Here is a 112,979-nt window from a genome sequence, read left to right as displayed (position 1 = left end):
AGGTCCCCCCGCAGCAGGCTGTAGACGTCCTCCAGCCCCGAGCTCAGCTTCAGGTGGCTGGTCTGGCGCCCGTCGCGGCCGACGTAGCTGAGCTCGTCGACCGGGTAGCGGTCGCGCAGCAGCCGGGGCCGCAGCCCCATGCGCTCGGCGACCTGGAAGCCGGGGCCGTAGAAGTCGATCATGTAGCCGCCGTCGCGGAACGCCGGCGCCCGCTCGACCAGCTCCACCTCCCACCCGGCGCGTTCGAGGTGCCAGGCCAGCGTCAGGCCGGCGATGCCGGCGCCGCAGATCACGATCCTCACGATGCTCCCTTCCCGAGCATGGCCCGCAGCAGCCCGCCCAGCGCGGCCGGGTCGAGGCCGGGGTCGAGCGCGCGGTGCAGCATGATCCCGTCCACCGAGGCCGCCAGCATCGCCGCCGCCGCGGCCGGATCCCCCCGGTAACCGCGCGCGACCAGCCAGGACGCCACCGTGGAGCGGAACCGGCCGACCTGCTGCCCGAGCCCTTCGCGCAGCTCGGGCAGCCGCGTGGCGGCCAGGAACATCTCGACCACCAGCAGCGAGGCCGGGTCGGTGCCGCTGTAGCGCGACAGCTCGGCCAGCAGCCAGTCGACGGCCTCGCCGACGTCCTCCCGCGCGGTCAGCTCCGTGGCGAGCAGGTCGAGCAGGCCGGCGGTGAAGCCGAGGCCGGCGGCGACGAGCAGGTCCGTGACCGAGGCGAAGTGGTAGTGGACCACGCCGGGCGCCACCCCGGCCCGTTCGGCGACGAGCCGGGTGGTGACGCTGCCCCAGCCGACCTCGGGGACGAGGGCGACGGCCGCGTCGAGCAGCCGCTGGCGGGTGGCTTTGCCGCGTTCGGCGGAGAGGTGGGCCATGTGCTCCTCTTGGGCGTTCGACTTGGGCAACTGTCCAAACTCTAGCTCATGTCCGAGCGCCGCGCGGAGCGGTGGCAGGGGTGCGAGGGGTCCGGTCAGCCGCCGACGTGGATGCCGGGCCGCCGGGCGGGGTCAGCCGCCGACGTGGATGCCGGGGCGGCGCGCGGGGTCGGGCTCGGCGGCGCGGACGATCTCGCGTACGACCGGAGCCGTGTCACCGCGCCCCAGGATGAGGTACCGGAACATGTGCATCAGCGGCGCCCCCTCCGCCCACTCGAAGTAGCAGTGCGGCCGCACCCCGGTGGCGTCGCGCAGGGCGAGCAGGACGGCGGCGATGGCGTTCGGCGCGGCGTGGCCCTCGGCCGTCTCCGGGCCGACCGGCTGCACCCGGTGCTTCAGCAGCCACCGCAGCATCCCGCTGGCCTGCGGCGCGGTCCGGCCCGGAGTCTCCATCACCTCGGGGACGGCCAGTCCGCCGCTATCGTTCACCGGATCTTCCTCTCGTCGTGAACGGTGTATCACCCTAGCCCCCGGTAAATGGGTTGCTACGCGGGGAGCCGCTCTGGTGTCCTGTCCCCGGTTCCGGACGAGCAGAGGAGCAGGAAGATGCGGGCAACTGTCGTGTCCCACGAGACAGAAGGAGTCAGCCAATCAGAGGACATGACGTTCGGTGCGAATGCTCAATTTGGGGATCTTGGCGCATGTAGACGCCGGTAAGACCAGCCTGACCGAGCGGCTGCTGCACGCCGCCGGAGTGATCGACGAGGTCGGCAGCGTCGACGAGGGCAACACCCAGACCGACTCGCTGGCCCTGGAGCGCCAGCGTGGCATCACCATCAAATCCGCGGTCGTCTCGTTCGCCATCGGCGGCACCACGGTCAACCTGATCGACACGCCGGGCCACCCCGACTTCATCGCCGAGGTCGAGCGGGTGCTCAGCGTGCTCGACGGCGCCGTCCTGGTGGTCTCCGCGGTGGAGGGCGTGCAGGCGCAGACCCGCGTGCTCATGCGTACGCTGCGCCGCCTCGGCCTGCCCACGCTGATCTTCGTCAACAAGATCGACCGCCGGGGCGCCCGGTACGACGGCGTGCTGCGCGAGATCACCGACCGGCTGTCCCCCGGGGCGGTCGCCATGGGCGAGGCCACCGGCCTCGGCACGCCCGGCGCCGCGTTCACCCCGTTCGACGGCCAGGCAGCCTTCGCGACGAGCCTGGTGGACGTGCTCGCCGCCCAGGAGGACGCGCTGCTGGCCGCGTACGTGCACGACGAGGGCTCCCTCACCTACCCCCGGCTGCGCGCCGAGCTCGCCGCCCAGACCGGGCGGGCGCTGGCGCATCCGGTGTTCTTCGGCTCGGCCATCACGGGGGCCGGGGTGGAGGCGCTGATGGCTGGCATCGAGGAGTTGCTGCCCGCCGCCCAGGACGACCCGGAGGGGCCGGTGTCGGGGACCGTCTTCAAGGTCGAGCGAGGGCCGGCGGGGGAGAAGGTCGCGTACGCGCGGATGTTCGGCGGCACGCTGCGCACCCGCGACCGGCTGAGCTTCGGCCCCGGCCGGGCGGGCAAGGTCACGGCGATCAGCGTGTTCGACGGCGGCACGTCGGTGCGGCGGCAGGAGGTGACGGCCGGTCGCATCGCCCGCCTCTGGGGCCTGGCCGACGTCCGCATCGGTGACACCATCGGCCACCCGGACAGGGGCCTGGAGCCGCACTTCGCGCCGCCCACCCTGGAGACCGTCGTGGTCCCTGGCCGCCCCGCCGACAGGGGAGCGCTGCACCTGGCGCTGACCCAGCTCGCCGAGCAGGACCCGCTGATCGACCTGCGCCAGGACGACCTGCGCCAGGAGGTCTCGGTCTCCCTCTACGGCGAGGTCCAGAAGGAGGTCATCCAGGCCACCCTGGCCACCGACTTCGGCCTCGACGTCACCTTCCGCGAGACCACCACGATCTGCGTCGAACGCCCCTCGGGCACCGGCGCCGCCGTCGAGGTGATCTCCGTGGCCCCCAACCCGTTCCTGGCCACGGTCGGCCTGCGCGTGGAGCCGGGGCCGATCGGCAGCGGGGTGCGGTTCCGGCTGGAGGTGGAGCTGGGCTCGCTGCCGTACGCGTTCATGCGCACGATCGAGGAGACCGTGCACGAGACGCTCAAGCAGGGCCTGCACGGCTGGGAGGTGCTGGACTGCGTGGTCACGCTGACCCATTCGGGCTACTACGCCAGGCAGAGCCACGCGCACGGCTCGTTCGACAAGAGCATGTCGAGCACCGCCGGCGACTTCCGCAACCTGGTCCCGCTGGTGCTGATGACCGCGTTGCGGCGGGCGGGCACCACGGTGTACGAGCCGCTGCACCGCTTCCGCCTGGAGCTGCCGCCCGACACGCTGGGCCCGGTGCTGCCCGTCCTGGCCGGGCTGGGCGCGATCCCGCGCACCCGGCTGGAGTCCGTGGTGGAGGGGGAGATCCCGGCCGCCCGGGTGCACGGGCTGGAGCGGCGGCTGCCGGGGCTGACCAGGGGCGAGGGCGTGCTGGAGTGCGGCTTCGACCGGTACGAGCCGGTACGCGGCCCGATCCCCGAGCGCCCGCGCACCGACCACAACCCGCTCGACAGGAAGGAGTACCTGCTGCACGTGGTCCGGCGGGTCTAGCCGCCGTCCCGGTCGGAGTCGGCGGCCAGGACGATGGCGCCCACGTAGCCGTCGCCCTCCTGGGCGACCTTCATCAGCATGCCGTCCTGGTAGATGCCGTCGCCGTCGTTGAACGTGTCGCGCCCGGTGCGCGCGGAGTAGGGCGCCCTGGCCATGACCACGCTGTTCAGCTCCTCGTCGAACATGAACTGCGTGGTCAGCACCCGCTCGTTGCTGACGTGCACCATGGCGTGGATGTGGATCGTGCGCCCCCGGTACCAGCCGGGCCAGATGGTGGTGAACTCGACGATGCCCTCGGCGTTGGTGACCTGCGCGCCCCGCAGGTAACGCTGGTCGTCCACGGGCGTCAGGTCCATCGAGCCGTCCTCCCGGCCGCCGCCGCTCGGCGGGGGACCCGTGGGCGCGCCGCCCGCCGGCGGGTTGCCGCCCCCGCCGGTCGACATCGACTCGGCGCCCGAGTAGAGCCCGGCCGCGTCGCAGTGCCAGATCTCGACGACGGCGTTCTTCAGCGGCTCGCACGTCTCGCTGTCCTGCACCTTGATCGCGACCCGCAGCCGCACGCCCTGCCGGTCCTCGCGGATGTCACCGCGCACCTTGTCGGCGTCGAAGTAGTACGGGCCCTGCGTGGTACTGGCGGTCAGCTTGCACGTGCCCGCGCCCTCGAAGAGCGCGGCCAGGTCACCGGTCGTGGCCGTGGTGGCCTGCGGCGTCACGGTCGCGCCCGTGGACGTGGTGACGGCCGACGGGCCCGAGCCGGAGCAGGCGGCCAGCAGGGTGCCGAGCCCGATCGAGCTGATGCCCGCGAACAGGCGCCGGCGGCTGACCCGCTGGCCTTCGTGGTCGTGTCCCACTGAGAATCCTCCAGTGTGTCCAGAATTGTCTGGGACCACACCGTAGGCCGGGGCCTCTTACCCGGGCCTTTGCCGAGGATGAAGTTCTCATGAGGAACAGAAGATCTGTCTAGTGCGGCTGGTCGGGGTCGGCGGACAGGACGATGACGGCGAGGAAACCGTCGCCGTCCTCGGTGACGTGGGTCAGCATGCCGTCCTCGTGGATGGGGTCGTTGCCGTTGAACGTGTCACGCGGCTGCTCGTGCCCCCGGTACGGCGGCAGCGCCAGCACCTTCCTGTTGTACGCCTCGTCGAACATGAGCTCGGTGCAGAGCGCCCGGTTCCCGCCCACCACCACCATCACGTGGATGTGCACCGTGCGGCCCGGGTACCAGCCCGGCCAGATGGTGGTGAACCTGACGACGCCGTCGGGGCCGGCGACCTGGGCGCCGCGCAGGTAGCGCCGGCCGTCCGACGGCCGCATGTCGGTGAACTTCTCCCCGGCGCTGATCGTGGTCTTGCCGTCGTCGTCGCCGCCGCTCAGCGCCTCCCGCGACTCCGCCTCGGCGCCCGAGTAGAGCCCGGCCGCGTCGCAGTGCCAGATCTCGACCACCGATCCGGGCAGCGGGCGGCACGTGTCGCCGTCCTGCACCTTGATCGCCAGGCGGAGCCGCACGCCGGCCCGGTCCTCGCGGATGTCGCTGCGCAGCGCGCGTGTCTCGAAGTAGTAGGGGCCCTGCTGCGCGCTGGGCGTCAGGGTGCAGGTCCGGGCCTCGGCGAACAGGGCGTCGGCCTTGGCGTACGTGTCGGGCTCGGACGTGGCGTGCGCGCCGGCGGTGAACAGGCCGCCGAGCCCGAGCGAGCCGATCCCGGTGATCATCCGCCGGCGGCTGACCCGCCGGCGCTCGTGATCGTGTCCCACGGAAGATCCTCAAAGGTCAGGAGCTACTTCTCGGAACATCTCACGCCCGGGGGGATTTTCCGCGCAGGCCGGAGTACGTGTCGAGGTGAGCGAAATCCTTTTCGGTCGATACGGAACTGTAACCAAGCGTTCGCTGGCTGATCAGCAGTGACGGATTTCCAATCCTGCACGTCAGCGGCAGTGCAGCGGGTTGCAGGCGGTGATTGACAGCCCTCAGGTGGCCGGTCTACTTTCCCGAAAACCTTTCAGGTTGTCCCGAGTCATCAATGTTAACGCTCACATTCCGTAAGGGGCGAACACATGAGACGACGATGGGCGGCGGCCATCGCCGCGGCACTCCTGCTCCTCCTCACCGACGTGCGACCCGCGCTGGCGGGCGCGCCGATCACCACCGCGATCTACACGGCCGACCCGGCCGCGCTGGTCGTGGGCGACACCCTGTACCTCTACACCGGCCACGACGAGGCCCCGACCGGCGGCACCAACTTCGTCATGCGCGACTGGCACGTCTTCAGCTCCACCGACGCCGCCACCTTCACCGACCAGGGCGCGAAGCTGTCGATCTCGAACTTCTCCTGGGCGGGCGCGGACGCCTGGGCGAGCGAGGTCGAGCGCGGCGCCGACGGCCGCTACTACTGGTTCACCTCGATCAACGGCAACGGCCCCGGCTGGATGAACATCGGCGTGGCCGTCGGCAACAGCCCCACGGGCCCGTTCACCGACGCCATCGGCGGCCCGCTGATCAGCGACAGCACCCCGAACTCCTCCCCGCTGAACATCGACCCCACCGTCTTCACCGACGACGACGGCCAGGTCTACCTGTACTGGGGCTCCTACTACGGCCTGCGCGCCGTCCGGCTCAACGCCTCCATGACCTCGACCGTCGGCTCGGTGATCACCCCGAGCGGCGTGTCGAACTTCTGGGAGGCGCCCTGGCTGTTCAAGCGCAACGGCGTCTACTACCTCGCCTACGCCGCCAACGACTCGGGCTGCTCCCAGCCCGGCTACGCGTGCGTCCGCTACGCCACCGCGAGCAGCCCGCTGGGCCCGTGGACGCACCGCGGCGTCGTACTGGACCAGGTCAGCTCCACCACGAACCACCCGGCGATCATCGAGTTCAAGGGCCAGTGGTACATGGTGTACCACAACGCCGCGGCCCCCGGCGGGGGCAACTTCCGCCGCTCGGTGACCCTCGACAAGCTCACCTTCAACGCCGACGGCACCATGCAGAAGGTCGTCCAGACCGGCGGCCCGGTGAGCCCGGGCAACCTGGCCGCCACCGCCACCCCGTCCACCTCCTACGTCTCCCCCTGGGAGACCCTCGGCGCGATCAAGGACGGCTACACCCCCGCCAGCTCGCAGGACCACAGCCACGGCGCCTACGGCAACTGGAACCACCAGGGCACCGAGTGGATCGAGTACCAGTGGCCCACGGCGCAGACCATCCGCAGGTCGGAGGTGTACTGGTTCGACGACGACCAGGGTATCGACCTGCCGGCCTCCTGCCAGGTCCAGTACTGGAACGGCAGCGCCTACGTCGCCGTGCCCGGCGCGTCCGGCTGCGGCGTGGCGGCCAACACGTTCAACGCCACGACGTTCACCCCCGTCAGCACGACCCGCCTGCGCCTGAACATCACCTCCAGATCCGGCTACTCGACCGGCGTGCTCGAATGGAGAGCCTTCTCATGAGGCGTGCCCTGTTAGCCCTGCTCCTCGTCGCGGGCCTGGTGACGGCCCCCGCCGCGTACGCCGACCAGACCATCGGCTACCCCTCCTTCAGCGGCCCGGCGATCCCCGCGCCGCCCGGCTCGTACACGACCGGCGACTACATGCGGGCCATCTACGACGCCGAGAGCTCCGGCACCGACTTCTGGATGGACCGCCTGCTGGCCCGCTCCGGCAACGATCCGGCGGGCACCTGGCTCATGACGCGCGGCCGGGCGCTGTTCATGAAGACGCACACGCCCGGCACGCTGGGCTTCGCCGGGCAGGCCGCGTACTGGGAGAGCATCAGCAACAACCACGCCTTCACCGTCGCGCTGAGCCCCGGCACGTTCACCGAGCAGGTCGCCTCCCGCTGGCAGGCGCCCAGCCACTGGAAGAGCCGGCACACCAGCGGCTCCATCACCGTCAACCAGACGAAGTTCATCACCGACAACAACGTGGCCGTGGCCAACCTGGCCATCACCAACGGCGGCTCCGCCTCCACCACGCTGCAGCTGCGGGCCACCTCGCCGTACGCGACCAGCGGCAGCGGCAGCGAGCTGACCGGCCAGGTGAACGCCTACAACAACCTCACCACCCTCTACCCCCGGCTGACCTGCGACGGCTGCGCGGTCTCCAGCGGCGGCCTCAACCGCTCGCTCACCATCGCCGCCGGCGCCACGGTGACCGTCAAGGTCGTCATGGGCTTCGTGACCAACGAGCTCCCGGCCTCCCGCACCGAGTACGACGCCTACGCCGGCTACTCGGCCGCCACCGCGTTCGCCACCCACGTGCGCGCCTACAACCGCTGGTGGGCCGAGAACGTGCCCTACATCGACGTGCCCGAGCCGGCCATCAAGAAGAACATCTACTACCGCTGGTGGCTGATGCGCTTCAACCACCTCGACGCCGACATCCCCGGGCAGACCTTCCAGTTCCCCACCTCCACCGAGGGCGTGCTGGGCTACAACAACGCGATCGCGCTGACCCAGCCCATGCACATCGACGACCTGAAGTACCTGCGCAACCCGATCTACGCCTACGGCGACTGGCTGAGCGTCGGCCAGACCTCCAAGAACGGCCGCTTCCTCGACAACCCCGGCGACCCGGAGAACTGGTCGAACAGCTACACGCAGTACATCGGCGAGGCGGCCTGGAAGAGCTACCAGATCCACGGCGGCCAGCCCGCCATCGCCGCCAACCTGGCCCGCTACGCCGAGCAGGACGTCAAGGGGCAGCTCGCCTACTACGACACCGACAACAACAAGCTCATCGAGTACGACTGGGGCGCCCTGACCGGCAACGACGCCGACGCCGTGTCGTTCCACTGGAAGCCGGGCCGCATGGACCGGGCCGAGTCCGCCTACCAGTACAGCGGCGCGCTGGCCGCCGCCCAGGCGTACGAGGCCATCGGCAACACCGCCAAGGCCACCGAGCTGCGCACCCTGGCCACCCAGATCCAGAACGCCATCGTCGGCGTGTTGTGGAACCCGGGCAGGCAGCTCTTCGAGCACCGGCTGAAGTCCACCAACGAGTGGGTGCCGTGGAAGGAGATCAACAACTACTACCCGTTCGCCGTCGGCGCGATCCCCAACACGGCCACCTACAAGCAGGCCCTGCGCCTGTTCGACGACCCGGCGCAGTACCCGATCTTCCCCTTCTACACCGCCAACCAGGCCGACAAGGCGGCCTCCGGCACCGGCAGCAACAACTTCTCCACGATCAACTCGACCGTGCAGTTCCGCCTGCTCTCCTCGGTGCTGCGCAACTACCCCAACGAGTGGATCGACCCGACCTGGTACAAGAAGCTGCTCTACTGGAACGCCTGGGCGCAGTACGTGGGCGGCAACACCCAGTGGCCCGACGCCAACGAGTTCTGGGCCGACTGGAACGGCTCCTCGATCACCTACCGCTCCTGGATCCACCACAACATCCTGGGCAGCAGCAACTGGACCGTCGTCGAGGACGTCGCCGGGCTGCGGCCGCGCAACGACGCCAAGGTGGAGCTCTCGCCGATCAACATCGGCTGGTCCCACTTCACCGTCAACAACCTGCGCTACCGCAACGCCGACCTGACCATCGTGTGGGACGACCCGGCCGACGGCGTCGCCCGCTACCCAGGCGTGCCCGAGGGTTACTCGATCTACGTCAACGGCAGCCGCGCCGCCACCGTGTCGACGCTGGTGCCGTTCACCTGGGACCCGGCCACCGGCGCCGTCACCACGACCGGAACCGTCACCCACAACGTCGCCGTCCCCGGCCTGCAGGCTCCGGCCCAGGTCAGCCACACCAGCGCCCGCATGGTCGACATGCTGGCCAAGGCCGGCGTCGACCTCACCGCCAACCTGACGAACCTCGCCGCCGGCGCCACCGCCACGGCCTCCACCACCGCCTCGGGCAGCTCCACCGGGGGCGCCGTCGACGGCTACCCGATCAACGAGCCGTTCTGGGGCGGCACCACCGCCGGACAGGACTGGTACGAGCTCAACTTCGGCACCGCCCGCACGCTCAACGAGGTGCGGCTCTACTTCAAGGACAGCCGTCCTGCCAGCTCCACCTACCGGGCCCCGGCCTCCTACGACGTCCAGTACCACAACGGCAGCGCCTGGGTCAGCGTGCCCTCCCAGGCCAAGACGCCGGCCGCGCCGCGCGCCAACTACAACGTGGTGCAGTTCCCCGCCGTCACCGCGCAGCGGGTGCGGGTGCTGGCCACGGCCGCGTCCGGCGCCAGGACCGGCCTCACCGAGATCAAGGTGCACAACCGGGGCGGCGTCCAGCCGCCGTCGAACCTGGCGGCGTCGGCCACGGCGAGCGCGTCCTACACCTCCTCCTGGGAGAGCGTGGCCGCGGTCAACGACGGCATCGACCCGCCGTCCTCCAACGACACCGTCAACCCGCGCTGGGGCTGCTGGCCGGAGACCGGGCAGCAGTGGGTGGACCTGACCTGGTCCTCGGCCCGCACGCTCAACCGGGCCGAGGTGTACTTCTTCGACGACGACCAGGGCATCGACATGCCCGCGTCGTGGAAGCTGCAGTACTGGAACGGCAGCGCGTACGTGGACGTGCCGGGCGCGTCGGCGTACTCGCTGACCAAGAACGCCTACAACTCCGTCACCTTCACCGCCACGAGCACCACCCGCCTGAGGGTGCTGCTCACCGGGAACGGCACCAGCTCCGTCGGCCTGCTGGAGGTCAAGGCCTACGGAACCTGAGCCGCCGAGGAGTCGCGCCCGAGCTTGACGTCACCCACGGCTCGGGCGCACCATCACGTCCATCAGCAGTAGTTACTTTCTCACTTTTAGTGACGGAGCGCGGCAGAGTCAGGCAAGCTGCTGTCACAACTTCAGCCGATGGGTGGCGATCACGATGGCAGGCAAGTGGCAGGCGGGCAACCTCCCGGCGGAGCTGACCAGTCTCATCGGGCGCCGTGGCGAGCTCGACCAGGTGCGCCGCGCGTGCCGGCGGTCCCGGCTGGTGACCCTCACCGGCGTCGGCGGCGTCGGCAAGTCCCGCCTGGCCCTGCGTGCCGCCGCCGACCTGCGGCCCGAGTTCGGCGGTGGCGCCTGGCTCGTGGAGCTGTCACCGCTGCTCGACGGCTCGCTGCTGCCGCACGCCATCGCCGAGGCGCTCCGGCTCACCGACCAGACCACCCGGCCGATGATCGAGGTGCTGGCCGAGCACCTGTACGGCCGGGAGGTCCTGCTCGTCCTCGACACCTGCGAGCACCTCGCCGGCCCCTGCTCCGCCACGGTCACCACGCTGCTCGACGCCGTGCCGGGGCTGCGCGTGCTGGCCACCAGCCGCCGCCCGCTGGAGGCGCCGGGCGAGCTGGTGATCGTCGTCGATCCGTTGCCGGTGCCGCCCAGCGGGTCCACCGGGCCGGCCTCCGGTGACGCGGTGGCGCTGCTGGCCGAGCGCGCCGCCGAGACGGTGCCCGGGTTCGACCTCGCCGAGGAGGACCAGGAGGCCGTCGGGCGCCTGTGCCGGCGGCTGGAGGGCATCCCGCTGGCCATCGAGCTGGCCGCGGCGCGGCTGCGCGAGCTGCCCGTCGCGCGCCTGGCCGACCGGCTCGACGACCGGTTCTCGGCGCTGGAGGACGATCCCGCCGCGACCGCCGGCCCGCCGTGGCACCAGGCCCTGCGTACCGCCATCGGGTGGAGCCACGAGCTGTGCGAGCCCGCCGAGCGGCTGCTGTGGGCGCGGCTGTCGGTGTTCGCCGGCGACTTCGACGCGGAGGCCGTACGCGAGATCTGCGCCGACGAGCGGCTGCCCGAGGCCGACATCGGGCTGCTGCTCGACGCGCTGGCCGCGAGTCGATCCTGACCTGGCTGCCCACAGGAGCGGGCGAGCGCTACCGGATGCTCGACACGCTGCGCGAGTACGGCGCGGGCTGGCTGCGCCACCTCGGCGAGGAGGAACGCTTCAAGCAGCGCCACCGCGAGCACTACCTGACGCTGGCCACCCGGGGCGCCGCCGGCTGGCTCGGCCCCGGCCAGATCTCCTGGTACGACCGCATGATCGGCGAGCACGACAACCTGCGCGCCGCCCTGGAGGTGGCGCTGAACGCCAAGGACGGCCTGCCCGTGCTGGAGCTGGCCGGCACGCTGGCGTTCTTCTGGTACGGCTGCGGCTACGCCAAGGAGGGCCGCCACTACCTGCGGCAGGCCCTCGACCTGGACACCCGGCCGGGCCCCGCGCTCGTGCAGGCCCTGTGGTCCGACGGCCACCTGGCGGCCACGCAGGGCGACGCCGGGGTGGCCGAGGCCAGGGCCGCCGCGATCGAGCTCGCCGCGGCCCCCGGCGACGCGTACGCGCTGAGCTGCGTCAGGGCACTCAGGGCGATGGCCGGGGTGATCCGCGGCAACCTCATCCAGGCGATGGCCGAGTCCGAGCCCGCGTACCTCAGCCGGTGGGCCGACGAGCCGCTGACCATCGCCAAGCTCGTCGGGCTCTACTGCCGGGCGCACGCCCTCACCGTGGACGGCCGGATCGACGAGGCCGTCGCCGTGCTGGAGGACGCGCGCACGCTCTGCGACCGGTGCGGCGAGCAGTCGATGCGCTCCTACGGCGACTTCCTGCGCGGCCAGGCGGAGCTGGGCGCCGGGCATCTCGACCTGGCCGTCACCTACGGGCAGGCCGCCCTGCGGACCAAGCGGCGGCTGCACGACAGCTTCGGCATCGGCCTGACGGTGGACCTGCTCGCCCTGGCGGCGGGCGCGGCCGGCCGGGCGCACCGCGCCGCCCGGCTGCTCGGGCTGGCGCAGCGGATCTGGAGCACCCACGGCCAGGCGCAGGCCAGCGTGCCCGCCCTGGTGGCGGCCAGGAAGGACTGCGAGGCGGGCGCCCGTGACCTGCTCGGCGACAACGCCTTCGAGGTGGCCTACCGCACCGGGTTCGACAGCGACATCGACGCGGGCATCGCGTACGCGCTCGAACCGGAGGGCGAGGGACTGCACAACGGGCTCGGCTGACCCTCAGCGCTGTCCGGCCGGGCCTCAGCGCTGTCTGGCCGGGCGGACGACCAGCTCGTTGACGTCCACGCCGGCCGGCTGGCCCATCGCGTACGAGATGGCCTGGGCGATGCTGTCCGGCGGGATGGACTCCGCCCGGTAGGTCCGCATGGCCTCCCGCGCGACCGGGTCGCTGATGCTCTCGGCCAGCTCGGACTCCACGACGCCAGGGGAGACGGTGGTGACGCGGATGCCCGGGTCGAGCTCCTGGCGCAGGCCCTCGGTGATCGCCCAGGCGGCGTACTTCGTGCCGCAGTAGACCGCGGCCGTGGGCGAGACCTGGTGGGCGCCGATGGAGGCCACGGTGATGAAGTGGCCCTCGCCCTGCCGCTGGAAGTGCGGCAGCGCGGCGGCGATGCCGTGCAGCAGGCCGCGGACGTTGACGTCGATCATCCGGTCCCACTCCTCGACCAGCAGGGCGTCCAACCTGGACAGCGGCATCACGCCCGCGTTGGCGACCAGGACGTCGATCCGGCCGTGCCGCTCGGCGGCGGCGTCGGCGAACGCGGCCACGTCCGCGCGGTCGGTCACGTCTAGCCGCCGCACGTCGGCCTTGCCGCCGGCGGCCTCGACGGCCGCGGCGGTCTCGGCCAGCCGGTCCTCCCGGCGGGCGCCGAGCACCACGTGGTGCCCCTCGCCGGCCAGGCGCAGCGCGGTGGCCCGGCCGATGCCGCTGCTCGCGCCGGTGATCAGGACGACTTTGCTCTTCATGGTGTTCGGCTCCTCACGAGGGCAGGGCGAGATGGCGCGGCGGCGAACGTGCGCCGCGCGCTTCGGGTACGGGTGTTCGGATCAGGCGGTGCCGGCCGGCCCCCAGAGGCGGGGCCCGGGTCAGGCCGTGAGGCTGCCCAGCAGGGACAGTGCCTCTTCTGACGGGCTGCCCGGCTCGGCCTGGTAGACGACGAGCTGCTGGCCGGGTGCGCTGTTCACGGTCAGCGACTCGTAGTGCAGCGTCAGCGGGCCCACCAGCGGATGGTGGAAGCGCTTGGTCTCGTGGGTCTTCTGGCGGATGTCGTGGCGGGCCCAGAGCCTGCGGAAGGTCTCGCTCTTCAGCGACAGCTCCCCGACGACCTCGATGAGCCGCGGGTCGTCGTAGTCGGTGCCGGCGGCGGAGCGCAGCCCGCCGACGGTGTTGGCCGCCACGAGGTCCCAGTCGGGGTAGAACGCGCGGGCGTCAGGGTCGAGGAAGACCAGCCGGACCAGGTCGTCGCTGTAGGCGTGGCCGTCGAACAGGGCCTTGCCGAGCGGGTTGGCGGCCAGCACGGTCAGGTAGCGGCCCAGGACGACGGCGGGGGTGTGCGGCCAGGCCGCCATCATGCGGACCAGGTTCTGGCTGACCTGCTCGCGCCGGGGGCGCCGCTTGGCGGGGGCCGGGCGGGAGAGCCGGTGCAGGTGCGCGGCCGCGTCCTCCTCCAGCTCCAGCGCCCTGGCCAGCGCGTCGACCACCTGGGCGGACGGGTGGCGCTCGCGGCCCTGCTCCAGGCGTACGTAGTAGTCGGCGCTGACGCCGGCGAGCTGGGCGACCTCCTCGCGGCGCAGGCCACGCACGCGCCGGCGGGTGCCGGCGGGCATGCCGAGGTCCTCCGGCTGGAGGAGCTCGCGGCGGGCGCGCAGGAACTGGCCGAGCAGGTTGTCCGTGTCCATGCCTTCGAGGCTAGGCGAGGCCGGGGACAGGAACGAGCGCTCAAGGTGGGTGGGATCCACCCACCTTCGCGGCCGAGGGCGGGCGGCCCAGGTGGGAGCCGGTGAGGGGGCCGCCCGCCGCCGGGGTCCGATCAGCGCAGGCGCCCCGCGCCCGCGCGCGCCGGCACCAGGTGCCTGAGCACCTTGGCCGGGTGCACGCGGGGGACCAGCGCCGGGGTCCAGCCCGCGTCCGTGCCGAGTGCCGTGCCGTTGGCCTCGTTGTACGCGGCCACCACGTCGGTCACCACGCCGTCCACGAGGTTGTCGTTCGCCGTGATCGCCGTGCCGTTGAACACGGTCAGCACCTTCGCCGCCGCGATCCCGTCGAAGGCGTTGCGCTCGGCGTACACCTTGGAGCCGAAGCCCACGCCGATGCTGTAACCGTGCCCGGGGCCGCCCTTGTAGTAGTTGTTGTACACGTGCACCTGCCCGAACCGGACCCGGGGCGTGCGCTGGCCGAGCGCTTCGAAGTAGTTGTGGTGCAGGGTGACCTTGAGCTTGTCCTCCTCGCCGTACCGGGTGGGGCTGTCGGTGTTGCCGATCAGCGTCACCTTGTCGTGGCCGCTGAGGTGGTTCCAGGACAGCGTCACGTAGGTGGAGCCGCGTACGACGTCGAGCAGCCCGTCGTGCACCTGGTACGGCCGGCCGAAGTACAGCGGCTGGCCCGAGTCGGGGTTGTCGCCGTCGTTGAGCGTGTTGTGGTCCAGCCACACGTGGGTGGAGCCGGAGACCTCCATGTTGTCGAAGGAGGCGTTCCAGTTGCCCTCGGCGCCGTCGGTCGGGTCCCACTGCGGGAAGCAGTCGGAGGTGTCGGTGATGGTCAGGTTGCGCACGATGACGTTGTCGGCGTTGCTGATCCGCAGGCCGAAGCTCTTCAGCGCGGCGTCCCCGCCCAGGCCCATCAGCGTGACGTTGGACCCGATGGTGACCGTGACGTGCTCGGCCATCCTGGCGTACGACGCCTTGCGGGCCTCCTCCAGCGGCCCCGAGGGCAGGCTGGTCCTGCCCCAGACGGCCGGGTCGTAGGCGGCCAGGTAGGCGGGCAGGCTGTAGCCGTCCACGGCGTAGTCGTCGCAGGTCAGCGGGTTGCCCGCGGCGTCGGTGTCGGCGTCGACGGCCCCCTTGACGTAGACGATGCGCGGGGTGTTGTCGGCCGGGTTCCCCAGCGCGGCCAGCAGCTCCGCCCTGGTGGAGACGACGTGCACGTCCTCGGGGCGGGCGGCGGAGCCGCCGGTCGTGCCGGTGGTGGCCGCGGCCCAGCCGTCGTCGCGCGGCAGCACCTGGCGGCCGGGCTCGGGCCTGGTGCCGGGGCCCTGGCGGCGCAGCGGGTTCCAGCCGTCCGTGCCCGCCAGGTACCTCTCCGGCGTGTACGCCCTGGCCTGCTCCGCGGTGAGCTGCGGGCGGTCGTCGTTGACGGTCGCACCCGGGCCGTGGTTGCGGTACTCGGACAGTCGGGCCTCGCGCCAGTTCAGCCCCGACATGTCAGTCCAGGGCGCGTCCTTGAACTGCTGGCCCAGCCACGACTCCCGCACCAGCACCTGGCCGCGCGCCGTGACCGAGCCGCCGGCCGGCCACGGGCGGCCCAGGTGGAACGTGCGGGCGGGCGCGTCGCTGACCAGGTGGCTGCGGTGGATCAGGAACCCGTACGGGTTGGCGAGCTCCGTGCTGGCGGCGGTGACGTAGCCGTTGTTGTCCGTGCTGCCCCGGTTCAGCGCCTTGATCACGCAGCGGTCGAACACGGCGGTGGCGCGGCCGAAGATGAAGTCGACGTCGCCCTCGACGTAGCAGTTGTGGAAGTACTGCCGGGCGAAGGTGGTGGCGGAGCCGGTGTTGGCGTACAGGGTGTCCTGGTTGCCGAGGAACCTGACGTTGTCGTACACCTGGCGGTCGCCCGTGGTCCTGACGGCGACGGCCTGGCTGTTGCCGTGCGCGGCCTCGTCGTAGGAGTTCTCGAAGGTGAGGTTGCGGGCGGTGAAGTCGGGGGCGCTGATCACGTACGAGGCGCTGCCCGAGGTGCCGTACGTGCCCGAGCCGTCCGGCTTCTGCATGGACGCGGCGGCGTCGAAGGTGAGCACCACCTCGCGCGGGTCGCGGGTGTCGCCGGCCAGCGTGATGTGCGGTTTGTCGGCGGGGATGACCACCTGCTGCTTGTAGGTGCCCTTGCGGACCAGGATGGTGACCGGCCGGGCGTTGCCTGACGGCACGGCGTTCACGGCGTCCTGGACGGTCGCGTGGTCACCCGAGCCGTCGGCGGCCACCACGATCGTGGTGCGGGTCGCGGCCGTCGCCGCAGGGGTCATGGTGGCGATCACTGTCAGGGCGATCACTGGGGGGAGTAACAGAAGTCGCATGGGCGCAACCTCGGCAGAGTGCGGCAATCGGTTGCATGAAACCATCGCTCAGCAACCTCACTACGTCAATGATCTGCAGTGAAACTGCACTTGTCCTGCAACAATCGCTTGCAGCCCTGCGCGAGGCTGTTGACCCGCTATTCCGCCCGGCTCTACAGTCCGCCTGATATTTATCGGCATTTCCCTGAAACTTTCATTCCGGATGCCATAGGAGCACCGTGCGCGCCTTACGAGCCCTGGTGGTCGCCGCCCTGTTATGCCTCGTGCCGGTGCCGCCGGCGCACGCGGCGGACCTCACGTACGACTTCGAGGACGGCACCGCCCAGGGATGGGGGCCGCGCGGCGACGGCGTCACCGTCACGGTGACCCAGGACGCGGCCCGCACGGGATCGGGCGGCCTCGCGGTGAGCGGCAGGACCGATACCTGGCACGGCGCGTCCATCGCCGGCCCCTTCGTCAGGGGCGTCGGCTACACCGTCACCGCGTACGCCAGGCTGGCCGCGGGGCAGCCCGCGAGCACGCTCGCGATGACCGTGCAGCGCACGCCGACCGGCGGCGAGACCACGTACGAGCGGGTCGCGGCGGCCACCGTCACCGACGGCGCGTGGGTGCGGCTGTCGGGCAGCTACCTGTTCACCGCCGAGTCCACCGACGTGCAGCTCTACGTCGAGAGCTCCGACGCCACCTCCCAGTACTACCTGGACGACCTCGTCCTCAGCCCGCTCGGCGACCCCACCCGCGAGCCCGTCACCAGCGACTTCGAGGACGGCACCGCGCAGGACTGGTCACCGCGCGCCTCCGCCGTCCTGGAGACCGGGACGACCGCGCACGGGGGCACCCGGGGCCTGGCCGTCGCCGGCCGCTCCGCCTCCTGGGACGGCCCCGCGCTCAACGTGCTCGGCCGCATGGGCAAGGGCGACAAGTACGCCCTGTCGGCCTGGGTCCGGCTCGGCCCCGACACCGCCTCCGGCAGGCTCGGCCTGTCGATCGAACGCCGCACCGGCGGCACCCCCAGCTACGAGCGCGTCGTCGCGCCCAAGGACGTGCCCGCGGGGGAGTGGGTCCAGCTCGCGGGCACGTACACGCTCGCCCACGACGTCGACTTCCTCAGCGTCTACCTCGAGTCCGACACCGGCACCTTCCCCTTCCACCTCGACGACTTCACGATGACGTACGTCGAGCCCAAGCCCATCCAGACCGGCATCCCCTCGCTCAAGGACGAGGTGCCGTTCACCATGGGCTCGGCCTTCACCCGCCCCGAGACGCTCGGCGTGCACGGCGAGCTGCTCGCCAAGCACTTCAACGGCGTCACCCCCGGCAACGAGCTCAAGTGGGACGCCACCGAGCCCCGCGAAGGGGAGTTCACCTTCACCGACGGCGACCACCTGGTGAACTTCGCCACCGAGCACGGCATGACCGTCCGCGGCCACACCCTCGCCTGGCACAGCCAGACCCCTGACTGGGTGTTCGAGAACGCCACCAAGGAGGTGCTGCTGCAGCGCCTGGAGCGGCACGTGCGCACGCTCGTCACCCGCTACAAGGGCCGGATCGCCGCCTGGGACGTGGTCAACGAGGTCGTGGACGAGAACCAGCCGGACGGGCTGCGCCGCTCCAAGTGGTACGAGATCGCCGGGCTCGACTTCATCCGCACCGCCTTCCGCGTCGCCCGCGAGGCCGACCCGGACGCCAAGCTGTTCATCAACGACTACAACACCGAGTTCCCGCGCAAGCGCGAGGCCCTGTACAAGCTGGTCGAGCGGCTCAAGGCCGAGGGCGTGCCGATCGACGGCGTCGGGCACCAGCTCCACCTCAACATCGAGCAGCCGCCCGCCTCCGCTGTCGAGGCCACCATCGAGCGCTTCGCCGCGCTCGGCCTGGACCAGCAGGTCACCGAGCTGGACGTGAGCATCTACACCGACTTCGTCTCCTCCTACGACACGATCCCGCCCGAGCTGCTCGTCCAGCAGGGACACCGGTACAAGGAGCTGTTCGACGTCTTCCGGCGGCAGGCCGGCAGTCTGAGCTCGGTCACCGTGTGGGGCGAGTCGGACGACGTGAGCTGGCTGCGCTCCTGGCCGATCCCGCGGCTCAACGCGCCGCTGCTCTTCGACGACGACCTCCAGGCCAAGCCCGCGTACTGGGGCGTCGTGGACCCGTCCAGGCTGGAGCCGTTCGTCCGCGAGCTGGAGGCGCCCGCCGCGGCCGTCAAGGTGGACGGCAGGCGCGACCTGGAGTGGGACCTGCTGCCGGACGCGCCGCTCGCCCGCGTCGGCGACGTCTCCGCCGGCTTCCAGGCCCGCTCGTCCGCCGCCGGCCTGTACGTGCTGGCCGAGGTGACGGACCCGGCCGTGTCCGCCGGCGACCGGGTCACGTTCACCGTGGACGGCCGCACGCGCGCCCTCGGCCGGAACTCCCCCGGCGTGCGCCGCACCGCCACCGGCTACCGGGTCGAGGCCCTGCTCGGCAGCGGCACGGACGTCGAGGTCGCGGTGCACGACCGCGGCACGCGCACCACCTGGACGGGCGAGGTCACCCCCGTCCCCGCCGTCAAGCGCGCCACCGCCCCGCGCCGCCCGGCCCCCGTCCTGGACGGCGCCGTGGACCGGCTGTGGTCGGGCGTTCCCGAGCTGCGCACCGGCACCTGGATCCAGGGCGAGTCGGGCGCCACCGCCAAGGTCCGCGCCCTCTGGTCGGGCTCGACCCTGTACGTCCTGGCCCAGGTCACCGACCCCGCGCTGAGCGAGGAGTCCGCCGACCCGTGGGCGCAGGACTCCGTCGAGCTCTTCGTGGACCCGGGCAACGGCAAGACCAAGGGGTACGAGGACGACGACGGCCAGTACCGGGTGAGCTTCTCCGGCCGGGTCACGGTCGGCGGCACGTTCGACGCGTCGGGCGTCAAGGACAACGTGCGGGCGGCGGCCGTGACGGTGCCCGGCGGGTACGTGGTGGAGGCGGCCATCGAGCTGCCCACCGTCACCCTGGGGGAGGGGACGCTGCTGGGCTTCGACGTCCAGGTCAACGACGCGACGGGCGCGGCCAGGACGAGCGCCGTGACCTGGAACGACGCCACCGGCCGCGGCTACCTCGACACCAGCCACTGGGGCGTGCTCCGCCTGGCAGGGTAGGCGCGTCCCTGATCGGCCGGGCGCGCGGGAGCACCCGGCCGATCGGCGCTCACCCGATCCAGTCGTGCCCGGCGGGGGCGACACCACCGTCGTAGTGTCCGGCGGGAGCCACGCTGTCGTGGTAACCGGCGGGGGCGACCCCGCCGTCGATGTGCCCGGCGGGGGCGACACCGCCGTCCACGTGCCCCGCGGGGGCGACGCCGCCCTCGAAGTGGCCGGCGGGGGCGATGTTGTCGTGCTGGCCGGCGGGCGCGGTGCTGCCCTCGAAGTGGCCGGCCGGGATGACGCTGTCGTGGTAGCCGGCGGGAGTGGTGTTGCCCTCGTGGTGGCCCGCCGGCGTGGACAGGCCGCCGCCCGCCGCCCAGGCGGCGCCCGCGAAGGCGCCGGCGATCAGGGCCGCGCCCGCTGCGAAGATCGTGAGTGCTCTCGTGCTCCTCATCGTGTTCCGTTCCCCGTTCGACGGTCGATCGTGCTGACCGTGCCACCCCATCAGGCCGCGGCTTCAGATCGGTTGCAGCCCGGCGTCACCGCTGCTCCTCACCCCCCGGAGGTGCCGCCCGAACACGGCTCTGGCAGGGTTCAGGCATGAAGATCTGGGAGGGAGATCCGATGATCCGCAACCCCGTCCTGCCCGGCTTCCACCCGGACCCGTCCATCCTCCGCGTCGGAGCCGACTACTACCTGGCCACCTCGACGTTCGAGTGGTACCCGGGCGTGCTCGTGCACCACTCGCGCGACCTGGTCAACTGGCGTCCCCTGGGCGGCATCCTGACCGAGCGCCGGCTGCTCGACCTGTCCGGCGTGCCCGACTCGGGCGGCGTGTGGGCGCCCGACCTGACGTACGCCAACGGGCTGTTCCACCTGGTCTACAGCGTGATGGACACCTACGCGCACGGCTACAAGGACGTCGCCAACTACCTCGTCACCGCGCCCGCCGTCGAGGGCCCCTGGTCGGACCCGGTGCGGCTGCCGGGGCGCGGGTTCGACGCGGCGCTCTTCCACGACGACGACGGCACGGCGTACCTCCTCAACATGGTCTTCGACTCCCGCCCCGGGCGCGGCTTCTCCGGCATCGAGCTGCAACCGCTGAACGGCGGCACGCCGAGGCTCATCCTGGAGAACCGGAGCATCACCGAGGGGCCGCACATCTACCGGGTGGACGGCTGGTACTACCTGATGGTCGCCGAGGGCGGCACCGGTTACGAGCACTGCGTGAGCGTGCTGCGCTCGCGCTCGCTGGAGGGCCCGTACGAGGCCGACCCGGCGGGGCCGATGCTCACCTCGCGCCACGATCCCGGCCTGGAGCTGCAGAAGGCCGGGCACGGCTGCCTGGTGCGGACGCAGGGCGGCGAGTGGTACCTGGCGCACCTGGCCGCCCGGCCGTACTCGCCGCGCGGGCGGTGCGTGCTGGGCAGGGAGAGCGCGATCCAGCGGGTCGAGTGGCAGGACGGCTGGCCGCGGGTGGCCGGGGGAGTGCCCGCCGTCGAGGTGCCCGCTCCCGATCTCGAACCGCACCCCTGGCCCGCCGAAGACGGCGGATGGAGCACGCTGCGCCGGCCGGCCTCGCCCGACTGGGTGCGGTTCGAGGGCGGCCGGGTGACGGTCAGCGGCGGGCAGTCCCCGTACGGGCGGCGCGCCCCCAGCCTGGTCGCGCGCCGGGTGACGGCCCAGCGGTGCCGCTTCGGGACGGGCGTGACGTTCGAGCCCGGCAGCGTGCACCAGTCGGCCGGGATCACCGCGTACTACAACTCCCGCAACTGGTACCACCTCGCGCTGACCACCGACGGCGTCGTCCTGACCGGCAGCGACCGGGGCGCCCGCACCGTGCACTTCACCGCCGCCGGCACCGCGAGCCGCCTGGAGCTGGAGCTCGACGGGCCGATCCTGCGCTTCTCCTACGATGGCCACGCCATCCCGGTCGAGCTGGACGCCACGATCCTGTCGGATGAGCACGCCGACGAGATCATCGACGGGCAGATCCGCTCGTTCGGCTTCACCGGCGCGTTCGTCGGCCTGTGGGTGCAGGACCTGGCGGGCGAGGGCTGCGAGGCCGTGTTCGAGGACCCGGCCTATCAGTTGGCGGACGGTGTCGCGGAGGTGGCGGCGCAGGGCGGCGCGTAGGGGCGGCCGGGCAGGTACCTGGCCCACTCCGTCCTGCTGATCGAGGTGCCCGACGCCTCGCAGACGTTCGCGGACGCCTGCTCCACGTTCAGGCCCCAGAGCTGGGCGGCGCTGCCGGACGCGGCGGCCAGCACGGTGCCGTCGGGGCCCAGCTCCACGTCGCCCGACGCGCCCCGGCCCGCGAACACCGCCCAGAGCGCCGGACGGGCCGGCGTGACGACGTTCCACACCTGGACGGTCATGTCCTGGGAGGCCGTGACGAGCGTGCGGTCGTCGCCGCTGAAGGCGACGGCCGACACGGCCGCGGAGTGACCGGGCAGGTCGGCCAGCTTCTTCGCGGAGGCGGGCGCGGCGACGTCCCACAGCCGGGCCGTGCCGTCGCTCGACGCCGTGGCCAGCGTCTTGCCGTCACGGCTGAACCGAAGGTCGAGCACGCTGCCGGTGCCCGCGGCGAACGTGGCCAGGGCCCGCGGCTCGGCCGGCTTGGAGACGTCCCACAGCCGGACGGACCCCGTGCCGGAGCCGGTCGCCAGCGCGCGGCCGTCGGGCCGGAACACGGCCTTGGTCACCCGCCTGTCGGCGGCGCCGACCGTGGCGACCTGCTTGGGGCTGGACGGGGTGGCGACGTTCCACAGCAGCGTCCTGCCGTCGCGCCCGGTCGTCACCACCATCTTGCCGTCAGGGCTGAACGCGGCCGAGCGCACGCCGTCCGTGTGACTCGTCAGCGTGCCGAGCAGCTTCGGGGCCGTCGTCTCCGAGACGTCCCAGATCCTGGCCGTCTTGTCGTCGGAGGCCGTGACCACGCGGGTGCCGTCGGGGTTGAACGCGACCGACTGGACCTGCCCGGTGTGCCCGCTCAGCGTGGACTCGGGCGTGGCCACCGCCGGGTCCGAGATGTTCCAGAGCCTGACGGTCTCGTCGTCGGAGGCGGTGGCCAGCGTGGCGCCGCCCTTGGCGATCGCGACCCCGTTGACCTGGCCGGTGTGCAGGCCGAGCCGGGCGAAGGGGGAGGTGCGGGAGGTGTTGGTGACGTTCCACAGCCGGGCCACGCCGTCGACGGCGGAGGTGAGGAGGTTCTGGCCGTTCGGGCTGAACGCCACGCCCGTCACGGCGTCGGGGAACCCGGCCAGGGTGGCGGTGCCCTCGGGCTCGCGCGGGTTCTCCACGCTCCACAGGCGGACCGTGGCGTCGGCGGAGGCGCTGGCCAGGACGGCGCCGTCAGGGCTGAACACCACGTCGTCCACCGCGCCGGAGTGCCCGCTCGCCGTGCCGACCAGCTTGGTCGCGGCGATGTCCCAGAGCTGGACCTTGCCGGTGGCGGAGGAGGAGGCCAGGTAGCGGCCGTTCGGCGCGAACGTCACGCTCCTGACCGCGCCCTCCGCCGAGGTGAGCGTGGCCAGGACGGCCGGCTTCGCGGGGGTGCGCACGTCGAGCAGGCTGATCGTGCCGCCCGTGGAGGCGAGCGCCACCAGGCGGCCGTCCGGGCTGAAGGCCGCCCTGGTGGGGTCGGAGTTCTGCGTCACCACGGAGATCTGGGCGGGCTTGGCCGGGTCCTGGACGTTCCACAGCCGCATGGTGCCGTCGGTGGAGGAGGTGGCGAGCAGGTTGCCCTCCGGGCTGAACGACACCGCGCCGACCTGCTCCTTGTGGCCCTTGAGCGTGGCCAGGGCGCGCGGCTTGGCGGTGTCGGAGACCTCCCACAGCCGGGCGGTGCCGTCGGCCGAGCCGGTCGCGAGCACCTTGCCGCTCTTGCTGAACGCGACCGCGAGCACGCCTCCGGTGTGCCCCTTGACGACGCCCAGGCTCTTGGGCCGCAGGGAGTCGGTGACGTTCCACAGCCGGGCGGTGGTGTCGCCGGAGGCGGTCACGGCCACGCGGCCGTCGGGGCGGTAGGCCACCCGCTCGACCGGGGCGGTGTGGCCGGTCATCCGGGCGCCCACCGGGCGGGAGAGCGAGCCGAGCAGCGCGCCCCGCGCCTCCGGGGTGGCCGAGAGGCGGTAGGCGGCCAGCGCGAGCTGCGAGGCGAGCGAGCTGTCCCTGCTCGTGGTGGCGGCCGCGGCGACCTGGCGGGACAGGGCCTGGTCGCGCTGGGCGCCCGCCTCGCCCGCCAGGCGGGTGGACCCGCTGTTCTGGACGAGCGCCACGATGGCGCCGGTGGTGGCCACGAGCAGGAGCAGGCCGAGGGTGGCGATGGCGCCCCGGATGATCTGGGAGCGCCGGCCTTGCCGGCGGCGGGACGCGTCGAGGAACTCCCGCTCGACGGGGGTGATCGCGCCGCTCGCGTCCCTGGGCGCCCCGGCTCTGGGAGCCGGCGCGGCGGGGGCGCTCGCGGCGGGCAGCGCGGCCACCGCGGCCTGGGCGGTGGCGAGGCGGTCGTCGGTGTACAGGTACGAGGTGTCCTGCCCGTCCCGCTGCCACATCTCGGCGTCCTCGGCCAGCCGCCGCCGCACGAGCAGCCCGGCCCGCGCGGTCTCGGCCCAGTTGCCGAGCCGGGGCCAGGCGCGGACCAGCGCCTCGTGTGCCAGCTCCGCCTGCTCGCCGCCGTCGGCGACCGTCACCGTGACCAGCCGCGCCCGTACGAACTCGGCCAGCACCTGCCCCTCGACGGAGGCGGAGCCGGAGCTCAGCTCGGCGACGGGGACGCGCCGCCGCAGGGCCCCGGCCTGCGGGTCCACGTGCACCAGTGGCACCAGCAGGCCGCGCGCGACCGGCTCGGACTCCGCGCCGAGCCGCCGCAGCGTCTCCTCGCCGCTCAGCGCCACCGCCCGCGCGACGCCGCCCGCCGAGCGGTATCCCGCCATCGTGAGCACCCCGCCCGACCGCCGCTGCCAGGTGGCCAGCAGCGCGTGCGACAGCAGGGGGAGCAGGTCGTCGGCGCCGGACAGTGCCTGGACGTCCTCCAGGATCAGCTCGGTGAGCCCGGCTTCGAGCGAGAGCCCGGAGCCGGTGGCCGGCTCCTCGATCACGCGGCGCAGCTCGGCCGGGGTCATGGGGGCGACGATCTCGGGCCGCCGCATCGTCTCCAGCAGGCCGGGATAGGCCGCGCAGCGGGCGAAGAAGTCGCCGCGCACGGCGATCACCACGGCGGCCGAGCCGGACAGCTCGACGAGCGCCTCCACGAAGCGCCGCCTGGCCAGCTCGTCGGCGCACAGCGTGAACAGCTCCTCGAACTGGTCCACCACCACGAGCGTGCGTGCCGGCAGCCCGCGCCGGGCCGCGCCGGGGTCCGACTCGATGACCGCGCGCAGCCGTTCGGGGTCGCCGCCGCCCAGCGCCGCCAGCTCGCGCGCCAGCGCGGCCACCGGCAGCGCGCCGGGAGTCAGCACGACGCTCCTGCCGAGGTCCTCCTTCAGCGCCGGGATCAGGCCCGCGTGCAGCAGCGACGTCTTGCCGCAGCCCGACGGCCCGGTGACGACCAGCGGGCCGCCCGCCTCGAACGCCTGCGACCCGATGACCACCGGCGGCCCCGCCGACCTGAGCGCCTGCCTGGCCCGCGCGGCCAGCGACCTGGTGGCCTCCTCGCGGCCGAAGAACAGCCTGGCCTGGTCCCGCCCGTACGCGGCCAGCCCCCGGTAGGGGCTGTTCAGGTCGCCCGGCGCGCTCATCGGCGGGCCGGAGCGCTGGGCGGCCTGGTGGGCCGGGTTGACCGCGAGCGGCGGCAGCTCCTTCAGCTCGCCCGCCTGCCGCCTGGGCCGCGGGAACCCGGCGGCGGGCATCGTCCGCGCCAGGTGGTGGTGCACGTGGTCCAGCGTGAACGCCGCGGGCCCCGCGGGGTCGCCCTCGTTCAGCAGCCTGAGCAGCGCTCCGCTGAGCGCCGTGTGCCGGACGCCGGGCAGCGCCCAGGAGTTCTCGTCCTTGCTGGCCGAGGTCAGCACGTACGCGCCGCGCCAGGAGGAGTCGAACGTCTGCTCCATGGCCTTGGCGGGCACCGGCCGGTTGCCACTGGTGAAGCAGCAGTCGAGCACCACGACGACGTGCTCCGCCCGCGACGACCCGAGGATCTGGCGCACCATCGAGTACGGCAGCGCCTGGTAACCGGGCACCCCCTGCCCCAGGTCCACCGTCGCCCGCGTCGCCAGGTGCAGCTCGTTGTCCGGGCCGAACAGGGCATGCCCCACGAAGTGGAACATCAGCACGCCCGTGGCCTCGCGGGCCGCCCGCTCCAGCACCTCGCCCAGGTTGGCGGGGGTCGCCGGGTCGAGCAGCACGGTGAGGTGCTGCGGGGCCAGGCCCGCCCGCTCGACCAGGCACTGGCCGAGGTCGTTGACGGTGGCGGGCACGGCCGGCACCTGGGGCAGCCGCGACGTGGGCCGGTGCGCGCCGGTGCCCGCCACCACCACCCTGGCGCCCTCGGACGCCAGCAGCAGAGGTGGATCGTTCCGGCGGGCAGGCCGTACGACCCGGGTCCTCTCGAGCGTCGTCGAATCGTCCTCGGTCATCCGGCGCTCCACGGGCGTGGGGGTTCTGGCAGATCGGCGTTGTTCAGGTTACGCAGATCGGCGTGGCACCGTCGAGGCCGGATTCGGCGCATTCTGCTAGATCGCAGGCCACTATCTCGGTAGAGATCGCCACATAAGGGGGCAGATCATGACAGTGGCGTTCGTCACTGGCGCCTCACTGGCTGAAGTAGTGGCCCGCGTCGAGGTCGGCGAGGAGGCCGGGCCGTTCGGGACGCCAGTCGAGCAGCTTCCTGGTCAGCTCGCCGGAGGCGGGGAGGTCCAGCGTGAGGTAGGCGCTCAGCCAGCCGAAGTGCCCGCCCGCCTCCGCCACCGGGATCGACTGCACCGGCAGCCCGAGCCGCCGCCCCATCACCCCGGCGAGGTCGCGCACGTTCACCCCCTCCTCGGCGACGGCGTGCAGCCGCGCGCCGGCGGGCGCCTGCTCCAGCGCCAGGCGGTAGAGCCGGGCCACGTCCAGCACGTGCGCGCTCGACCAGCGGTTGGAGCCGTCGCCCGGGTACGCGGCCACGCCCTTCTCCCTGGCGATGCCGATCGCGACCGCGAGGAACCCGTGGTCGCCCTCGCCGTGCACCAGCGGCAGCCGCAGCACCGACACCCGCACCCCGCGCGGCACGAACGACAGCGCAACCGCCTCGGCGGCGCCCCGCGGCGAGTGCGTGCCCGGCTCGTCCTCCTCCGTCCCGACGCGGCCGGGCGGCAGCAGGCCGGTCCCCGACGTGACGACGAACGGCCGCCCGGATCCCGCGAGCTCCTCGCCGAGTGCTGCGATGGCCCGCCGGTCCGTCTCGTTGGCGGCCTCGAAGTTCCCGAAGTCGTGGACGAACGCCAGGTGGATGACGCCGTCGGCGCCTGCCGCGCCGCTGCGCAGGCTGCCGGCGTCGTCGAGGGCGCCGCGGTGCGGCACGGCCCCCGCGGCCTCCAGCGCGGCCGCCCCCTCGTCGCTGCGGGCCAGGCCGGTGACCTGATGCCCGGCCCCGATCAGCTCGCGGACGACGGCGGACCCCACGAAACCGGTGGCACCGGTGACGAAAACACGCATGTGAAACTCCTTCAGCAGTGAGCCTCCATCGTCCGAGCGCGCGGCCCGCGGCGTCCAAAGCCTGTTCCGCATCCGGCAATACGCTTCAGGCATCACCGCAGTACGCTGGACGCATGTCGGACGCCCCGGACCTCGACCTGCGGCTGGTGCGTTACTTCACGGCCGTCGCCGAGCACCGGCACTTCGGCCGCGCCGCCGAGGCCCTGCACATCACCCAGCCGTCCCTGAGCCGGCAGATCCGCAGCCTGGAGCGGCAGCTGGGCGCCCGCCTGCTCGACCGCACCCCGCGCGGCACCCGGCTCACGGAGGCGGGCGAGGTTTTCCTGCCCCGCGCGACGGCGCTGCTCCGCTCGGCCGCGCGGGCGGCCGCGCAGACCCGCGCCGCCGCCCGGCCCAGCCGGTTCACGGTCGGCTACACGTTCGGGCTGATCGTCACGCCCGCCGTCCGCGAGCTGCGCCGCCTGCACCCGGACGCCGACGTCCGCACCCTGCACGTGCCCTGGAACGAGCCGCGCGCCGCCCTGCTCGACCACCGGATCGACGCCGCCGTGACCCGGCTGCCCCTCGTCACCGACGGCCTCGACGTGACCGTCCTGCACGCCGAGCCCCGCGTGCTGATGGTCGCGCTCGACCACCGCCTGGCCGGCAGGGAGTCGGTCACGCTCGACGACATCGCCGACGAGCCGCTGCCCCGGCTGGCCGAGCCCGACCCGGCCTGGGAGGCGTTCTGGCGCATCGACCCCAGGCCCGACGGCAGCCCGGCCCCCGACGGCCCGGTCATCGAGTCCGTCGAGGACAAGTTCGAGCTGATCGCCACCGGCGAGGCCGTGGCCATCGGGGCCTCGCCGCACCTGGCCCGCTTCCGCCCCGACATCACCGCCATCCCGCTGCGCGGCGTGGAGCCGAGCCACGTGGTGCTGGCGACCCGCGCGGGCGACCGCAACCGGCTCGTGGCGGCCTTCAGAGCGGCGCTCACCAGTTCGCGGGCAGCCCCGGCGTCGTCGGAGGCAGCGGATGCTGCGGCGGGTGGATGACGTACGCCACGCCGCCGCTGCTGGCGCTGCGCAGCCACACCTGCTCGAAGTCGGCGCGCGGATAGACGCGCCGCACCGCCGCGTTGCCGGACGAGGCCGGGTCGTTGGCGATCACGTCGCCTGTCGCGGTGAAGCCGACGACGGCCATCAGGTGGCCGTCCGTGCCGTACCCGGCGCCGGGCAGCTCGCCCTTCTTGAACGACTGCGAGGTGATGACCGGCACGCCCGCCTTGATCAGCAGCTCCAGCTCGGTCAGTGAGCGCAGCCGGGTGACGAACCCGTCCATGCCGTACCGCCCCGCGTAGGCCGTGTTGAACGGCCAGTTGCCGGTGCCGTCGTAGGCGTGGTCGAAGGTGTGGCGGGCGGCGTAGTCGACCTCCGGGTCCGGGTCGGCGGGGTCCACCCAGGAGGTGTCCTGCTCGCTCGGCCACCTGTCCCAGTAACCCAGCACCATGGTCGTCGAGGTGGGGCTGCACCAGGCCTCGCCGCCGCCGTTCCACTCGGGGTAGTGGCCCAGGTGCACGTTCTGGGAGCGGCGCGGCACGGCCAGCTCCGTGCCCCACGCGCCGCCGCCGGGGCTGACCGGCACGGTCTTGCGCTCGGGCACGTTCGAGCTCATCACGCCGGACGTACGCACGCGCGGCGTCACCGCGGAGCCGGGGCTGCGGTAGAGGGTCAGGCGGAGCTGGTAACCGCGCAGGGGCTTGCCCGCCGCGGCGACCAGCGTGTCCACGGCCACCGACGCGTCCGCGTCGCCCTGGCCCGGCACGGAGGTGCGCAGGATGTCGCCCTCGGCGTAGGACCAGCGGCCCAGCGAGTACCACTTGGTCAGGCCCTCCACGTTCCTGCCGCGGGCCTCGACCTGGATCCAGCTGCCCTGCGGCACGTCCGCCGTCCAGGACGCGATCAGCTCGGTGGCGCCGAACCCGATGTCCCGCTCGGGGCCGGTCCAGCGGGCGTACTCCCAGGTCTTGGTGCCGAGCGCGTCGGTGTAGGTCATCGTCCCCGCGGCCTGGCCGAACGCCAGCCCGTCGCCGGCCGTGGTGCCCTCGGGGGTGCCGGAGGAGAAGTCGGCCCGCTGGTAGACGACGTCGGGGACGACCGGGGCCGCCGGTTTCGTCCCCGCGGTGGTGTCGGTCATGGACGTGAGCAGGAGCATGGCGGACAGGACCACGGACAGCGCAGGCATGAACCCACCTTCCAGGAACGCGCTCGATGGGCCCGACCCTAAGCTCGGCGGCCCTGGCAAAGCATCGGGAGATCTACGTAATCGGCCGTCTTCCCTGCTTGCATGGAGGGCACGATGCTTACCCCCGGATTACCCCCGTGAAATGAGATGGTTATGCGGAAATATGTGATCATGGGCGTGCAGGGCAGTGGCAAGGGCACCCAGAGCGCCCTGCTCGCCGGCGACCTCGACCTGGTGCACATCAGCGTCGGCGACATCTTCCGCTGGCACGTGAAACACCACACCAAGCTCGGCGCCCAGGTCCGCCGCCTGGTGGCGGCGGGCGAGCTGGTCGGCGACGACCTCGTGGAGGACGTCGTCAGGGACCGCCTCCAGCTCCACGACTGGAACTACGGCTTCGTCATCGACGGCTTCCCCCGCAACCGCCGCCAGGCGGAGTTCTTCCTGGAGAGCTACGACCTCGACGGCGTGATCCACCTCGACCTGCCGGACGACGAGGTCCGCCGCCGCGTCCTGGCCCGCCGGCTGTGCTCGCGGTGCGGCATGGACTACAACCTCATCGCCCACCGGCCGGAGGTGGAGGGACGCTGCGACGTGTGCGGCGGCGACCTGGTCACGCGCGCGGACGACACGCCGGACGCGCTGGCCCGGCGGCTGGCCGACTACCACGGCAAGATCGACCCGGTGATCGAGCTGTTCAGGCGGAAGGAGTACGTGATGACGATCGACGCGCGGGCCGACAAGACCACCGTCCAGCGCGCCATCCGCACCCGCTTCAACCTCCCGCCGTACCTGCCGTCGGACGCGCGCGTGTCCGGCTAGCTCCGCCGTCGGGCGCGCGCGTGTCCGTGTCCGGCTGGTTGCGCCGTCGGACGCCCGGGTGTCCGGCTGGTTCCGCTGCCGGACGCCCGCGTGCCCGGGCGGTTGCGCCGTGGCCTCAGCAGGTGCGCAGCATGTTGAGCAGGGCCGTGCGCTCGGCGCGGGTCACGAAGAGGCGGTAGTGGTGCTTCACCGTGATCCACGAGGTCGCGTACCGGCACCAGTGGGCGCGGCGCTGCGGGCGCCAGCTCTGCGGCCCCTGCCCGCCCTTGGCGATGTTGGCCGAGTGGCTGACCGTGATCAGCTCGGGCCGCCTGAGGTCGGTGGCGAAGGCGCGCCGCTTGGCCGCGCTCCACCGCTTGGCGCCCGAACGCCAGGCGTACGACAGCGGCACCACGTGATCCACGTCCACATATTTCTCGCTCTTGAGCACCTTGCCGTCGTACGGGCTGTACCAGCTGCCCTTGACCGGGTGGCAGGAGGCGTTCCTGCGTACCTTGCGGCCGTCGCGGGCCAGGACCTTCTCGCGGGTGCTGCACCTGGCCTTGTGCTGCCCCTTGGCGGACTGGAAGCGCTTGCGGCTGTAGCCGCGGATCGATAACGCCCTGGCGACCTTGAGTTTTGCCAGCATGCGCCGGGCGAGCGCCGCCGAGTCGCTCACCCGCCTGGTGCGCGTCGCGTCGGTCACCCGCCTGGCGTGCGTCGCGTCGCTCACCCGCCTGGCGTGCGCCACGTCGGTCACCCGTCCGGCATGCGTCGCGAAGTTGCTCACTCGCCAGGCGCGCGTCGCGGCGTCGCTCACCTGCCTGCCGCGCGTTGCGGAGTCGGCCTGGCTCTGGCTGCGCTTGCGCGGCTCGGCCTCGCCGAGCGCGGCCTGCGGGGCGGTCAGGGTGGTGGCGGTGATCGGGAGGAACACGAGGACGAGCACGGCGACGTACGCCGCCCGCCGCAGGGAGATCATCGTTTGACCCATACCACCGGCGTCCCCCAAACTCGGCGGACATATTCCGGCGATTCGCCCGACAAATACCGCATAATCATATTCTTTTCTCATATCAGCATCAGCAAAAACGATTTCCCGTGTCGTCGTACCTGTGGAATCCTTGCCTTGGCTGAGCTGCGGGGGAAAGGGGTAGACAATGGCGGGCGGCAGCGCGATCCAAGAGCAGAGAACACCGGGGAACGGCGGCGGGAAAAAGCGTAACAGCGGCGCGGTCCGGGCGACGATCGGCACCATACTCGCCGCCGTACTGGGCCTGGTGAGCAGCTTCGGCCTCGCCGGCCTCGGCCTCGACGCGTACGGCCCCGCCCTGACCTGGGTCGTCATCGCCTGGACCCTGATCGGGATGGTGATCGTCGGCCTCTGGCCGGTCCTGAAGGGCATCGAACGCACCAGACCCCGCATCGTCCTGGCCTGCGGCACCTTCGCTGCCCTGACCGCGCTGTCCGCCTGGGCCGTGGTGCTGGGCAGGCCGGGCGACGGCATCGACCCCATCGCCCACGGCTGCCGATACCTCAACGGCACCCATCAGATCTCCGCCAGCTCCGATATCGCCAGAAGCTGGGGGATAATCGGAAATTTCACCCTCGTCCACAATCCACACCCCAAATGCGGAGTGGTCTGGGCACAGTTCCTCACGCCGAAGGACGAGCACATGAAGCGGCCACCGTTCCGTGACATGAGGATCGCCTCGATCTCCCTCGACATCGTGCGCAGAACCCCAGCGGGCCGCCAGACCCGCACCTGGAACTACGACACCGCTCCCGCGAGCGAGGTGGACAACCGCGACATCTGGACACCGGCGCTCCGCCTCGAGGACGGCGTCTACGAGGCCAACCTCAGCATCCTGTTCGCCGGCGGCGAGCCCGCGAACGTCCACCTCACCTGGAACACCGACAAGCCCTCGATCATCGGCCCAAGCGACGCCTGACCGGCCCAGACCCTGCTGTCCACCCAACCCGGCACCGTCACGGAACTCCACTCCCAGCACAGGGAAGCTTTCCGTAAGCATGGAAATAATCAACAGTCACGCACATCGACCGCAGAAGCGTCCGTATGTCAGCCATATTCCCCGAATATTCCGAGATTGTATAAAGTCTGGTCGCGCAAACTCGAGAACCGCCTGGAAGAGATTCTCGGCCTGACCGGTCGGCTGATTGCCCGTCCAGGAACGCCTTGCATGGTGAAGGAGAACCAAGTGCGACCCCTCACGCGACTCCGGATTCCCGCGATCGGAGCGGCTCTCACCGCCACCCTCGGAGCCGGCCTGCTCATGGCGCCCGCCGCACACGCCGCGCCCGACCAGAAAATCAGCTACGTCAAGCGAATCCGGCCGGTCCAGTCCGTGAACACCTATGTCACGATCAAGGACCATGTCGGCCGCAAGTACCCGATCAAGGTGACCACCACCTGGGCGTACAAGTCCCCCAGATCCGCGCAGCTCCGGTCCATAGTGATCCGCGAGAACGGCTTCCCCAGGGGCAAATGCATCTTCCCGGACCTCTACTTCGCGAACGCGAACGACTGGGAAGCCCAGCGGGGCAGATACGGCAAGATCTGCGACGGCGGATCCAAGGCCTATTCGGTCATGAGAACGATCAGAGTCATCAGCGGCAGAAACCTCGGCCAGCTCTGGATCCGCACTCCCAACCCGAGCCACCCTGGCTGCTGTGGAGCGCGGCAGTACACCATCCAGTACAACATCGCGAGGCCCTGATGCGACCCGGGCCGAAGCTGGTTCGTGCCCTCGAAGATCTGCATGATCTCTGACCCCTGGCCCAGGCATGTCAACGTGCCGAGAGGGCGCTCGCGGATTTTGGAGTAGTGAACCGATCTCGCTCGCCGGAGGAGATCAGAAGGGCACTGGCGGTCGCCATGAATGAGGCGTCCCGGGCACGTGGAATTTTCTTGAGCAATGGACGTGCCTACCTGGAAGGGAGGGTCCGCGTGACCCACCAGAGGTCGCCCGCACCACCATCAAACCCATCGCACGGTTCAAAGTCCGCGGGCCCCCGCACCCACGGAAGATCACATCGGGGCGCATAGAACTGCGTCATGGATCCGCAGAAGGTTCAGCTGATGATCGCGGGAAACGAATGTCGGGGCGCCCGCGTACCTTCCACACCGTGATCTCTTATGTGACCGGCGACGCGACCCATCCCCACGGCCAGGGGTCAAAGGTCATCTGCCACGTGTGCAACAACATCGGAGGCTGGGGCAAGGGCTTCGTCCTTGTCCTCTCCCGGCGCTGGCCACAGCCGGAAGCCGACTACCGAGCCTGGCGCCGCTCTGGTGACGACTTCCAGCTGGGTGCGATCCGGCTGGTGCAGGTCGAGCCTCAGCTATGGGTCGCGAACATGATCGGCCAGCACGGCATCCGCCAATCAAGGACAGCCCGCCCATCCGCTACGACGCCCTGGATCGCTGCCTGTCCACTCTGGGCGACGAAGCTCTGAACCTCCACGCGAGCGTCCACATGCTACGGATCGGCGCTGGTCTCGCGGGCGGCTCTTGGGAGCGGATCGAACCGCTTGTCCTCAAGCCATTCGCCTCCCGAGCCGGATCTGGCGCACGGGTCCTGAGACCTGAAAACGCGTGAGTCCCAGGACATTGGTGAGAGATGCCGTTTCTGTCCGAGGGGTGGTCACCGGCGTTGATGGCCATTCGCGGTCCTGCTTGATCGCCAATGTGGTGCTGTGGGCCATTAGCCGGGCGGTCTTGCTGGCCTTTGTCAAAGGGTCGCGGGGCGTTTGCATTTCAGATGGGATTGGACATGTGGGTGGCCCATGACGAGAGCGCCCCGCCGCACCAAGGCTGGACATGGCCGTGCCGGCCGGCCGGTTCTTCGCTGGACTGGCTACCGGGCGTCAGTGGTGCGCGGCTTAGGACGTGAGCCCTGGAACTTGAAGTGGCGCTTACACATCTTTCTCATCCCGCCGGAGTGTAGCCGGTAAGTGCCACCAGGGAAGCTGGCAGTGAGCTCGAGATGCCCGCCGATGGCCTCCACATAACGGGCAATCACATCCACCGACGAGACTTCACCACGTTCGATCTGAGAGACACGCGCCTTCGTCACGCCCATCAAGGCAGCCACCTCGTTCTGCGTCAGAGCGGCGCTCTTGCGGCGCTGGGCAAGCTGCCAGGCATCGATGAAATCGTCGACCATGCGGCGGGTCTCGGCAAGGGCTTCCTCCCCTCCGGCCTGCTCAACATGCTTGGTGCGGTCCCACTTCTTGAATGTCGTCATTGGTTCTGCCCCTCCGCTTCTGCGCGCTCCTTCAGGTAAGTTTCGTACAGCCCCTCCGCGTGCGGTATGGCCTCCTCATACCAGCGGTTAGGGTCTCGAGGGCTCGCCTCGATCTTGTCTGCGGCGACGAGGACGATGGCGTCCCGTCTGGGGTCGAAGACGAACAGCAGTCGAAGTGCGCTACGTCGGGTGGACCGGGGGCGCAGTTCTTTCAGGTTGGCGATACGCGAGCCGTTCACCTTGCCCACGAGTGGCCTGCCCAGCGCAGGACCGTTCTCCGCAAGCCGATCGAGCGCATCGATGACGAGCCGATGCGATTCTGGGTCAAGGTCGCTGATCCAGGCGTCAACCTCGTCGGTGACATAGATGCTCCACTCGTCCTGCACGCCTCAAGTATAGGGAACCCTTTACCTCCAGGTGGTGACTGCAAACGCCAGGTCACTTCCGACGAGCGCCTGGCCGAGCGGGAGGAAGCGCTGGGATTCAGGTCACTCACAGAGAAGGGACGGAACAGTGATCAATCCAGCCTGGAGACACCCCGCCCACCAGGCACAGGCAAGCGGGGTTTTCGTATGGTCAGACGCTACTTGGCGAGGTGACGGCTGATCACCAGCCGCTGGATCTGGTTCGTCCCCTCGAAGATCTGCATGATCTTCGCCTCGCGCATATACCGCTCCACCCGAAACTCCCGCGTATACCCATACCCCCCCAGCACCTGCACAGCATCCGTAGTCACCTTCATGGCAGCATCCGTAGCCACCAACTTCGCGACACTCGCCTGCCGGCTGTAACCCAACCCCGCATCCCTCCGCCGAGCAGCATCCAGGTACGTAGCCCGCGCACTGTCCACCGCCGCCGCCATATCAGCGAGCAGAAACCCCACCCCCTGATGATCGATGATCTTCTTCCCGAACGTCTGCCGCTCCTTCGCATAGGAGACGGCCTCGTCCAGGGCAGCCTGCGCGAGGCCGGTGGCGCAGGCGGCGATGCCGAGGCGGCCGGAGTCGAGGGCGCTGAAGGCGATCTGCAGGCCCTGGCCCTCCTCGCCGATCAGCCGGTCGGCCGACAGGACGGCGCCGTCCCAGTGCGCGCTGGTCGTCGGCACCGCGTGCAGCCCCATCTTCTCCTCGGGCCGCCCGAACGTGAGGCCGGAGGCCGTCCCGGGGGCCAGGAAGCAGGAGACGCCGCGCGAGCCGGTGCCCGTGCGGGCGAACAGGGCGTAGAAGTCGGCGATGCCGCCGTGCGTGATCCAGGCCTTGTTGCCGGTGATGCGGTAGCCGGCCTCGACCCGTTCGGCCTTGCAGGCGAGCGCGCCGGCGTCGGAGCCGGCCTGGGGCTCCGAGAGGCTGTAGCCGCCGATCAGGTGGCCGGCCAGCATGTCCGGCAGCCACCTGTCGCGCTGCTCCTGCGTGCCGTACGCGAAGACGGGGAAGCAGGCGAGCGTGTGCACGCTGGTGGCCACCGCCACGGCGGCCCAGCGCATCGCCAGTTCCTCGAGCACCTGGAGGTACACCTCGTACGGCTGCCCGCCACCGCCGTACTCCTCCGGGTAGGCCAGGCCCAGCAGCCCGGCCGAGCCCAGCGTGGCGAACAGCCCCTCGGGGTACGTCTCCGCGCGCTCGTGCTCGTCCACCCGGCGCGCCAGCTCCTTGTCGGCGATCTCCCTCGTCAGCTCGATGAGATCCTTGGCGTCCTGGTCGGGCAGCAGGCGGTCGACTGTCACGATCACTCCCTCAGAGGTTTTCCAGGGCCTTCCTGGCGCGTTCACGGAACTCGGTGACCCGGGCGAGCTTGATGTCCTCGTACCCGCGGATCAGGTCCGGCAGGCCCGCGAGCTCCTCGACGGCGGCGGCGGTGCCGGGGGTGAGCCGGTCGAGTGCCGTGCGTACGAGGTCGCGGTACTCGGGGATCAGCTCGCGCTCGACCCGCCGCACCCCGGCGCGCCCGAACACGTCGAACGCGGTCCCGCGCAGCACGCGCGCGGCCCGGAGCCCGCGGAACAGCACTCCGGCCGAGCGGCGGACCTTGATCTTGCGCTTCATGCCCATCGCGCGCAGCACCGGCGGGTGCAGCAGCACCGACACGACCGCGTCCGCGCCGAACTCGCGCTCGCGCCGCGCCTGCTCGGCGGGGTCGAGGTGGAGGCGGGCGACCTCGTACTCGTCCTTGTAGGCCATCAGCTTGTGCAGCCCGCGGGCGTAGGCGAGGGCGATCGCGGTGCCCGCCTCCTCGCCTGCCCGTTCGGTGGCCAGCGCCCGGACGTGGTGCACGTCGTCGGCGTAGGTACGGGCGTAGGTCGCGTTCTGGTAGCCGGTCAGGTCGGCCACCCGGGTGGCGATCACGTCGTCCAGGCTTGCCTGGGACTCCTCTTCGGCGTCTCCGAGGAGCGCCCGGCGTACGGCCTCGGGGTGGGAGACGGCGGCGCGGCCCCAGTGGAAGGCGGCCAGGTTCTGCTCGACGGAGGCCCTGTTGAGGGTGACGGCCCGCTCGATCGAGGCGGCGCTGACGGGCAGGCAGCCGTGCTGGTAGGCGGCGCCGAGCAGCAGCAGGTTCGCCGGCATGTGGTCGCCGAACAGAGCCTCGGACAGCGCGTGCGCGTCCACGCAGATCTGCTCGCGGGTGGCCGTCTCCACCCGCGACACCGCGGCGGCGTGACCCGGTACGGGCACCCGCCCGGTGACCATGGCGGCGGTGGGCACCACGGAGGTGTTCAGCACGGCGACCGTGCGCTCGGGCGAGGCCACGTCCAGGGTGGTGTCGGCCGCGGCCCCGAGCACGTCGAACCCGATGAGCACGTCGGCGCTGCCGCGGGAGGCGCGTACGGACCCGCTCGGCGCCCGCTTGCCGATCCGCACGTCGCTGACCACCGGCCCGCCCTTCTGTGCCAGGCCGGTCTGTTCGAGGCCCGCCGCGTGCAGGCCGTCGAGGTGGGCCGCCATCTGCAGGATCTGCGAGACGGTGACCACGCCGGTGCCGCCGATGCCGGGCATCCTCACCAGCACCTCGTCGCCGTGGCACGGGACCGGCTCGGGCGGCCGCACGGGCAGCGGCGCCGTCCTGGGTGCCGTGGTGCCCGGCTCGACCAGCAGGAACGACGGGCAGTCGCCCTTGAGGCAGCTCTCGTCGGAGTTGCAGGAGGCCTGGTGAATGCGGGTCTTGCGGCCGTACTCGGTCTCGACCGGCTGGACGGACAGGCACGTCGAGACATCACCGCAGTCGCCGCAGCCCTCGCAGACCCGCTCGTTGATCACGACCTTCCGCGTGGCGGCGGGCACCTTGCCGCGCTTGCGCAGCCTGCGCTCCTCGGCGGCGCAGCGGTCGTCGTGGATGAGCACGGTCACGCCGCCGAGCGCCGCCAGCTCCCGCTCGACCTCGGCGAGGTCGTCGCGGTGGCGCACGGAGGTGATGGGCGACAGCCGCACCCCGCGGTACGTCGCGGGCTCGGGCGTGGTGACCACGATCCGGCGCACGCCCTCCACGGCCAGCTCGTGGGTGAGCGCGGGCACGTCCAGGCGGCCCTCGGCGCGCTGGCCGCCGGTCATGGCGACGGCGTCGTTGTAGAGCAGCTTGTACGTCATCGACACCCCGGCAGCGACGGCGGCCCTGATCGCCAGGGAGCCGGAGTGGTGGAAGGTGCCGTCGCCCAGGTTCTGCACGAAGTGCCGGTCCTCGGTGAACGGCGACAGCCCGATCCACTGGGCGCCCTCGCCGCCCATCTGGGTGATGCCGACCTGGGTGCCGCGCCCGTGCCCGTCCAGCGCGATCATCGCGTGGCAGCCGATGCCCACGCCGACCAGCGTGTCGTCGGCGGTGCGGGTGGAGGTGTTGTGCGGGCAGCCCGAGCAGAAGTACGGGGTGCGCGCCGCCACCACCGGCAGCAGGCCGCGCCGCCGGGCCGCCTTCCTGGGCGGTTCGAGGCCGAGGCAGGTGGCGATGGCCTTGGCCACGTCGTCGGCGCCCAGGGTGCCGCGGGCGGTGAGCAGCTCGCGGCCCACGACGGCCGGGGTGTGCTCGCCGCCGTACAAGGCCTGCTTGAGCTGCCCCTCCAGGAACGGCACCTTGTCCTCGACGACCAGCACCCTGTCCAGGCCCGCGGTCATCTCGGCCAGCTCGGCGGGCGCGACGGGGAACGGCATGCCGAGCCTGATCAGCCGCAGCCCGGCCTCCTCGGCGTCCAGGCCCAGGTCCTCCAGCGCCCGCTCGACCACGGCGTACGTGGCGCCGGACGCCAGGACGCCCAGGGTCGTGTTGCGCGCGCCAGCCGTGACGCGGTTCAGGCCGTGCGCGCGGGCGTACTCGCGGGCCAGGTCGAGGCGGCGGGTGAGCATGTCGTGCTCGGCGTCCAGGGCGGCGGGGCCGAGCAGGATCGGCGAGGGCCCCCGGGAGCCGCCGGCGGGGACGGGGACGCCGGCGCGCAGCGGGCCCAGGTCCACGGTGGCGGAGGCGTCCGCGATGTCCGCGACGATCTTCAGCCCCACCCACAGGCCGCTCGCCCGCGACATGGCCACCGCGTGCAGCCCGAACTCGATGATCTCCGCCACCGAGCCGGGCGCGAGCAGCGGCATGGACAGGCTCTGGCACATCGGCTCGGACGAGCTGGGCAGCGTGGAGGACTTGCAGCCGGGGTCGTCGCCGATCCAGGCCACCGCGCCGCCCAGCGGGGCCGTTCCCGCCGTGTTCGCGTGCCTGATGGCGTCGGCCGCCCGGTCGAGGCCGGGGTTCTTGCCGTACCAGAAGCCGATCACGCCGTCGTGCCGCCTGCCCGGCACCTGCTCCAGGAGCTGCGTACCGGCCACGGCAGTGGCCGCCAGCTCCTCGTTCAGGCCGGCCTGGAACACCACGCCCGCCTCGTCCAGGAACCGCTTCGCCCGGCCCATCTCCAGGTCCACGCCGGCCAGCGGCGAGCCCTGGTAGCCGGAGACGTACGCCCGCGTGTCCAGGCCACGCGCCTGGTCCAGGCGGCGCTGCTCCAGCGTCAGGCGGACCAGGGCCTGGATGCCGGAGATGAGCACCCGGCCGTCGAGCGCGGTGTACTTGTCGTCGAGCGACACGGGGGCGGGAGTCTCGCTCACGCTCACGCGGACCTCCTGGGTGTCGTACGTGCTCGCTTGGTGATTCCCAGCACAGCAACGCGGGCATGACATGCGCAAGTATTAGATGAGAAAGTGGGCTGAAGACGCAAACAATATGAGTTCATGGGCTTCGTGGACGAGGTTATTTGCGCCTGAAGGAGGTGTTCTCCGTGCCTGATCTGGACGAGATCGATCATCGAGTGCTGCGGCTCCTGCGGGAGGACGGGCGCCGGACGTTCTCCGAGATGGCCGAATGTATCGGGCTGTCGGTGGCGGCGGTCAAGCGGCGGGTGGACCGGCTCAAGGACCTGGGCGTGATCACCGGCTTCACCGTGCAGATCGACTACGCCAAGCTGGGGTGGGGCATCGAGGCCTTCACCGAGCTGCGCTACCCCGGCACCACGCCGGTCACCGAGATCATCCGCACCGCCACGGACGTGCCCGAGGTGCAGGAGGTGTTCACGATCGCGGGGGACCCGGACGCGCTGATCCACGTACGCGTGCGCGACCTCGGGCACCTCCAGCAGGTCATCGACCGGCTGCGCAGGGCCGGGGACGTCACGGGGACGAAGACGCTGCTCGTGCTGGGCACGTGGACCCGGGACTCGCCGGTGCCGTGACAGGCCCGTCAGCTGTCCGGCCCGGGCTCGTCGCGGCGGGAGAAGTAGCGTACGAGCAGGCCGATCGCCAGCAGCACCGCGACGCCGAGGCCGAGCATCCAGACGGAGGCGCCCGTCAGGGGCAGCTCGGGGGTCGTGTGATGGGCGGGCGGCGGCACGTCGTTCCTGTCGGCGGCGGAGGCGGCGGCCTTGCCGGTGGCCGGGGTGGGCTCCGGGCTCGCGTCGGCGACGACCTCGGGCTCCTCGTCGCGCCCGGGCTTCCCGGGGCTCCTGGACGGTGCCGGGGCGGGCCGCTCCACCAGGGTCTCGGCGCAGGAACGGTTGTCGGAGGTGCGGTGCTCGCGGTCGCCGGTCCTGACAGTGGCGCAGTTCTCGATCACGCCGGTGGTGCGGGGGGTGACCGTGAACGTGAGCGTCCTGCTCTCGTTCGGGGGGAGCGGGCCGATGGGGCAGGAGAGGGCCGGGCCGCCCCCGGGGCACTCGGCGGGGCGGTCGGCGATCGTCGCGCGGGTGGGGTCGTGGACGGTGACGTCCGTGGCCTGTGACGGGCCGTGGTTGGTGACGGTCAGGGTGTAGGTGATCGTGCCGTCCGTGGACGCGGGAGCCGTCTTGGAGAGCTCGACGTCCGCCCTGGTCACGGCCTCCGTGGTGAGCTGGGCCGCGTCGCCGGGGACGCCGGGGGCGGTGACGTGGGCGCGGGTGGTCAGGGGCGTGCCGTCGCCGAGGGCGGGGTCGGTGGTGACGGGCAGCTCGTACGTGGTGCTGCGGCCGGCGGGGACCGTCAGGCCGGGGCCGCCGCAGGCGATGGTGCGGCCGGTGAGCGAGCAGGCGCCGGGTAGCCCGCCGGGGGTGAGGTTGTGGTCGAGGACGGCGGCGACGATGACGTCGTTCGCGTCCGTGTCGCCGGTGTTCGCGACGGTCAGGGTGTAGACGGACTCCGTGCCGATGATCACCGGGTCCGGGGCCACCCTGGCGGTGATGCGCAGGACGGCGCCGATGGGCGACGGGGAGGGGGCGGGCTCCTCCGGCAGGGGCGTCGGGCCGGGGCCCTGCGCCGGGTCCGGCCCCGGCTGCGAGTCCGGAGGCAGGGGAGCGCGACCCGGTGACGTGACCGGTGCGGCCCAGCCGCCGGCCAGCGCGGCGAGCGCGATGAGAGCCGCGATCCGGGGCCTGCCGCCCATGTCCTACCCCCACGTGGTGCCGTACGTGCCCGGGGGCCAGCCTCCTACTGGTCGCCGGGGCCGCGTGTGGGGTCAGACCGCAACGATGCGCCGCCATGGCGGAGTCTTTGCCCCGGGGATCATCCGGCGGTCCCGGCGGCGGCGACCCACTCGTCCACCAGGGCGCAGAGCTGATCCAGCGCGGCCTCCACCCGCTCGCGGTCGCCGGTGGTGAGGAAGTCGATCTGCAGCCCCGTGTAGGCCGAGTTGGCCAGCGTGGAGATGCGCAGGGCGTCCGCTTCCGGGACGCCCCGCTCGCGCAGCAGCCCCGCCACGAACTCCGACCGGTCCGCCAGCATCCTGGGCACGTGCCCCGCCAGCTTGCCCGCCGCCGCCAGTCCCTCGATCTCGTGGATCAGGCGGGCCACCGGCAGGTTCTCCTCCCGCGCCTGCCAGTCCCAGGTGCGCCGGACGATCGTGCCCACGCTGTCGGCGCCCGACCAGCCGGGCAGCGAGCGCAGCCAGGCCCGGTGCCGCTCGTCCAGGCGTTCCATGGTCGCCGACAGCAGGGCCTCCTTGTCGGCGAAGTGGTGGGTCAGCACGCGCGTGGACTTGCCCAGGTGCTGGGCCAGCGGGCGCATCGACAACGTGGACAGGCCGTGCTCGGCCAGGTAGTCGACGATCTGGTCGAGCAGCTCCGCACGGCGGTGCGGGTCGGCGGTCCTGGCCATCGCGCAATCCCTTTGACGTCATTCGGGTGACGACTGTTACCCTAATAGGGAAACGCTCGTTACCTTTATTGGGGGGATACCCATGCCCGTCGCCGTACGGCAGCGCGTCCGGCTGCCCACGTGGCTGCTCGCCCTGGTGTTCACCACGTTCGCCTTCGCCACGGACGACTACGTGATCGCCGGGGTGCTGCCCGCCATCTCGGCGGCCCTCGGGGTCAGCCAGGCGGCGGGCGGGCAGCTCGTCACCGCCTTCTCGCTCGCGTTCGCGCTGGCGGCGCCCGTCGCCTCCGTGGTCACCGCCACCTGGCCCCGGCGCAGGCTGATCACCGGCGCCCTGGCGCTGTTCGTCGTGGCCAACTGGGCCGCGGCGTTCACCACCTCGTACGCGCTGCTCATGGGCCTTCGGGTGCTGGCCGCGGTCGCGGCGGCCGCCGTCGTGCCCGCCGCGTACGCCATCGCCACCACCCTGGCCCCGGAGGGGCGTCAGGGCCGCTACCTGGCGCTGGTGATGGGCGGGCTGACCGGGTCGCTCGCGCTGGGCGTGCCCATCGGCACCTGGGTGGGCGGCGCGCTCGGCTGGCAGGCCACCTTCGGGGTCGGCGGGGCACTGGGGCTGGTCGCGCTGGTGGCGATCAGGGCCACCCTGCCCGAGACGCCGCCCGTAGCCGCCATGCCGATCCGGGACCGGCTGGCGCCGCTGGCCCGGCCCCAGGTGCTGCTCGGGCTGCTCGGGATCGTGGCGATCGTGCTGGGCAGCATGATGGTGCTGACGTACCTGGCGCCGTTCCTGCACGGCCTGGCCGGGGCCGGGCCGGCCGAGCTCGGATGGGTGTTCGTGCTGGCCGGGCTCGCCGGGTTCGCGGGCGGGCAGCTCGGCGGGCGGGCCGCCGACCGGTGGGGCTCCGACCGGGCGCTGATCACCGGGGTCGCCGGGTTCGCGGCGGTGATGGCCGCCTTCAGCGCCTGCTGGTTCCTGCGTCCCGTGCCGCTGGTGGCGCTGCTGCCCCTGCTGGTCGTCTGGGCGGGCGTGTCGTGGTGGATCCCGCCGCCCGCGCAGACCCGCCTGCTCGCCCTGGCCGGCTCCGCGGGGCCGCAGGCCCTCGCGCTCAACAGCAGCGCCGTGTACGCCGGCGTGTCGGGCGGCGGCGCGGTCGGCGGGCTCGTGCTCGCCGGGCACGGCAGCGGCTGGCTGCCCGCCGTGGCGGCCGGGGTCGAACTGGTCGCCCTCGCGCTCTTCTGGCTGGCGGGACGCGCTAGAGGGTGAGCACAGGGCGGGTGGAGAAGTCCTCGCAGAGGTCCTCGCCCTCCGGGCCGTAGACGAACTCGGCCATGTTCGGGTTGCGGTTGGCGGTCGCGAGGGGCAGCCAGGCCGGCAGGTGGCCGTAGCCGCCCCAGCGGAACACCGTGTCCGCTCCCGCGCCGCGAGCGTGCTCCCACTCGTCCGGGGGTCGGCATGCGCAGGCCGCCTCGGTGGTGCGCCACTGGTCGAAGGTGAGATCGGCGAGAGACATGGGGGAAGTGTTCCATCTGGCCTGGCGTGGATTCCGCGCTCGACGAACGGTGCTCCGGCGGCGGTCGTCGCGCGCGTAGGGTCGGGGGGCATGGCGGGTGTTGGGCGTTACGGCAAGGCGGGTGCTGCGCGTTACGACGAGGTCGCCGACTTCTACGCGGCCGGCTGGACCGACGACCTCGACGACCCGGCCTCGCGCCGCCTGCTCGACCTGGTGGAGCCGGTCGGTGGCCGCCGCGTGCTGGAGATCGCCTGTGGTCATGGCCGGATCAGCCGCGCGCTGGCCCGCCGGGGTGCGCAGGTGGTCGGCGCCGACATCTCGGCCGCCCTGATCGCGAAGGCGGAGGCCGCCGAACGGGAGTCCCCGCTGGGCATCCGCTACCTCCACGCCGACGTCACGACCGGCCCTGCGGCACCCGACCGGCCCTCCGCCGACGTCGCGGCCGGTTCTGCGGCACTCGACCGGCCCTGCGCTGACTTGCGGGGGCTCGGGTCGTTCGATGTCGTGGTCTGCAGCTTCGGACTGTCCGACATCGACGACCTGGACGGCGCCGTGGCCACCGCCGCCGCCGTGCTGCGTCCTGGCGGCGTCTTCGCCTGCTCGATCCTGCACCCCTGCTTTCCGGGCGGGCAGGGCGTCTCGGGGTCGTGGCCGGGGGATGCGCGTTACCACGCCGAGGGGTGGTGGCGGGCGGACGGTGAGCTGTCGTCGCTGCGCCGGCAGGTGGGTGCCAATCACCGTACGCTCTCGACGTACGTCAACACGCTGCGCCGCCACGACCTGTGGGTGGACGAGCTGGCGGAGCCCGAGCCCGCCCCCGAGTGGGCGGCGAAGCGGCCGGATGCCGCCAGGTATCCCGTGTTCCTCGTGCTGAGCTGCGTCAAGGGCGGCGCTGATCGCCGGCCCCCGCCATCGGCGGACGGCTAGGATCCGCCGCGTGCTGACGGTGGAGTCTGCCGGCCGGTGTTGGCGGCGTGCTGGCCGGCGGTGTTCGCTGTGGGCTGTCAGCCGGCGTCCGCCGTGAGCGGGCGGCGGGGGTCCGGTGTGAGCAGGCGGTCGGCGTTCGCGGTGGGGTCGGCGCCGGTCACCGTGTGGCGTGTCGCCGCCAGCCCCTCCAGCAGGCACGTCAGCGCGAACTCGAACCGCCGCTCGCTGTCCCGCTCCACCTCGATCTTCCTGCCGGCGGCCATCCGCCGGGCCAGCAGCGGGTGCCGCTCGGCGACGTCCCGCAGGTAGGCGGTGGTGGCGTGCTCGCTCCACTCGACCCCGCTCTCCCGCATGCGGGTCAGCGTGTCATGCCACGCCACCTCGGCGATCACCGCGCCCACCACCTGATCGTGAACCGTCGCCATCGCGGCGTCCAGGTCGGCGCCGGCGAACCCGGCTCGCGACAGGAGCCGGAGCCCGGTCTCGGCGAGGGTGAAGGCGTTCGGGCCCAGGTTGGGCCTGATGGTCAGCTCCCGCAGGGCCCACCGGTGGCGCAGCAGCATCGCGCGGGTGCTGCGGGCCAGCCCGGCCAGCCCGCGCCGCCAGTTGGGCTCGTCCGGGTCGGCCCGGACCTCGCCGAGCACCCGGTCGAGCGCCAGCTCCAGCACGTCGTCCTTGGTGCGGACGTACCAGTACAGCGACCCGGCCGTCACCCCGAGATCGGAGGCGATCCGGCGCATCGACAGGCCCCGGTGCCCCTCGGCGTCCAGCACGGGCACGGCCGCGCCGACGATCTGGTCGCGGCTGAGCTGGCGGTCGCGAGGCGGCCGCTCGTGGCGCAGCCACACGGAGCCGTCGGAGGAGGCTGAGACAGGCATCTCCACACCGTACTGGAACCTGCCGATCAACGTTCAGGCTCCTCATACGGTGTTTGATGACGCTGAACGTCGTTCAACCCAGTTACCAGTCCCGCCACTTGTCGGTGATCTCGTGGCGGGTCAGCCCGTGACGGGCCGCGAAGGCGTCGACGTCGAGGCCGGCCCCGGCGATCGACTCCTCGATGTACGCGCAGAGCCGCTCCCGCTCCTCGGTCTCGTACGCGGACTCGCCGTGCTGCTCGTTCACGTGGTTGAGGGCGAGCACCACCCGCTCGATGACCGCGAGGACCTCCTCGTCGGAGCGAGCGGACAGCCCGGCGAGGTCGGTCTCGAAACGTGACAGGACCTCGTCCGTGCCGAGCAGCATGGACTCGGGGAACAGCTCCGCGGCGTACGCGTCGGCGGGGTCGCGCTCGCCGGAGGCGATCAGGCGGGCTTCCTCGGCGACGCTCTCACGCCAGAAGGCGGTGGGTCGAACGGCCATGCGCCGGACCCTAGCGAACGGCACCGTCATTTCCGCCCGCCCCCGTCGAGGTCCTGTACGGCATAAGCTCTCCACCTGGACCTCGGTAAGGCGCAGGACCGACGACAGGAGGCTGAGGTGACCGAGACGACGGTGGCCGAGGTGATGGCCGAGCTGGCCGCACTCGAGGACCCGAAGATCCGCGAGGTGAACGAGAAGCACGGCGACGATCACGGCGTGAACCTCGGCAAGCTGCGCGCGGTCGCCAAGCGGCTGAAGACCCAGCAGGAGCTCGCCCGCCGGCTCTGGGAGACGGGCGACACCGCGGCGAGGCTGCTGGCGCTGCTGATCTGCCGCCCGAAGGCGTTCGAGCGCGACGAGCTGGACACCATGATGCGCGAGGCCCGCGTGCCCAAGGTGCACGACTGGCTGGTGAACTACGTGGTCAAGAAGGGCCCGCACGCGGAGGAGCTGCGCCTGGCCTGGTTCGCCGACCCGGACCCGGTGGTCGCCAGCGCCGGCTGGGCGCTGACGACGGAGCGCGTGACGAAGCAGCCCGAGGGTCTCGACCTCCCGGGGCTGCTCGACCTGATCGAGGCGGGGATGAAGGACGCCCCCGACCGCCTGCAGTGGGCGATGAACCACTGCCTGGCGCAGATCGGGATCGACCACGCCGAGCACCGCTCCCGGGCCATCGGCATCGGCGAGCGCCTTCAGGTGCTCAAGGACTACCCGACGTCGCCCGGCTGCACGTCCCCGTTCGCGCCCATCTGGATCAACGAGATGGTGCGCAGGCAGCACGCCTAGAGCGTCAGCTCGTACTCCACCTGGTGGAGCGGGTTGCCGTCGCCGCAGTCGTAGGTGCGGACGGTGCCCGACCGGGTGAGGCCGCTCTTGGCGTGGAAGCGGTGCGGCTGCGGGGTGTCGCGCAGCGTCCACAGGTGGACGTGGCCGGAGCCCGCCGAACGGATGCCGTCCAGGGTCGCGGTCATCAGGGCCTGCGCGATGCCGCTGCCCCAGCCGTCCGGATGGCCGTAGAAGCCGAAGATCTCCACCGAGCCGGGGTGGCTCGGCGAGGGGCCGTAGTAGGAGAACGACGGCCACGGTACGCGGTTCACGTCCAGCGATGCCGCTCGGTCTCCCGGTCGGCGGGGTAGAAGCTCTCGACGCGCAGCTCCTGGGCCGTGATGTCCTGCGGGGTGCCGACCGTGGTGATCATGGAGAAGTAGCTGACGGTCAGGCCGTCCTTGGCGAAGGTGACCGGGATGACGGGCACGAGCGGGGCCGTACGGTCGAGCTCGCGCCAACCTGGAGGAAGGACCTCCTCCAGGAGGGCCCGCGTGGTGGCGTCCGGGATGCCGCCGACGGCCTCGCGGTGCACGCGCTGGATGAGGGCGGGGGCGACCTCGTCCCAGTTGGCGACGTGCGGGCGCAGCTCTCGCGGGTCGAACATGAGCCTGATCACGTTGGCGGAGGCGGTCGCGGGCGGGGTGCCGCGCAGGCGGGCGAACATCACCTCGGCGGAGCGATTGGCCTGGGTGAGGTTCCAGTGGCGGTCCATGACCACGGCCGGGTAGGGCTCGTGGTGGGCCAGCACGCGGTCCAGGGCCGCCCGGATCGTGGCCATGGCGGGCTCGGCGATGGCCGACTCCCGGTAGAGGGGGGCGTATCCGGCCGCCAGGAGCAGGTCGTTGCGCTCGCGGAGCGGGACCTGGAGCGCGCCCGCCAGGGTCATGATCCATTCGCGGCTGGGGGTGGAGCGGCCGCTCTCGACGAAGCTGAGGTGGCGCGGCGAGACCTGGGCGTGGTGGGCGAGGGCGAGCTGGCTCATCCGCCGTACCCGCCGCCAGTGGCGCAGCAGCTCGCCGAGTGGTGTGCTCACCCCCACAGTGAACGGCCTCCGCCGCCCGCGCGCACTTCCCTCGCGGGGAATTGGAACGCCGCGCGGAGCCGCCGACAGTGAGGATCCCGGCCAGGGGGCGAGCTCCTGGCCATCCCGATGGAGGTCATGAGATGACCGTCTTCACCGTTCACTCCGTCGAGTCGGCGCCGGAGGCGTCCCGGCAGCCGCTGGACGAGCTGCGGCGGCGGGTGGGGTTCGTGCCCAACCTGGCCGGGCAGATCGCCGGCTCCCCGGTCGCGATCGACGGGTTCAACCAGTTGCAGCGGGCGCTGCGGCAGACCGAGCTCACCGCCGCCGAGCGGGAGGTGGCCGGGCTCGCGGTCAGCGTGGCGAACCGGTGCGCGTGGTCCGTGGCCGCGCACTCCGCGTTCGCCGAGCGGGCCGGCCTGGCGCCGGAGGTGATCGAGGCGCTGCGGGCGGGCAAGGACGACCTGCCGGACGAGCGGGCCGCCACGCTGGCCGCCTTCGCCAGGGCGCTCCTGCGGACCGGCGGCCTCGTCGGGCGGGGCGAGCTGGACGCGGTGCTGGCCGCCGGGTTCACCCAGGCCCAGGTGCTGGAGGTGATCACCCAGGCCGCGTTCACGACCCTGGCGAACTGGGTCGCGAACGTGACCGGCACGCCCCTCGACGCCGCGCTCGCGGGCCGGGCCTGGGAGGTGTGAACAGGCCGATGGCGGCCGCTCGCCTGCGGCCGCCATCGGGAGGGACGATCAGGAGCTGGGGCAGGTGTGGCGATACTCCTCGATCGACAGCCCGCTGGGCGGCGGGCACAGGAACCGCTCGTAGCGGGTGTCGTCGTCGACGAACCGCTTCAGCCAGGACACCATCGACTTGGCCATCGTGGTGTTGGTGGTCTGCGGGAAGAAGTGGCTGGCGTTGTTCAGCTCCAGGTACGCCTTCTCCGACGAGGACGGGATGCTGTTGTAGAACGGCTCCGAGTGGGTGCTGACGGAGGCGATCGAGTCGCTCTCACCACCGATGATCATCGTCGGGACGCGGATCCCCGACCACGACTTCTGCAGGTTCCAGGGCGCGAGCGGGACGGCCGCCTGGAGTGACGGCCGGTCGTTGGCCGCCTCCAGGGTGCCGCCGCCGCCCATCGAGTGGCCGGCGACCGCGAGCCGCGACGGGTCGATGCGGCTGCGTACCGTGGCCGAACTGTCCTCGACCAGGTAGTCGAGCGCCGCCAGGAGCTGGCGGCCCCGGCTGGCGGGCTGGTCGTAGAGCGAGTTGGTCTCGATGCCGATCACGACGAAGCCGTGCGAGGCGATCCGCGGGCCGAGCCACGACAGGCTGGACCACCTGGCCGTGTACCCCGGTGAGATGGCGATCGCGCCGAACGTGCCCTGGCTGGTGTCGGTCGGGTAATAGATGGTGCCGCCGCCGAAGCCGCTCACGCTCAGCGAGGAGACGCTGGTCTGCGAGGTGCTGAACGGGCCGCGGCTGGCTTCGAGGATGGCGTCCGTGGGGTCGGGGCCACGGTCGTACGGGCCCTGTGCCTGGGCGGGGGAGGCGGCCATCAGGGCGCCGCCGGCCAGTGAGACGGTGAGGGCGAGCTTGGTCAACGTTCGCGCGCCGAACCGGGGGGTGGAAAGCTGCACGTCGTCATACTCCCTGCTCATCGAGGGTGACTGCTGTCTGTCGCCATTGTTCGGATGCGCAGTCAGCCGTGCATCGGTGAAATCACCGGTCGTGTCATCAGGACATGAGCCTTACCAGTTCGACGCGGGAGCGGATGCCGAGGCGGCTGAAGATGTTCCTGAGGTGGTGCTCGACGGTGCGGCGGCTCAGGAAGAGCTGCTCGGCCACCTCCTTGTTCGTGGCGCCCTCGGCGACCATGCGGGCGATCTGCAGCTGCTGGGCCGTGAGCTGGCCGGTCGTCGCGTCGAGGGCCGGGCGCACGGGGTCGCCGGAGGCCCGCAGCTCGGTCCTGGCCTGCTCGGTCCACAGCCGGGCGCCGTAGCGTTCGAACGTCTCCAGCGCCGAGTGCAGGTGCGTCCTGGCCGCTCCCGGGCGGCGGTCGCGGCGCAGCGCGCTGCCGTACAGGAGCCTGGTGCGGGCCGCCTCGAACTCGTACACGCCCTGCCCGTGCAGGTCGAGCGCCTCCCGGAACAGTTCCTCCGACTCGCCCGGCCCCGCCAGCAGCGCGCGGCAGCGGGACACCAGCGCGCGCAGGTCCGGGCTGCGCGTGCTGCCCACCCAGCGCTCCAGCACCCGCAGCGCGGCCCCCGCCGCCTCGTGGTCGCCGGTACGCGCGCACGCCTCGATGAAGTGCGGCGTGGCCATGACCCGGATGACGACGTGGTTGCTGTTGCGGCGCTCGGCCCGCAGCCGGTTGGCCGCATCGGCGGGACGGCCGGCGGCCAGGTCCAGGTAGGCCAGCGCCCAGTTGCCGATCGCGCCCGCGATGCCCAGGTCGTGGGCGTCGGCCAGGCCGATGGCGGCGTCGGCGCGCACCCGGCACGTCTCCTGGTCGCCCTCGACGGCCGCCGTGATCGCCAGCCAGGCCAGGTGCTGGGCCGCCGTGTTGAGCTGGCCGGTCTCCTGCGCCAGGCGCAGGCCCTGGGCGGCGGTGGTGGCGACGGCGGCGTACCGGCCCATCCAGATCTCCGGGTAGATCATGTACTCCAGGAGCTGCGGCATGGCCGAGGCCGCGCCGCGTGCGCGGGCCGCCTCGATGGCGCGGGCCGACAGCCGGTGGGCGGTGGCGTCCTCACCGAGCAGCATGCTGGCCACGCATGCCCACACCAGCACGGCGGGATCGCGTACGGACCCGGCCAGCTCGACCACCCGGCGCAGCGGCGCCGCCGCCTCCTGGTGGGAGCCGCTGAACGTGGAGGCCATGCCCGCGAGGTACTCGAACATGAGCTGCGTCGGCACCGGCTCGTCCGGGCGGCGCAGGGCGGCCGCCTGGCGGGCGATCGCGATGAACGCCCGGTTGTCGCCCGCGCGGTAACTGGCGTCGGCGGCCCGCACCAGCGCGCGCACGCCCAGCATGCGGTGGCTCTCCAGGAGCCAGGTGGCCGCCGCCAGCAGCTCCTCGCGGGCGCTGCCCGTCTCGCCGCCCAGCAGCTCCAGGCTGCCGTGCAACAGCTGTACGTGCGCCCTCAGCTCGTCGGGGGCCGTGAGGTTGCGCAGCCTGGCCAGCAGGGAACGGGCCATCTGGGGGCGCCCGGCCACCCACGCGTACCGGGCGGCGGCGGCCAGGCGCTCGGCCTTGGCCGGGTCGTGCGGGTCGGTGAGCTCGGCGGCGCGTTCCAGGGCCAGGTACGGCTCGGGGTGGGTGTGGGCGGGGCGGGCGTCCAGGGCGGCGGCGGCCAGGTCGTCGGCCAGGGAGGCCGCGGGGCCGTCGAGCGCGCAGGCCCGGTGCCAGGCGCGGCGCAGGCGCTGCGACTCGTCCGCCTGCGTGCCGGCTTCCAGGAGGCTCGCCAGCAGGCGGTGGGCGCTGCGCCGCCGTAGCAGGGACGCGCCGTAGTAGACGACGCCGCGCATGGCGGGGTCGCGGAAGTCGTACCGGTCGCCGGTGGAGTGCAGGACGCCCGCCCGCTCGGCCGGCTCCAGCACCGTGAGCGCGCACGACGGGCGGGCGGCGCGGATCAGCGTGGGCAGGTCGAGGCCGGGGTCGGCGGCGATCAGCAGGAGCAGCCGCTGGGCCTGCGCGGGCAGGGCCGCGAGCCGGCCGGCGTGCTCGCGCCACAACCGGCCGCCCTTGGGCAGCGTGACGGGCGGCGCGGCGACGCCGGCGAGCTGGTCGGGGGTGAGCGCGCCGATCAGCTCGGCCAGCGCGAGCGGGTTGCCGTGCGCGATCTGGTCCAGTGCCGCCAGCAGGTCCTCGGCCACCTTCCCCGGCGCCAGGTCCGTGGCCAGCTCCCGCACGGCCGCCGCATCCAGCCCGGCGAGGGTCTGCGCGGGAACCCCTTCCAGCCCGCCGAGCGTCCGCGCGGGAGCTTCTCCCCGCCCGCCCAGCGTCCGCCTGGAAAGTCCTTCCAGCCCGCCCGACGCCCGTACGCGGGCGCCCGGCACCCGGCGCGCGCCTTCCGGAGCCGGCACGCCCTCCGGCGCCCGCTCGCCTTCCCTGGCCGTGAACAGCAGCGCCACGCGTTCCCCCGACACGCGCCTGGCCACGAACGACAGCACCTCCCTGCTGTCGTCGTCCAGCAGGTCCACGTCGTCCACGCAGGCCAGCACGGGTTGCTCGGCGGCCACCGCCGACAGCAGCCCGAGCACGGCCGCGGGCAACGCCAGCCCGCCGGCGCCCGTACCGGACTCCAGCGCCGCCATCAGGGCGCGGGCCTGCGCGCCGGGCAGGGAGGCGGCGCCCGCCGCGACCGGCCGCAGCAGGCCGTGCAGCCCGGCGTACGGCAGCCGCGACTCCGACTCCACCCCCGAGACCCGCAGCACGCGGAAGCCGGCAGCGGCGTGCGCGGCGGCCAGGCCGAGCAGCGCCGTCTTCCCCATCCCCGGCGCGCCCACGAGCAGCAGCGCCCCGCCGGAGCCGTCGCGGGCGAGGTCGAGCAGCCGCAGCAGCGCACCTTCCGCCTCGCCCCGGCCGCGTAAGACAGGCTTGTCAGAGGACATGTCGCCAGTGTTACGCGCGGATGTCAGGACTGAAAGAGTGGCCGGTGATTTCACCGATACGGCGTCCGCGCCCGCTTCCTCGACAGGCGGCCGGAGACGGCCGGGACCAGCCCGTGGGGCATGAACAGCACCACCACGATCAGCACGAGCGCGTAAACCGCGTACGACAACACGCTGGGCGCGTACGTCGGCATCCCCGGCAAGGACGCCAGCAGATCGAGCCCCTGCACCAGCAGGGTGATCGCGGTGGCCCCCACCACGGCCCCCCAGATCGTCCCCAGCCCCCCGACCACCGCCATCACGATGTACTGGATCGAGATGAGCACGGGAAACGACCCCGGCGCCACGTACCCCGTGTAGAAGCAGTAGATCCCCCCGGCCAGCCCCGCGAACGTGGCCGACAGGGCGAAGACCACCAGCTTGTACCGTCCCACCGGGATCCCGGAGGACGCCGCCGCCGTCTCGCTGGTGGCCAGGGCCCGCAGTGCGCGGCCGGGGCGGGAGGCGATGACGTTGTGGGTGACGAGCATGACCAGGGCCAGGCCCGCCCACGTCAGGTACGCGTACACCGAGGCGCTCGTGGCCTCGAAGGAGCCCACCCCGAACTGCGGGATGCCCTGCAGCCCGATGTCCCCGCCGGTGAACTCGAGCTGCCCCGCCAGCGACAGCAGGATGAGCTGCATGGCGAGCGTGGCGAAGGCGAGGTGGTGGCCGCGCAGGCGCAGCAGGGGGACGCCGATGACCAGGGCGGAGATCGCGGCGGCCACGGGGGCGGCCACCAGGCCGGCCAGCGGGGGAGCGCCGTTCAGCGCCAGCAGGGCCGCGGTGTAGGCGCCGATGGCGTAGAAGGCGCCCTGGCCCAGCGACACCTGCCCGGCGTACCCCATGAGCAGCGACACCCCGACCGTGACCATGGCGGCCAGGCCGAGCAGGATGTAGACGGCCAGCGCGCTGTCGTCGAGCACGGCGGGCAGGACGAGCGTCACGACGGCGACCAGCAGCCCGGCCGCGAGCCTCAGCCGCCTGGTCATGTGGACTCCTGGGAGATGGTCGAGCGGCGGCCGGCCTGCACGATCATGACGACGAGCATGAGACCCAGCGCGACCTCCAGTTGGTGCGAGCCGTAGCCGTACCCGGCGGCCATGGTCTCGGCCACGCCCAGCAGCAGCGCGCCGGCGAGCGTGACCACGGGCCGGGTGAGCGCGCCGAAGACGGCGGCGGCGAAGCCGTTCACGATGAGGGTGACGTCGGTGTCGAACGAGATCGGCCGCAGCGGCGTGACCAGCACCCCCGCGATGCCGCCGAGCAGGCCGCCGAGCGCGAACGCCAGCAGCCCCATCCGCCGGGTGTCGATGCCGACGACGCGGGCGGCGTACGGGTTGGAGGCGCACGCGGTCAGCGCCTTGCCCAGGTAGGTGCGGCCGAAGAAGAGCGCGAGCAGCACGAACGTGGCCGCGGCCACGCCGATGACGAGCAGGTGCTGGGTCTGGATGCGGGCCCCCACCAGCGTCACCGAGCCGGCCAGGCCGGGCGCCGAGCGCGGCTGGTCGCCCCAGAGCACGATCTCGACCGCGTACGCGAGCACGCCCACGCCGAGCGTGACGATCAGGGCCGACAGCGGGCTGGTGCCCGGCCTGCCGACGGCGGCCAGCCCGGTCAGCAGGCCCGCCAGCGCCGCGGCAAGGACGGCGGCCACCTCGCTGACCCCGTGCGGGAAGCCCAGCCCGAGCAGCGAGGACGTGCACAGGCCCGCGACCACGGCGAACGTGCCCTGCGCGAAGTTCACCACGCCGGTGACGCGGTGGATGACGACCAGGCCGCTGGCGATGAGCGCGATCGCCGAGCCGACCGCGAGCCCGTTCAGGAGGTAGGTGAGGAATGCGCTCACGGCCGGATCGCCCCCTCGCCGCTCGCCCGAGATCTCCGCCTCGCGTGACAGCCCCGCGTCATGTGATCGCCCCGCCCAGGTACGCGCTGGCCACCCGCGGGTCGCCGGCCAGCTCGGCGCTCTCGCCCTCGGTCACCACCCGCCCCGACTCCAGCACGTACGCCCGCCGGCACAGCTCGAAGGCCAGCCGAGCGTTCTGCTCGATGAGCAGCACGGTCAGCCCCTGGGTCCTGTTCAGCTCGGCCAGGTGCGCGGCCAGGTCGGCGGTGACGCCGGGGGCCAGGCCGAGCGACAGCTCGTCCACCACCAGCGCGTCGGGGCGCGCCATCATGGCCCGGCCGAAGGCCACCATCTGCTGCTCGCCGCCGGACAGCACCGCGGCCCTGCGCGAGGCGAGCTCGGCCAGGCGGGGCAGGAGCTCGTACACGGGGGAGGGGTCGCGCTGGCCGGAGCGCCAGCCGCCCAGCGCCAGGTTGTCGGCGACGGAGAGATCAGGGAAGAGCTGGCGGCCCTCGGGGATCAGCGCGAGCCGCCCGCCGACGCGGACCGTGCCCGAGGCGGGCTTGAGCAGCCCGGCCAGGGTGTTGGCCAGCGTCGACTTGCCGGCGCCGTTCGGGCCGAGCAGGGCCACCATCTCGCCCTCGGCGACCGTGAGCGTGACGTGGTCCAGCGCGGTCGCGGTGCCGTACGAGACCACCAGGTCCTGGACGTCGATCATGAGGCCTGTCCGAGGTAGGCGGCCAGCACCAGCGGGTCGGCGCGCACCTCGGCCGGCGGGCCGTCGGCGATGACCCGGCCCAGGTCGAGCACCACGACGCGGTCGGCCAGCCGGGTCACGAACGCCACGTCGTGCTCGATGAGCAGGATCGTCAGCCCGCCCGCCCGCAGCTCCTCCACCAGCGTCGCCAGCCGCTCGCGCTCCTCGCCGCGCAGCCCGGAGGCGGGCTCGTCGAGCAGCAGCAGCCGGGGCCGCGCGCACAGGGCGCGGGCCAGTTGCAGCGCCCGCTGCTGGCCGATCGGCAGCCGGTCGGCGGGCCGGTCCGCCCACTCGGCCAGGCCCACCCGCTCCAGGGCGGCGGCGGCCTCGGCGGCGATCCGCCGCTCGTCGGCCCGGTGCCGGGGCAGCCGCAGCGCCGCCGAGCCGAACCCGGCCCGCGTGTGCCCGTGCGCGCCCACCATGACGTTCTCCTCAACCGTCATGCCGCGGAAGACCCGGGCCGCCTGGAAGACGATCGACATGCCCAGGCGGGCGCGGCGGTGCGGGGGGAGCCGGTCCACGCGCTGCCCGAGGAAGGAGACGTGGCCGTGGTCGGCGGCCAGATGCCCGGTGATCAGGTTGAACAGGGTGGACTTGCCGGCGCCGTTCGGGCCGATGACGCCGCAGACTTCGCCGTCCGCGACGCTCAGCGAGACGTCGCGGACGGCGTAGACGCCCCCGAAGGAGCGGGAGACCCCGGTGACGGTCAGCACGCGCCCCTACCCCTGCGCGTTCACGGTCTTGGTGAGCTGCTCCTTGGCCCATTCGGTGGGGACGAACTGGCCGTTCTTGACCGTGTTGACCGAGATGAACTCCGGCGACAGCCCCGAGTGGTCGGTGGCGGAGTAGCGGAAGCGGCCGTTCGGGGTGATCAGGTCCATGGTCTCCAGGGCCTGCTGGATCTTGGTCTTGTCGGTGCTGTTCGCCTTCCTGATGGCCTCGAACAGCAGCAGCGAGGCGCTGTAGCCGTCCTGGGCGAACTGCGGCGGCGGGTAGCCGTGCTTCTGCTGGTACGGCCCCGCCATCTGGTCGATGACCTGCTTCTGCTTGCCCTCGGGCAGGTGCTCGCCGACGACGCCGATCGCGCTCTGCACGGTCATGCCCTCGGCCTGGGCGCCCATCGGCTCCAGCCACAGCTTGCTGGCCTGCGAGGCGGTCAGGAACAGCGGCGTCTCCAGCCCGGAGGCCACGTACTGCTTGGCGGCCGTCACGCCCGGCGCGCCCGAGCCCCAGAACACCAGCGCCTCGGCCTTGGAGTCGCGCACGTGCGTGAACATGGGGCTGAAGTCGGAGGTGGTGGTCTCGTACGGCTCGTCCACGGCGATCGTCACGCCGTACTTCGGGGCCAGCTCGACCATGGACTCGTGGCCGGAGACCGAGTACGCGCTCTTGGAGTCCCACGCCACGGCGATCGTCTTGATGCCCTCGGCCTGGATGTACTGCAGGTAGCGCTCGGCGTACATGCTGGACAGGGCGGGGGTGACGAAGATGTACGACTTGATCGGCTCGACCTGCTCCTGCGCGGGGGCCAGCGACAGGTACGGCATCTTGTCGCGCTGCGCGAGCGGCTCGACGGCCAGCGCCGAGTTGGAGAACACCGGCCCGATCAGCGCGTCGATCTCGCCCTTGATCTGGTTGTAGGCCACGATGCCCTGGTCGGGAGCGGTCTTGTCGTCGCGGGTGACCAGCTCCACCTTGCGGCCCAGCAGGCCGCCCTGCGCGTTGACCTGCTCGACGGCCAGCTCCACGGCCTTCTTGTCCTCGCTGCCGAGCGGCGTGTAGTTGCCGGTCAGGGAGACGATGAGGCCCACCTTGATGGGATCCGCCTGGCCGCTCGACCCGCCCCCGCCGCCGCCTCCACATGCCATCGTGACCAGCAACAGGCAGACCAGGGATGGAAGAAACCTGCGCATCAGGACCTCCTGGGCCGGGTGGCCCCAAAAGTAGGCAGGTACATTACGGCTGTCAATAGAGTGCCTAATATCCGGAGACAAGCTGTTATGCGGCCTCAATCGGTGATTCTCACCTTCCTCGGCGACCACGTATACGGCCGCGGGATCTGCGTTTCCTCGCGGAGTTTCATCGAGGCCTTCGGCAAGGTGGGGATCTCGGAGGAGGCCACCCGCTCGACGCTGACCCGGATGGTGCGCCGCGGGCTGCTGCGCCGGCAGCGCTCGGGCCGGCGCATGTACTTCGGCCTCACCCCGACCAGCACCGAGGTGCTCAAGGACGGCGAGCGGCGCATCTGGCACAGCGGCGTGGTCAACGACGCCGACGAGGACAGGTGGACGCTGATCGGCTTCTCGCTGCCGGAGTCGTGGCAGCGCCAGCGGCACGAGCTGCGTTCGAGGCTGGTCTGGGCCGGGTTCGGGCCGTTGCAGAACGGCTTGTGGATCGCTCCAGGCGAGGTGGACGCCACGGGCGTGATCGAGGACCTGGGCGCGAACGTCAAGGTCTTCGCCGCCGAGCCGCGCCGCCCCACCGACATGCAGGCCCTGGTCGGGGAGGCCTACGACCTGGCCGGCCTGGGCGAGCGGTACCGGGCGTTCCTGCGCCGCTGGGACCGGGCCGACCCGGCCCCGGAGGCTCCCGACGACCTGGCGCGGTCGCTGATGCTGCTCACCGGCTGGTTGCAGATCATCAGGACCGATCCGCGGCTGCCGCTGCGGTACCTGCCCGACGACTGGCCCGCGGAGAAGGCGCAGCGGGTCTGCCACACGCTGCACGAGCGGTTCGCGCCGGAGGCCGGGCGGATCGTAACGGGGTTGCTCGACACCGTTCCCGAGGAAAGTTCGGCAGAACGGTGACAGCCATCGCATAGTGGCCTAATTTGGGGTCCGGGAGTCGCCGATGCGTAATCAGGGGATTGGCTCGTGGCCGGCACGCAGGGCACGCATGACGCCCGACAGGGTCGCGCTGTCGTACCATGACCGTCACTACACCTACCGTGACCTGCAAGAACGCGTGAACCGGCTGGCCTCCGCGCTGGACGTGCGGCGCGGTGACCGGGTCGCCTTCCTCGGGGCCAACCAGCCCGCCCTGGTGGAGACGCTCTTCGCCGCGGGCCTGCTGGGGGCCGTGTTCGTGCCGCTCAACACCCGGCTGGCCGGGCCGGAGCTGCGCTACATCCTGGAGGACGCCGAGCCGGCGCTGCTCGTACTGGGCGAAGAGCGGGGAGAAGAACGGGACGGCGACGGGCTGCCGGGCCGCCACCTGCGGGCCGCCGACTACGAGGCGCTGCTCGCGTCGGGCTCGCCCGAGCCGATCGACGAGCCCGTGAGCCAGGACGACGTGTGCCTGATCATGTACACCTCCGGCACCACGGGCAGGCCCAAGGGCGCCATGCTCACCCACGCCAACCTCACCTGGAACACGGTCAACCTGCTCGTGGACGTGCCGCTGGCGCACGACGAGGTGGCGCTGATCGGCGCGCCCCTGTTCCACATCGCGGCGATGGGGCAGGCGCTGATCCCGACCGTGCTCAAGGGCGGGCGGGCCATCCTGGAGCCGTCGTTCGACGTGGCACGCACGTTCGACCTGATCGAGAGCGAGCGGGTGACGCTGATCGCCGGGGTGCCGACGATGTTCCAGTTCCTCGCGCAGTCGCCGCGCTGGGCGGGAGCCGACCTGTCGAGCCTGCGGCACCTGCTGTGCGGGGGAGCGCCGGTGCCCGGGCCGCTCATCCAGGCCTACCAGGAGCGCGGGCTGGCGTTCATGCAGGGGTACGGCATGACGGAGACCGCGCCGGGCGCGCTGTTCCTCGGGGCCGACCGCTCCGCCACGAAGGCGGGCACGGCCGGGGTGCCGTGCTTCTTCTCCGACGTACGGCTGGTCGCGCCCGACGGCTCGCCCGCCGCCCCCGGGGAGCCCGGAGAGCTGTACGTCCAGGGACCGAACGTGATGCCCGGCTACTGGCGGCGTCCTGAGGAGAGCGCCGAGGTGCTGTCCGCGGACGGGTGGTTCCGGTCGGGGGACGTCGGGGTCGCGGACGAGGACGGGTACGTGCGGATCTCCGACCGCGTCAAGGACATGATCATCTCTGGCGGCGAGAACATCTATCCCGCCGAGGTGGAGAGCGCCCTGTACGAGCACGGCGCGGTCGCCGAGTGCGCGGTGATCGGCGTGCCGGACGAGAGGTGGGGCGAGGTGGGCAAGGCCCTGGTCGTGCTCAGGCCCGGCTCGGCCGCCTCGTCCGACGAGTTGCTGAAGCATCTGGACGGCCGCCTGGCCCGCTACAAAGTCCCGAAATATCTGGCTTTCGTGGACGAACTCCCCAAGAACGCGGCGGGCAAGCTCCTCAAGGCCCCGCTGAGAAAGCTCTACGGAAAGGGATGACCCCTGATGCGTACCTCACCGCCCTTCCGCGCCGACCACGTCGGCAGCCTGCTCCGCCCGGCCGCGCTGCTGCGCGCCCGCCAGACCCTCACCGGCGACGCCCTGCGCGAGGCCGAGGACGAGGCGATCAGGGACGTGGTACGCAAGCAGCGGGACGCCGGCCTGCAGAGCGCCACGGACGGGGAGTTCCGCCGCGCCTCCTGGCACATGGACTTCATCTACCGGCTGGAGGGCATCGGCCAGGCCGCCGACGAGCACATCACCGTGCGCTTCCACAACGCCGAGGGGGACCTCGAGTACACCCCGGCGGCGCTGCGCGTGCACGACAGGATCCGGCTGAGCGAGCCGATCTTCGCCGACGACTTCGCGTTCCTGCGTGAGACCGTCTCCGGAGGCGTCGTGCCCAAGCTGACCATCCCGTCGCCCAGCATGGTCCACTACCGGGGCGGGCCCGCCGCGATCGATCCCCAGGTGTATCCGGACGTGGAGGAGTTCTGGCGGGACCTGAGCGCGGCCTACGCCGAGCAGGTACGCAGGATCGGCGCGCTGGGCTGCACGTACCTGCAGTTCGACGACACCAGCCTGGCCTACCTGAACGACCCGTCACAGAGGGCCGAGCTGACCGAGCGCGGCGACGACGCCGACCACCTGCACCTGCGCTACATCAAGCAGATCAACGCCGCGCTCGCGGCCAAGCCCGCCGGCATGACGATCACCACGCACATGTGCCGCGGCAACTTCCGCTCCTCCTGGGTCGCCTCGGGCGGCTACGACTTCGTCGCCGAGGCGCTGTTCAACGAGCTGAACGTGGACGGGTTCTTCCTGGAGTTCGACGACGAGCGGTCGGGCGGCTTCGAGCCGCTGCGGTTCGTGCCGCCGGGGAAGATGGTGGTGCTCGGGCTGGTGACGACCAAGCGCGGGGAGCTGGAGTCGAAGGACGCGCTCAAGCGGCGCATCGACGAGGCGGCCAAGTTCGTCGACCTGGACCAGCTCTGCCTGTCGCCGCAGTGCGGCTTCTCCTCGACGGTGGAGGGGAACGAGCTCACGGAGGAGCAGCAGTTCGCCAAGATCCGGCTGATCGTGGAGACGGCGCGGGAGGTCTGGGGCTGATTCACAGGTGGCCGTCGAGGAACTTCCGGACGGTCCCGACGAGCCGCTGCCGGTGGTCGGACAGGGCGTGGTCGGTGTGCCACTCGTGCTGCTCGGCCTCCGGGTACGCCGTCACCAGCGGCCGGTGGTGCACGGCCGCCGGGGTCACGGGGTCGTCGGAGGTGCCGATCAGCAGGACAGGCCGCCCGGCGAGCCGGGGTGCCAGGCCGGCCAGGCTCCACCGCTCTCCCGCCCGTTCCATCTCCGCCACCAGCGCCTCGCCGCTCGTCCCGCGCAGGGGCAGCAGGTCCTCCCCGAACGCCTCGACGTAGCGGGCACGGGACTCCGGGGTGAGCGAGCGGGCGACCGTACCGAAGTCGAAGGCCGACACCGAGACGACGGCGGCGATGGACGGGTCGGCGGCGGCGGTCATCAGCGCGGCGAACCCGCCGGCGCTGTGCCCGAACAGCGCCAGCCGCCCCGGGTCGAGCCGGTGCGCCGAGGCGAACGGCTCGGCGCGCACGGCGCGGGCCACGGCGGCGGCGTCCTCCAGCAGGTTGCCCCAGGACCAGGTGCCGCCCATGCCCCAGGAGCCGCGGTAGTGGAAGGCGACGGCGGCGTAGCCCGCCGAGCGCAGCGCCTGCGCCAGGTCCAGGCTGCGCTCGTTGCCGGGAAATCCCTGGAGGAGCAGCACGACGGGGTGCGGCCCCGGCCCGGCCGGCAGGTGCAGCAGCCCGGCGAGGCTCACGCCGCCGCTCTCGAACGTCACGGCGGGGGTGCTGGCACGCATGATGTTCCTCCTCGGATCGAACCGATCGGTACGATAGCAGGGATCGAACCGGCCGGTACCATCTAGGCGTGCCTGTACCGAAGGGAAGCACCCAGGACCCCGCCCGGACCCGGGCCGCGATCGTCGAGACCGCCATGCCGATCCTGTACGACCGGGGGCTCGACGGCGTCGGCGTGGCCGAGCTGTGCGCCGCCGTCGGGGTGTCCAAGGAGACGCTCTACCGGCACTTCGGCTCCAAGGAGGGCCTGATCGAGGCGGTCCTGGAGGCCCGCAGCGAGCGCGTGACGCGCTGGCTGCGCACGGCCGCCGAGTCGGCGGGCGAGGAGCCCGCCGACCAGCTCGGGGCCGTGTTCGACGCGCTGGCGGAGTGGCACGGCGAGCCCGGGTTCCGCGGGTGCGCGCTGCTCAACGCCGCCGCCCAGCATCACGGGGCGCCCGAGCTGGACCTGGCGGGGCGCCACCTCGAACGGCGGCTGGCGCTGCTCACCGAGATCGCCACCAGGGCGGGGGCGGCCGATCCCGGCGCGCTGGCCCGCCAGTGGCTCGTCCTGGTGACCGGCTGCACCGTCGTCGCCGACCAGCACCCCGGCACGCCCGGCGCCGCCCGGCTCGCCCGCGAGGCCGCGCTCACCCTGCTGGCGACGGCCCGCGCCTAGGGGCCGGCGGGGCCCCCGCTCCCGCCGCCCCGGCCCGCGCGTAGATGGCGGGCCCCCGCTCCGGCCCGGTTACCGGAGCGAGCGGAAGCCCTCGCGGACCTCCTGCACGAGCAGCCGCGGCTGCTCCCAGGCCGCGAAGTGCCCGCCCTTCTCCAGGCGGTTGTAGCGGATGAGCTGGGGATAGGCCCGCTCCGCCCAGCTCCTGGGAGCCTGGTAGAGCTCGTCGGGGAAGACGCTCACGGCGACGGGGATCGACACGCCCTTCACGGCGAAGAACGGGAACCTGTTCTCCGCGTAGAGCCGTGCCGCGGAGACCGCCGTCCTGGTCAGCCAGAAGTGCGTGATGTTGTCGAGCACGTCGTCCCGGGTGAGACCTTCGCTCTCGCCGGCGAACACCCGGGAGATCAGCGCCAGGCTGGCCGCGTCATGGTCGAGCATGAACGCCGCCAGGCCGACGGGCGAGTCCACCAGCCCCGTCAGCGTCTGCGGGCGCGATCCCATCATGAGGGCGTAGGCGACGTGCTTCCAGACGAAGTCCAGCTGCTCGCAGGCGCGCCTCTCCTCCTCCGTGAGGCCGGCCGGCAGCGAGGCGAGGGCGTTGCCCGCTCCGGTGATGTCGGACTGGAACAGCCTGTCGATCTCGGGCGGAACGACGCCGGCCATGTTGGTGTGGATGCCGAGCAGCCCCGCCGGAGCCTCCGCGGCCATCAGGTCCACCACGATCGCGCCCCAGTCGCCGCCCTGGGCCACGAACCGGGTGTAACCGAGGCGCTTCATGAGCTCCACCCAGGCGCGCCCGATGCGGTCCGGCCCCCAGCCGGTCGTCGCGGGCTTGCCCGAGAAGCCGTAGCCGGGCATGGACGGGATCACCACGTGGAAGGCGTCCGCCGCGGTGCCGCCGTGCGCCGTCGGGTCGGTGAGCGGCTCGATGATCTTGAGCTGCTCGACGACCGAGCCCGGCCAGCCGTGGCAGACGATGAGCGGCAGGGCGTCCTCGTGCTTGGAGCGGACGTGGATGAAGTGGATGTCCAGCCCGTCGATCTCGGTGACGAAGTTCGGCAGCGCGCCGAGCCTCGCCTCGCACCTGCGCCAGTCGTACTCGTCGGCCCAGTACCGGGCGAGCTCCTGGATGGTCGCGAGCTGCACGCCCTGCGACTGGTCGGCGACGGTCTCCTGCTCGGGCCAGCGGGTCGCCGCGATGCGCGCGCGCAGGTCCTGGAGCTCCTGCTCGGGGACGACGGGAATGGTGAACGGGCGGATCCCGGGGGTTCCGGACATGGCTGTCTCCTTGGTCGGCAGGCGGCCCTGTGCCGCCTGGCCCGACCACGATCGCCCAGGTGGGAGGGGCATCGCCCCCGGGATAACCCCGGGGATCGCCCCGGGGAACAGAAATTCGCAAAACTATCGAAACGCCGCAAACAGGACTAAACTCGGGGAGAGCATGACCCGTCGTGGCCGCGCGGAGCACCTCCGCGGAGCGCCAGGAAGGTCGAGCCCATGGGCGTGTTCGCCACCATCGACACCCGATCGGCGCTGCGAGGCCGGGACCGGGAGCTGACCGCACTGGAGCGGGCTCTGGCCACGGCGCGGTCGGGCAGCAGCGCGGTCCTGGTGCTGCGGGGCGAGGCGGGCATCGGCAAGACGGCGTTGCTGGAGCACACGACGCGCCGGGCGACCGGGTTCCGGATCGTGGGCATCGCCGGTGTCCAGTCGGAGATGGAGCTCGCGTTCGCGGGCCTGCACCAGCTCTGCGGGCCCCTGCTGGACGGGCTCGACGCCCTGCCGGGGCCGCAGCGCGACGCCCTGTCCGTCGCGTTCGGGATCCAGGAGGGCGAGGCGCCGAACCGGTTCCTGGTCGGCCTGGCGGCGCTCGGCCTGCTGGCCGGCGCGAGCAGGGATCGCCCGCTGCTCGTCCTCGTCGACGACGCGCAGTGGCTCGACGACGGGTCCACGCAGGCGCTGGCGTTCGTCGCCAGGCGCCTGATGGCCGAGCAGGTGGCGCTGATCTTCACGGTACGGGAGCCCGAGGACGCCCGGGACCTGGCCGGATTGCCCGAGCTGACCGTCGAGGGCCTCGACGAGCCCGACGCCAGGGCCCTGCTGGCCTCGGCCGTCCACGTGCCGCTCGACCCGCCGGTACGCGACCGCATCGTCGCCGAGGCGCACGGCAACCCGATGGCCCTGCTGCACCTGCCCCGCGCCCTCGCCCCCGCCGAGCTGGCGGGCGGCTTCTGGCTCCCCGGCAGGCAGCCCCTGGCGGGCCGCCTCGAGAACGCCTTCCACCAGCGGTTCCGCACGCTTCCCGAGGACAGCCGCCGGCTCCTGCTGATCGCCGCGGCCGACCCCACCGGCGACGCCGCCCTGCTGTGGCGCGCGGCGGGCCTCCAGGGGATACCGGCGGAGGCCGCCGTGCCGGCCGAGGCCGCGGGGCTCGTCGAGTTCGGCACCGGCGTGCGCTTCCACCACCCGCTGGTGCGCTCCGCCGTCTACCAGCGGGCGCCCGCTCCGGACCGCCGGGCCGCGCACCGGGCACTGGCACGGGCCACCGATCCCGGCCGCGATCCCGACCGCCGGGCGTGGCACCGCGCCCACGCCGCCGCCCGTCCCGACGAGAGCGTCGCCGAGGACCTGGAGCGCTCGGCCGGCCGGGCACACGCCAGGGGAGGAGCCGCCGCGGCGGCGGCGTTCCTGCGCCGCGCGGCGGAGCTGACACCCGACCCCGCCCGGCGGGTCGCCCGCGCGCTGGACGCCGCCCAGGCCGCGATCGACGCCGGCGGGCCCGCCCAGGCGGACACCCTGCTCGCCGCCGCCGAGGCCGGCCCGCTCGACGACCTGCACAGGGCCAGGCTCGAACGGCTGCGCGCCCGGCTGGTGTACGCCCAGGTACGCGGGAACGACGCGCCCCGCCTCCTGCTCGACGCCGCGCACCGGCTGGCGCCGCTGGACGCCGCCCTCGCCCGCGACACCCTGCTGGAGGCCGTCGGCGCGGCCATCTTCGCCGGCCGGCTCAGCGACGGCCCCGGGCAGCGCGAGGTGGCCGAGGCGGCCCGTGCCGCACCACCGCCGCCCGGGCCGCCGCGCATGGTGGACGTCCTGCTCGACAGCATGGCCGGCTGGATCATCGACGGCCACGCCACCGGCGCCCGCGCGCTCCGGCACGCGCTGGACGTCGTACGGGAGCAGCGCAGGTCCGGCGTGACCGACGCCGAGAGGCGCTGGCTGTGGCTGGCCTTCCGGGTGACGCCCGAGCCTCTCGCGCCCGAGCTGTGGGACGACGACGCCTGGCACGAGCTGGCAGAAGGCGCCGTCACGTGCGCCCGCGAGGCGGGGGCCCTGTCCGTCCTGCCGATGGCCCTGACCTACCAGGCGGGATTCCTGCTGCACGCCGGCGAGTTCGATGCCGCGGCGGCGCTGATCGGCGAGGCCACGGCGATCTCGGAGGCGACCGGCGGCGCGCCCATGATGTACACGTCCCTGGTGCTGGCCGCCTGGCGCGACGAGGAGCCCGAGGCGCTCGACCACATCGCGACGACCGCCATGGAGGTGGGGGCACGCGGGGAGGGCCGCGCGCTCGGCCTGGCCGAGTACGCGACCGCGGTCCTCTACAACGGCCTCGGCCGTTACGATGCCGCGCTGGCGGCCGCCAGGCGGGCCTGCCAGTACGAGGACCTGGGATTCTACGGCTGGGCGCTGGCCGAGCTCATCGAGGCCGCCGTCCGGTGCGGCCGGCCGGAGCTCGCCACGCCCGCGCTGGAGTCGCTCATCGAGCGGACGCGCGCCAGCGGCACCGAGTGGGCGCTGGGCATGGCGGCCCGCTCTCGGGCGCTGCTGAGCGACGACCGGGACGCCGAGGCGCTCTACCGGGAGGCCATCGAGCACCTGGGCCGCTGCCGGGTCACGGTCCACCTGGCCCGCGCCCGGCTGCTGTACGGCGAGTGGTTGCGGCGGCGCAACCGCCGCCAGGAGAGCCGCGCCCAGCTGCGCCCGGCGCACGAGACGTTCAGCGTGGCCGGGGCCTGCGGCTTCGCCGAGCGGGCGCGCCGGGAGCTGCTGGCGACCGGGGAGACCGTCCGCAAGCGCACCGTCTCCGCCGCGGCCGAGCTCACCAGCCAGGAGGCGCAGATCGCGGGGCTGGCCAGGATCGGGCACACCAACGACGAGATCGCCGCCCGGCTGTTCATCAGCCCGCGCACGGTGGAGTGGCACCTGGGCAACGTCTTCGCCAAGCTGGGGGTCAGCTCCCGCCGGCATCTGCGTGCGGCGCTGGCCGCGCCGAAGACGCCGGCGACGCACCGCGGCCACCCGCTGACCCGCCGTTCGTAGCGGCCCGCCGCGCAGGCGATGGCGTGCCGGGGCAGGCGACGGCGTGCCAGGGCCGCCTTGAGCGGGTGACGGAGAACGGGTGGCTGGGCCGCCGGTCAGAGGGTGACGACGGAGGCGGTGTGGCGGGCGCGTTCGGCGGCCCAGACGACGCGGTGCGTCATCAGGCTCTCCGCCGCGTCCGACCGCAGCAGCGAGGCGTCGCCCGAGGCGACGGCGGCCAGGAAGGCGTCCGTCAGCCCCTCGTCCCCGCCCCCGTGCCCGTCCGCCGCCGACGGCCCGGCCAGGTCCTGCGTGCGCACGGTCTCCTCGGCCCCCGTACGGAAGTCCACCACGCGCAGGCTCAGCCCGTCGCCGTCGAGGTAGCCGTGGGTGCCGAACAGGCGGGTGCGCCGGTGCTCCATCGGGGTGAACGCGCTCATCGTGAACGAGCACGTCGCCCCGTCCTCGAACTCCATCACCACCTCCTGGTGATCGACCACGTCGTTGTCGCACGCGTACACGCACCGCCCGTACGGCCCGGTGCGCAGCGCGTCGAGCACCGCCTCCTCCGTACGCTCCGGCGTGACCGCCGACAGCGGCCAGAACTCGCTGCCGGGATCGCCGAGACACCCCAGGTAGAGGCGCGGCGCCGAGTACGGGCACGACGGTTCCAGCGGGCAGTCGAGGCACCGGTCGGCGGCTTCGGCCGGCCGGTCGGAGGCGCGGAAGTGCGACAGCGAGCCGAACGACGACACCCGGACGGGCGGCCTGCCGAACAGGTGCACCAGCCAGTCGATGTCGTGGCACGCCTTGGCCAGCAACATCGGCGCCGAGGTGTCCTGGCGGCGCCAGTGCCCGCGCACGAACGAGTGCGCCTGGTGCCACCACCCCACCGGCTCCAGGTGCTGCACGCTGACGAGCCGCCCGATCCGCCCGGAGTCCAGCAGCTCCTTCACCACCCGCGTGTACGGCGTGTACCGCAGCACGTGGCAGACGGCGAGCATGATGCCGTTGCGCTCGGCCGCGTCGGCGATCATGACGGACTCCTCCTCGTCCGTCGCCATCGGCTTCTCCAGGAGAATGTGGTAACCGAGGTCCGCCAGCGTCACCGCGGGGTCGGTGTGCAGCCGGTCGTGGGTGGCGATGACCGCCGCGTCCGCGAGCCGCCCGGCCGCCGCCAGCTCCTTCCAGTCGTCGTACGCCAGCTCCGGCCGGATCCCGAACTCCGCCGCGAACGCCGCCCGCCGCCCCGGGTCGGGTTCGGCCACCGCCACCACCCGCCCCGCGCCCGTGGCGTGCGCGCGGCGCGCGTAGGTCAGCCCTCGCAGGCCCCCGCCGACGACGGCTAGAGTCACCTCAGTCATGGAACCTTCCCCGAAGAAATATCATGGAGAGCATCATTATTCGGTCTGAGCAAGCGGACAGCAAGGGGGGCCGATGGCCGCGGAGATGAGCGGCGGCGACCTGTCGCGGCTGCGGCAGCTCAACGCGCTGGCCGTGATCAAGGTGCTCCAGGGCCGGTCGTCGCTGACGCTCACCGAGGTCGCCAAGCGCACGGGCCTGTCCAGGGCCTCCACCGAGGACGTGGTGCGCGAGCTGCTGCAGAAGGGCTGGGTGGCCGAGGCGGGCGCCACGGCCGGCGGGGTGGGTCGCCCGGCCAGGCGCTACCGGTTCAGGGCCGACGCGGGCCGGGTGCTCGGCATCGACATCGGGGGGCACAAGATCCGCGCGGTGGCCGCCGATCTCGACGGGAACGTGCAGCACGCCGCCCGCGTGCCCGTCACGCCCGCGATGGGCAGGCTCGAACGGCTGGAGGCGGTGGACCGGGCGGTCACGGAGTGCCTGGAGGGCGCCGGGCTGACCGGCGGCGACGTGTGGGCCTCGGGCGTCGGCACGACCGGGCTGGTCGACGGCGCGGGCAAGGTGATGTTGTCGGAGGCGCTGCCCGAGTGGACCGGCGTGGACCTGGCCGCGCACGTGCGCCGCCTGGTCCCGGCCCCGGTGCTGGTCGAGAACGACAGCAAGCTCGCCGCCCTGGCCGAGTGCTGGCGCGGCGTGGCCCGCTACGCCAAGGACATGGTGTTCCTGCTGGCCGGGCTGCGTACCGGGGCGGGCCTGGTCATCGACGGCAAGCTGCACAGGGGGTTCGGCAACGCCTCCGGCGAGATCGGCGCGCTGCCCGTGCTCGGCTGGATCCGCGCCCAGGAGCATCTCAGCGGCGAGGCCGGCGACGTGTTCGCGGCCGCGCGGGAGGGCGACAAGGCGGCGCTGGCGGCCGTGCGGCGCTACGTGAAGGATCTCGCGCTCGGCGCGTCCGCGCTGGTCCTGACGCTGGACCCGCAGATGGTGGTGGTCGGCGGCGGGTTCTCGCGCTCGGCCGACGTGCTCATCGAGCCGCTCAGGCGGGAGCTGGACCGCTGGTGCATCCGCACGCCCGAGGTCCGCATGTCGGCGCTGGGCGACGAGGCCGTGGTGCTCGGCGCCGTCCGCCTCGCCCTCGACGACGTCGAGGAACGCCTCCTCGACGGCCGCTCCCCGCTCGCGAGCGGCCTCTAGCCGGCTCGGCCACGCGCCGCCCTCTCTTCCGGACGCGCCGCCTCCCTCCCGGTGGCCGAGCCTCGTGAGCCATCTGTAACACGGCCACTCTTGCCAACAATTTCCCTGGACTCCATCATTACTCCCACGTTCTAGGAGAGGACCGGGAGATGTGGAAGTCGGCACGGAGCGGTGCGGCGCTCCTCTGCGTGGCACTGCTCGCCTCCGCGTGCGGCGGCGGTGAGCAGGCCGGCACGGACACGCAGCCTGAGGAGAGGGTGAAGCTGTCCTACGGCGTCTGGGACGCCACCCAGCAGGCGGTCATGCAGGAACTGGCCGAGGAGTTCACCAAGACCTACCCGAGCATCACCGTGGACGTCCAGCTCACCCCCTGGGTCGACTACTGGACGAAGATGAAGGCCGCGGTCAGCGGCGGCGCGGCGCCCGACGTCTTCTGGATGAACGGCCCCAACTTCCAGCTCTACGCCTCCAACGGCGTGATCAAGCCGATCGAGGAGCAGGTCGACACCTCGGTCTACCCCAAGGCCCTGGTGGACCTCTACACCTACGAGGGCAAGCTGTACGGCCTGCCGAAGGACATGGACACGGTCGGCGTCTGGTACAACAAGACCCTCTTCGACCAGGCGAAAGTGAAGTACCCGGCCGACGACTGGACCTGGGCCGACTTCAAGGAGACCGCCGCCAAGCTCACCGACGCCAAGAAGGGCGTCTACGCCGTCGGCGCCCAGCTGACGAGCTTCCAGGAGTACCAGTACAACACGATCTACCAGGCCGGCGGCCACGTCATCTCCCCGGACGGCAAGCAGTCCGGCTACGCCGACCCCAAGACGATCGCGGGCCTGAAGTTCTGGACCGACCTGATCGCCGCCAAGCAGTCGCCCGACCTCAAGACCATGACCGACACCACCCCGCTCCAGCTCTTCGAGGCCGGCAAGCTGGCGATGTACTGGGGCGGGTCGTGGAACGTGGCCGAGTTCGGCAAGAACGACTACACCAAGGACAAGGTGGACGTGGCCCCGCTGCCCAGGGGCGAGCAGCAGGCCACGATCATCCACGGCGTCGCCAACGTGGTGTCGGCCAAGACCAAGCATCCGGCGCAGGCGTCGGCGTTCGTCAAGTTCCTTGGCTCCAAGCAGGCCGCCGACCTCCTCGGCAAGAAGGGCCCGATCCCGGCCTACAACGGCACCCAGCAGGACTGGGTGAAGGCCCACCCCGAGTGGAAGCTGCAGACGTTCCTGGACGCGGTCGCGTACGCGGTGCCGTACCCCGTCTCGAAGAACACCGCCGCCTGGCAGGAGGCCGAGCTCACCCACCTCACCAAGGCGTGGACCGGTGAGGTGCCGGTCGAGAAGGCGGCCGCGGACCTCGCGGCCGCCATGAACGACCTGCTGGCCAAGGAATGACGGGCAGGAAACACGCGGCGAGCCGCAGACCGTGGACCGAGGCCCTGTGGGGGTACGCGTTCATCGCCCCCACCGGGCTCGGCCTGGCGATCTTCTACCTGTGGCCCGTCCTGCAGACCGCCTACTTCTCCTTCACCGAGTGGGGCGCGTTCGGCGGGCACACCTGGACGGGGCTGGAGAACTACACCCGCCTGATCGCTGACCCCGAGGTGGGGCGGGCGGTGCTCAACACGCTCACCTACACCGTGCTCGGCCTGCTCGGGATCCCGCTGGCGATCGTGTTCGCCGCGCTGCTCAACCGGCCGAAGCTGGGCGGCGTGACCCTGTACCGCACGGCGTTCTTCCTGCCGGTGGTGACCATGCCGGTCGCGGTCGCGATGCTCTGGCGCTGGCTCTACAACGGCGACTACGGCCTGATCAACCAGGTGCTCGCGCTCGCCGGCATCGACGGCCCCAACTGGATCGCCGACCCGGCCACCGCCCTGTACGCGCTGATCGTGGTGGGCGTCTGGAGCAGCGTCGGCTACAACCTGATCATCTTCCTGGCCGGGATGCAGGCCATCCCCAAGGAGCTGTACGAGGCCGCGTCCATGGACGGCGCCGGCCGCGTCCGCCAGTTCTTCAGGATCACGCTGCCGATGTTGTCGCCGACCGCGTTCTTCATCTCGATCGTCTCGGTGATCGGCTCGCTGCAGCTCTTCGACCTGGTCTTCGTGATGACCGGGTCGGGGCAGGCGGCGCGGGCCAACCCGGCGTACTCGCGGCTGCAGACCGTCGTGCAGCTCTTCTACGAGCGGGCGTTCGTCACCAACGACCGCGGCTACGCCGCCGCCATCGTGATGGCGCTGCTCGTGCTCATCGCGGTGCTGACGGTCCTGCAGTTCAGGCTCCAGCGGAGGTGGGTGCACTATGTCTGAGCGACGCCCGCTGGGCGTGCACGCGGTGCTGATCATCTCGTCGCTGCTGATGGTGGCGCCGTTCGCCTGGCAGATCATCACCTCGCTCAAGACGCTCAGCAGCGCGACCGCGGTGCCGCCGACGTTCCTGCCCGAGGGCCGCTGGGACAACTACGCGAAGGTCTTCGACCTGCTGCCGTTCGGCGAGCAGTTCCTCAACACCGTGGTGATGGCCGCGGGGCGGGTGGCCGGGCAGGTGCTGTTCTGCTCGATGGCCGCCTACGCCTTCGCCCGGCTCCGCTTCCCCGGCAGGAACCTGCTGTTCGGCCTGTTCCTGTCGGTGCTCATGGTGCCGCCGCAGCTCTTCGTGATCCCGCAGTACCAGATCATGTCCGCGCTGGGCTGGCTCAACAGCCTTCAGGCGATCATCGTGCCGGGGCTGTTCAGCGCGTTCGGGGTGTTCCTGCTGCGGCAGTTCTTCCTGGGCCTGCCGCGCGAGATCGAGGAGGCGGCGCGGCTCGACGGTGCGGGGCCGTGGCGGATCTACTGGTCGATCATGCTGCCGCTGGCCCGGCCCGGGCTGGTCGCGCTGGCCGTGCTCACGCTGCTGTGGGCGTGGAACGACCTCTTCTGGCCACTGGTGGTCAACACCGACCCCGAGAAGATGACGCTGTCGGCCGGGCTGGCCTCGCTCCAGGGGCAGTACCAGACCGACTACCCCGTCCTGATGGCCGGCTCGCTGATCGCCTCGCTGCCGGTGATCGCGGTGTTCGTCTTCCTGCAGCGCCAGTTCATCCAGGGCATCGCCCACACCGGCACGAAGGGCTGAGCCCGGCGAGAGCTGCGCCTCTCGCCGGGCCCGCGTCCCGTTACCTGATCACGACGGTGGTGAGCGCGCGCGGCTGGAGGGTCACCGTGCGGCCGGTCACCGCCGACGGGGTGAGGTCGTTGGCGGTGTCGGTGACGTACGCGGTCGCCCGGCCGTGCACGCCCTTCCACGTGACCGGCGCGGTGCCGGTGTTCAGCGCCACGATCACGCGCGAGCCGTCGGGGTTGCGGAACGCTGAAACTTTCAGCGCCGGATCGGCCGCGCTCGCCTCCACCCGGACCGCGCCCGGCCGGATGAACCTGCTGTACGCCGCCAGCGCCCACAGCCGCTTCGACACGTGGTACTCCCTGGCCACGTCGTCGAGCTGCAGCAGCGCCCTCGTCGCGCCGCGCGAGCCGCCCAGCCAGTAGACGTAGGCGCTGACCTCGCCCAGCGTGAGCGCGTCGTGCACGGCCTGCGCGATCGTGAAGCCGTCGTAGCCGCTGCCGTCGTCCCAGGCCTCGTTCCAGGTGTTGCCGTTGGGGTTCCACTCCGACATCCAGGTCTTCCTGTTCGTCGGGAGCGGGCCGTCCACGGGGCTGGCGTAGGTGTGGCCGGTGTGCGTCTTGACCCAGCGGCGGGCCTCGGGGTCGGCCTCGATCGCCGCCGTGTACGCCTTGGCCTCGTTCCAGCCGAACGAGTCGCAGCAGACCAGCCTGGTGTTCCTGGCGATCGGCCCGAGCACCTTGACGAACTCGGCTGCCTGCTCAGGGGTGAAGCGCATCGAGGCGTACGTGGCCGTCCAGTCGGGCTCGTTCGTGAACCCGAGGTCGGTGATCTTGATGCCTTCCCTGGCGTAGAACTTCGTGTAGGCGACCAGGTAGTTCGCGTACGCGCGCCGCCACTCGGGCAGGAGCGTGCCGCCGTTCTTGTCGTCGCCGTTGTCCTTCATGTAGCCGGGGGCGCTCCAGGCGTCGGCGAAGAACCGCTTGACGCCGTACCGCTGGGCCTCCTTGGCCACCCAGACCTGGCTGTTGTCGTCGCCGTCCCAGACGTACTTGGGCGGGGCGTCGGGGCCGCCGGGGTTCTCGGGCTGGATCGACACCATGTGGTCGTACGGGCTGCCGGCGGGGGAGGAGCCGATGCCGAGCCGCAGGATGCTCAGCCCGGCCCCCTTGTCCCGGTCGAACCACAGGTCGAGGACCTCCCGCTGCTTGTCCTCCGGCAGGGCCTTCAGCAGCTCGTTGCGCCGGAACGCCTGGGAGATGCCGAAACCGTCGATCTGCTGGTGGCGGACCCGCTCGTTCACGGTGATGGCCGGGGGCTGGGTGGGGTGGGCCGGCTGTACCGCGGGTAAACCGAGCAGGCTGATGGCGACGAGTCCTCGCAACATGGCGCGCCTCCGAAAGTTTCGGATACATGACGATATATTTCGTCGATCGCCGGAACCGTAAGCGTCCGGAGGCGTTCCCGTCAACCACGACCGCGAGTCACTACTGGACGGACTCGGCGCGCTCCTTGATGGTCAGCATCTGGCGGCGCACGGCCAGGAAGTCGCCGACGTCCTGCATCGCGAGGTACGTCGTGCCGCGGACGCCCGGCTGCGCCCTGATGCGCACCCGGAAGATCATCCGGGTCCTGCCGTCCTCCAGGTCGCGCAGCGAGACCGAGCACGAGGTGGTGGCGTCGGCGCCCCGCATGACCATCACCAGCGTCTGCGGCGGGTCGGCCTGCTCCACCACGAACCCGGACCCGCCCTGCAGCACGTCGCCGACCTTCAGCCCCTGCCGCTCCTGCTCCGGCGGCTCCTCGTGGCCGCTCGTCGCGGGGCGGGGAGGGGAGCCGGGCTGGTAACCACCGAGCCGGACCAGCCACGCCCAGACGGTGGCCGCGGGCGCCTCGACGGTGATCGCCCTGGTGGCCTGGTACTGCGGCTGCCCGACCAGGTCGTCGCCCGGCATGTCCGCGTGGACTTCGCGGTCGTCGGCACCCCAGCGCAGGTGCCACGGGCGGACGGCGAGCAGGTAACCCGCCGCCGCGCCTGCCGCCAGCCTGAACAGAGAGCGCGGCATGAACATGAACATGCGTACTCCTTCGTTTCGCCGACTTGCTCCATATTTTCCGGTCCGGTGAAATGGCCTGAGGTCAAATCTGGTCCGGCTTCCAGACCGTCAGGCCGTACGTTTCCGCGATCGGGCGCCACGCCGCCGCGAAACGGGTTTTCGCCTGCTGCGCCGCCTCCGACCTGTCCAGGCCGCGCCGGTAGTCGCGGTCGCTCTCGACCGGCGCCTCGCAGCCTTCCTCCACGTGCCGCCCGGCCCAGGCCAGGAACGCGGCGTCGGCGTCGTGGGAGGCGTCGAGCGCGTCGACCAGCGCGTCCTTGAGCCTGGCCCCGCCCTTCAGCGCGCTCACGCCGAGCGCCTGGGCGGTGGCGAGCTGGTCGCGGCGGCTGACCGTGATGTCGCGGATGTCCTCCACGGCGTCGCGGTCGCACCGGGTGGCGCTCGCGAGGGCGTCGGGCAGGCTGGAGCGGGCGTCGCTGCTGCTCGCCAGCAACTCCTCGATCGCCTCGGCCTGCTGCCTCGCCGCCCGCCCCGAGGAGCGGCCGGTCGGCGCGGGTGTGGACGTGGACGTGGGCGTGGCAGACGCCGCGCCGCCGCTGGTTCCCGGGTCGGTCTCTGCGGCGGTCTCCGGCCCGGTTCCCGGGGCGGTGCGGGGGCTGCTGGGGGCGACGCCCTGGCCGGCGCCGGTGTTCTGGATCGGCCGCGAGGGGTTGGCGGTGACGACCCACCAGGTCACCACGAAGGCGAGGATGGCCACGGCCAGGCTGATCAGCACCGGGGCGCGCCGCCACGCCGGTGGCCGCCGCCGTAGCCGATCGGGCTCGGGGCCGGTGGCGTAGGAGGCGGTGGGCTGCTCCGGGAAGCCCTGGTGGGCGCGGCAGCGCGGGCACTGGGCCAGGGTGCCGACGTGTGATCCGCAGCGCTGGCAGAAGCGGCTCGAACCCGGTTCGTGTGCCACGGCACCCCTCCCGGAATATCCCAAGAAAAGTGGGCAATATGCTGTTTGCCCGACTTGTGGATTGTTCCTCGCTTTCCCGGTCAGGACGAGACTATTTGAATTCGCCCGCGCCCGACGCGTTCGTCACGCAACTGCTCTGGCTCGGGATGAAAGGGGCGGGCCGCCCAGCGGCCCGCCCCCGGAGCGGCTCAGCGGCCGAAGCAGGTCGTGCGGCCCGCCTTCACCTGGTCCACCTTGTACGTCACCTGATCGATCGTCGCCCCCTCACCGTCCACCAGGATGATCGTGTCCCCCCGGTTGCCGAGCTGCACCGCCGAGTCCAGCGTCACCCGCAGGGCGGCGCCGCCCTCGATGGTGCCGGTCAGGGGCTTGCGGCCGCCGCCGGCGTCCGTCAGGGCCCAGCCGCTCAGGTCGCAGGTCCCGGGCCTGAGGTTCATGAGCGTGACGGTCTCGTTGCCGCGGTCGGCCCCGGCCGGGTCGGGCAGGGCCGCCACGATGACCACGTCCCCGGCGGCGACGAGCGGCGGCGTCACCGGGGCGCCCGGCGGCGCGGGGTCCGGGCTGATGATGAAGTCCTCGGGCCACATCGTGAGCCGGACCTGCTGCCCCGACCCCCTGACCACGTCGTGCAGGTTGCCGCGTTCCAGGCGGGGGATCAGGAACAGCTCGTCGTCCCGGTTGACCGGGTCCGCGCGCAGCCAGGCGTCGAAGCCGTCGAAGTCGGTGAACCCCGCCGCGAGGTACGGCACGATGCGCCGGAACAGCTTCGGCCAGACCACCAGCCGCTCCAGCTCGCCCAGGTTCCGTACGGTGGCCGAGCCGTTGGGGTCGGCGGCCGAGCGGGGCCAGATGCCGATGGCCTTGCGCCGGGCCGCCTGCGACACCTCCGCCAGATGCGTGCGCAGCTCGGCGGGCAGCGTGGCGTAGAAGGCCGGGTAGACCAGCCCGGCCGCCAGCAGCCGCGCGTTGACGGAGTCGTCCACCAGCGGCCCGTCCACGAACACGGTGGTCCCGTCCGCCCCCGGGTGGTCCCCTGCGTAGCCGAACGCGATCAGCCGGCCGTTGCCGTCGATGCCGTTGGTGAGCACGTGGCCGCGGATGGAGTCCTGGTCGGCGGAGCGCACCTTGTTCGGCAGGTCCTCCCAGAAGCGCACGTTCGTGAAGCCGAGCAGGCGCAGCAGCTCGTCACGGGCGGCGTTCGCGCCTTCGAGCTCCTGGTGGGTCTCGGCGAAGTGCGTCTCCAGCGCGTCGATGGCCTCCAGCCGTACGGAGATGCCGCGGGCGTTGATGTTCGGCGGCCGGCCGGAGCGCCGCGGCAACGCCTCGACCAGGGCGGGCGAGTCGGGCAGGAACTTGACGGTGTCGCCGTCCGGTTCGGGGCCCTGGCGGGGCAGGTCCGGATACCTGATCACGAAGCTGCCGCGTAACAGTGTGTAGCCCATGGAATCCCCCCATGCGAGCCGGTGATGGTCCCCCGACTGGTAGCCAGCGGAGCGTAACTCGCATAAGGGGCATCGTCCATGTGTCACCGCAAAGCGGTCAGCGGTACACGGCGACGGCCGCCTCGGCGACCAGCGTGTCCACGATCTCCACCAGCTCGGGGACGGGCGGTCCCGCCGCCGCGGCGATCTCGCGCAGCCGGGTGACCAGCCGGTTCCCCGGCTGGTCGAGGTAGAGCTCCGCCTCCAGCCGCAGCACCGCCACCAGCCCGCACAGCCCGGCGCAGCGCGCGTCGGGAGGCTTCCAGCCCTCGACCGCCGAGCGCACCCCCGAGGAGGCCCGCACGATCGAGGCGATGTCGGCGAGCTCGTAACGCGTGTACGGGAGCACGCCCATGCGCCGCCTGCTCACCCGGACGAGCACCCCCGAGCCGAGCAGGCCCTCCCGGGTACGGTCGTAGACACCGTCCGCCACCGCCCGCTTGAGCTCCGACCGGGGGTCGGCCGGGGCGGCCCGGCCCGCGAGCAGCAGGTCGAGCAGGGCGGCGCCGGCCAGCCCGAGCGCCAGCGACGACTGGTGGATGAGCGGCCTGCCCGACTGATCGTGGGCGATCAGGTACAGGTCCTGGTGGAGCGGCAGCCGGTCCATCAGTCGGAGACGCTCCGCTTCATGGGTTCGGGGCCGGGGGACATGCCCTTCAGCGCCGGGGGGCGGCCGAGGGCGTACAGGGTGATCAGCACCAGGAGGCCGAGGCCCAGCCAGACCAGGCCGAGCACCTGCGCGAGCACGTTCGCGTTGATCACGACGAAGACCAGGATCCCCGCCCCGGCCAGCGGCGCGACCAGATGCGACCACACCTTGTTCGAGCCGTTGCGCAGCGAGTAGTGCACGATCACCGACACGTGCAGGACGATGAACGCCACCATGGCGCCGATGTTGATCAGGCTGGACAGCAGGGCGACGCCGTCCTCGCGGGTGGACATCCAGATGCCCACGCCGACCGACAGCAGGCAGACCAGCATGATGGCGTTGGCCGGCACGGAGTGCCTGACCGACACCTTTGCCAGGAACGACGGGAGCTGCCTGTCGCGCGCCATCGCGTACAGCAGCCGCGAGACCGCCACCTGCGCGACCATGGTGTTGGCCAGCCCCCACGACAGCGCGGTGGCGAACGAGGTGACGTGCCTGAGCCACTCGCCGCCCGCCACGGCGGCCGCGTCGTAGAAGGCCGCGTCGCTGGGCTGGTTCAGCAGCCCCGCCGGATCGGGCACGAGCAGCGCGGCGACCCAGACCTGCACGATGAAGAGCACGCCGGCCAGCAGCAGCGCCACCCGCATGGCCCGGCCCACCTGGGCCGAGCCGCCGGTGGACTCCTCCACCAGCATGCTGATCCCGTCGAAGCCGAGGAAGGACAGGACGGCCACCGACACCGCCGCGAAGATCACCGGCCAGGAGAAGGTGTCCGCGTTGAACAGCGGGGAGAGGCTGAAGCCGCTGCCCCTGCCCTGGAGCAGCGCCCAGAGGCCGACCAGGAGGAACAGCGCCAGCACCACCAGCTCGAACACGATCATGATCCTGGTGAGCCGGACCGTCATGCGGATGCCGCGCAGGTTGATCACCGTGTTGACGGCCACGAAGATGATCAGCCAGACCCAGACGGGCACGTCCGGCACGCTCGCGTTCATGGCCACGGAGGCCACGAGGTAGAGCAGGCAGGGGACGAGGATGTAGTCCAGCAGGATCATCCACCCGGTCATGAACCCGACCGGCGGGGCGATGCCACGCCCGGCGTAGTTGTAGACCGAGCCCGACAGGGGGAACGCCTTCACCATCTGCGCGTAGGACGCGGCGGTGAACAGCAGTGCGATCATCCCGACGAGGTACGCCAGGGCCGGCATGCCGCCGGACTCCGCATAGACGGTGCCGAAGATCGCGAAGGGCGCGATGGGCACCATGAACGCCAGGCCGTAGAACACGAGGTCGGTCAGCCCGACCCCGCGACGTAACTCCTGCCGGTAACCGAACTGCTCAATGTTCTGTTGTGTGCGCACGACAGGCCTCTCCAGTCGTCATGCAAGGGGCGGGGGGTTCGATTCCGAGATCCTTTCGCAGCCCGGGGCCGCCTCGCAAGAGCGCCGCGGACGTGCCCGCGCGCCGGTCCCGAGGGCACGGACCTGGTCGGCTTCCCCTGCTCGGCCACCTGCCGGGGGGCAAGGCGCTGGTCAACCCGGAGCCGCTTGACTGCACGCTCAGCGCGGGAGCGCTCCCCGATCTCATGCCCCCGCCCCGATCGATTTTCGGGGACGGCCGATCAGGCGAGTCTGGTCTGCAGGCCGTCGAGGACGCGCTGGAGACCGTACTCGAAGGTCTCCTCGTTGCTGCCGGAGGTGTCGCCGGCCCGCTGCGCGGCGTAGCGGGCGCGCAGGCGCGGGTAGTCACGGACCGCCCGCTCGGCCGCCGGCCACAGCCGCTCGGTCCACTCCTGCTCGCTCTGCCCGCTGCGCGCGACCATGGACAGCCAGGCGGCCTCGCTGCTCGACACCCCCACCACGTACGCCATGACCGTGGTCACCGCCTGGTCGGCCTCGCCCGGGGGGAACCCGGCGTCCTCCATGACACCGAGCATGAACTCGCTCTGCCGCAGCACGTTGGGGCCGAGGTAGGCCAGCCCCGCCTCGGCGAGCTCGGCGGCCAGCCACGGGTGGCGCAGGATCGTCGCCCGCAGGGCGCGGGACACCTCGGTCACGGTCGAGCGCCACTCGCCGGTATCGGGCAGCGGCAGCTCGCCGTAGACCGCGTCGAGCGCCAGCTCCAGCAGCTCGTCCTTGTTGGCCACGTGGCGGTAGAGCGAGGTGGCCCCGGCGCCGAGCCTGCTGCCCAGGCGGCGCATGCTGAGGTTGTCGGCGCCCTCCTCGTCGAGCAGGCGCACCGCCTCCGCGACGATGCTCTCGCGGGTGAGCAGCGGCTGCTGGCGCTCCTTGGGCGGGCGGGCCCACACCGAGGGGATCTGCTTGTGGTCTTCTGGCATGAGGGCTCCCTTCTCCGGCCATCCTAGGGGTACAGCGTGCGCTGTATGCGTACACCCGACACCATCTTGACCGGAATCCCCGGCGAACTAGATTCCTTGTACGACCCCGCGGAGGTGACGGCCTCGTGGCGACGTACGCCTACCACTGCGCGGACTGCGGCCCGTTCGAGGTACGCAGGCCGATCGGCACGGCGGAGCCCGCCGAGCCGTGCGCCGCCTGCGGAGCGCCGGCCCCCCGCCGGTACACGCCGCCGCTCCTGGCCCGCACCCCCGCCGCCGAGGCGCGCGCCCGGCAGGCGCAGGAGGCCAGTGCCCACGAACCGCAGGTAGTGGAGCGCGTTCCGCCTGCCCGCAACCGGCCCGCGCCGCCGCCGGACCCCCGCTGGGCGGGCCTGCCCCGCCCTTGACGCCCCAAGGAGGGCCGTCCCATGCCGGAAGTCGTCTTCAGCGTCGACCAGAGCCTGTCCATGGCCGCCCAGCTGGTCCCCGGGCACAACCGCTGGCATCCCGACATCCCGGCCGCCGCGAGCGTGCGGCCCGGGTCGGAGTTCCGCGTCGAGTGCAGGGAGTGGACGGACGGGCAGATCGGCGACAACGACTCCGCGGACGACGTGCGCGACGTGGACCTGTCGGTCTGCCACATGCTCAGCGGCCCCATCGCGGTGGAGGGCGCCGAGCCGGGCGACCTGCTCGTCCTCGACATCCTCGACCTCGGCCCCGTGCCGCAGTCCGCCGGCGCCGCGCCCGGCGAGGGCTGGGGCTACACGGGGATCTTCGCCAGGGAGAACGGCGGCGGGTTCCTGACCGACCACTTCCCGCAGGCGTACAAGGCGGTGTGGGACTTCCACGGCCAGCAGGCCACCTCCCGCCACATCCCGGGCGTGCGCTTCACCGGCATCACCCACCCCGGCCTGTTCGGCACCGCGCCCTCCGCCGGCCTGCTCGCCCGCTGGAACGCCAGGGAGCAGGCCCTCATCGACACCGACCCGGGCCGGGTGCCGCCCCTGGCGCTGCCGCCGCTGCAGCAGGGCGTGCTGGCCGGCACGCTCAAGGGCCCCGAGCTGGAACGGGTCGGCCGGGAGGGCGCGCGCACGGTCCCCGCCAGGGAGAACGGCGGCAACCACGACATCAAGAACTTCACCCGCGGCGCCCGCGTCTTCTACCCCGTGCACGTGCCCGGCGCCCTGCTGTCGGGCGGCGACCTGCACTTCAGCCAGGGCGACGGCGAGATCAGCTTCTGCGGCGCGATCGAGATGGGCGGCTTCGTGGACTTCCACGTGGACCTCATCAAGGGCGGCATGGAGAAGTACGGCGTCACCACCAACCCGATCTTCATGCCGGGCAACGTCGAGCCGCGCTACACCGAGTTCCTGTCGTTCATCGGCATCTCGGTGGACCACGACACCGACACGAACCTCTACAACGACGCCACGATCGCCTACCGCAACGCGTGCCTGAACGCGATCGAGTACCTCAAGAAGTTCGGCTACAGCGGCGAGCAGGCGTACCTGCTGATCAGCGCCGCCCCGGTCGAGGGCCGGGTGAGCGGCGTGGTCGACATCCCGAACGCCTGCTGCACGCTCTACCTGCCCACCGCCATCTTCGACTTCGACATCCGCCCCACCGCGCAGGGGCCGCGCCGGGCCGACCGGGGAGCGTGCGCGGTGAGCACCTGACTCAGTGCTTCATCCTGCGCGTCTCGGGGCCGTAGCCGAGCGTGCCCATCATGCCCTGCTCCTGGTGGTAGAGGTTGTGGCAGTGGAACATCCACTCGCCGGGGTTGTCGGCGCGCACGTCGATGTTCAGGCGCTCGCGGGGCAGGATGTTCACGGTGTCCTTGCGCGGCCCCCGCGGGCCGGACGACGTCCGCACCTGGAAGGTGTGGCCGTGCAGGTGCATCGGGTGCCACATGGGCGACTGGTTGTCGAGCACGATCCTGATCGTCTCGCCGCGCTCCACGCGCAGGCGCATCGGGTCGGCGGCCAGGCGGTCGTTGAGCGTCCACTCGTTGCCCGACGGGCGCATGCCGAGCGTCACGGTGACGCTCCTCGACGGGCGCGGGAGCGTGTCCGCCTGCCGGGACGTGAGGTCGGCGTACCTCAGCATGCGCCGGGACAGCTCGCGCAGCCGCACGTCGCTGCGGGGCGCCGTGGCCTTGGGCGAGGTGCGCACGATCGCGAACGCCCGCGCCCGCTTCCCCTCCGCCTCCGCGACCAGCGGGAACGCCCCGTCTTCGAGCCGGACGAGGAAGTCGTAGCGCTCGCCCATGCCGATGAGGAACGTGTCCACGGCGACCGGCTCGCACGGGAACCCGTCGGTGTGCGTCACGGTCATGCGGTGGCCGCCGAGCGCCACCCGGAACGGCGTGTCGGCCGCTGCGTTGATCACCCGGAACCTGGCGAGCCGCCCCGGCTTGCCGGCGAACACCGCCGGCGTCTCCGCCGCCCTGCCGTTGATCAGGTGGTACGGATGGCGCAGCTCGCCCACGACGCCGCCGAGCAGGGTGCTGCGCAGCGTGTCGTCGTGCGCGGTGCTGGCGTTCAGCCGCCGCAGCGCGTCGTCGGGGGTGCCGGCGACGCCGTCCAGCCAGTCGTCGAGCACGACCGTGAACTCCTGGTCGTAGCCGAGCGGCTCGTGCGGGTCGGCCACGATCAGCGTCCCGTACAGGCCGCGGTCGTTCTGCATGCCGACGTGCGAGTGGTAGAAGTACGTGCCCGGGTCGGGGACGGTGAACGCGTAGTCGAACGTCCCGCCAGGCGGGACGGCCTTCTGCGTGTAGCCGGGGGCGCCGTCCATGCGGGCGTCGAGCCTGATGCCGTGCCAGTGCACGGTGGTCTCCGCGGGCAGGTCGTTGACCAGCTTGGCGCGGACGAGGCCGCCGGCCGTGGCCTCGATGCGCGGGCCGGGAAGCAGTCCGTCGTAGGTCCAGGTGCTGACGGTGCGCGGGCCGATCGAGACCTTCGCGGGCCTGGCCCGCAGCACCGGGCCCCGGTGCGGCCTCGCCGTCACGGTGGCGCCCGCCGCCACCGGCGCCGCGCTCCCCAGCGCGGCGAACATGCCGGTCATGAACAACCTGCGGGACAAACCCCGATACGAACCATTCACTGCGGATCCCCCCATTCACCTGGCAAGGTAACGGAGAGTGATCAAGAATGGGCCGCGCCACGCGGAAGATCAACCAGCTCCTGGCGGGGCCGTGGAGCCGCGCACGACCAGCGACACCGGGAGCAGCAGCGTACGCGCCGGGCGGCCCGGGTCGTCGATGCAGTCCAGCAGCATGCGGGCCGCCTCCGCGCCCAGCTCGTGATGCGGCACCGCGACCGTGGTCAGCGGCGGGCGCAGCTTGTCCAGGAACGGCATGTCGTTGAAGCCGATCACGCTCACGTCACCGGGGCAGGACAGGCCGCGCTCGGCGAACACGTCGTAGCAGCCGAGCGCGATGAGGTCGTTGCCCGCCACGACGGCCGTGAACCTGGCGCCCCGGTCCAGCAGCGCCCGCAGCGCGGCGGCGCCGTCGCTCTCGCTCCAGCGCGCGCACTCCACCACCAGCTCATCGGACAGCCCGAGGTCGCGTACGGCGTGCCGGAACGCCCGCGCGCGCACCCTGCCCGTCGAGGTGCTGAGCGGGCCCGACAGGTAGGCGATCCCGGTGGGGCCGAGGGCGGCGAGATGGCGTACGGCGGCGGCCACCCCGGTGGCGTCGTCGCCGGTCACGGCCGGGAGGCCCAGGTGCTCCACCTGGCGGTTGATCAGCACCATCCGGACCCCCTGCTCGTGGAGCTGCCGCAGCAGCGGGTGCTCCAGACGGGCGGTGGCGACGATGAGGCCCTCGACCTGGCGGGAACGCAGCGACTCGATCTTCGCGCGCTCGCGTTCCGCGTCGTTGTCGGTGTTGACGATCCAGACGTGGTAGCCGCCGGACTCCAGGACGCTCTCCACGCCGCGCACGATCGGCGGGAACAGCGGGTTCGTGAGGTCGGGGATGACCAGGCCGACCGTGCCCGTGCGGGAGGTCTTGAGGCTGCGGGCCACCGAGTTCGGCTGGTAGCCGAGCGCCTGCGCGGCCCGCATGACGCGGCGGGCGGTCTCGGCGCTGATCTGCCGGCGGGTGTTCGGGTTGAGCGCGCGCGAGGCCGTGGCGGTGTGCACGCCGGCGGCCTCGGCGACGTCGCGGAGGGTGGGGGCGGGCGACGGGTTCGGGTTGGTCATCGGTCGCCGCCTTCCCCCTGGTCGAGCAGGCCGCCGCTGAACAGGTCCCCGCCGGGGGCGGTGCCGTGGCGGCGGCGGAGGCCGAGCACCGTGGACAGCGACGCCGCATCGGCCCGGCCGTCGGGCACCAGGCCCTCGCCGGGGTCCTTGAGCCGTTCCAGGTAGCGCACCGCGGTGGCGGGCGCAGGCCACCGGGCGGCTGCTGTCCTCCGGCTGCCCCCGGGCCCCGGGCCGCATCCCGCCGTGCTCATGCTGTCCGGGCTCGACTCGGCCAAGGAGGAGCACCGGGTGGTCGAGCAGCTCTTCCTCGAACGCGGGCTGGCCACGTTCGCCGTGGACGGGCCGGGCCAGGGCGAGGCCGAGTACGACCTGCCGATCAGGGCCGACTGGTCGGGCCCCGGCAAGGCGCTGCTCGACGCGCTGGCCGCCGAGCCGCGGATCGACGGCTCCCGGCTCGGCGTCTGGGGAGTAAGCCTGGGCGGCTACTACGCTCCCCGGGTGGCGGCGGCCGGGGGGGACCGGGTCAAGGCGTGCGTGGCGCTGGCCGGCCCGTACGACTTCGGCGACTGCTGGAGCTGCCTGCCCGAGCTGACCAGGGAGGCCTTCCGCGTACGGGCGGGCGCCCCCACCCAGGAGGAGGCCCGCCGCCTCGCCTACACCCTCACCCTGGAGGGCACCGCATCCGCGATCACCGCGCCGCTGCTGGTCGTGTTCGGCCGCAAGGACCGGCTGATCCCCTGGCGGCAGGCGGAGCGGCTGGCCGCCGCGACGGGCGGCGACAGCGAGCTGCTCATGCTCGAAGAGGGCAACCACGGCTGCGCCAACCTCACCCCCTGGCACCGCCCCTACACCGCCGACTGGCTGGCCCAGCGGCTGAAAGGCACGACACGATGACTCAGACAGCAGGCTGGATCGGCACCGGCCGGATGGGCTACGCCATGGCCGAGCGGCTGGCCCTGGCCGGGGTGGACCTGGCCGTGTGGAACCGTACGCGGGCCAAGGCGGAGCCGCTGCGCGAGCACGGCGCGCAGGTGGTGGGCACGATCGCCGCCCTGCGCGACCGCGACGTCGTCTTCACCACGGTCGCCGGCTCCGGTGACCTCACCGAGGTGCTCGGCGAGCTGCTCGACGGCGGCCCGGGGCCCGGCGTGGTCGTCGACTGCTCCACCGTCTCCGCCGAGGCGTCCGCCGCCGCCCGCGCCACCTGCGCGCGGCAGGGCACCGGGTTCCTGGCCGCGCCGGTCAGCGGCAACGCCAAGGTCGTCAGGGCCGGGCTGCTCAGCTTCGTCTGCTCGGGGCCGCGCGAGACGTACGAGCGGGTGTCCGGGCTGCTCGCCCGGCTGGGCAGGTCGGCCACGTACGCGGGAGAGGGCGAGACCGCCCGCCTGGTGAAGATCGCGCACAACCTGCTGCTCGGCGTCGTCACCCAGACGCTCGCCGAGGTCACCGTGCTGGCCGAGAAGGGCGGCGTGTCCCGCCACGCCTTCCTGGAGTTCCTGAACGACAGCGTCGTCGGCTCGCCGTTCACCCGCTACAAGTCGCCCGCGTTCGTGCACCTCGACTACACGCCCACCTTCACCCCCGTGCTCCTGCGCAAGGACTTCGACCTGGGGCTGACCGCCGCCCGCGAGCTGGGCGTGGCCATGCCGGTCACCGCGCTCACCGCGCAGCTCGTCCAGGCCGCCGCCGGCACCGGCAGGACGGGCGAGGACTTCGCCATCCTGCTCGACCTCCAGGCCGCCGCCTCCGGTCTCGAGCTCAAACCCGAGGACGTGGCCGTGGACGACGGGCTCGGCTCGTGAGCACGCCGCTGCCCGCCCCCGGCCACATGGGCGTGGACTACGAGCAGCGCGTCGACTTCGACCGGCTGCGGGCCTACCGCCTCGGCCGCGCCCGCGCCGCGCTGGCGGGCAGCGAGTGCGGCGCGTTCCTGCTGTTCGACTTCTACAACATCAGGTACGTCACCCAGACCTGGATCGGCGGCGCCCTCGGCGACAAGATGACCAGGTACGCCCTGCTCACCCGGGGCGGCCCCGCCAGGTTGTGGGACTTCGGCTCCGCCGCCCGCCACCACCGCCTGCACAGCCCGTGGCTGGACCCGGCCGACTGCCACGCGGGCATGCTCGGCCTGCGCGGCGCCATCGCGCCCACGGCCGGCCTGATGGCGGACGCCGTCCGCACGATCAAGGGCCTGCTGGCCGACGCCGGGCTGGCCGGCGAGCCCGTCGGCGTGGACCTCGTGGAGCCGCCGTTCCTGTTCGAGATGCAGCGCCAGGGCCTGCGCGTGGCGGACTGCCAGCAGCTCATGCTGGACGCCCGCGTCATCAAGTCGCCCGACGAGATCATGCTGCTCACGCAGGCCGCCGCCATGGTGGACGGCGTCTACCACGACGTCGTCGAGGCGCTCAGGCCCGGCGTCCGCGAGAACGAGATCGTCGCCCTGGTCAACAAGCGCCTCTACGAGATGGGCTCCGACCAGGTGGAGGCCGTCAACGCGGTGAGCGGCGAGCGCTGCAACCCGCACCCGCACAACTTCTCCGACCGCCTGATCAGGCCCGGCGACCAGGCGTTCTTCGATATCATCCACTCCTACAACGGCTACCGGACGTGCTACTACCGCACGTTCGGCGTGGGCAGCGCGACGGCCTCGCAGCGGGAGGCGTACGTCAAGGCCCGCGAGTGGATGGACGCCTCCATCGCCATGATCAAGCCGGGAGTGGGCACCGACCAGGTGGCGGCGGTGTGGCCGCGGGCGGCCGAGTTCGGATTCGAGGACGAGATGGCGGCCTTCGGGCTGCAGTTCGGGCACGGGCTGGGGCTCGGGCTGCACGAGCGGCCGATCATCTCGCGGCTCAACAGCATGCGGGAGCCGATCGAGCTGCGGGCCGGGATGGTGTTCGCGCTGGAGACGTACTGCCCGGCGAGCGACGGGTTCTCGGCCGCGAGGATCGAGGAGGAGGTCGTGGTGACGCCGGAGGGCTGCCGGGTGCTGACGTTGTTCCCCGCGAAGGAGCTGATCGTGGCCAGTGCCTACTAGCCGGGCTCACTGAATGGCCTTAAGCACCGCCTCGCGGTCCAGCGGGAGATCGCGGATCCGGACGCCGAGGGTCGCGGCGAGCGCGTTCGCGATGGCCGCCGCCACCGGGCCCTGCGCCGCCTCGCCCGCGCCGGCCGACGGCGTGCCCGGATGCTCGACCAGCTCCACCGCCACCTCGGGCGCCTCGGAGAAGCGCAGGATCGGGTAGCTCTCCCAGTCGCCGCTGGTGATCGCCCGCCGGTCGAACCGCACGCGCTCCTTCAGCGTCCAGCTCGCCGCCTGGGTGGCGCCGCCCTCGATCTGGTTGCGCACGCCGTCGGGGTTGACCACCTGGCCGACGTCCACGGCGATGGTCAGGCGGCGCACCCGTACGTCCTGCTCGGCCTCCACCTCCGCCACCGCGGCGCAGTACGCGCCGACGCCCTTGTACCTGGCGAACCCCAGCCCCAGCTCCGCCCCGCCGCCCCAGCCCGCCGCGTCGGCCGCCCGCTCCAGCACCATCCGGGCGCGGGGGTCGCTCAGGTGGGCCAGCCGGTACGCCAGCGGATCCAGGCCCGCGGCCAGGGCCAGCTCGTCCATGAACGACTCGATGGCGAAGACGTTCATGAACGCGCCCAGCGAGCGCAGCGCCGACGACCGGATGGGCGTCTCCAGCACCCGGTGGGCGGTGATCTCCATCCTGGGGAAGTCGTAGATCGGCACCGCGTTGCGCGCCGTGCCGGAGCCTCCCTGCGGTGAGGGGTCCACGGCCGCCGGGTACGCCCACGGCCGCTCCAGGTGGGCGCCGGCGAGCAGGCCGGGGGTGCCTTCCGCGTAGCCGGGGCGGCTGAGGTGGCCCTGGCTCCACACGTCGTACCGCCAGGAGCGCACCAGGCCCGCCTCGTCCACCACCGCCGCCACGTCCACCGACATGGCCGAGCCGAACGGGGCCCACGTCAGCTCGTCCTGCCTGCTCCAGCGCACCTGCACCGGCCTGCCGTCCGCCTCGCGGGCCAGCAGGGCCGCGTCGAGCGCCACGTCGTCGGCGGCGTTGTGGCCGTAGCAGCCCGCGCCCTCCACGTGGTGCACCTGGACCTCCGCCCCCAGGATCCGCGCCAGTGCCCTGCGCAAGGGGTGGACGCCCTGGGTGTGGCTCCACACGTCGAGGGTGCCGTCCGGGTTCCAGCGGGCGGTGGCGCAGCTCGGGGCGATCGAGGCGTGGGCGATGAACGGCCTGCTGTAGGTGGCCGCGTGCGGCTCGCCCTCGGGCGGGGCGTCCTCCGGGGTGCGGACGGTGATCGTCTCGTGGGGGCCCCGGCGCAGGAACGTGTCCAGGTCGTGCTCGTCGGGGAGGCTGTCGTGGTCCTCCCACGCGCAGGCCTTCCGCAGCCGGGCCAGGGCCCGGTCGGCCGCCGCCTCCGTCTCGGCCAGCACCCCGACGAACGAGCCGTCCCGTACGACGTGGAGGTCCGGGAGCGGGGTGAGGCCGGCCAGGCGGGCGGCGGGGGAGGGCGGGCGCAGGACCCGGCCGTAGAGCTGGCCGGGGAGGCGCAGGTCGTGGATGAACCGGGGCCGCCCGGCGATCTTGTCGGGCAGGTCCAGGCGCGGCACGCTGACGCCCACGAACACCGGCTCCTCGGCCGGCGCCGCCTCGGCCTCCAGAGCGGCGGCCTGGAGGGTGGCGGCCTGCAGGGTGTCCGTGGGAGGTCCCGCCGTCAGCGCGTCGGCCACCGGCGCCAGGTCGGCGTAGGTCGCCGTCCGGCCCCCGCAGCGGAACTCGCCGCGCCGTACCGTGACCTCGGCGGGGGCGACGCCCCAGCGGCGGGCGGCCTCGGCCGCGCAGGCGGCCCGCACGCGGGCGCACGCCTCGCGCAGCGGCGGCCCCGCGTGGGAGATCGACCTGCTGCCCGCCGTGATGCCCTCGTCGGGCCCGGCGACGGTGCTGGCGGCCAGCATGCGTACCTGCCCCAGGTCGGCGCCCAGCGCGTCGGCCGCGATCTGGGCCAGCGCCGTGAGCACTCCCTGCCCGAGCTCGACCTTCCCCAGCCGCACGAAGATCACGCCGTCGTCGCGGACCGAGACGGCGCCGTCGTCCGAGACGAGCACCATCGCCTGGTCCTCACCACCGGACGAGCCCATCACCCGGCCGCCGCCAACTCCCTGGCCCTCACCGGCCGGCGAGCCCATCACTCGGCCGCCTTCAGCACCGCGCGGACCACCCGCCGCTGCACCCCGCACCGGCACAGGTTGCGGTCCAGAGCCGCCACCACCGCCTCCTCGTCCGGCCGGGGATCGCGCGCCAGCAGCGCCGCGGCGCTGACCATGATCCCCGACAGGCAGTACCCGCACTGCCCCGCCTGCTCCTCCAGCACCGCCCGCTGCACAGCGTGCAGCTCGTCCCCCGGTGCGAGCCCTTCGACCGTCACCACCGACCGCCCCTCGGCCGCCGACAGCGGCGTGTCGCAGGCGGCCGTCACCACCCCGTCGAGCAGCACGAAGCACGCCCCGCACAGGCCCACCCCGCACCCGAACCGCGTGCCCACCAGCCCCAGCTCCCCGCGCAGCACGTCGAGCAGCGGCGTGCCGGGATCGGCCGCCACCTCGGCGGGAGCCCCGTTGACGGTCATCCTGATCATGTGAACACCTCGGGATGCCGGCAGAGCTCGACCCGCGTGCGCCTGATGTGCCCGCTCAGGCACCGCTCGGCGTCCACGGCGTCGCGCCGCTCGATCGCGTCGAGCAGCAGCCGGTGCTCGGCGTTGACCACCCACCGCCGCGCCGGCCCCGTCAGCCGCATGAACGCCCGCCGGTGGTGCTGCGTGGCGTTCCACAGCCTGACGACCATGCCGGAGAGCTGCTCGATCGTGCACCCCGAGTAGGTCAGCAGGTGGAACTCGCGATCCAGCACGAGGAACTCGCCGAGATCGGTGTTGGCCTCGATCTGGTCCTGGATCTCCCCGAGCCGCCGGTGATCGTCGCCGGTCAGGTGCGGGATGCTCTCGGCCAGGGCGAGAGGTTCGAGCCGCTCGCGCATCTGATAGATCACCTCCACTTCGTGCATGCCGAGCCTGGGTACCCGGGCGCCCCTGCGCGGATGGTGCTCGGTGAGCCCCTCCGCCTCCAGCATGCGCAGCGCCTCGCGCACCGGCAGCCGGCTGGCGCCGAGCCGATCGGCCAGCTCCTCCTGCCTGATCCGCTCGCCGGGCGCGATCGCACCGCTCAGGATGGCCTCGCGCAGGTGGTCGGCCACCCGCTGGCTCTCAGGCGCCCGCATCGAACGCCCCCGGGTACGAGACCAGCTCGAACTGCATTCCCCAAGGTGCCAGGAAGTACACCCACCGCGCCGGGCTGGCGCATCGTGGCCCCTTCGACGCCGTTCGACTACGTGGGCCTGATGAACAGCGCGCTGCTCTGCCGCGACCCGGTGGTGGTGCTGGAGCACGTCGACCTGTACGGCTCCACGGGTGAGTGCCCGGTGGACGACCTGGACTACTGCATCCCTGTCGGCCGGGCCCGGGTACGGCGGGTCGGCTCGGCGGTGACCGTGCTGACGTACCTGGCGATGACCACGTACGCGTTGCGGGCGGCCGAGGCGTCAGGGGTGGACGCCGAGGTGATCGACCTGCGCTGGCTGGACCGGGCGAGCCTGGACTGGGAGACGGTCGGGGCGAGCGTCAGGAAGACGAACAACGTGCTCATCGCCGAGCAGGGGCCGGTGGGCACGTCGTACGGGGGGCTGGCTGGCGGACGAGATCCAGCGGCGGCTCTTCGACTGGCTGGAGCAGCCGGTGCAGCGGGTGACGGGCGGGGAGGCGTCGCCGAGCATCAGCAGGGTGCTGGAGCGGGCGGCCATCGCCCGGGAGGAGGAAGTGGCGGCCAAGCTCGCCGAGATGGCGGGCTGAGAACTCACCTATTGCCCGGGCGGCCCGTGCGAAATATGGTGTTAATCGTTTAACACCAGCCGGAGGCTTCCGGATGAACACGTTCCCCATGCCTGCCCATCTGCCGAGATCCGGCGCCCTCAATATCCCCATATCCCTATAGGGAATGCTAGGTTATTCGACTAACATGAGACCAACAGCGCGACAAGTGGCCGAGCTGGCGAACGTGTCGGTGGCGACCGTCTCCTACGTCCTCAGCGGCAAGGACCGTCCGGTCGCCGCCGAGACCAGGCAGCGGGTGCTCGACGCCGCCAGGCAGCTCGGCTACACCCCCAACCAGGCCGCCAGGAGCCTGCGCAAGCGCCGCACCCAGCGCGTCTGCCTGGTGCTCAGCTCGTTCGGCGGCGTGCCGACCGACGCGCGGCTGGCCACGGACCTGCACGAGATGGCCGACGCGCGCGGCTACTCGGTGGTCACGCTCTCCGTCTACGACGAGGCCCGCGCCCAGGCCGCCGTCGAGGTGCTGCGCGGCGGCATCGCCGACGGCGCGCTGATCCGCCTCACCGGCGGCCACCTGGAGCAGGGCCTGCTCGGCGGGCTGGCCGACACCGGGCTGCCGATGGTGGTGATGAGCAACGGCAGCGGGCTGGAGGGCTGTGACGTCGTCCGCACCCCCGAGGTGGAGGCGTGCGCCGAGGCCGTCGAGCACCTGCTCACCACCGGCAGGCGGCGCGTGGCGTTCATGGGGCAGCGGTACGAGGTCTACAGCGACAAGCCCGAGGGGCGGCTGCTCGGCTACCTCACGGCGCTGGAGCGCAACGGCGGGGCCGAACGCATCATCACCGGCGGCGCGGACGACCGCGTGGCCGCGTACCAGACGGCGACCGGCCTGCTCAGCTCGCCCGACCGGCCCGACGCGATCTTCGCGGCCTCCGACCGGGCGGCGATCAGCGCGATCTGGGCCGCCAGGGACCTCGGGCTCAGCGTGCCCGGCGACGTCGCGATCGTCGGTGTCGGCAACATCGACGAGGGTCTCATCAGCAATCCGCAACTCAGCACCGTCGGCCCGCTGCGCCACGACTACACCGACGTCGTACGCCTGCTCTTCGACCGCCTCCAGGCCGAGGAGCCGCCACCCGCCCGCGAGATCGTCCGTTCGTGGACCTTCGTGCGGCGGGGCTCGTCCTAGAAGGGAAATCCCCGCATGCCTTCCCACCCCTCACGCCGTGACCTGCTCCGCCTCGTCGGGGCCGCCGCCGCCGTCCCCGTCCTGTCGTCGTGCGCGGGCGCGCCGGCCACGCAGAGCGCCGCGCCCGGCACCTTCACCGTCTACTGGAACGCCGGCCACGACTACCAGGCCTACCGCAAGGTGATCGCCGAGTTCGAGCAGGCCAACAAGGTCAAGGTCAACCTGCAGAAGTACCAGTGGCCGGACCTGCGGACCAGGCTGCTGGCCGACTTCGCCTCCGGCACCGTGCCCGACCTGGTGGAGGAGCCAGGCGGCTGGGTGCAGGAGTTCGCCGTCTCCGGCAACGCGCGCTCGCTGCAGGACTTCGTCGACCGCGACGGCCAGGCGATGGGCTTCCCCGCCGACTGGCAGCCGGTGACCGTCGAGCGCAACTCGTACCAGGACAAGGTGTACGGCGTGCAGCTCCACCTGACCTGCAACACGCTCGTCTACAACCAGGGCATGCTGCGCGAGGCCGGCGTGGAGGTGCCGGCCACCTGGGAGGAGTTCCTCGACGCGGCCAGGAAGCTGACCAGGGACGGCGTGTACGGCGTCGCGCTCAACCAGGACTACACCTACATGTGGCCGTGGATGGTGCAGGCCGGCGTCACCCCGTACGACCTGGAGACCAAGGCGATCATGGAGCCGCGCGCCGACGCGGTCGCCGCCCTGCAGTTCCAGGCCGACCTCGTGCACAAGCACAAGGTGGCCCCGGTCCCGGTGGCCGGCACCGACTACTCCGGGCCGCAGAAGCTGTTCTCCGCCAAGCGCGCCGCGATGATCCTCACCGGGCCGTGGGACCTCGACCCGATCAGGAAGACCAGCGCCGACATCGAGCTGGGCGTGGCGCCGCCGCTGAAGAACAAGACGGCGGCCACGCAGGCGGCCGGCGTCAGCATGTTCGTGCCCGCCAAGGCCACCAGGCCCGAGCTGTCGTGGGACTTCATCAAGCGCATCACGGCCTTGCAGGTCGAGCAGGCCGCCACCAAGGAGACCGGCATGCTCATGCCGCGCAAGTCCTGGGTGGACCTGCCCGAGGTGCAGTCCGACCCCGTCACCAAGGTCTTCGCCGACGCGCTGCCGACCGCCAGGGACTCCTCCCAGCAGGTACGCCTGACCGGGCAGCTCGGCAAGTGGGAGGAGCAGCTCAAGGTCATGTACCAGCAGGTGCTCATCCAGAACAAGCCGGCCGCCGAGGCGCTCGACACCTTCGTCAAGGCCGCGGAGGGCTTCCTCAAGTGAGGCCGCGCACGCTCTCCGGCCGCTACGCCAGGACCGCCTACCTGTTCCTGCTTCCGGCGATCCTGTTCTTCGCGGCCTTCTTCTACCTGCCGATCGGCAACGTGGTGGCCACCAGCTTCCGCACCGGGCCGATGGCCGACCAGTGGACCGGCCTGGGCAACTACGCCCAGGCCGTGGCCGACCCGGCGGTGCGGCACTCGTTCCTGGTCACGGCGGGCTTCTCGGTGATGGTGGTGGCCGGCTCGATCGTGCTCGGGCTGGCCCTGGCGCTGGCCATCGACCAGCCGCTCAGGGGGCGGGTCGTGTTCCGGGTGGTGCTGCTCGTGCCGTACCTGACGTCCGTCGCGATCGTCGGGCTGCTGTGGCGCAACATCCTCGACCCCGAGCTGGGCGTGCTGAACCGGGTGCTGATGGCGGCCGGCCTGCCCACGCAGCAGTGGTTGAACACCGCGCCGCTGCTCACCATCGCCGCCGTCACGCTCTGGCAGAGCGTCGGCTACACGATGGTGCTGTTCCTGGCCGGGCTGCAGGGCATCCCGGAGACGTACCACGAGGCGGCGAAGATCGACGGGGCGGACGCCTGGCGCCGCTTCTGGCGGATCACGCTGCCGCTCCTCGCGCCGACCACGCTGTTCGTGTCGGTGATGGCGGTCATCTCGGGGCTGCAGGCGTTCGGGCAGGCGTACATCATCACCGGCGGCGGCCCCGGCGACGCCACCGACCTGTCGGTCTTCCACATCTTCAACGTCGCCTTCCGCACCAGGGACTTCGGCTACTCCTCGGCGCAGTCGGTGCTGCTGCTGATCGTGATCGTGGCGTTCACCGTGATCCAGCTCAGGGCCGGGCGGCGCGGGGAGGTGACGTACTGATGCTGCGCAAGCCGCTGCTCTACACGCTGCTCGGCGTGGCCTCGCTGATCACGGTCGTGCCGCTGCTCTACATGCTCTCGCTCTCCCTGCAGACGGAGGCCGAGACGCTGTCGGCCGAGGCCGTGCTGGTGCCGGAGTCGCCGCAGTGGGGCAACTACGCCGAGCTGTTCGTCCGGGCGCCGTTCGGCGACTTCATCGTCAACAGCCTCGTCGTGGCGGGCGCGATCACGCTCGCGCACCTGGTGTTCGACCCGCTCGTCGGGTACGTGTTCGCCAAGTTCCGCTTCCCGCTGCGCAACACGCTGTTCGTGGCGTTGCTGGCCACGCTGATGGTGCCGTTCTTCGTGCGGATGATCCCGCTGTACGTGCTCATGGCCAACCTGGGGTGGCTGAACACGTACCAGGGGCTCATCACGCCGTTCCTGATGGACGCGTTCGGCATCTTCCTCATGCGGCAGTTCATCCAGCCCATCCCCGACGACCTGATCAGCGCGGCGCGCATCGACGGGGCCTCCGAGCTGCGCGTCTACTGGAGCGTCATCCTGCCGCAGACGCGGCCGGCGCTGGCCGTGCTCGGGCTGTTCACGTTCGTCTTCCAGTGGAACGAGTTCCTCTGGCCGCTGGTCGCCACCTCGACGCCCGAGATGCGTACCATCCCGGTCGGGCTGACCCTGTTCAACCAGGAGTACTTCACGCTGTGGCACCTCACGGCCGCCGGCTCGGTGATCCTCTTCGTGCCCACCGCCGTCCTGTTCGTCCTCACCCAGAGATACTTCGTCCGGGGCATCGCCCTGACCGGTCTGAAATAAGGAGTCTTCCGCTTTGCGCCCGAACGTGATCGTCGTCTTCACCGACCAGCAGCGGTGGGACACCGTCGGCCCCTTCACCCCGAACCTCGACGCGATGGCCAGGCGCGGCACGCAGGCCACGGTCGCGCTCACCCCGCAGCCGGTGTGCGCGCCCGCCCGCGCGGCGCTCCAGACGGGCCGCTACCCGACCACGACCGGCGTCTACCGCAACGGCCGCGTGCTGCCGCCCGAGGAGCGCACCCTGGCCCACCACTTCGGCGCGGCCGGCTACGCCACCGGCTACATCGGCAAGTGGCACCTGGCCGGCACCGAGCCGGTGCCGGAGGACCGGCGCGGCGGCTACCGGTCGTGGCTGGCGGCCAACGCCCTGGAGCACACCTCCGACGCGTACCGGACGATCGTGTACGACGAGGCGAACGAGCCCGTCCTGCTGCCCGGCTACCGCTCCGACGCCCTCGTGGACGCGGCCGTCCGCTTCGTCGCCGACCACGCCGACGAGCCGTTCTACCTGTTCCTGTCGCTCCTGGAGCCGCACCACCAGAACGAGGTGGACAACTACCCGGCCCCCGACGGCTACGAGGAGCGCTACCAGGGCCGCTGGATGCCGCCGGACCTGGCCGCGCTCGGCGGCACCGCCCACCAGCACATGGGCGGCTACCTGGGGCAGGTCAAGCGCCTGGACGAGGGGCTCGGGCGGCTGCTGGACGCGCTGCGCAGCCTGGACCTGCTGGACGACACGATCGTGGCGTACACCTCCGACCACGGCAACCACTTCAAGACGCGCAACGGCGAGTACAAGCGCTCCTGCCACGACGCGTCCCTGCGCGTGCCGCTCGCGCTGCGCGGGCCCGGCTTCGACGGCGGCGGCGCCATCTCCCGCCCGGTCAGCACCCTCGACCTGCCGCCCACGCTGCTGGAGGCGGCCGGCTTGCCGGTGCCGTCCGACATGCAGGGGCGCTCGTTCCTGCCGCTGGTGCGCGACCCGCGCGGGGCGTCCTGGCCCGAGGAGGTGTTCTTCCAGGTGAGCGAGTCGGAGGTGGGGCGGGGGATCCGTACCTCGCGGTGGAAGTACTACGCCGTCGCCGAGAACGCCCATCCCTGGGACGACCCGGGCGCGCCCGCCTACCGCGAGCAGGCCCTGTACGACCTGGAGAACGACCCGCACGAGCTGGTCAACCTGGCGGGGTACGCCTCCCACGCGGGGGTGTCCGCCGAGCTGCGCGACCGGCTGGTCCGGCGGATCGCCGAGGCCGAGGGGGTCTCACCGGCCATCGAACCGGCTTTGGCGCGGGCGGGCCGCGAGCAGGCCATGCCCGACCCGGAGGTCCGCCTCCGCGGCCCCGAACCCGTCCGCTACGGCCACCAGCCCCGCCCCACCCCCTGACCGCCCACCCCGCCCACCTCCAGCCCGGCCCGCTCCGGCCGCCAGTCGTGCGCTGTGCGCGGCTGCGGCGCAGGCGCGTAGCCCTCCTGGCCAGCCCGCCGGGGCCGCCAGCCGCGCGGCGGCGGTACGGGCGCCCGCCGCCTCCCCCAAGACCCCAGCCGTAGTGCGGCGGGGCGGGTGGAGGGCGGCGGGCAGCCGGGAGCGGTCAGCGGGGGTGTCAGCTCGCGGAGTCCGCGGGCTGGTGCCGGTGCGAGTGGGCCTCGGCGCTGCGGGCGGCCGGGGCCGGGGCGGTGGTGCCGATGGTGCCCGTGTCGAACGCGTACGTGCCCGCCAGCGTCGCGATCGCGTCCGAGTTCACGTCCAGGGCACGATCGTTGATGTTCCGGATCGTGTCGCAGACGCTGTGGTAGCACGGGTCGAGCGGAACCCCGGCCGTGCCGCCGAAGATCGCCGCCTCCTGCTCGGTCTTGAGCACCTCGGCCCCGGTGAACAGCCCGCCGGACGGGATCCCGACCGCGATGAACGGCCCGTAGTCCGAACGCCCGGTGAAGGCCGTCGCCGTGAACGGCAGCCCGCGCCCGGCGAAGAACTTCTCGAAGTCCTCCTCGATCACGTCCGACCCGGGAGGCCCGGCGGTGCCGAAGGCGTCGCCGTCACCGTCGTAGATGCCGAACGTGTAGTTCGGCGAGGCGATCATGTCGAAGTTGAGGTACAGGCTGATCCTGGCCCGCTCCTCGGGAGCCAGCGCGTTCACGTAGTGCTCCGAGCCGAGCAGCCCGAACTCCTCGGCCCCCCAGAACGCGAAGCGCAGCTGGTTCTTCGGCTTGGTCCTGGCCAGCTGCAGCGCCACCTCCAGGATGCCCGCGCTCCCGGAGCCGTTGTCGTTGATGCCGGGCCCCTCCTGGACGCTGTCCAGGTGGGCGCCGAGCATGACGACGTTGTCCGGGTCACCCTTCCTGCTCTGCGCGATCACGTTGTACGTGGTCCTGGCCTCCACGATCGGGTCCCAGTTCATCTGCACGGTGGTGCCCGCCGTGGCGGCCAGCTCGTCGCCGACCTCGAAGCTGGTGAAGAACGAGGGGATCGTCACGCCGGGCCCGCCGAGGGTCGGGTTCAGGTCGATCTCGGTGCGGCCCGGCTGCCCCTCGTTGAACACGATGGCGGCCGAGGCCCCGGCGGCGATGGCGTTGTCCACCTTGACGCGGAAGTTGCAGGTGCCGCGCTGCATCAGCGCGATGTTGCCGGCCGTGAACCCGGCGAAGTCGCTCGCCTCGCACCCCGACGACGAGGAGTTGGCGGCGGGCCCGGGCGGCAGCACCAGGTCCACCGCCTGCAGCGTGCCGCTGACGGACCCGGCGGGGGAGTCCTGCATGGCGACGTAGTCGCTGAAGAACCCGTAGGTGTACGTCTTCTGCTCCCCGCTGGTCCGCTTGAGCACCGGCGGGGTGATGTAGCCGTCGAAGGTGAACTCGAACGGCTGGATCGTCACGTCGTACCCGGCGCGGCGCAGCTTGTTCGCCACGTAGTCGCGGGAGGCGTCGAAGCCGGGGGTGCCGGAGACGCGGGTGCCGCCGTGGGCGCTCGCGATGGCCTGCAACGCCCACAGGTGCTTCTTGACGTTCTTGCCGGAGACGGCCTTGACCAGCTTCTGTACGGCGTGCCTGCCGCCGTGGGCCTCGGCCGGCGCGGCGAACGCGACCGGCGAGAGGATCACGGCCGCGGCGGTGATGGCGCTGACTAAACCTTTTCGTGAACGGGAACTCATCGTGCTCCTCGGAAGAACCAGGCCAAAAAGCGCAGATGCCCCGAAACGTATTCATGGGGCGCGTGGTAGGGAAGAGTGACCACGTATCCGTTGCATCACGGACTTGGAACGTCGCAAGTCGAGGTGAGGAACCAGATGTCCATTTCGCTCCCGTCCACCGGCACGCTGGCCATCGGCGGTAAGACCGTGCACCGCCTCGGCTACGGCGCCATGAGCCTGACGGGGCCGGGCGTCTGGGGCCCGCCCGCCGACCGCGACGCGGCCGTCCGGGTGCTGCGCCGCGTCGTCGAGCTGGGCGTGAACTTCATCGACACGGCCGACTCCTACGGCCCGTACGTCAACGAGGAGCTCATCCGCGAGGCCCTGCACCCGTACCCGGAGGGGCTGCTGATCGCCACCAAGGCCGGCTTCGTACGCACCGGGCCCAGCCAGTGGCACCCGGTGGGGCGGCCCGAGTACCTGCGGCAGGAGGTCGAGATGAGCCTGCGCAGGCTCGGCGTGGAGCGGCTCGACCTGCTGCAGCTCCACCGCATCGACCCGCAGGTGCCGCTGGAGGACCAGGTCGGCGAGCTCGGCGCGCTCCGCGACGAGGGCAAGATCGCCGGGATCGGGCTGTCGGAGGTGAGCGTCGAGGAGCTGGAGCGGGCGCGGCGCGTCACCGCGATCGTCTCCGTGCAGAACCGCTACAACCTCACCAACCGTTTCTCCGAGCCGGTCCTCGACCACTGCACGGAGCAGGGCCTGGTCTTCATCCCCTACAGCCCCGTCGCCAAGGGCGCGCTGACGGGGGCGGGCAGCCCGGTGGAGCACGTGGCCAAGGTGCTCGGCGCCACGCCGTCGCAGGTCAGCCTGGCCTGGCTGCTGGCGCGCTCCCCGATGGTGCTGCCGATCCCCGGCACGTCGTCGATCGCGCACCTGGAGGAGAACCTGGGCGCCTCGACCGTGGAGCTGACGGCCGAGCAGCTCGCCGAGCTGGGCTGAACGGAAGAGGGGGCCGGCCCTCAGGCGCGGAGGGCCGGCCCCGGTCTACGGGCAGGGTCTACGGACGGGGTCTACCGGCGGGGTCTACCGGCGGGTCAGCCCAGGCCGCTCTTCATGGCCGTGATCAGCTCGCCGTTCGTGGTGTCGCCGCTGAGCTCCCAGAAGAACGCGCCACCCAGGCCCTGGTTCTTCGAGTAGCTCATCTTGCCGCCGATCGTGGCCGGCGTGTCGTAGCTCCACCACTGGTTGCCGCAGTGCGCGTACGCCGTGCCCGCGACCGTGCCCGTGGCCGGGCAGCGGGTCTTGAGCACCTTGTAGTCCTCGATGCCCTGCTCGAACGTGCCGGGCGCGGGACCCGTGGCCGTGCCACCCGGCGCGGCCTGCGTGACGCCGGTCCAGCCGCGGCCGTAGAAGCCGATGCCGAGCAGCAGCTTGCTCGCCGGCACGCCCTTGCTCTTCAGCTTCTGGATCGCGCTGTCGGAGTGGAAGCCGGCGATCGGGATGCCGTTGTAGGAGGTAAGCGGCGAGTGCGGGGCCGTCGGGCCCTGGGCCGCCCAGGCGCCGAAGAAGTCGTAGGTCATGACGTTGTACCAGTCCACGTACTGCGCCGCGCCGCCGTAGTCGGCGGCGTCGATCTTGCCGCCGTCGGTGCCGTCGGCGGTGATCGCGGCGGTGACCAGGTTGCCGGAGCCGAAGCGGGCGCGCAGCGCCGACATCAGGTTCCTGAACGCGGCGGGGCCGCTGGTGTCGCAGGTCAGGCCGCAGGCGTTCGGGTACTCCCAGTCGATGTCGATGCCGTCGAACACGTCGGCCCAGCGCGGGTCCTCGACCAGCCGGTAGCAGGACTCGGCGAACGCGGCCGGGTTCTGCGCGGCCTGGCCGAAGCCGCCGGACCAGGTCCAGCCGCCGAAGGAGAAGAGCACCTTCAGGTTCGGGTACTTCTGCTTGAGCTTGCGGAGCTGGTTGAAGTTGCCGCGCAGCGCGCCGGCGTCCCAGGTGTCGGCGACGCCGTCCACGCTCTCGCCCGCCTGGTAGAAGCGGTCGTAGTCGGCGTAGCTGTCGCCGATCGTGCACTGGCCGTTCTGCACGTTGCCGAACGCGTAGTTGATGTGGGTGAGCTTGGCCGCCGAGCCGCTGGTGTCGATGTTCTTGACGTGGTATGCGCGCTGGTAGACGCCCCACTGCACGAAGTAGCCGAGCACCTTGTTGCCGCCGCCGCCGTTGCCGCCCGTGGTCGTGGCGTTGACGGTGTTGCTGTTGCCGGAGCGGTTGCCGGCGGCGTCGCGGGCGCGGACGGTGTAGCTGTACGCGGTGTTCGCGGCCAGGCCCGTGTCCGTGTGCGAGGTGCCGGTGACGGTGGTGACGAGGGTGCCGCCGCGGTAGATCTCGTAGCCGGTGACGGCGACGTTGTCGCTGGAGGCGTTCCAGGCGAGGGAGACGCTGCTGTTCGAGACGCCGGTCGAGCGCAGGTTGCCCGGCACGGTCGGCGCGGTGGTGTCCGTGCCGCCGCCGCCCGTCGTGGTGGCGGTGGCGGTGTTGCTGTTGCCGGAGCGGTTGCCGGCGGCGTCGCGGGCGCGGACGGTGTAGCTGTAGGCGGTGTTCGCGGTCAGGCCGGTGTCGGTGTGGGTGGTGCCGGTGACGGTGGTGACGAGGGTGCCGCCGCGGTAGATCTCGTAGCCGGTGACGGCGACGTTGTCGGTGGCGGCGTTCCAGGCCAGGGAGACGCTGGTGCCGGTGACGCCCGTGGAGCGGAGGTTGCCGGGCACGGTCGGCGCGGTGGTGTCGGTGCCGCCGCCGGTCGCGACCTTCCACAGGGCCGGCACGTTCGGGGGCTCCCAGCCGGGCTGGGAGGTGTGGGCCTGCACGCACTCGTACTCGACGCCGTTGTACGTGACGCGCGCTCCCGCCGCGTACGCCGTCCAGGCCGCCCAGTCCGCCGCGACGGCCCGCACGGCCGAGGAGGTCGCGGAGGCTGTCTGGGGGGCGGCGACCACGGCGGTGAGCGGCAGCGCCAACGCGGCCAGCCCGGCGAGGACCTTGCTCAGGATGGTGTGTCTCATGATGCTCCGACATCCGTTGGGGGGTTGTGGGGGGTGGGATGCCTAGGAAACTATTAGGAAAGTTTCCTTTTAGTTATGGGCCGACGGTATCCCCAAGCTGCGGAACGAGTCAATACGTGACGCTCAGATCGTGAAATCGCCCAGTAAGGCGGAGCCGGCGTCCGGAGCGCGCCGATAACGGTTGCGGAACGGACACTGACGTTCCGTACGCGCATCCCTCAGCATGGAGGTGTGGCAGGGATGACCGCCTGGCGGCGGGACGCTGAACGTCGGGGACCGTACGTCGCCCGGGCGGTGGCGGAGCTGAAGGCGTGGCCCGCGCTGGCGGTCAGCGACGGCCGGCACGGCACCACGTTCGCCGTGCACGGCACCGAGATCGTCCGGCTCAGCGGCGCCGACGAGGTGCAGGTGCGCCTGACCGCCCCGGCCATCGACCGGCTGCGGCCCTACCTGAGCACGTGCGAGCAGGTGCAGGCGTGCGAGGACCTGGCCTGGGTGGCCGTGCACGTGGACGCCGAGCCGGACCTGGAGCTGCTGCTCGCCCTGACCAGCGTGGCGATCAAGGCGCACGTGCCCTGAGAGGCGTGACGGCCCGCCGGGTGGGGGAGGTTGCTGGGTGGCAGCGAACCCCGGAGGAGGTCGGTCATGGCCGTGTTACTGCTCGGGACCCTCGACACCAAGGGCGTGGAGTACTCCTACGTCCGTGACCTCGTCACGGCGGCCGGGCAGGAGGTCGTGCTGCTCGACGCGGGCGTCATGGGCGGTCCGGCGCCGGGCGCGGGCGATCAGGCTCCGGGCGCCGCGGGTCCGGGCACCGGCGTCGCGGGTCCGGGCACCGGCGTCGCGGGCCTGGCTCCCGACATCGGTGCGGCGGCCGTCGCCGAGGCGGGCGGTGCGAGCCTCGACCGGCTCAGGAGCGGCGGCGATCGCGGCGCCGCCCTGCGGGTGATGGCCGCCGGAGCCGCGAAGCTCGTCCGGGAGCTGTGGGAACGCGGGCGGGTGAGCGGCGTGCTGGCGCTCGGCGGCAGCGGCGGCTCCTCGATCGCCGCGGCGGCCATGGCGGCGCTGCCCGTGGGGGTGCCCAAGCTGCTGGTCTCCACCATGGCGAGCGGCGACGTGACGCCCTACGTGGGGCAACGCGACGTGACGCTCATGTACAGCGTCGTCGACATCTCGGGCGTCAACGCGATCTCCCGCCCGATCCTGGGCAACGCGGCGGCGGCGATCGCCGCGATGGCCGCCGCCTACGACGAGCGCCGCAACGAGGCGCCCCGTGGGGACAGGCCCCTGGTCGCGGCCACCATGTTCGGCGTGACCACCCCCGCCGTGAACGCCGCCAGGGCCCGGCTGGAGGAGCTGGGCTACGAGGTGCTGGTCTTCCACGCCACCGGCTCGGGCGGCCGCGCCATGGAGGCCCTGGTCAGGGACGGCTACTTCGCCGGGGTGCTCGACCTCACCACCACCGAGCTGGCCGACGAGCTGGTGGGCGGCGTGCTGTCGGCGGGCCCGGAGCGCCTGACCGCCGCCGGGGCGGCCGGCGTGCCGCAGGTCGTCAGCCTGGGCGCGGTGGACATGGTGAACTTCGGGCCGATGGAGACCGTGCCCGAGCGGTTCGGCCGGCGACGCCTCCTGGTGCACAACCCGACCGTGACGCTGATGCGGACGACGGCGGAGGAGTGCGCCGCGATCGGCCGCGAGATCGGCACGAAGCTGCGCGCGGCCACCGGGCCGGTCGCGCTGTTCGTGCCGCGCGGCGGCGTCTCGGCCGTGGACGTCGAAGGCGCGCCGTTCCACGACCCCGAGGCCGACGCCGCCTGCTTCGCGGCCGTGCTGGAGTCGGTGGCCGGCGGCGACGTCCAGGTCGTGGAGAGCGAGGACGACATCAACCAGCCCCGGTTCGCGGTCGCCGCCGCCGACCGGTTGCACGAGCTGATCGAGAAAGGGGTGGCATGAACCGCGACGAGGCACTCGGCAGGCTCAGGGCCGAGCGGAAGGCCGGACGGCTCGTCATCGGGGCGGGCGCGGGCACCGGGCTGTCCGCCAAGGCGGCCGAGCTCGGCGGCGTGGACCTGATCATCATCTACAACTCGGGCCGGTTCAGGATGGCCGGGCGCGGCTCGCTGGCGGGGCTGCTGCCGTACGGGGACGCCAACGCGATCGTGGTCGAGATGGCCGGCGAGGTGCTGCCGGTCGTCAAGGACACCCCGGTGCTGGCGGGCGTCTGCGGTACCGACCCGTTCAGGCTCATGCCGCAGTTCCTCGACCAGCTCAAGGCCATGGGCTTCACCGGCGTCCAGAACTTCCCCACCGTCGGCCTCATCGACGGCGTCTTCCGGGCGAACCTGGAGGAGACCGGCATGGGCTTCGACCTGGAGATCGAGATGATCCGGCTGGCCGCCGAGCGCGGCCTGCTCACCGCCCCGTACGTGTTCACCCCCGAGCAGGCGACGGCCATGGCGCGCGCGGGCGCCGACGTCATCGTGCCGCACATGGGCCTGACGACCAAGGGCAGCATCGGCGCCAAGACCGCTCTCACCCTGGACGAGTCCGCCGTACGCGTCCAGGAGATGCGCGACGCCGCCGTGACCGTGAACCCCGACGTCATCGTCCTGTGCCACGGGGGCCCCATCGCCGAGCCCGACGACGTCGCCTACATCCAGGCGCGCACCACCGGCATCGCGGGCTTCTTCGGCGCCTCCTCCATGGAGCGCCTGCCCGCCGAGCGGGCCATCGCCGACCAGTTGCGCGCCTTCAAGAGCCTCTAGGAGAACTCATGCACCGCAGACCGGACGACGTGCCGACCATGGTGTTCGGCTGGGGCTCGATCAAGTGGCACGTGACGCCCGGCAGCGTGCCCGGCGCCTCGTCCACCTTCGGCGAGGTCGTGATCAACCCGGGCCAGGGGCACGACCGCCACCAGCATCCCTTCTCCGACGAGGTGCTCTACATCATCGAAGGGGAGGGGCGGCAGACGGTCGGCGACGGGCCCGAGTTCGCGGTCACGGCCGGCGACGCCGTCTACATCCCCATGGGGACGCTGCACTCGACGTTCAACACCGGGTGGCGCCCCATGCGGATCATCGCCACGTACACGCCGGGCGGCGCCGAGGAGGCGCTGCGCGACCTGCCCGGCTTCGTGGAGCTGGCGCCGGGCGAGCACCCTGCCTGGGAGGCCGTCAAGCCGGGGTGACCGGGGGCGTGCCGTGGGAGTGGAAGGAGGCGATCGTCTTCAGCCCCCACGCCTGGCCCTTGGCGCGCTCGGCCTCCGTCCACGTGATGGTCCGCCAGTCGGGGGCCAGGATGAGCCTGGTCAGCGGGTTGCACAGCTCGACGCGGTTGCCGCCGGGCTCGTAGACGTACAGGAAGAACGTCTGCTGGATGGCGTGCTTGTGCGGGCCCGTCTCGATGAAGACGCCGTTCTCGAGGCAGATGTCGGCCGCGCGCAGGATGTCCTCGCGGGAGTTCGTGGCGAAGGCGAGGTGGTGCAGGCGGCCGGAGGAGCCCGACCAGTCGTCGGTGTAGACGAGGTCGTACGACTTGTTGCCGAAGTGCAGCCACTGGGCCGAGATCCGGCCGGAGTCCAGCCTGATCTGCTCGGTGACGCGCGCGCCGAGCACGTCGCGGACGAACGCGCCGTTCGCCGCGGCCTCGGCGGCCAGGAAGTTGACGTGGTCGAGGCGCCGCACGCCGACGCCGTGGCCGGGGAAGGCCTGCGGCTGGTTCTTCAGGGCGGGGCGCAGCTCCTCGGGGGCCTCGTACCACTCCGACTCCCAGTACAGCCGCAGCTCGTGGCCGTCCGGGTCGCGGAAGGCGTACGTCGGGCCGCGGCCCGGCTCGCCGTCGCGCCAGCCGATGCCCAGCCCCGCGTCCTTGACCAACAGCACCCTGCGCTCCAGCGCCTCCTGGCTGCTCGCGCGCAGGCCGGTCGCGCGCAGGCCGGAGGTGTGGTGCGCGGTGAGCGTCAGGCTGTGGTGCTCGTAGTCGTCGTACGTGCGCAGGTACACCGAGTCGCCGTCCTGGCCGGTGGCGGTCATGCCGAGGATCTCGGTGAAGAACCACAGGCTCCGCTCGGGCACCGGGGTGAGCAGTTCGACGTGGCCGAGATGGGCGACGTCGTGCAGCAGGGCGTTCACGGCTTTCCTTCCCGTGGGTAGACCGTTCCGTCGAAGAGCTTGCGCGCGGTGCGCACGCCGGCCGCCCGCAGCGCCGCCGGCGGGTCGGTGGACAGGTCGAGCTCCACCTCGACCTCCAGGTGGCCGGTGGGGTGCTCGACGTCGAACCGGCTGCCTTCAGGCAGGCGGGCGAATCGCCGGGCCACGCCGCCCGGCAGCAGCGCGACCGTGACGACACTGACGGCGCCCAGCACCCCGATCGACGTGTGCGGCCTGACCGGGATGAACGTGCGGGTGCACAGCGCCCCGCCGTCCCTGGGCGGGGCGACGAGCGTGGTCTTCGGCACGGACTCGGCGCTGACGTCGCCTAGCCCCATCAGCTCGCCGGCCCGCAGCCGCAGCGACTGGATCCGGTCGAGCAGGACGCGGTCCTCCGCCAGCTCCTGGTGGGACTCGTAACCGGTGACGCCCAGGTCCGTGGCCGCCGCGACGACGACCGGCATGCCGTTGTCGACGCAGGTCACCTCGATGCCGTCGATCACGTCCACCACGCGGCCGGTCGGCAGCAGCCTGCCGGACGTGCTTCCGAACTCGAGCAGGACGGCCGCGGCCGTGCCCGGCACACCGGAGATGGCGGTGCCGCCCCGGTAGTCGACCCGGCCGCCGGGCGTGGGGAAGCTCGCGGTGGCGGTGCCGCCGGTGTTGACCTGGCGGATGCGCACGTCCGTACGGTCGCCGAGCGGCTCGACGAGCCCGCGCTCGACGGCGAACGGGCCCACGCCCGCCAGGAGGTTGCCGCAGGTCTGGCGGCTGGAGACGACCGGCTCGTCCACGGCGACCTGGAGGAAGAGGTAGTCCACGTCGGCGGACGAATCCGCGCAGGCCGAGACGACGGCGACCTTGCTGGTCAGCGGGTGCGCGCCGCCGAGGCCGTCGATCTGGCGCGGGTCGGGGCTGCCCAGGATGCGCAGGAGCAGGTCGTCGCGCTCCGCCGGGTCGCCGGGCAGGTCGTCGGCCAGGAAGTACGCCCCCTTGGAGGTGCCGCCGCGCATCAGCATGCAGCGCACCCCGTCATCGGTCACCGTCGTACTCCTCGTAGGTGAGGCCCAGCTCCGGCAGGCGGTCGCGCAGGCCGTACCGGTCGAGGCCGAGCTCGCCCTTCCCGAACGCCTCCCGCGTGGCCGCCTCCTTGGCCGCCCTGGCCGTGGCCGACTCGATGCCGTTCTCCAGGTCCTCGCGCGGGCACACGAGCACTCCGTCGTCGTCGGCGATGATCGTGTCGCCCGGCCTGATGAGCTGCCCGCCGATCGTGATCGGCACGTTCACCGCGCCCGGGGTCGCCTTCACGGTGCCCTGCGCGCTGACGGCCGCGCTCCAGGCCGGGAAGCCCATGGCCCGCAACTCGGCCACGTCGCGCACGCCCGCGTTGATCACCACCCCGCGCACTCCCCGGTACTGGAGCGCGGTGGCGAACAGCTCCCCGAACATGCCGTCCGTAGACGGCGAGGTCGTGGTGACGACGAGGAGGTCACCGATCCTGCACTGCTCGACCGCGACGTGGATCATCAGGTTGTCGCCCGGCCAGCACAGCACGGTGACCGCGTTCCCGCCCGTCCTGGCGCCCGGCCAGGCGGGGCGCAGGCCGGGGCCGAGGTAGCCGGTGCGGCCGAGGGCCTCGTGCACGGTCGCGACGCCGTACGAGGCCAGGGTGTCGATCCGGCCGAGGTCGGCGCGCGGGATGCCGGTGACGACCACGTTCCTCACGACAGCACGTCCGTGACCTGCGGGTACAGCCGCATGTACGCCTCTCCCGCGGTGTCGTGCGCCAGGCCGAGGTTCGGGCCCGCGTTGCGCTTGAGCTGCACGCCGCGGCGCCTGGCCAGGTCGGTGTAGTAGTCCCACATGTGCTGCTGGGCCGGCAGGCACTCCATGGCCATGCGCTTCCTGCCGAACACGGGGGTGATGTCGAGCAGCACCTCCGGCTTGAAGCCGCACTGCTCGGGCTGGTGCGGCTCGAAGAAGAACACGGGGGGCGCGCCGAGCGGCTCGCCGGGTGCCTCGTAGCCGATGGCCTGCGCCAGCACCCGCGCCTGCAGCGCCATGCGGGCCGCTGCCGGGTGGTCGCCGTTGTACGGGTCGGCCAGCGGGTGCGTCAGCACCACGTCGGGCACCACGTCGCGGTAGACCCGGACCAGCCGGTCCACCAGCTCCTGGCTCTCCACCAGCGGGTAGTCGCCCGCGTCGAGGAACTCGATCTCGGCGCCCAGCTCCGCGGCGGCGTTCTCCGCCTCCTCGCGCCTGATCGCCTTGATCTCCTCCAGCGTCCTGCCCGCGCGCCACGCCTTCGCGGACTCGCCGCGCTCGCCGTAGCTGAGGCACACCACCTTGGCGCGCTCGCCACGGCTCGTGGCCAGGGCTATCGCGCCGGCCGCGCGCCAGACGAAGTCGCCGGCGTGAGCGCTGATCACCAACAGGGTACGAGAAGAGGTCCGAGCCGGGGTCACCTGGCTGACGCTAGGAGTTCGGCAACCAGATTGTCAACACTTTCGCCGTATGGTGCCCCGTTTGGTGGAGGTGGGGCGATGGATCGCACAATATTGTCAACGATATGGTTCCCTGGTGGGGGAGGATGGCGGCATGGACACACTTCGGGTGGCGGTGCTCGGTCACGGCGAGGTCGGTCGGGTTCTCGCCGCGGGGCTGGCGGGGAAGGTGCGGCTGCGCGTGTACGACCCTGTCTGCCCCGAGGGTGGTGACCTGGTGGCCCGCAACGCCGATGCCGTACGCGGGGCCGATCTGGTCATCGCCGTGACCACCGGGGCCGACAGCCTCGCCGCCTGTGCCGAATCGCGGCCCCATCTCAAGCGGGGGGCGCTCTACGCCGACCTGTCCACCGGCGCGCCCGGCGACAAGCGGCGGGTCGCCGAGCTGCTGGAGCCGGCCGGGGTCGGGGTCGTGGACGGCGCGATCATGGCTCCGGTGCCGCTGCGCGGGCTGGCGACCCCCGTTCTGGCGAGCGGGGCGGAGGCGGGGCGCTTCGCCGTTCTCGCGGGCGGGCTCGGCATGTCCGTGACGCCGATCGGCGGCGCGCCCGGCGATGCGGCCGCCAGGAAGCTGCTGCGGAGCGTGCTGGTCAAGGGGCTGAGCGCGCTGGTCATCGAGTCGCAGCGGGCGGCGGAGGAGGCGGGACTGGGGGAGTGGTTCTGGGGGCATCTGCTGGAGACGGTCACGGCGGCCGACGAGGAGTTCGTGGTGCGGCTGCTCAAGGGGGCGGGGCAGCACGGCGTACGGCGGGTGCACGAGATGGAGGCGGCCACGCGCATGCTGGAGGCGCTCGGCGTCCCGGACACCATGACGCGCGCCACCACCGCCACCCTGGACGAGGTGACCCGCACCGGCATCCCGCCCGTCCCGGACCCGTCCTAAGAGGCCCGCGGTGAGATGGCCCGCGGTGAGATGGCCCGCGGTGAGGCGGCCCGCCGTGGGAGGTCAGTCGGGGGTGGACTCCAGGGCCTTGGCGACGCTGCGGAGGTGCTGTTGCATCGCCGTCTGGGCCGCCTCCGGGTCGCGGGCCACGATGGCCGCCACGATCAGCTCGTGCTGCGGCAGCGACACCGCCGCCCGCCCCGGCTGCCGGGCCAGCCGGAACTTGTGCCGCACCACCTGCGCCCCCAGCCGCTCGATGATGGCCGCGGACGTGCGGTGCCCGGCGATCCTGCGCACCTCGGCGTGCAGCGCGGCGTTCAGCTCCGAATACCGGTCCAGGTCGTTGCGCTCCACCGCCGCCCGCATGCCGGCGACGATCTCCCGCAGCCGCTCGGCCTGCTCGGGCGTGACCCGCTCGGCGGCCTTGGCGGCCGACAGGCCCTCCAGCACCATCCGCACCTCGGTGATCTCGACGGCCTCCGCCTTCGAGATCGCCCGGACACGGGCGCCCTTGTTGCGTAGGATCTCGACGAGCCCCTCCCCGGCGAGCTCCTTGAACGTCTCCCGCACGGCGGCGCGCGGGGCGCCGAACTGCTCGCACACGTCGGCCTCGACCAGCCGCTGGTTGGGCACGAAGTCCCCGCCGAGTATGGCCGCCCTGACCCTGTCGGTCAGCGTCTCCGCGCTCGGGGGCCCTGAGCTCACGAGATCCTCCTCGATGTCTTGGTAGACAATATTATGGACAATCTCCCGCGGATGGCGCGCGCCCTGACTCGCCAGGCGCTTTGATCATTTGCCCCGAGTCTGTCGGTGGCCTCCGGTAAGTTCCCGGTCAATTGATCAGCCGGCCGCACGGGCACGGGCACTTCCGCCTGTGCCGGCGAGCCGGCGGGGCGGGAGGTTCTGAGGTCGTGGACGCGGACAAAACCGCGTGGGAGCAGCGCAGCGTGGTCCGGGTGGTGCCACCCGTCGAGCCGCGCAAGCTCGCCAAGGTGCCCTTCGTCGAGCTGGCCGACGGCCGGCTGCAGGGGGTCGTGTCGAGCGGATCCGACATCGAGCGGGTCTACGTCTCGTCGATCACCGCGGGCACCCACGCGCTGAGCTGCAGCACCAACAACAACCGGCCGTGCGGCGCGCTGCACGGCTACGCGTGCAAACACATCCGCATGCTGGCCGACGAGGCCGTCGTCCAGTACGGGCTGGACCGGGTGGCCCGCTATCTGCGGGTCGAGGTGCCCGAGGGCGGCTCGCTGATGGCGGAGATCAAGGGGCACGTCGAGCGTACCCCGGCGGCCGTCGTGTTCAGCCGGTTCCTGCGCCACCTGGCCTACCTGGAGGTGCCCGACAGCACCGAGCCGCTGGCCGAGCTGCACTGGTTCCCGGCGACGGGGGCGGTGCGCTGATGCCGATCACGTACGTGTCAGACAAGGCGGTGTGCTGATGCTCGACGTACAGCTGAGCGGGCTGCTCGGCGACGCCCCGGCAGGGGCCGGCGAGGCGCTCGACCTGGTGGCGGGCTTCGACGACGCGCTCACCCTCGGCCTGGCCAGGCTCGGTGAGGAGCCGGCCGCGGCGCTGGCCGCCCTGGCGGGCGCGCTGGCGGGCACCCCCATCGGCGAGCGCGTCGGCGAGGCCGTGGAGAAGGTGGCCGCCGGTTCGGTCGCCGACGAGCACCTGGCGGCGCTGGCCGGCGGCAGGGCCGCGCTGTTCGGCGCGGTGCACGACGCGCTGCTCGCCCGCCTCGACGCGGCCCTGGGGCGCACGCGCGCCGCCTGGGCGCCCGCCGAGGCCAAGCCGGAGGCGGCCGCCTCCAGCGCCGGCTCCTCCAGCGCCGGCTCCTCCAGCGCCGCCTCCAGCGCCGGCTCCTCCAGCCCGGCCGGGAACCTGCTGGCCGGCTGCCGGGTCTGGCTGCGCGAGCTGGCCATCGTCGGCTGGCGCGGCGTCGACCACGACCTGGTCTCCGCGGCCGACCAGACCATCGAGGCGCTGCTGGCCGTCCCCGAGCTGCGCGGGCTGGCGGTGCTGCTCGACGGGCTGGCGACGGAGCTGCGGGCGTCCAGCCCGGTCGCCACCATGGACCGGCTGCCCGCCCGCAGGTGGGCCGACCTGTGGACGCGCGCGATGCTGCTGTCCCAGCAGGGGCCCTGGCACGGGGGCGGCGCCGAGCAGGTGTCCGGCCGGCTGCTGATCCTGGGCGCCGACGTGCACGAGCACGCCACCGTCGTACGCGTCCAGATCCACGCCGTCCTGGAGCCCGCCGGTGGCGCGCCCGCCAGGCTGGTCCGCACGAGCATCGCGGCCGCCAAGGTCGACACCATCGTCGGGCCGACCGTGTGGAAGCTGCTGCGCGACCAGCCCGTGCTGCTGTCCGCGCTGGCGCAGCACCGCAGCGTGGAGATCACCGACATGCCGCTGCTGCCGGGCGGCGACCTGGTGTGGGAGAACCACCGGGCCCGCGCGGGGGAGGACGCCGACCCGTTCGCCACGGCCAGGCTCCAGCTCGCCGCCGCGACGCCGCCGGCGGTCACGCCGCTGGACCGGCACCCCGTACGCATCGCCGAGCCCGTCTTCGTCGAGGGCTACAAGACCGACGGGCAGACGATCGACCTGGGCGGCAGCAAGCTGGCGCTCGACCTCGACCGGCTGCCGTCCGCAGGACCGCTCACGCCCGCGCTGGTCAAGGCGTCCACGGCGTGCATCGGGCTGGTGCGCTGGGACGGCGGGCAGTGGTCGCTGCAGCCGCTGGCCGTACAGGCGTCGGTGAAGAAGCAGCCGGTCGCCGCGCACAACGGCGACTGGGCGCTCGGCCCCACCGACCCCAAGGTGGCCAAGGCCGAGAGCAAGAACGGCGACGTGGTCGCCGTGCTGCGCGAACGAGCGGGACGGCTGCTGCGGAAATGACCGACATGACCACAGAGATGAGTGGGCAGAGTGCCGATGAGACCCGGCGGCAGGTGCTCTACTGGCGCCTGATGTCCAGGCTGTTCGGCCCCGACGAGCAGCCCGCGCTGGAGAACGCCAGCCTCGGCATCGTCGGCGACCTCGGCCTGCCGCTCACCCTGCTCGACCCCGCGGTGTCGGTCGACAACCTGGTGCAGCGCTTCCCCGACCTGGCCGCCGAGTTCGACGGCCTGATGGCCGACAGGGAGCACGAGGCCGGCGACGAGGTGCGCCGCGCCGCCCTGGTCTCCAAGCTGCTGCTCAACGTGTTCGCGACGGGCTCGGGCAACGTCTCCGCCGCCCAGCTGGAGAGCTGGAAGCAGGACGCCGCCTGGTTCGAGCGCGGCATGGGCTGCGAGCCGGGCGGGCTGCGCCACAGCCAGGGCAACGAGGAGCTGGCCAAGGTCCTCGCCGGCCTGGAAGGCGACCTGATCAAGCGCATGCACCTGCGCGAGGTGCTCGCCGACCCCGCCCTGGCCGCGCAGCTCACGCCCAGCATGTCGCTCATCGAGCAGCTCCTGCGCGACAAGTCCAACCTGTCGGGCGTCGCGCTGGCCAACGCCAAGGCGCTCATCCGCAGGTATGTGGACGAGGTCGCCGAGGTGCTGCGTACGCAGGTGGAGAAGACCAGCTCCGGCGTCATCGACCGCACGGTGCCGCCCAAGCGGGTCTTCCGCAACCTCGACATCGACCGCACCATCTGGAAGAACCTGCCCAACTGGAACGCCGAGGACCAGCGGCTGTACGTGGACCGGCTCTTCTACAAGCAGACCGCCCGCCGCACGACGCCGGCCAGGCTCATCGTGGTCGTCGACCAGTCGGGCTCGATGACGGACTCGATGGTCAACTGCACCATCCTGGCCTCGATCTTCGCGGGCCTGCCGAAGGTCGACGTGCACCTGATCGCGTACGACACCCGGGCCATCGACCTGACCCCGTGGGTGCACGACCCGTTCGAGGTGCTGATGCGCACGAACCTCGGCGGCGGCAACAACGGCCCGGTCGCGATGGCCATGGCCCGCCCCAAGATCAGCGATCCGCGCAACACCGTGATGGTGTGGATCTCCGACTTCTACGAGTTCGGCGCCTCCCAGCCGCTCTACGAGGGCATCGAGGCCGTCTACCGCTCGGGCGTGAAGTTCATCCCCGTCGGCTCGGTCAACAGCTCCGGCGTGCAGAGCGTCGATCCGTGGTTCCGCAAGAAATTCAAGGACCTGGGCACCCCCGTGATCTCGGGTCACATCCACAAGCTCGTCTTCGAGCTCAAGAACTTCCTCACTTAGGAGACTCGCGAATGAGTGACGATATGCTGCGCGCCCCCGCAGAGGTGAAGTTTGCGGAGGAGCTCGACTACCTGGAGTCCATCGACGACTCCCCCAAGCCGTTCTCGTGGCGGCTCAGCCCCCGCATGATCCGGGTGTTCATCCTCGGCTCCGAGCGCTCCGACGGCATCGAGCGCGAGATCCCGCAGAAGTGGTTCGGCGACCGCAGTTTCGTCGAGCGCAGCATCGTGACCCTGGCCTCCGACCGGGGCCTGCTGCTGATCGGCGACCCGGGCACCGGCAAGAGCTGGCTGGCCGAGCTGCTGGCCGCAGCGATCTGCCGCAACTCCACCCTCGTGGTGCAGGGCACGGCGGGCACCACCGAAGACCACATCAAGTACTCGTGGAACGTCTCCATGGTCATCGCCAAGGGGCAG

Annotated in this window: 100 protein-coding genes and 1 pseudogene (2 of these 101 cut by a window edge); 47 read left to right on the top strand and 54 right to left on the bottom strand. The window is 72.1% G+C overall.

What is annotated here, in order from left to right; all coding sequences use genetic code 11:
* The 3 genes from HD593_RS44455 to HD593_RS60710 all read right to left on the bottom strand — a co-directional run.
* Positions 1-302: the beginning of an FAD-dependent oxidoreductase gene (locus HD593_RS44455; RefSeq protein WP_185108852.1), read on the bottom strand. The gene continues 946 nt to the left of window position 1, outside the view; the window shows 302 of its 1,248 coding nt (coding positions 1-302); the start codon lies at positions 300-302; its stop codon lies off the left edge, out of view.
* Complete coding sequence (locus HD593_RS44450; RefSeq protein ID WP_246547054.1) at positions 299-904, bottom strand: TetR/AcrR family transcriptional regulator; 606 nt, start codon at positions 902-904, stop codon at positions 299-301. Before HD593_RS44450 ends, HD593_RS44455 begins: the two co-directional genes overlap by 4 nt.
* A 102-nt stretch (positions 905-1,006) precedes the next feature.
* Positions 1,007-1,363 carry a hypothetical protein gene (locus HD593_RS60710; RefSeq protein WP_221525300.1) on the bottom strand — a complete coding sequence of 119 codons (357 nt, stop codon included), beginning with the start codon at positions 1,361-1,363 and terminating at the stop codon, positions 1,007-1,009.
* Between the two features lie 181 nt (positions 1,364-1,544).
* Here HD593_RS60710 and HD593_RS44440 point away from each other — a divergent pair, with 181 nt between their 5' ends.
* A complete protein-coding gene (locus HD593_RS44440) occupies positions 1,545-3,512 on the top strand; it encodes a GTP-binding protein (RefSeq protein WP_185108850.1) in 1,968 nt (655 codons plus the stop codon).
* Here the strand turns inward: HD593_RS44440 and HD593_RS44435 are convergent.
* Positions 3,509-4,363, bottom strand: a complete 855-nt coding sequence (locus tag HD593_RS44435) for an intradiol ring-cleavage dioxygenase (protein ID WP_185108848.1) — start codon at positions 4,361-4,363, stop codon at positions 3,509-3,511. The genes HD593_RS44440 and HD593_RS44435 overlap by 4 nt on opposite strands.
* 109 nt (positions 4,364-4,472) lie before the next feature.
* Positions 4,473-5,264, bottom strand: coding sequence for a dioxygenase family protein (locus HD593_RS44430; RefSeq protein WP_185108846.1), 792 nt, complete (start codon positions 5,262-5,264; stop codon positions 4,473-4,475).
* Positions 5,265-5,564: 300 nt separating this feature from the next.
* Between HD593_RS44430 and HD593_RS44425 the strand changes: the two genes are divergently transcribed.
* The 4 genes from HD593_RS44425 (at position 5,565) to HD593_RS44410 (ending at position 12,439) form a co-directional block, all read left to right on the top strand.
* Entirely contained in the window at positions 5,565-6,953 is a 1,389-nt protein-coding gene (locus HD593_RS44425; RefSeq protein WP_185108843.1) for a glycoside hydrolase family 43 protein, read from the top strand.
* A complete protein-coding gene (locus HD593_RS44420; RefSeq protein WP_185108842.1) occupies positions 6,950-10,180 on the top strand; it encodes a DUF7402 domain-containing protein in 3,231 nt (1,076 codons plus the stop codon). Before HD593_RS44425 ends, HD593_RS44420 begins: the two co-directional genes overlap by 4 nt.
* Before the next feature lie 154 nt (positions 10,181-10,334).
* Positions 10,335-11,291 (top strand): ATP-binding protein, encoded by a 957-nt coding sequence (locus HD593_RS44415; protein WP_221525298.1) that lies wholly within the window; start codon positions 10,335-10,337, stop codon positions 11,289-11,291.
* 35 nt (positions 11,292-11,326) lie between these two features.
* Entirely contained in the window at positions 11,327-12,439 is a 1,113-nt protein-coding gene (locus tag HD593_RS44410; RefSeq protein ID WP_185108840.1) for a nitrous oxide-stimulated promoter family protein, read from the top strand.
* Positions 12,440-12,463: 24 nt separating this feature from the next.
* Here HD593_RS44410 and HD593_RS44405 read toward each other — a convergent pair whose 3' ends face one another.
* The 3 genes from HD593_RS44405 to HD593_RS44395 all read right to left on the bottom strand — a co-directional run bounded on the left by HD593_RS44405 (position 12,464) and on the right by HD593_RS44395 (position 16,512).
* On the bottom strand, positions 12,464-13,189 hold the full coding sequence (locus HD593_RS44405; RefSeq protein ID WP_185108837.1) for an SDR family oxidoreductase: 726 nt from the start codon (positions 13,187-13,189) through the stop codon (positions 12,464-12,466).
* Positions 13,190-13,309: 120 nt separating this feature from the next.
* On the bottom strand, positions 13,310-14,122 hold the full coding sequence (locus HD593_RS44400; protein ID WP_185108835.1) for a helix-turn-helix transcriptional regulator: 813 nt from the start codon (positions 14,120-14,122) through the stop codon (positions 13,310-13,312).
* A 131-nt stretch (positions 14,123-14,253) separates the two neighbouring features.
* Entirely contained in the window at positions 14,254-16,512 is a 2,259-nt protein-coding gene (locus HD593_RS44395; protein WP_185108833.1) for a pectinesterase family protein, read from the bottom strand.
* A 218-nt stretch (positions 16,513-16,730) separates the two neighbouring features.
* Between HD593_RS44395 and HD593_RS44390 the strand changes: the two genes are divergently transcribed.
* Entirely contained in the window at positions 16,731-19,637 is a 2,907-nt protein-coding gene (locus HD593_RS44390) for an endo-1,4-beta-xylanase (RefSeq protein ID WP_185108831.1), read from the top strand.
* Positions 19,638-19,686: 49 nt separating this feature from the next.
* Here HD593_RS44390 and HD593_RS44385 read toward each other — a convergent pair whose 3' ends face one another.
* Complete coding sequence (locus tag HD593_RS44385) at positions 19,687-20,076, bottom strand: hypothetical protein (RefSeq protein ID WP_185108829.1); 390 nt, start codon at positions 20,074-20,076, stop codon at positions 19,687-19,689.
* Positions 20,077-20,222: 146 nt separating this feature from the next.
* Between HD593_RS44385 and HD593_RS44380 the strand changes: the two genes are divergently transcribed.
* Positions 20,223-21,758: a glycoside hydrolase family 43 protein gene (locus HD593_RS44380; RefSeq protein WP_221525297.1), complete on the top strand. Its 1,536-nt coding sequence runs from the start codon at positions 20,223-20,225 to the stop codon at positions 21,756-21,758.
* Here HD593_RS44380 and HD593_RS44375 read toward each other — a convergent pair.
* Positions 21,710-26,197: a WD40 repeat domain-containing protein gene (locus HD593_RS44375; RefSeq protein ID WP_185108827.1), complete on the bottom strand. Its 4,488-nt coding sequence runs from the start codon at positions 26,195-26,197 to the stop codon at positions 21,710-21,712. The two genes, HD593_RS44380 and HD593_RS44375, sit on opposite strands and share 49 nt — an antisense overlap.
* A gap of 175 nt (positions 26,198-26,372) precedes the next feature.
* Positions 26,373-27,257, bottom strand: a complete 885-nt coding sequence (locus HD593_RS44370) for an SDR family oxidoreductase (RefSeq protein ID WP_185108825.1) — start codon at positions 27,255-27,257, stop codon at positions 26,373-26,375.
* A 113-nt stretch (positions 27,258-27,370) separates the two neighbouring features.
* Here HD593_RS44370 and HD593_RS44365 point away from each other — a divergent pair, with 113 nt between their 5' ends.
* The gene (locus HD593_RS44365) at positions 27,371-28,291 is read left to right on the top strand and encodes a LysR family transcriptional regulator (protein WP_185108823.1); all 921 of its coding nucleotides are present in this window, start codon (positions 27,371-27,373) and stop codon (positions 28,289-28,291) included.
* On the opposite strand, the gene HD593_RS44360 is transcribed toward HD593_RS44365, so the two are convergent.
* Positions 28,230-29,480: a peptidase C39 family protein gene (locus tag HD593_RS44360; protein WP_185108820.1), complete on the bottom strand. Its 1,251-nt coding sequence runs from the start codon at positions 29,478-29,480 to the stop codon at positions 28,230-28,232. The genes HD593_RS44365 and HD593_RS44360 overlap by 62 nt on opposite strands.
* A gap of 153 nt (positions 29,481-29,633) precedes the next feature.
* Between HD593_RS44360 and HD593_RS44355 the strand changes: the two genes are divergently transcribed.
* The gene (locus HD593_RS44355; RefSeq protein WP_185108819.1) at positions 29,634-30,302 is read left to right on the top strand and encodes an adenylate kinase family protein; all 669 of its coding nucleotides are present in this window, start codon (positions 29,634-29,636) and stop codon (positions 30,300-30,302) included.
* A gap of 115 nt (positions 30,303-30,417) precedes the next feature.
* On the opposite strand, the gene HD593_RS62630 is transcribed toward HD593_RS44355, so the two are convergent.
* The gene (locus HD593_RS62630; protein ID WP_246547052.1) at positions 30,418-31,260 is read right to left on the bottom strand and encodes an HNH endonuclease family protein; all 843 of its coding nucleotides are present in this window, start codon (positions 31,258-31,260) and stop codon (positions 30,418-30,420) included.
* 178 nt (positions 31,261-31,438) lie between these two features.
* On the opposite strand from HD593_RS62630, the gene HD593_RS44345 reads away from it, so the two are divergent.
* From HD593_RS44345 to HD593_RS44335, 3 genes are all read left to right on the top strand, one after another.
* Positions 31,439-32,230, top strand: coding sequence for a hypothetical protein (locus HD593_RS44345; RefSeq protein WP_185108818.1), 792 nt, complete (start codon positions 31,439-31,441; stop codon positions 32,228-32,230).
* Positions 32,231-32,386: 156 nt separating this feature from the next.
* The gene (locus HD593_RS44340; protein ID WP_221525296.1) at positions 32,387-33,016 is read left to right on the top strand and encodes a hypothetical protein; all 630 of its coding nucleotides are present in this window, start codon (positions 32,387-32,389) and stop codon (positions 33,014-33,016) included.
* Positions 33,017-33,425: 409 nt separating this feature from the next.
* Positions 33,426-33,755, top strand: a complete 330-nt coding sequence (locus tag HD593_RS44335) for a macro domain-containing protein (RefSeq protein WP_246547050.1) — start codon at positions 33,426-33,428, stop codon at positions 33,753-33,755.
* Positions 33,756-34,156: 401 nt separating this feature from the next.
* Here the strand turns inward: HD593_RS44335 and HD593_RS44330 are convergent, their stop codons facing one another.
* The 4 genes from HD593_RS44330 to HD593_RS44315 form a co-directional block, all read right to left on the bottom strand.
* Positions 34,157-34,546, bottom strand: a complete 390-nt coding sequence (locus HD593_RS44330) for a helix-turn-helix domain-containing protein (RefSeq protein ID WP_185108815.1) — start codon at positions 34,544-34,546, stop codon at positions 34,157-34,159.
* Positions 34,543-34,932: a type II toxin-antitoxin system RelE/ParE family toxin gene (locus HD593_RS44325; protein ID WP_185108813.1), complete on the bottom strand. Its 390-nt coding sequence runs from the start codon at positions 34,930-34,932 to the stop codon at positions 34,543-34,545. Before HD593_RS44325 ends, HD593_RS44330 begins: the two co-directional genes overlap by 4 nt.
* Before the next feature lie 197 nt (positions 34,933-35,129).
* The gene (locus HD593_RS44320; RefSeq protein ID WP_185108811.1) at positions 35,130-36,269 is read right to left on the bottom strand and encodes an acyl-CoA dehydrogenase family protein; all 1,140 of its coding nucleotides are present in this window, start codon (positions 36,267-36,269) and stop codon (positions 35,130-35,132) included.
* Positions 36,270-36,279: 10 nt separating this feature from the next.
* Complete coding sequence (locus HD593_RS44315) at positions 36,280-39,624, bottom strand: indolepyruvate ferredoxin oxidoreductase family protein (RefSeq protein ID WP_312904148.1); 3,345 nt, start codon at positions 39,622-39,624, stop codon at positions 36,280-36,282.
* Between the two features lie 164 nt (positions 39,625-39,788).
* Here HD593_RS44315 and HD593_RS44310 point away from each other — a divergent pair, with 164 nt between their 5' ends.
* The gene (locus HD593_RS44310) at positions 39,789-40,238 is read left to right on the top strand and encodes an Lrp/AsnC family transcriptional regulator (RefSeq protein WP_185108807.1); all 450 of its coding nucleotides are present in this window, start codon (positions 39,789-39,791) and stop codon (positions 40,236-40,238) included.
* Positions 40,239-40,246: 8 nt separating this feature from the next.
* On the opposite strand, the gene HD593_RS44305 is transcribed toward HD593_RS44310, so the two are convergent.
* Positions 40,247-41,419 (bottom strand): DUF7507 domain-containing protein, encoded by a 1,173-nt coding sequence (locus tag HD593_RS44305; RefSeq protein WP_185108805.1) that lies wholly within the window; start codon positions 41,417-41,419, stop codon positions 40,247-40,249.
* Between the two features lie 119 nt (positions 41,420-41,538).
* Positions 41,539-42,129 carry a TetR/AcrR family transcriptional regulator gene (locus HD593_RS44300; RefSeq protein ID WP_185108803.1) on the bottom strand — a complete coding sequence of 197 codons (591 nt, stop codon included), beginning with the start codon at positions 42,127-42,129 and terminating at the stop codon, positions 41,539-41,541.
* An 82-nt stretch (positions 42,130-42,211) separates the two neighbouring features.
* Between HD593_RS44300 and HD593_RS44295 the strand changes: the two genes are divergently transcribed.
* Complete coding sequence (locus HD593_RS44295) at positions 42,212-43,393, top strand: MFS transporter (protein ID WP_185108801.1); 1,182 nt, start codon at positions 42,212-42,214, stop codon at positions 43,391-43,393.
* Here HD593_RS44295 and HD593_RS44290 read toward each other — a convergent pair.
* Positions 43,383-43,640: a hypothetical protein gene (locus tag HD593_RS44290; RefSeq protein WP_221525295.1), complete on the bottom strand. Its 258-nt coding sequence runs from the start codon at positions 43,638-43,640 to the stop codon at positions 43,383-43,385. The genes HD593_RS44295 and HD593_RS44290 overlap by 11 nt on opposite strands.
* A 90-nt stretch (positions 43,641-43,730) precedes the next feature.
* Between HD593_RS44290 and HD593_RS44285 the strand changes: the two genes are divergently transcribed.
* Positions 43,731-44,567, top strand: a complete 837-nt coding sequence (locus HD593_RS44285; protein ID WP_185108799.1) for a class I SAM-dependent methyltransferase — start codon at positions 43,731-43,733, stop codon at positions 44,565-44,567.
* A gap of 77 nt (positions 44,568-44,644) precedes the next feature.
* Here the strand turns inward: HD593_RS44285 and HD593_RS44280 are convergent, their stop codons facing one another.
* Together HD593_RS44280 and HD593_RS44275 are read right to left on the bottom strand one after the other, a co-directional pair.
* Complete coding sequence (locus tag HD593_RS44280; protein WP_185108797.1) at positions 44,645-45,445, bottom strand: TetR/AcrR family transcriptional regulator; 801 nt, start codon at positions 45,443-45,445, stop codon at positions 44,645-44,647.
* Between the two features lie 82 nt (positions 45,446-45,527).
* A complete protein-coding gene (locus HD593_RS44275) occupies positions 45,528-45,929 on the bottom strand; it encodes a hypothetical protein (protein WP_185108795.1) in 402 nt (133 codons plus the stop codon).
* Between the two features lie 144 nt (positions 45,930-46,073).
* Between HD593_RS44275 and HD593_RS44270 the strand changes: the two genes are divergently transcribed.
* Complete coding sequence (locus HD593_RS44270) at positions 46,074-46,715, top strand: DNA alkylation repair protein (protein ID WP_185112505.1); 642 nt, start codon at positions 46,074-46,076, stop codon at positions 46,713-46,715.
* On the opposite strand, the gene HD593_RS44265 is transcribed toward HD593_RS44270, so the two are convergent.
* Positions 46,712-47,026 carry a GNAT family N-acetyltransferase gene (locus tag HD593_RS44265; RefSeq protein ID WP_185108793.1) on the bottom strand — a complete coding sequence of 105 codons (315 nt, stop codon included), beginning with the start codon at positions 47,024-47,026 and terminating at the stop codon, positions 46,712-46,714. The genes HD593_RS44270 and HD593_RS44265 overlap by 4 nt on opposite strands.
* Complete coding sequence (locus HD593_RS44260) at positions 47,023-47,790, bottom strand: helix-turn-helix domain-containing protein (RefSeq protein ID WP_221525294.1); 768 nt, start codon at positions 47,788-47,790, stop codon at positions 47,023-47,025. Before HD593_RS44260 ends, HD593_RS44265 begins: the two co-directional genes overlap by 4 nt.
* 131 nt (positions 47,791-47,921) lie before the next feature.
* On the opposite strand from HD593_RS44260, the gene HD593_RS44255 reads away from it, so the two are divergent.
* Positions 47,922-48,473 (top strand): carboxymuconolactone decarboxylase family protein, encoded by a 552-nt coding sequence (locus tag HD593_RS44255; protein WP_185108791.1) that lies wholly within the window; start codon positions 47,922-47,924, stop codon positions 48,471-48,473.
* A 48-nt stretch (positions 48,474-48,521) separates the two neighbouring features.
* Here HD593_RS44255 and HD593_RS44250 read toward each other — a convergent pair whose 3' ends face one another.
* The 7 genes from HD593_RS44250 to HD593_RS44220 form a co-directional block, all read right to left on the bottom strand.
* A complete protein-coding gene (locus HD593_RS44250) occupies positions 48,522-49,433 on the bottom strand; it encodes an alpha/beta hydrolase family protein (RefSeq protein ID WP_185108789.1) in 912 nt (303 codons plus the stop codon).
* 76 nt (positions 49,434-49,509) lie between these two features.
* A complete protein-coding gene (locus HD593_RS44245; protein WP_185108787.1) occupies positions 49,510-52,389 on the bottom strand; it encodes a helix-turn-helix transcriptional regulator in 2,880 nt (959 codons plus the stop codon).
* Positions 52,390-52,439: 50 nt separating this feature from the next.
* Positions 52,440-53,420 carry a branched-chain amino acid ABC transporter permease gene (locus HD593_RS44240; protein ID WP_185108785.1) on the bottom strand — a complete coding sequence of 327 codons (981 nt, stop codon included), beginning with the start codon at positions 53,418-53,420 and terminating at the stop codon, positions 52,440-52,442.
* Positions 53,417-54,277, bottom strand: coding sequence for a branched-chain amino acid ABC transporter permease (locus tag HD593_RS44235; protein ID WP_185108783.1), 861 nt, complete (start codon positions 54,275-54,277; stop codon positions 53,417-53,419). Before HD593_RS44235 ends, HD593_RS44240 begins: the two co-directional genes overlap by 4 nt.
* A 58-nt stretch (positions 54,278-54,335) precedes the next feature.
* Positions 54,336-54,995, bottom strand: a complete 660-nt coding sequence (locus tag HD593_RS44230; protein WP_185108781.1) for an ABC transporter ATP-binding protein — start codon at positions 54,993-54,995, stop codon at positions 54,336-54,338.
* Positions 54,992-55,747 (bottom strand): ABC transporter ATP-binding protein, encoded by a 756-nt coding sequence (locus tag HD593_RS44225; RefSeq protein WP_185108779.1) that lies wholly within the window; start codon positions 55,745-55,747, stop codon positions 54,992-54,994. The genes HD593_RS44230 and HD593_RS44225 overlap by 4 nt, the downstream gene beginning before the upstream one ends.
* A gap of 6 nt (positions 55,748-55,753) precedes the next feature.
* On the bottom strand, positions 55,754-56,947 hold the full coding sequence (locus tag HD593_RS44220) for an ABC transporter substrate-binding protein (protein WP_185108777.1): 1,194 nt from the start codon (positions 56,945-56,947) through the stop codon (positions 55,754-55,756).
* 102 nt (positions 56,948-57,049) lie between these two features.
* On the opposite strand from HD593_RS44220, the gene HD593_RS44215 reads away from it, so the two are divergent.
* From HD593_RS44215 to HD593_RS44205, 3 genes are read left to right on the top strand one after another with little or no spacing between them, the layout of a single operon-like run.
* Positions 57,050-57,841 carry a PaaX family transcriptional regulator gene (locus HD593_RS44215; RefSeq protein WP_312904147.1) on the top strand — a complete coding sequence of 264 codons (792 nt, stop codon included), beginning with the start codon at positions 57,050-57,052 and terminating at the stop codon, positions 57,839-57,841.
* 43 nt (positions 57,842-57,884) lie between these two features.
* A complete protein-coding gene (locus HD593_RS44210; RefSeq protein WP_185108773.1) occupies positions 57,885-59,369 on the top strand; it encodes an acyl-CoA synthetase in 1,485 nt (494 codons plus the stop codon).
* A 6-nt stretch (positions 59,370-59,375) separates the two neighbouring features.
* The gene (locus tag HD593_RS44205; RefSeq protein ID WP_185108771.1) at positions 59,376-60,479 is read left to right on the top strand and encodes a 5-methyltetrahydropteroyltriglutamate--homocysteine S-methyltransferase; all 1,104 of its coding nucleotides are present in this window, start codon (positions 59,376-59,378) and stop codon (positions 60,477-60,479) included.
* A 1-nt stretch (position 60,480) separates the two neighbouring features.
* Here HD593_RS44205 and HD593_RS44200 read toward each other — a convergent pair whose 3' ends face one another.
* Positions 60,481-61,248 carry an alpha/beta hydrolase family protein gene (locus HD593_RS44200; RefSeq protein WP_185108769.1) on the bottom strand — a complete coding sequence of 256 codons (768 nt, stop codon included), beginning with the start codon at positions 61,246-61,248 and terminating at the stop codon, positions 60,481-60,483.
* A gap of 68 nt (positions 61,249-61,316) precedes the next feature.
* Here HD593_RS44200 and HD593_RS44195 point away from each other — a divergent pair, with 68 nt between their 5' ends.
* The gene (locus HD593_RS44195) at positions 61,317-61,904 is read left to right on the top strand and encodes a TetR/AcrR family transcriptional regulator (RefSeq protein WP_185108767.1); all 588 of its coding nucleotides are present in this window, start codon (positions 61,317-61,319) and stop codon (positions 61,902-61,904) included.
* Between the two features lie 69 nt (positions 61,905-61,973).
* Here HD593_RS44195 and HD593_RS44190 read toward each other — a convergent pair whose 3' ends face one another.
* Complete coding sequence (locus HD593_RS44190) at positions 61,974-63,182, bottom strand: epoxide hydrolase family protein (protein WP_185108765.1); 1,209 nt, start codon at positions 63,180-63,182, stop codon at positions 61,974-61,976.
* 219 nt (positions 63,183-63,401) lie between these two features.
* On the opposite strand from HD593_RS44190, the gene HD593_RS44185 reads away from it, so the two are divergent.
* Positions 63,402-66,227 carry an AAA family ATPase gene (locus HD593_RS44185; RefSeq protein ID WP_185108764.1) on the top strand — a complete coding sequence of 942 codons (2,826 nt, stop codon included), beginning with the start codon at positions 63,402-63,404 and terminating at the stop codon, positions 66,225-66,227.
* 95 nt (positions 66,228-66,322) lie between these two features.
* On the opposite strand, the gene HD593_RS44180 is transcribed toward HD593_RS44185, so the two are convergent.
* Positions 66,323-67,570 (bottom strand): Gfo/Idh/MocA family protein, encoded by a 1,248-nt coding sequence (locus HD593_RS44180; protein WP_185108762.1) that lies wholly within the window; start codon positions 67,568-67,570, stop codon positions 66,323-66,325.
* A gap of 73 nt (positions 67,571-67,643) precedes the next feature.
* Here HD593_RS44180 and HD593_RS44175 point away from each other — a divergent pair, with 73 nt between their 5' ends.
* The 4 genes from HD593_RS44175 to HD593_RS44160 all read left to right on the top strand — a co-directional run bounded on the left by HD593_RS44175 (position 67,644) and on the right by HD593_RS44160 (position 71,890).
* Positions 67,644-68,762, top strand: a complete 1,119-nt coding sequence (locus tag HD593_RS44175) for an ROK family transcriptional regulator (RefSeq protein ID WP_185108760.1) — start codon at positions 67,644-67,646, stop codon at positions 68,760-68,762.
* Positions 68,763-68,911: 149 nt separating this feature from the next.
* A complete protein-coding gene (locus HD593_RS44170) occupies positions 68,912-70,165 on the top strand; it encodes an ABC transporter substrate-binding protein (RefSeq protein ID WP_185108758.1) in 1,254 nt (417 codons plus the stop codon).
* The gene (locus tag HD593_RS44165; RefSeq protein ID WP_185108756.1) at positions 70,162-71,082 is read left to right on the top strand and encodes a carbohydrate ABC transporter permease; all 921 of its coding nucleotides are present in this window, start codon (positions 70,162-70,164) and stop codon (positions 71,080-71,082) included. Before HD593_RS44170 ends, HD593_RS44165 begins: the two co-directional genes overlap by 4 nt.
* Positions 71,075-71,890 (top strand): carbohydrate ABC transporter permease, encoded by an 816-nt coding sequence (locus HD593_RS44160; protein ID WP_185108754.1) that lies wholly within the window; start codon positions 71,075-71,077, stop codon positions 71,888-71,890. The genes HD593_RS44165 and HD593_RS44160 overlap by 8 nt, the downstream gene beginning before the upstream one ends.
* A 40-nt stretch (positions 71,891-71,930) precedes the next feature.
* Here the strand turns inward: HD593_RS44160 and HD593_RS44155 are convergent, their stop codons facing one another.
* The 7 genes from HD593_RS44155 to HD593_RS44125 form a co-directional block, all read right to left on the bottom strand.
* Positions 71,931-73,262, bottom strand: coding sequence for a glycoside hydrolase family 30 protein (locus tag HD593_RS44155; RefSeq protein WP_185108752.1), 1,332 nt, complete (start codon positions 73,260-73,262; stop codon positions 71,931-71,933).
* Between the two features lie 100 nt (positions 73,263-73,362).
* Entirely contained in the window at positions 73,363-73,953 is a 591-nt protein-coding gene (locus HD593_RS44150; protein WP_185108750.1) for a hypothetical protein, read from the bottom strand.
* 61 nt (positions 73,954-74,014) lie between these two features.
* Entirely contained in the window at positions 74,015-74,890 is an 876-nt protein-coding gene (locus tag HD593_RS44145; RefSeq protein ID WP_185108748.1) for a hypothetical protein, read from the bottom strand.
* Between the two features lie 188 nt (positions 74,891-75,078).
* Positions 75,079-76,332, bottom strand: coding sequence for a lamin tail domain-containing protein (locus HD593_RS44140; RefSeq protein WP_185108746.1), 1,254 nt, complete (start codon positions 76,330-76,332; stop codon positions 75,079-75,081).
* A 97-nt stretch (positions 76,333-76,429) separates the two neighbouring features.
* Entirely contained in the window at positions 76,430-76,978 is a 549-nt protein-coding gene (locus HD593_RS63925) for a GOLPH3/VPS74 family protein (RefSeq protein ID WP_185108744.1), read from the bottom strand.
* Positions 76,978-78,381 carry an APC family permease gene (locus HD593_RS44130; RefSeq protein WP_185108742.1) on the bottom strand — a complete coding sequence of 468 codons (1,404 nt, stop codon included), beginning with the start codon at positions 78,379-78,381 and terminating at the stop codon, positions 76,978-76,980. Before HD593_RS44130 ends, HD593_RS63925 begins: the two co-directional genes overlap by 1 nt.
* 260 nt (positions 78,382-78,641) lie before the next feature.
* Positions 78,642-79,358, bottom strand: coding sequence for a TetR/AcrR family transcriptional regulator (locus HD593_RS44125; RefSeq protein ID WP_185108740.1), 717 nt, complete (start codon positions 79,356-79,358; stop codon positions 78,642-78,644).
* A gap of 125 nt (positions 79,359-79,483) precedes the next feature.
* On the opposite strand from HD593_RS44125, the gene HD593_RS44120 reads away from it, so the two are divergent.
* Entirely contained in the window at positions 79,484-79,765 is a 282-nt protein-coding gene (locus tag HD593_RS44120) for an FmdB family zinc ribbon protein (RefSeq protein ID WP_185108738.1), read from the top strand.
* Positions 79,766-79,786: 21 nt separating this feature from the next.
* Positions 79,787-81,034 carry a formamidase gene (gene fmdA / locus HD593_RS44115; RefSeq protein ID WP_185108736.1) on the top strand — a complete coding sequence of 416 codons (1,248 nt, stop codon included), beginning with the start codon at positions 79,787-79,789 and terminating at the stop codon, positions 81,032-81,034.
* 1 nt (position 81,035) lies between these two features.
* Here fmdA and HD593_RS44110 read toward each other — a convergent pair whose 3' ends face one another.
* From HD593_RS44110 to HD593_RS44100, 3 genes are all read right to left on the bottom strand, one after another.
* Complete coding sequence (locus HD593_RS44110; RefSeq protein WP_246547045.1) at positions 81,036-82,424, bottom strand: multicopper oxidase family protein; 1,389 nt, start codon at positions 82,422-82,424, stop codon at positions 81,036-81,038.
* A 108-nt stretch (positions 82,425-82,532) separates the two neighbouring features.
* Positions 82,533-83,567, bottom strand: a complete 1,035-nt coding sequence (locus HD593_RS44105; RefSeq protein ID WP_185108732.1) for a LacI family DNA-binding transcriptional regulator — start codon at positions 83,565-83,567, stop codon at positions 82,533-82,535.
* Positions 83,564-83,818 carry a hypothetical protein gene (locus HD593_RS44100; protein WP_185112783.1) on the bottom strand — a complete coding sequence of 85 codons (255 nt, stop codon included), beginning with the start codon at positions 83,816-83,818 and terminating at the stop codon, positions 83,564-83,566. The genes HD593_RS44105 and HD593_RS44100 overlap by 4 nt, the downstream gene beginning before the upstream one ends.
* Here HD593_RS44100 and HD593_RS44095 point away from each other — a divergent pair.
* Genes HD593_RS44095 through HD593_RS64775 form a run of 3 tightly spaced genes read left to right on the top strand, consistent with a single transcriptional unit; the run spans position 83,811 to position 86,604 of the window.
* Positions 83,811-84,461 carry an alpha/beta hydrolase family protein gene (locus HD593_RS44095; protein ID WP_221525293.1) on the top strand — a complete coding sequence of 217 codons (651 nt, stop codon included), beginning with the start codon at positions 83,811-83,813 and terminating at the stop codon, positions 84,459-84,461. The genes HD593_RS44100 and HD593_RS44095 overlap by 8 nt on opposite strands.
* Entirely contained in the window at positions 84,458-85,369 is a 912-nt protein-coding gene (locus HD593_RS44090) for an NAD(P)-dependent oxidoreductase (protein ID WP_185108728.1), read from the top strand. The genes HD593_RS44095 and HD593_RS44090 overlap by 4 nt, the downstream gene beginning before the upstream one ends.
* On the top strand, positions 85,366-86,604 hold the full coding sequence (locus HD593_RS64775; RefSeq protein WP_221525292.1) for a M24 family metallopeptidase: 1,239 nt from the start codon (positions 85,366-85,368) through the stop codon (positions 86,602-86,604). The genes HD593_RS44090 and HD593_RS64775 overlap by 4 nt, the downstream gene beginning before the upstream one ends.
* 6 nt (positions 86,605-86,610) lie before the next feature.
* Here HD593_RS64775 and HD593_RS44080 read toward each other — a convergent pair whose 3' ends face one another.
* The 3 genes from HD593_RS44080 to HD593_RS44070 are packed head-to-tail and all read right to left on the bottom strand — an operon-like array spanning position 86,611 to position 89,857.
* Positions 86,611-88,770 carry a molybdopterin cofactor-binding domain-containing protein gene (locus HD593_RS44080; RefSeq protein ID WP_246549427.1) on the bottom strand — a complete coding sequence of 720 codons (2,160 nt, stop codon included), beginning with the start codon at positions 88,768-88,770 and terminating at the stop codon, positions 86,611-86,613.
* Positions 88,770-89,219, bottom strand: a complete 450-nt coding sequence (locus HD593_RS44075) for a (2Fe-2S)-binding protein (RefSeq protein ID WP_185108726.1) — start codon at positions 89,217-89,219, stop codon at positions 88,770-88,772. Before HD593_RS44075 ends, HD593_RS44080 begins: the two co-directional genes overlap by 1 nt.
* Complete coding sequence (locus HD593_RS44070; RefSeq protein WP_185108724.1) at positions 89,216-89,857, bottom strand: GntR family transcriptional regulator; 642 nt, start codon at positions 89,855-89,857, stop codon at positions 89,216-89,218. Before HD593_RS44070 ends, HD593_RS44075 begins: the two co-directional genes overlap by 4 nt.
* A gap of 120 nt (positions 89,858-89,977) precedes the next feature.
* Here HD593_RS44070 and HD593_RS65420 point away from each other — a divergent pair.
* The 6 genes and pseudogenes from HD593_RS65420 to HD593_RS44040 form a co-directional block, all read left to right on the top strand.
* Positions 89,978-90,247: pseudogene (locus tag HD593_RS65420) on the top strand (transketolase C-terminal domain-containing protein); the annotation flags it as partial.
* Positions 90,248-90,651: 404 nt separating this feature from the next.
* Positions 90,652-91,653: a LacI family DNA-binding transcriptional regulator gene (locus HD593_RS44060; RefSeq protein ID WP_185108722.1), complete on the top strand. Its 1,002-nt coding sequence runs from the start codon at positions 90,652-90,654 to the stop codon at positions 91,651-91,653.
* A gap of 15 nt (positions 91,654-91,668) precedes the next feature.
* A complete protein-coding gene (locus HD593_RS44055; protein ID WP_185108720.1) occupies positions 91,669-92,934 on the top strand; it encodes a sugar ABC transporter substrate-binding protein in 1,266 nt (421 codons plus the stop codon).
* Positions 92,931-93,803 carry a carbohydrate ABC transporter permease gene (locus HD593_RS44050; protein WP_185108718.1) on the top strand — a complete coding sequence of 291 codons (873 nt, stop codon included), beginning with the start codon at positions 92,931-92,933 and terminating at the stop codon, positions 93,801-93,803. Before HD593_RS44055 ends, HD593_RS44050 begins: the two co-directional genes overlap by 4 nt.
* Positions 93,803-94,612, top strand: a complete 810-nt coding sequence (locus HD593_RS44045) for a carbohydrate ABC transporter permease (protein ID WP_185108716.1) — start codon at positions 93,803-93,805, stop codon at positions 94,610-94,612. Before HD593_RS44050 ends, HD593_RS44045 begins: the two co-directional genes overlap by 1 nt.
* A gap of 13 nt (positions 94,613-94,625) precedes the next feature.
* Positions 94,626-95,996, top strand: a complete 1,371-nt coding sequence (locus tag HD593_RS44040) for a sulfatase family protein (protein ID WP_185108714.1) — start codon at positions 94,626-94,628, stop codon at positions 95,994-95,996.
* 217 nt (positions 95,997-96,213) lie between these two features.
* Here HD593_RS44040 and HD593_RS44035 read toward each other — a convergent pair whose 3' ends face one another.
* Positions 96,214-97,761 (bottom strand): M28 family metallopeptidase, encoded by a 1,548-nt coding sequence (locus HD593_RS44035; protein ID WP_185108712.1) that lies wholly within the window; start codon positions 97,759-97,761, stop codon positions 96,214-96,216.
* Between the two features lie 135 nt (positions 97,762-97,896).
* Between HD593_RS44035 and HD593_RS44030 the strand changes: the two genes are divergently transcribed.
* A complete protein-coding gene (locus HD593_RS44030; RefSeq protein WP_185108710.1) occupies positions 97,897-98,742 on the top strand; it encodes an aldo/keto reductase in 846 nt (281 codons plus the stop codon).
* 95 nt (positions 98,743-98,837) lie between these two features.
* Here HD593_RS44030 and HD593_RS44025 read toward each other — a convergent pair whose 3' ends face one another.
* The gene (locus tag HD593_RS44025) at positions 98,838-100,802 is read right to left on the bottom strand and encodes a glycosyl hydrolase family 18 protein (protein WP_185108708.1); all 1,965 of its coding nucleotides are present in this window, start codon (positions 100,800-100,802) and stop codon (positions 98,838-98,840) included.
* Between the two features lie 240 nt (positions 100,803-101,042).
* On the opposite strand from HD593_RS44025, the gene HD593_RS44020 reads away from it, so the two are divergent.
* From HD593_RS44020 to HD593_RS44005, 4 genes are all read left to right on the top strand, one after another.
* On the top strand, positions 101,043-101,381 hold the full coding sequence (locus HD593_RS44020; RefSeq protein WP_185108706.1) for a luciferase domain-containing protein: 339 nt from the start codon (positions 101,043-101,045) through the stop codon (positions 101,379-101,381).
* A 66-nt stretch (positions 101,382-101,447) separates the two neighbouring features.
* Complete coding sequence (locus HD593_RS44015) at positions 101,448-102,755, top strand: Tm-1-like ATP-binding domain-containing protein (protein WP_185108704.1); 1,308 nt, start codon at positions 101,448-101,450, stop codon at positions 102,753-102,755.
* On the top strand, positions 102,752-103,567 hold the full coding sequence (locus HD593_RS44010; RefSeq protein ID WP_185108702.1) for a phosphoenolpyruvate hydrolase family protein: 816 nt from the start codon (positions 102,752-102,754) through the stop codon (positions 103,565-103,567). The genes HD593_RS44015 and HD593_RS44010 overlap by 4 nt, the downstream gene beginning before the upstream one ends.
* A gap of 8 nt (positions 103,568-103,575) precedes the next feature.
* A complete protein-coding gene (locus tag HD593_RS44005; protein ID WP_185108700.1) occupies positions 103,576-103,992 on the top strand; it encodes a cupin domain-containing protein in 417 nt (138 codons plus the stop codon).
* On the opposite strand, the gene HD593_RS44000 is transcribed toward HD593_RS44005, so the two are convergent.
* Genes HD593_RS44000 through HD593_RS43985 form a run of 4 tightly spaced genes read right to left on the bottom strand, consistent with a single transcriptional unit; the run spans position 103,979 to position 107,382 of the window.
* Entirely contained in the window at positions 103,979-104,935 is a 957-nt protein-coding gene (locus tag HD593_RS44000) for a catechol 2,3-dioxygenase (RefSeq protein ID WP_185108698.1), read from the bottom strand. The two genes, HD593_RS44005 and HD593_RS44000, sit on opposite strands and share 14 nt — an antisense overlap.
* The gene (locus tag HD593_RS43995) at positions 104,932-105,996 is read right to left on the bottom strand and encodes a 4-oxalomesaconate tautomerase (protein WP_312904145.1); all 1,065 of its coding nucleotides are present in this window, start codon (positions 105,994-105,996) and stop codon (positions 104,932-104,934) included. The genes HD593_RS44000 and HD593_RS43995 overlap by 4 nt, the downstream gene beginning before the upstream one ends.
* Positions 105,986-106,678, bottom strand: a complete 693-nt coding sequence (locus HD593_RS43990; protein ID WP_185108696.1) for a 4-carboxy-4-hydroxy-2-oxoadipate aldolase/oxaloacetate decarboxylase — start codon at positions 106,676-106,678, stop codon at positions 105,986-105,988. The genes HD593_RS43995 and HD593_RS43990 overlap by 11 nt, the downstream gene beginning before the upstream one ends.
* Positions 106,675-107,382: a PIG-L deacetylase family protein gene (locus HD593_RS43985; protein WP_185108694.1), complete on the bottom strand. Its 708-nt coding sequence runs from the start codon at positions 107,380-107,382 to the stop codon at positions 106,675-106,677. Before HD593_RS43985 ends, HD593_RS43990 begins: the two co-directional genes overlap by 4 nt.
* 169 nt (positions 107,383-107,551) lie before the next feature.
* On the opposite strand from HD593_RS43985, the gene HD593_RS43980 reads away from it, so the two are divergent.
* Entirely contained in the window at positions 107,552-108,340 is a 789-nt protein-coding gene (locus HD593_RS43980) for an NAD(P)-dependent oxidoreductase (RefSeq protein ID WP_185108692.1), read from the top strand.
* Between the two features lie 63 nt (positions 108,341-108,403).
* On the opposite strand, the gene HD593_RS43975 is transcribed toward HD593_RS43980, so the two are convergent.
* The gene (locus tag HD593_RS43975; RefSeq protein ID WP_185108690.1) at positions 108,404-109,045 is read right to left on the bottom strand and encodes a GntR family transcriptional regulator; all 642 of its coding nucleotides are present in this window, start codon (positions 109,043-109,045) and stop codon (positions 108,404-108,406) included.
* A gap of 206 nt (positions 109,046-109,251) precedes the next feature.
* Here HD593_RS43975 and HD593_RS43970 point away from each other — a divergent pair, with 206 nt between their 5' ends.
* The 4 genes in view from HD593_RS43970 to HD593_RS43955 are tightly spaced (at most 37 nt apart) and all read left to right on the top strand, a layout consistent with a single transcriptional unit that may run on beyond the window.
* On the top strand, positions 109,252-109,743 hold the full coding sequence (locus tag HD593_RS43970; protein ID WP_185108688.1) for a hypothetical protein: 492 nt from the start codon (positions 109,252-109,254) through the stop codon (positions 109,741-109,743).
* Positions 109,744-109,780: 37 nt separating this feature from the next.
* Positions 109,781-111,241 (top strand): hypothetical protein, encoded by a 1,461-nt coding sequence (locus HD593_RS43965; RefSeq protein WP_185108687.1) that lies wholly within the window; start codon positions 109,781-109,783, stop codon positions 111,239-111,241.
* 17 nt (positions 111,242-111,258) lie between these two features.
* Entirely contained in the window at positions 111,259-112,563 is a 1,305-nt protein-coding gene (locus tag HD593_RS43960) for a VWA domain-containing protein (protein ID WP_246547041.1), read from the top strand.
* A gap of 11 nt (positions 112,564-112,574) precedes the next feature.
* Positions 112,575-112,979: the 5' portion of an ATP-binding protein gene (locus HD593_RS43955; protein ID WP_185108683.1), read on the top strand. Its footprint extends 711 nt past the window's final position; the window shows 405 of its 1,116 coding nt (coding positions 1-405); the start codon lies at positions 112,575-112,577; its stop codon lies beyond the right edge, outside the window.

It is taken from the genome of Nonomuraea rubra (assembly GCF_014207985.1).
Lineage (GTDB): Bacteria > Actinomycetota > Actinomycetes > Streptosporangiales > Streptosporangiaceae > Nonomuraea > Nonomuraea rubra.
The sequence above is the reverse complement of the archived record's forward strand: the minus strand, read 5'-3'. Positions and strand labels throughout refer to the sequence as shown.

What these genes read in the sequence shown, in the direction of transcription:
- HD593_RS44425 (WP_185108843.1), top strand. Translation starts at nt 5,565, where the DNA reads ATGAGACGACGATGGGCGGCGGCCATCGCCGCGGCACTCCTGCTCCTC.
- HD593_RS44420 (WP_185108842.1), top strand. Translation starts at nt 6,950, where the DNA reads ATGAGGCGTGCCCTGTTAGCCCTGCTCCTCGTCGCGGGCCTGGTGACG.
- HD593_RS44415 (WP_221525298.1), top strand. Translation starts at nt 10,335, where the DNA reads ATGGCAGGCAAGTGGCAGGCGGGCAACCTCCCGGCGGAGCTGACCAGT.
- HD593_RS44410 (WP_185108840.1), top strand. Translation starts at nt 11,327, where the DNA reads ATGCTCGACACGCTGCGCGAGTACGGCGCGGGCTGGCTGCGCCACCTC.
- HD593_RS44405 (WP_185108837.1), bottom strand. Translation starts at nt 13,189, where the DNA reads ATGAAGAGCAAAGTCGTCCTGATCACCGGCGCGAGCAGCGGCATCGGC.
- HD593_RS44400 (WP_185108835.1), bottom strand. Translation starts at nt 14,122, where the DNA reads ATGGACACGGACAACCTGCTCGGCCAGTTCCTGCGCGCCCGCCGCGAG.
- HD593_RS44395 (WP_185108833.1), bottom strand. Translation starts at nt 16,512, where the DNA reads ATGCGACTTCTGTTACTCCCCCCAGTGATCGCCCTGACAGTGATCGCC.
- HD593_RS44385 (WP_185108829.1), bottom strand. Translation starts at nt 20,076, where the DNA reads ATGAGGAGCACGAGAGCACTCACGATCTTCGCAGCGGGCGCGGCCCTG.
- HD593_RS44380 (WP_221525297.1), top strand. Translation starts at nt 20,223, where the DNA reads ATGAAGATCTGGGAGGGAGATCCGATGATCCGCAACCCCGTCCTGCCC.
- HD593_RS44375 (WP_185108827.1), bottom strand. Translation starts at nt 26,197, where the DNA reads ATGACCGAGGACGATTCGACGACGCTCGAGAGGACCCGGGTCGTACGG.
- HD593_RS44370 (WP_185108825.1), bottom strand. Translation starts at nt 27,257, where the DNA reads ATGCGTGTTTTCGTCACCGGTGCCACCGGTTTCGTGGGGTCCGCCGTC.
- HD593_RS44365 (WP_185108823.1), top strand. Translation starts at nt 27,371, where the DNA reads ATGTCGGACGCCCCGGACCTCGACCTGCGGCTGGTGCGTTACTTCACG.
- HD593_RS44360 (WP_185108820.1), bottom strand. Translation starts at nt 29,480, where the DNA reads ATGCCTGCGCTGTCCGTGGTCCTGTCCGCCATGCTCCTGCTCACGTCC.
- HD593_RS44355 (WP_185108819.1), top strand. Translation starts at nt 29,634, where the DNA reads ATGCGGAAATATGTGATCATGGGCGTGCAGGGCAGTGGCAAGGGCACC.
- HD593_RS62630 (WP_246547052.1), bottom strand. Translation starts at nt 31,260, where the DNA reads ATGATCTCCCTGCGGCGGGCGGCGTACGTCGCCGTGCTCGTCCTCGTG.
- HD593_RS44345 (WP_185108818.1), top strand. Translation starts at nt 31,439, where the DNA reads ATGGCGGGCGGCAGCGCGATCCAAGAGCAGAGAACACCGGGGAACGGC.
- HD593_RS44330 (WP_185108815.1), bottom strand. Translation starts at nt 34,546, where the DNA reads ATGACGACATTCAAGAAGTGGGACCGCACCAAGCATGTTGAGCAGGCC.
- HD593_RS44305 (WP_185108805.1), bottom strand. Translation starts at nt 41,419, where the DNA reads ATGGGCGGCAGGCCCCGGATCGCGGCTCTCATCGCGCTCGCCGCGCTG.
- HD593_RS44300 (WP_185108803.1), bottom strand. Translation starts at nt 42,129, where the DNA reads ATGGCCAGGACCGCCGACCCGCACCGCCGTGCGGAGCTGCTCGACCAG.
- HD593_RS44295 (WP_185108801.1), top strand. Translation starts at nt 42,212, where the DNA reads ATGCCCGTCGCCGTACGGCAGCGCGTCCGGCTGCCCACGTGGCTGCTC.
- HD593_RS44290 (WP_221525295.1), bottom strand. Translation starts at nt 43,640, where the DNA reads ATGTCTCTCGCCGATCTCACCTTCGACCAGTGGCGCACCACCGAGGCG.
- HD593_RS44285 (WP_185108799.1), top strand. Translation starts at nt 43,731, where the DNA reads ATGGCGGGTGTTGGGCGTTACGGCAAGGCGGGTGCTGCGCGTTACGAC.
- HD593_RS44280 (WP_185108797.1), bottom strand. Translation starts at nt 45,445, where the DNA reads ATGCCTGTCTCAGCCTCCTCCGACGGCTCCGTGTGGCTGCGCCACGAG.
- HD593_RS44275 (WP_185108795.1), bottom strand. Translation starts at nt 45,929, where the DNA reads ATGGCCGTTCGACCCACCGCCTTCTGGCGTGAGAGCGTCGCCGAGGAA.
- HD593_RS44270 (WP_185112505.1), top strand. Translation starts at nt 46,074, where the DNA reads ATGGCCGAGCTGGCCGCACTCGAGGACCCGAAGATCCGCGAGGTGAAC.
- HD593_RS44255 (WP_185108791.1), top strand. Translation starts at nt 47,922, where the DNA reads ATGACCGTCTTCACCGTTCACTCCGTCGAGTCGGCGCCGGAGGCGTCC.
- HD593_RS44250 (WP_185108789.1), bottom strand. Translation starts at nt 49,433, where the DNA reads ATGAGCAGGGAGTATGACGACGTGCAGCTTTCCACCCCCCGGTTCGGC.
- HD593_RS44245 (WP_185108787.1), bottom strand. Translation starts at nt 52,389, where the DNA reads ATGTCCTCTGACAAGCCTGTCTTACGCGGCCGGGGCGAGGCGGAAGGT.
- HD593_RS44240 (WP_185108785.1), bottom strand. Translation starts at nt 53,420, where the DNA reads ATGACCAGGCGGCTGAGGCTCGCGGCCGGGCTGCTGGTCGCCGTCGTG.
- HD593_RS44230 (WP_185108781.1), bottom strand. Translation starts at nt 54,995, where the DNA reads ATGATCGACGTCCAGGACCTGGTGGTCTCGTACGGCACCGCGACCGCG.
- HD593_RS44220 (WP_185108777.1), bottom strand. Translation starts at nt 56,947, where the DNA reads ATGCGCAGGTTTCTTCCATCCCTGGTCTGCCTGTTGCTGGTCACGATG.
- HD593_RS44210 (WP_185108773.1), top strand. Translation starts at nt 57,885, where the DNA reads ATGCGTAATCAGGGGATTGGCTCGTGGCCGGCACGCAGGGCACGCATG.
- HD593_RS44205 (WP_185108771.1), top strand. Translation starts at nt 59,376, where the DNA reads ATGCGTACCTCACCGCCCTTCCGCGCCGACCACGTCGGCAGCCTGCTC.
- HD593_RS44200 (WP_185108769.1), bottom strand. Translation starts at nt 61,248, where the DNA reads ATGCGTGCCAGCACCCCCGCCGTGACGTTCGAGAGCGGCGGCGTGAGC.
- HD593_RS44190 (WP_185108765.1), bottom strand. Translation starts at nt 63,182, where the DNA reads ATGTCCGGAACCCCCGGGATCCGCCCGTTCACCATTCCCGTCGTCCCC.
- HD593_RS44185 (WP_185108764.1), top strand. Translation starts at nt 63,402, where the DNA reads ATGGGCGTGTTCGCCACCATCGACACCCGATCGGCGCTGCGAGGCCGG.
- HD593_RS44180 (WP_185108762.1), bottom strand. Translation starts at nt 67,570, where the DNA reads ATGACTGAGGTGACTCTAGCCGTCGTCGGCGGGGGCCTGCGAGGGCTG.
- HD593_RS44175 (WP_185108760.1), top strand. Translation starts at nt 67,644, where the DNA reads ATGGCCGCGGAGATGAGCGGCGGCGACCTGTCGCGGCTGCGGCAGCTC.
- HD593_RS44170 (WP_185108758.1), top strand. Translation starts at nt 68,912, where the DNA reads ATGTGGAAGTCGGCACGGAGCGGTGCGGCGCTCCTCTGCGTGGCACTG.
- HD593_RS44165 (WP_185108756.1), top strand. Translation starts at nt 70,162, where the DNA reads ATGACGGGCAGGAAACACGCGGCGAGCCGCAGACCGTGGACCGAGGCC.
- HD593_RS44160 (WP_185108754.1), top strand. Translation starts at nt 71,075, where the DNA reads ATGTCTGAGCGACGCCCGCTGGGCGTGCACGCGGTGCTGATCATCTCG.
- HD593_RS44155 (WP_185108752.1), bottom strand. Translation starts at nt 73,262, where the DNA reads ATGTTGCGAGGACTCGTCGCCATCAGCCTGCTCGGTTTACCCGCGGTA.
- HD593_RS44150 (WP_185108750.1), bottom strand. Translation starts at nt 73,953, where the DNA reads ATGTTCATGTTCATGCCGCGCTCTCTGTTCAGGCTGGCGGCAGGCGCG.
- HD593_RS44140 (WP_185108746.1), bottom strand. Translation starts at nt 76,332, where the DNA reads ATGGGCTACACACTGTTACGCGGCAGCTTCGTGATCAGGTATCCGGAC.
- HD593_RS63925 (WP_185108744.1), bottom strand. Translation starts at nt 76,978, where the DNA reads ATGGACCGGCTGCCGCTCCACCAGGACCTGTACCTGATCGCCCACGAT.
- HD593_RS44125 (WP_185108740.1), bottom strand. Translation starts at nt 79,358, where the DNA reads ATGCCAGAAGACCACAAGCAGATCCCCTCGGTGTGGGCCCGCCCGCCC.
- fmdA (WP_185108736.1), top strand. Translation starts at nt 79,787, where the DNA reads ATGCCGGAAGTCGTCTTCAGCGTCGACCAGAGCCTGTCCATGGCCGCC.
- HD593_RS44110 (WP_246547045.1), bottom strand. Translation starts at nt 82,424, where the DNA reads ATGACCGGCATGTTCGCCGCGCTGGGGAGCGCGGCGCCGGTGGCGGCG.
- HD593_RS44105 (WP_185108732.1), bottom strand. Translation starts at nt 83,567, where the DNA reads ATGACCAACCCGAACCCGTCGCCCGCCCCCACCCTCCGCGACGTCGCC.
- HD593_RS44100 (WP_185112783.1), bottom strand. Translation starts at nt 83,818, where the DNA reads ATGAGCACGGCGGGATGCGGCCCGGGGCCCGGGGGCAGCCGGAGGACA.
- HD593_RS44090 (WP_185108728.1), top strand. Translation starts at nt 84,458, where the DNA reads ATGACTCAGACAGCAGGCTGGATCGGCACCGGCCGGATGGGCTACGCC.
- HD593_RS44080 (WP_246549427.1), bottom strand. Translation starts at nt 88,770, where the DNA reads ATGGGCTCGCCGGCCGGTGAGGGCCAGGGAGTTGGCGGCGGCCGGGTG.
- HD593_RS44075 (WP_185108726.1), bottom strand. Translation starts at nt 89,219, where the DNA reads ATGATCAGGATGACCGTCAACGGGGCTCCCGCCGAGGTGGCGGCCGAT.
- HD593_RS44070 (WP_185108724.1), bottom strand. Translation starts at nt 89,857, where the DNA reads ATGCGGGCGCCTGAGAGCCAGCGGGTGGCCGACCACCTGCGCGAGGCC.
- HD593_RS44060 (WP_185108722.1), top strand. Translation starts at nt 90,652, where the DNA reads ATGAGACCAACAGCGCGACAAGTGGCCGAGCTGGCGAACGTGTCGGTG.
- HD593_RS44055 (WP_185108720.1), top strand. Translation starts at nt 91,669, where the DNA reads ATGCCTTCCCACCCCTCACGCCGTGACCTGCTCCGCCTCGTCGGGGCC.
- HD593_RS44045 (WP_185108716.1), top strand. Translation starts at nt 93,803, where the DNA reads ATGCTGCGCAAGCCGCTGCTCTACACGCTGCTCGGCGTGGCCTCGCTG.
- HD593_RS44035 (WP_185108712.1), bottom strand. Translation starts at nt 97,761, where the DNA reads ATGAGTTCCCGTTCACGAAAAGGTTTAGTCAGCGCCATCACCGCCGCG.
- HD593_RS44030 (WP_185108710.1), top strand. Translation starts at nt 97,897, where the DNA reads ATGTCCATTTCGCTCCCGTCCACCGGCACGCTGGCCATCGGCGGTAAG.
- HD593_RS44025 (WP_185108708.1), bottom strand. Translation starts at nt 100,802, where the DNA reads ATGAGACACACCATCCTGAGCAAGGTCCTCGCCGGGCTGGCCGCGTTG.
- HD593_RS44020 (WP_185108706.1), top strand. Translation starts at nt 101,043, where the DNA reads ATGACCGCCTGGCGGCGGGACGCTGAACGTCGGGGACCGTACGTCGCC.
- HD593_RS44015 (WP_185108704.1), top strand. Translation starts at nt 101,448, where the DNA reads ATGGCCGTGTTACTGCTCGGGACCCTCGACACCAAGGGCGTGGAGTAC.
- HD593_RS44010 (WP_185108702.1), top strand. Translation starts at nt 102,752, where the DNA reads ATGAACCGCGACGAGGCACTCGGCAGGCTCAGGGCCGAGCGGAAGGCC.
- HD593_RS44005 (WP_185108700.1), top strand. Translation starts at nt 103,576, where the DNA reads ATGCACCGCAGACCGGACGACGTGCCGACCATGGTGTTCGGCTGGGGC.
- HD593_RS43980 (WP_185108692.1), top strand. Translation starts at nt 107,552, where the DNA reads ATGGACACACTTCGGGTGGCGGTGCTCGGTCACGGCGAGGTCGGTCGG.
- HD593_RS43965 (WP_185108687.1), top strand. Translation starts at nt 109,781, where the DNA reads ATGCTCGACGTACAGCTGAGCGGGCTGCTCGGCGACGCCCCGGCAGGG.
- HD593_RS43960 (WP_246547041.1), top strand. Translation starts at nt 111,259, where the DNA reads ATGAGTGGGCAGAGTGCCGATGAGACCCGGCGGCAGGTGCTCTACTGG.